This is a genomic window from Brevibacillus borstelensis (assembly GCF_037834415.1).
GTDB classification, from domain to species: domain Bacteria; phylum Bacillota; class Bacilli; order Brevibacillales; family Brevibacillaceae; genus Brevibacillus; species Brevibacillus borstelensis_A.
In genome coordinates, this window is the sequence record NZ_JAUMSJ010000003.1 from 170,233 (window position 1) to 284,263 (window position 114,031).

At 52.8% G+C, this 114,031-nt stretch carries 119 protein-coding genes, 1 riboswitch and 1 other annotated feature (2 of these 121 running past the window's edge); of the genes, 25 read left to right on the forward strand and 94 right to left on the reverse strand.

All coding sequences use genetic code 11. The features are described from left to right. From Q3F21_RS04400 to Q3F21_RS04450, 12 genes are all read right to left on the reverse strand, one after another. Positions 1-333 carry the 5' end (the start) of a hypothetical protein gene (locus Q3F21_RS04400; RefSeq protein WP_340250254.1) on the reverse strand. The gene continues 1,035 nt to the left of window position 1, outside the view, so the window shows 333 of its 1,368 coding nt (coding positions 1-333); it begins with the start codon at positions 331-333; its stop codon lies beyond the left edge, outside the window. 137 nt (positions 334-470) lie between these two features. Then, a complete protein-coding gene (locus Q3F21_RS04405; RefSeq protein ID WP_340250255.1) occupies positions 471-872 on the reverse strand; it encodes a VOC family protein in 402 nt (133 codons plus the stop codon). Positions 873-926: 54 nt separating this feature from the next. After that, entirely contained in the window at positions 927-1,856 is a 930-nt protein-coding gene (locus tag Q3F21_RS04410; protein WP_340250256.1) for an RluA family pseudouridine synthase, read from the reverse strand. Positions 1,857-1,909: 53 nt separating this feature from the next. Further along, complete coding sequence (gene lspA, locus Q3F21_RS04415; protein ID WP_340250257.1) at positions 1,910-2,359, reverse strand: signal peptidase II; 450 nt, start codon at positions 2,357-2,359, stop codon at positions 1,910-1,912. A 106-nt stretch (positions 2,360-2,465) separates the two neighbouring features. Next, positions 2,466-3,113, reverse strand: a complete 648-nt coding sequence (locus Q3F21_RS04420) for a serine/threonine protein kinase (protein WP_340250258.1) — start codon at positions 3,111-3,113, stop codon at positions 2,466-2,468. Between the two features lie 211 nt (positions 3,114-3,324). Next, positions 3,325-4,737, reverse strand: a complete 1,413-nt coding sequence (locus Q3F21_RS04425; protein ID WP_340250259.1) for a phosphoglucomutase/phosphomannomutase family protein — start codon at positions 4,735-4,737, stop codon at positions 3,325-3,327. Between the two features lie 136 nt (positions 4,738-4,873). Then, complete coding sequence (locus Q3F21_RS04430) at positions 4,874-6,907, reverse strand: sugar phosphate nucleotidyltransferase (protein ID WP_340250260.1); 2,034 nt, start codon at positions 6,905-6,907, stop codon at positions 4,874-4,876. Next, positions 6,904-7,473: a DUF4912 domain-containing protein gene (locus tag Q3F21_RS27390; protein WP_425341214.1), complete on the reverse strand. Its 570-nt coding sequence runs from the start codon at positions 7,471-7,473 to the stop codon at positions 6,904-6,906. Before Q3F21_RS27390 ends, Q3F21_RS04430 begins: the two co-directional genes overlap by 4 nt. A gap of 443 nt (positions 7,474-7,916) precedes the next feature. Next, complete coding sequence (locus tag Q3F21_RS04435; RefSeq protein WP_340250261.1) at positions 7,917-8,486, reverse strand: manganese catalase family protein; 570 nt, start codon at positions 8,484-8,486, stop codon at positions 7,917-7,919. Positions 8,487-8,507: 21 nt separating this feature from the next. Beyond that, entirely contained in the window at positions 8,508-8,777 is a 270-nt protein-coding gene (locus Q3F21_RS04440; RefSeq protein WP_340250262.1) for a spore coat protein CotJB, read from the reverse strand. Next, positions 8,774-9,004 (reverse strand): spore coat associated protein CotJA, encoded by a 231-nt coding sequence (locus Q3F21_RS04445; protein ID WP_340250263.1) that lies wholly within the window; start codon positions 9,002-9,004, stop codon positions 8,774-8,776. The genes Q3F21_RS04440 and Q3F21_RS04445 overlap by 4 nt, the downstream gene beginning before the upstream one ends. A 190-nt stretch (positions 9,005-9,194) precedes the next feature. Then, the gene (locus tag Q3F21_RS04450; protein ID WP_340250264.1) at positions 9,195-10,094 is read right to left on the reverse strand and encodes an alpha/beta fold hydrolase; all 900 of its coding nucleotides are present in this window, start codon (positions 10,092-10,094) and stop codon (positions 9,195-9,197) included. A 789-nt stretch (positions 10,095-10,883) separates the two neighbouring features. Between Q3F21_RS04450 and istA the strand changes: the two genes are divergently transcribed. Together istA and istB are read left to right on the forward strand one after the other, a co-directional pair. Further along, positions 10,884-12,371, forward strand: a complete 1,488-nt coding sequence (gene istA / locus Q3F21_RS04455) for an IS21 family transposase (RefSeq protein WP_340250265.1) — start codon at positions 10,884-10,886, stop codon at positions 12,369-12,371. A 1-nt stretch (position 12,372) separates the two neighbouring features. Next, the gene (gene istB, locus Q3F21_RS04460; protein WP_340250266.1) at positions 12,373-13,098 is read left to right on the forward strand and encodes an IS21-like element helper ATPase IstB; all 726 of its coding nucleotides are present in this window, start codon (positions 12,373-12,375) and stop codon (positions 13,096-13,098) included. Between the two features lie 56 nt (positions 13,099-13,154). On the opposite strand, the gene Q3F21_RS04465 is transcribed toward istB, so the two are convergent. The 16 genes from Q3F21_RS04465 to Q3F21_RS04540 all read right to left on the reverse strand — a co-directional run bounded on the left by Q3F21_RS04465 (position 13,155) and on the right by Q3F21_RS04540 (position 25,745). Further along, the gene (locus Q3F21_RS04465; RefSeq protein ID WP_340250267.1) at positions 13,155-13,340 is read right to left on the reverse strand and encodes a hypothetical protein; all 186 of its coding nucleotides are present in this window, start codon (positions 13,338-13,340) and stop codon (positions 13,155-13,157) included. 83 nt (positions 13,341-13,423) lie between these two features. Beyond that, on the reverse strand, positions 13,424-14,110 hold the full coding sequence (locus tag Q3F21_RS04470) for a DNA-methyltransferase (protein ID WP_340250268.1): 687 nt from the start codon (positions 14,108-14,110) through the stop codon (positions 13,424-13,426). Between the two features lie 191 nt (positions 14,111-14,301). Beyond that, the gene (locus Q3F21_RS04475; RefSeq protein WP_340250269.1) at positions 14,302-14,946 is read right to left on the reverse strand and encodes a hypothetical protein; all 645 of its coding nucleotides are present in this window, start codon (positions 14,944-14,946) and stop codon (positions 14,302-14,304) included. Positions 14,947-15,357: 411 nt separating this feature from the next. After that, positions 15,358-16,122 carry a DUF1906 domain-containing protein gene (locus Q3F21_RS04480; protein WP_425341211.1) on the reverse strand — a complete coding sequence of 255 codons (765 nt, stop codon included), beginning with the start codon at positions 16,120-16,122 and terminating at the stop codon, positions 15,358-15,360. Next, positions 16,106-16,558: a phage holin family protein gene (locus Q3F21_RS04485; RefSeq protein WP_340250438.1), complete on the reverse strand. Its 453-nt coding sequence runs from the start codon at positions 16,556-16,558 to the stop codon at positions 16,106-16,108. Before Q3F21_RS04485 ends, Q3F21_RS04480 begins: the two co-directional genes overlap by 17 nt. Before the next feature lie 101 nt (positions 16,559-16,659). Continuing rightward, on the reverse strand, positions 16,660-16,815 hold the full coding sequence (locus Q3F21_RS04490) for a CD1375 family protein (protein ID WP_340250270.1): 156 nt from the start codon (positions 16,813-16,815) through the stop codon (positions 16,660-16,662). Further along, on the reverse strand, positions 16,812-17,042 hold the full coding sequence (locus tag Q3F21_RS04495; RefSeq protein WP_340250271.1) for a hypothetical protein: 231 nt from the start codon (positions 17,040-17,042) through the stop codon (positions 16,812-16,814). Before Q3F21_RS04495 ends, Q3F21_RS04490 begins: the two co-directional genes overlap by 4 nt. Next, complete coding sequence (locus tag Q3F21_RS04500; RefSeq protein ID WP_340250272.1) at positions 17,042-17,209, reverse strand: hypothetical protein; 168 nt, start codon at positions 17,207-17,209, stop codon at positions 17,042-17,044. The genes Q3F21_RS04495 and Q3F21_RS04500 overlap by 1 nt, the downstream gene beginning before the upstream one ends. 159 nt (positions 17,210-17,368) lie before the next feature. Then, positions 17,369-17,785 (reverse strand): Ig-like domain-containing protein, encoded by a 417-nt coding sequence (locus tag Q3F21_RS04505; protein ID WP_340250273.1) that lies wholly within the window; start codon positions 17,783-17,785, stop codon positions 17,369-17,371. Between the two features lie 722 nt (positions 17,786-18,507). Beyond that, positions 18,508-18,963, reverse strand: coding sequence for a hypothetical protein (locus Q3F21_RS04510; protein WP_340250274.1), 456 nt, complete (start codon positions 18,961-18,963; stop codon positions 18,508-18,510). Positions 18,964-19,315: 352 nt separating this feature from the next. Next, positions 19,316-20,098, reverse strand: coding sequence for a DUF4247 domain-containing protein (locus tag Q3F21_RS04515; RefSeq protein WP_340250275.1), 783 nt, complete (start codon positions 20,096-20,098; stop codon positions 19,316-19,318). 12 nt (positions 20,099-20,110) lie between these two features. Further along, the gene (locus tag Q3F21_RS04520) at positions 20,111-20,617 is read right to left on the reverse strand and encodes a DUF4178 domain-containing protein (RefSeq protein ID WP_340250276.1); all 507 of its coding nucleotides are present in this window, start codon (positions 20,615-20,617) and stop codon (positions 20,111-20,113) included. Between the two features lie 25 nt (positions 20,618-20,642). Further along, a complete protein-coding gene (locus tag Q3F21_RS04525) occupies positions 20,643-21,047 on the reverse strand; it encodes a DUF350 domain-containing protein (RefSeq protein ID WP_340250277.1) in 405 nt (134 codons plus the stop codon). A 113-nt stretch (positions 21,048-21,160) separates the two neighbouring features. Then, positions 21,161-21,826: a PspA/IM30 family protein gene (locus Q3F21_RS04530; protein ID WP_340250278.1), complete on the reverse strand. Its 666-nt coding sequence runs from the start codon at positions 21,824-21,826 to the stop codon at positions 21,161-21,163. A gap of 163 nt (positions 21,827-21,989) precedes the next feature. Further along, positions 21,990-24,143: a DNA topoisomerase 3 gene (locus tag Q3F21_RS04535; protein ID WP_340250279.1), complete on the reverse strand. Its 2,154-nt coding sequence runs from the start codon at positions 24,141-24,143 to the stop codon at positions 21,990-21,992. A 210-nt stretch (positions 24,144-24,353) separates the two neighbouring features. Beyond that, positions 24,354-25,745 carry an LCP family protein gene (locus Q3F21_RS04540; RefSeq protein WP_340250280.1) on the reverse strand — a complete coding sequence of 464 codons (1,392 nt, stop codon included), beginning with the start codon at positions 25,743-25,745 and terminating at the stop codon, positions 24,354-24,356. A 191-nt stretch (positions 25,746-25,936) separates the two neighbouring features. On the opposite strand from Q3F21_RS04540, the gene Q3F21_RS04545 reads away from it, so the two are divergent. The 4 genes from Q3F21_RS04545 to Q3F21_RS04560 all read left to right on the forward strand — a co-directional run bounded on the left by Q3F21_RS04545 (position 25,937) and on the right by Q3F21_RS04560 (position 28,439). Continuing rightward, positions 25,937-26,530: a TetR/AcrR family transcriptional regulator gene (locus Q3F21_RS04545; RefSeq protein ID WP_340250281.1), complete on the forward strand. Its 594-nt coding sequence runs from the start codon at positions 25,937-25,939 to the stop codon at positions 26,528-26,530. After that, positions 26,527-26,952, forward strand: coding sequence for a hypothetical protein (locus Q3F21_RS04550; protein WP_340250282.1), 426 nt, complete (start codon positions 26,527-26,529; stop codon positions 26,950-26,952). Before Q3F21_RS04545 ends, Q3F21_RS04550 begins: the two co-directional genes overlap by 4 nt. A gap of 80 nt (positions 26,953-27,032) precedes the next feature. Further along, positions 27,033-27,953 carry an NAD(P)/FAD-dependent oxidoreductase gene (locus Q3F21_RS04555; RefSeq protein ID WP_340250283.1) on the forward strand — a complete coding sequence of 307 codons (921 nt, stop codon included), beginning with the start codon at positions 27,033-27,035 and terminating at the stop codon, positions 27,951-27,953. A 3-nt stretch (positions 27,954-27,956) separates the two neighbouring features. Next, on the forward strand, positions 27,957-28,439 hold the full coding sequence (locus tag Q3F21_RS04560) for an NUDIX domain-containing protein (protein ID WP_340250284.1): 483 nt from the start codon (positions 27,957-27,959) through the stop codon (positions 28,437-28,439). A 36-nt stretch (positions 28,440-28,475) separates the two neighbouring features. On the opposite strand, the gene Q3F21_RS04565 is transcribed toward Q3F21_RS04560, so the two are convergent. From Q3F21_RS04565 to spoIIGA, 14 genes are all read right to left on the reverse strand, one after another. Next, entirely contained in the window at positions 28,476-29,876 is a 1,401-nt protein-coding gene (locus Q3F21_RS04565) for an MFS transporter (RefSeq protein ID WP_340250285.1), read from the reverse strand. 16 nt (positions 29,877-29,892) lie between these two features. Next, positions 29,893-31,011 carry a mandelate racemase/muconate lactonizing enzyme family protein gene (locus tag Q3F21_RS04570; protein WP_340250286.1) on the reverse strand — a complete coding sequence of 373 codons (1,119 nt, stop codon included), beginning with the start codon at positions 31,009-31,011 and terminating at the stop codon, positions 29,893-29,895. A gap of 15 nt (positions 31,012-31,026) precedes the next feature. Beyond that, positions 31,027-31,788 carry a TraR/DksA C4-type zinc finger protein gene (locus Q3F21_RS04575; RefSeq protein ID WP_340250287.1) on the reverse strand — a complete coding sequence of 254 codons (762 nt, stop codon included), beginning with the start codon at positions 31,786-31,788 and terminating at the stop codon, positions 31,027-31,029. Between the two features lie 311 nt (positions 31,789-32,099). Continuing rightward, positions 32,100-34,883, reverse strand: coding sequence for an isoleucine--tRNA ligase (gene ileS, locus Q3F21_RS04580; protein WP_340250288.1), 2,784 nt, complete (start codon positions 34,881-34,883; stop codon positions 32,100-32,102). Between the two features lie 166 nt (positions 34,884-35,049). After that, positions 35,050-35,313: a binding site (T-box leader), on the reverse strand. 68 nt (positions 35,314-35,381) lie between these two features. Continuing rightward, complete coding sequence (locus tag Q3F21_RS04585) at positions 35,382-35,873, reverse strand: DivIVA domain-containing protein (protein ID WP_340250439.1); 492 nt, start codon at positions 35,871-35,873, stop codon at positions 35,382-35,384. Positions 35,874-35,973: 100 nt separating this feature from the next. Next, positions 35,974-36,747: an RNA-binding protein gene (locus tag Q3F21_RS04590; protein ID WP_340250289.1), complete on the reverse strand. Its 774-nt coding sequence runs from the start codon at positions 36,745-36,747 to the stop codon at positions 35,974-35,976. Positions 36,748-36,758: 11 nt separating this feature from the next. Then, the gene (locus Q3F21_RS04595) at positions 36,759-37,031 is read right to left on the reverse strand and encodes a YggT family protein (protein WP_340250290.1); all 273 of its coding nucleotides are present in this window, start codon (positions 37,029-37,031) and stop codon (positions 36,759-36,761) included. Positions 37,032-37,105: 74 nt separating this feature from the next. Next, complete coding sequence (locus Q3F21_RS04600; protein WP_340250291.1) at positions 37,106-37,525, reverse strand: cell division protein SepF; 420 nt, start codon at positions 37,523-37,525, stop codon at positions 37,106-37,108. Positions 37,526-37,552: 27 nt separating this feature from the next. Next, a complete protein-coding gene (locus Q3F21_RS04605) occupies positions 37,553-38,251 on the reverse strand; it encodes a YggS family pyridoxal phosphate-dependent enzyme (RefSeq protein ID WP_340250292.1) in 699 nt (232 codons plus the stop codon). Positions 38,252-38,284: 33 nt separating this feature from the next. Next, positions 38,285-39,112, reverse strand: coding sequence for a peptidoglycan editing factor PgeF (pgeF, locus tag Q3F21_RS04610; RefSeq protein ID WP_340250293.1), 828 nt, complete (start codon positions 39,110-39,112; stop codon positions 38,285-38,287). 129 nt (positions 39,113-39,241) lie between these two features. Further along, positions 39,242-39,526: a YlmC/YmxH family sporulation protein gene (locus Q3F21_RS04615; protein ID WP_340250294.1), complete on the reverse strand. Its 285-nt coding sequence runs from the start codon at positions 39,524-39,526 to the stop codon at positions 39,242-39,244. A gap of 128 nt (positions 39,527-39,654) precedes the next feature. Then, complete coding sequence (gene sigG / locus Q3F21_RS04620; RefSeq protein WP_340250295.1) at positions 39,655-40,434, reverse strand: RNA polymerase sporulation sigma factor SigG; 780 nt, start codon at positions 40,432-40,434, stop codon at positions 39,655-39,657. 147 nt (positions 40,435-40,581) lie between these two features. Then, entirely contained in the window at positions 40,582-41,304 is a 723-nt protein-coding gene (gene sigE / locus Q3F21_RS04625) for an RNA polymerase sporulation sigma factor SigE (RefSeq protein ID WP_340250296.1), read from the reverse strand. 5 nt (positions 41,305-41,309) lie between these two features. Further along, positions 41,310-42,272, reverse strand: a complete 963-nt coding sequence (gene spoIIGA / locus Q3F21_RS04630) for a sigma-E processing peptidase SpoIIGA (RefSeq protein ID WP_340250297.1) — start codon at positions 42,270-42,272, stop codon at positions 41,310-41,312. Between the two features lie 256 nt (positions 42,273-42,528). Between spoIIGA and Q3F21_RS04635 the strand changes: the two genes are divergently transcribed. Next, entirely contained in the window at positions 42,529-42,882 is a 354-nt protein-coding gene (locus tag Q3F21_RS04635; RefSeq protein WP_340250298.1) for a YmaF family protein, read from the forward strand. A gap of 86 nt (positions 42,883-42,968) precedes the next feature. On the opposite strand, the gene ftsZ is transcribed toward Q3F21_RS04635, so the two are convergent. From ftsZ to Q3F21_RS04735, 20 genes are all read right to left on the reverse strand, one after another. After that, entirely contained in the window at positions 42,969-44,114 is a 1,146-nt protein-coding gene (gene ftsZ / locus Q3F21_RS04640) for a cell division protein FtsZ (protein WP_340250299.1), read from the reverse strand. Between the two features lie 155 nt (positions 44,115-44,269). Then, positions 44,270-45,529, reverse strand: coding sequence for a cell division protein FtsA (gene ftsA, locus Q3F21_RS04645; protein ID WP_340250300.1), 1,260 nt, complete (start codon positions 45,527-45,529; stop codon positions 44,270-44,272). A 145-nt stretch (positions 45,530-45,674) separates the two neighbouring features. Next, positions 45,675-46,022 carry a small basic family protein gene (locus Q3F21_RS04650; RefSeq protein ID WP_003386249.1) on the reverse strand — a complete coding sequence of 116 codons (348 nt, stop codon included), beginning with the start codon at positions 46,020-46,022 and terminating at the stop codon, positions 45,675-45,677. A gap of 1 nt (position 46,023) precedes the next feature. Continuing rightward, a complete protein-coding gene (locus tag Q3F21_RS04655) occupies positions 46,024-46,773 on the reverse strand; it encodes a DUF881 domain-containing protein (RefSeq protein ID WP_340250301.1) in 750 nt (249 codons plus the stop codon). Positions 46,774-46,791: 18 nt separating this feature from the next. Continuing rightward, a complete protein-coding gene (locus tag Q3F21_RS04660; protein WP_340250302.1) occupies positions 46,792-47,502 on the reverse strand; it encodes a DUF881 domain-containing protein in 711 nt (236 codons plus the stop codon). Positions 47,503-47,546: 44 nt separating this feature from the next. Beyond that, positions 47,547-48,320 (reverse strand): cell division protein FtsQ/DivIB, encoded by a 774-nt coding sequence (locus Q3F21_RS04665; RefSeq protein ID WP_340250303.1) that lies wholly within the window; start codon positions 48,318-48,320, stop codon positions 47,547-47,549. Between the two features lie 184 nt (positions 48,321-48,504). Beyond that, positions 48,505-49,761 carry a UDP-N-acetylglucosamine 1-carboxyvinyltransferase gene (murA, locus tag Q3F21_RS04670; protein WP_340250304.1) on the reverse strand — a complete coding sequence of 419 codons (1,257 nt, stop codon included), beginning with the start codon at positions 49,759-49,761 and terminating at the stop codon, positions 48,505-48,507. Between the two features lie 15 nt (positions 49,762-49,776). Further along, entirely contained in the window at positions 49,777-50,682 is a 906-nt protein-coding gene (gene murB / locus Q3F21_RS04675) for a UDP-N-acetylmuramate dehydrogenase (RefSeq protein ID WP_340250305.1), read from the reverse strand. A 110-nt stretch (positions 50,683-50,792) separates the two neighbouring features. Continuing rightward, positions 50,793-51,890 (reverse strand): undecaprenyldiphospho-muramoylpentapeptide beta-N-acetylglucosaminyltransferase, encoded by a 1,098-nt coding sequence (gene murG, locus Q3F21_RS04680; protein ID WP_340250306.1) that lies wholly within the window; start codon positions 51,888-51,890, stop codon positions 50,793-50,795. A 37-nt stretch (positions 51,891-51,927) separates the two neighbouring features. Then, positions 51,928-53,022: a stage V sporulation protein E gene (spoVE, locus tag Q3F21_RS04685; protein ID WP_340250307.1), complete on the reverse strand. Its 1,095-nt coding sequence runs from the start codon at positions 53,020-53,022 to the stop codon at positions 51,928-51,930. Positions 53,023-53,097: 75 nt separating this feature from the next. Beyond that, on the reverse strand, positions 53,098-54,462 hold the full coding sequence (gene murD / locus Q3F21_RS04690; RefSeq protein WP_340250308.1) for a UDP-N-acetylmuramoyl-L-alanine--D-glutamate ligase: 1,365 nt from the start codon (positions 54,460-54,462) through the stop codon (positions 53,098-53,100). Beyond that, positions 54,459-55,430 (reverse strand): phospho-N-acetylmuramoyl-pentapeptide-transferase, encoded by a 972-nt coding sequence (gene mraY / locus Q3F21_RS04695; RefSeq protein ID WP_003386259.1) that lies wholly within the window; start codon positions 55,428-55,430, stop codon positions 54,459-54,461. Before mraY ends, murD begins: the two co-directional genes overlap by 4 nt. A 43-nt stretch (positions 55,431-55,473) precedes the next feature. Then, complete coding sequence (locus Q3F21_RS04700) at positions 55,474-56,952, reverse strand: UDP-N-acetylmuramoyl-L-alanyl-D-glutamate--2,6-diaminopimelate ligase (protein ID WP_340250309.1); 1,479 nt, start codon at positions 56,950-56,952, stop codon at positions 55,474-55,476. 119 nt (positions 56,953-57,071) lie between these two features. Further along, positions 57,072-58,997, reverse strand: a complete 1,926-nt coding sequence (locus tag Q3F21_RS04705; protein WP_340250310.1) for a stage V sporulation protein D — start codon at positions 58,995-58,997, stop codon at positions 57,072-57,074. 120 nt (positions 58,998-59,117) lie between these two features. Then, the gene (locus Q3F21_RS04710) at positions 59,118-61,895 is read right to left on the reverse strand and encodes a penicillin-binding transpeptidase domain-containing protein (protein ID WP_340250311.1); all 2,778 of its coding nucleotides are present in this window, start codon (positions 61,893-61,895) and stop codon (positions 59,118-59,120) included. A gap of 200 nt (positions 61,896-62,095) precedes the next feature. Next, positions 62,096-62,527: a cell division protein FtsL gene (locus Q3F21_RS04715; RefSeq protein ID WP_340250312.1), complete on the reverse strand. Its 432-nt coding sequence runs from the start codon at positions 62,525-62,527 to the stop codon at positions 62,096-62,098. 47 nt (positions 62,528-62,574) lie between these two features. After that, the gene (gene rsmH / locus Q3F21_RS04720; RefSeq protein ID WP_340250440.1) at positions 62,575-63,519 is read right to left on the reverse strand and encodes a 16S rRNA (cytosine(1402)-N(4))-methyltransferase RsmH; all 945 of its coding nucleotides are present in this window, start codon (positions 63,517-63,519) and stop codon (positions 62,575-62,577) included. A 61-nt stretch (positions 63,520-63,580) separates the two neighbouring features. After that, positions 63,581-64,012, reverse strand: coding sequence for a division/cell wall cluster transcriptional repressor MraZ (gene mraZ / locus Q3F21_RS04725; protein WP_340250313.1), 432 nt, complete (start codon positions 64,010-64,012; stop codon positions 63,581-63,583). A gap of 151 nt (positions 64,013-64,163) precedes the next feature. Continuing rightward, positions 64,164-65,423 carry an adenosylhomocysteinase gene (locus Q3F21_RS04730; RefSeq protein WP_340250314.1) on the reverse strand — a complete coding sequence of 420 codons (1,260 nt, stop codon included), beginning with the start codon at positions 65,421-65,423 and terminating at the stop codon, positions 64,164-64,166. 102 nt (positions 65,424-65,525) lie between these two features. Beyond that, on the reverse strand, positions 65,526-66,446 hold the full coding sequence (locus Q3F21_RS04735; RefSeq protein WP_340250315.1) for a LysR family transcriptional regulator: 921 nt from the start codon (positions 66,444-66,446) through the stop codon (positions 65,526-65,528). Positions 66,447-66,573: 127 nt separating this feature from the next. On the opposite strand from Q3F21_RS04735, the gene Q3F21_RS04740 reads away from it, so the two are divergent. Then, the gene (locus Q3F21_RS04740) at positions 66,574-67,848 is read left to right on the forward strand and encodes an APC family permease (RefSeq protein ID WP_340250316.1); all 1,275 of its coding nucleotides are present in this window, start codon (positions 66,574-66,576) and stop codon (positions 67,846-67,848) included. A 182-nt stretch (positions 67,849-68,030) separates the two neighbouring features. Here Q3F21_RS04740 and Q3F21_RS04745 read toward each other — a convergent pair whose 3' ends face one another. The 10 genes from Q3F21_RS04745 to Q3F21_RS04790 form a co-directional block, all read right to left on the reverse strand. Continuing rightward, entirely contained in the window at positions 68,031-69,086 is a 1,056-nt protein-coding gene (locus tag Q3F21_RS04745) for an S-layer homology domain-containing protein (protein WP_340250317.1), read from the reverse strand. A 182-nt stretch (positions 69,087-69,268) separates the two neighbouring features. Continuing rightward, positions 69,269-70,891, reverse strand: coding sequence for a bacillithiol biosynthesis cysteine-adding enzyme BshC (bshC, locus tag Q3F21_RS04750; RefSeq protein WP_340250318.1), 1,623 nt, complete (start codon positions 70,889-70,891; stop codon positions 69,269-69,271). 116 nt (positions 70,892-71,007) lie between these two features. Further along, positions 71,008-71,565 (reverse strand): helix-turn-helix domain-containing protein, encoded by a 558-nt coding sequence (locus Q3F21_RS04755; protein ID WP_340250319.1) that lies wholly within the window; start codon positions 71,563-71,565, stop codon positions 71,008-71,010. A 48-nt stretch (positions 71,566-71,613) separates the two neighbouring features. Continuing rightward, positions 71,614-72,033, reverse strand: coding sequence for a DUF3397 domain-containing protein (locus tag Q3F21_RS04760; RefSeq protein ID WP_340250320.1), 420 nt, complete (start codon positions 72,031-72,033; stop codon positions 71,614-71,616). Beyond that, positions 72,017-72,991, reverse strand: coding sequence for a 2-dehydropantoate 2-reductase (locus Q3F21_RS04765; RefSeq protein WP_340250321.1), 975 nt, complete (start codon positions 72,989-72,991; stop codon positions 72,017-72,019). Before Q3F21_RS04765 ends, Q3F21_RS04760 begins: the two co-directional genes overlap by 17 nt. A gap of 161 nt (positions 72,992-73,152) precedes the next feature. After that, positions 73,153-74,691: an acyl-CoA carboxylase subunit beta gene (locus Q3F21_RS04770; RefSeq protein ID WP_340250322.1), complete on the reverse strand. Its 1,539-nt coding sequence runs from the start codon at positions 74,689-74,691 to the stop codon at positions 73,153-73,155. 19 nt (positions 74,692-74,710) lie between these two features. Next, entirely contained in the window at positions 74,711-75,484 is a 774-nt protein-coding gene (locus Q3F21_RS04775; protein ID WP_340250323.1) for an enoyl-CoA hydratase-related protein, read from the reverse strand. Continuing rightward, complete coding sequence (locus tag Q3F21_RS04780) at positions 75,481-76,413, reverse strand: hydroxymethylglutaryl-CoA lyase (RefSeq protein WP_340250324.1); 933 nt, start codon at positions 76,411-76,413, stop codon at positions 75,481-75,483. The genes Q3F21_RS04775 and Q3F21_RS04780 overlap by 4 nt, the downstream gene beginning before the upstream one ends. 51 nt (positions 76,414-76,464) lie before the next feature. After that, positions 76,465-76,677, reverse strand: coding sequence for an acetyl-CoA carboxylase biotin carboxyl carrier protein subunit (locus Q3F21_RS04785; RefSeq protein WP_340250325.1), 213 nt, complete (start codon positions 76,675-76,677; stop codon positions 76,465-76,467). Positions 76,678-76,691: 14 nt separating this feature from the next. Continuing rightward, entirely contained in the window at positions 76,692-78,035 is a 1,344-nt protein-coding gene (locus Q3F21_RS04790) for an acetyl-CoA carboxylase biotin carboxylase subunit (protein WP_340250326.1), read from the reverse strand. A gap of 275 nt (positions 78,036-78,310) precedes the next feature. Here Q3F21_RS04790 and Q3F21_RS04795 point away from each other — a divergent pair, with 275 nt between their 5' ends. Further along, positions 78,311-78,778, forward strand: coding sequence for an N-acetyltransferase (locus Q3F21_RS04795; protein ID WP_340250327.1), 468 nt, complete (start codon positions 78,311-78,313; stop codon positions 78,776-78,778). An 80-nt stretch (positions 78,779-78,858) separates the two neighbouring features. Here Q3F21_RS04795 and Q3F21_RS04800 read toward each other — a convergent pair whose 3' ends face one another. From Q3F21_RS04800 to Q3F21_RS04810, 3 genes are all read right to left on the reverse strand, one after another. Beyond that, positions 78,859-79,485 (reverse strand): RsfA family transcriptional regulator, encoded by a 627-nt coding sequence (locus Q3F21_RS04800; RefSeq protein WP_340250328.1) that lies wholly within the window; start codon positions 79,483-79,485, stop codon positions 78,859-78,861. Between the two features lie 147 nt (positions 79,486-79,632). Further along, entirely contained in the window at positions 79,633-80,424 is a 792-nt protein-coding gene (locus Q3F21_RS04805) for an enoyl-CoA hydratase/isomerase family protein (RefSeq protein ID WP_340250329.1), read from the reverse strand. Positions 80,425-80,481: 57 nt separating this feature from the next. After that, a complete protein-coding gene (locus Q3F21_RS04810) occupies positions 80,482-80,859 on the reverse strand; it encodes a transcriptional regulator Spx (RefSeq protein WP_340250330.1) in 378 nt (125 codons plus the stop codon). A 246-nt stretch (positions 80,860-81,105) separates the two neighbouring features. Here Q3F21_RS04810 and Q3F21_RS04815 point away from each other — a divergent pair, with 246 nt between their 5' ends. Both Q3F21_RS04815 and Q3F21_RS04820 read left to right on the forward strand, forming a co-directional pair. Next, positions 81,106-81,837, forward strand: a complete 732-nt coding sequence (locus Q3F21_RS04815; RefSeq protein WP_340250331.1) for a helix-turn-helix transcriptional regulator — start codon at positions 81,106-81,108, stop codon at positions 81,835-81,837. Positions 81,838-81,966: 129 nt separating this feature from the next. Then, on the forward strand, positions 81,967-82,236 hold the full coding sequence (locus Q3F21_RS04820; protein ID WP_340250332.1) for a DUF2626 domain-containing protein: 270 nt from the start codon (positions 81,967-81,969) through the stop codon (positions 82,234-82,236). Between the two features lie 61 nt (positions 82,237-82,297). On the opposite strand, the gene Q3F21_RS04825 is transcribed toward Q3F21_RS04820, so the two are convergent. Next, positions 82,298-83,443, reverse strand: coding sequence for a class I SAM-dependent methyltransferase (locus Q3F21_RS04825; RefSeq protein WP_340250333.1), 1,146 nt, complete (start codon positions 83,441-83,443; stop codon positions 82,298-82,300). A gap of 124 nt (positions 83,444-83,567) precedes the next feature. On the opposite strand from Q3F21_RS04825, the gene Q3F21_RS04830 reads away from it, so the two are divergent. After that, positions 83,568-84,635, forward strand: a complete 1,068-nt coding sequence (locus Q3F21_RS04830; RefSeq protein WP_340250334.1) for a hypothetical protein — start codon at positions 83,568-83,570, stop codon at positions 84,633-84,635. Positions 84,636-84,669: 34 nt separating this feature from the next. Here Q3F21_RS04830 and Q3F21_RS04835 read toward each other — a convergent pair whose 3' ends face one another. Together Q3F21_RS04835 and Q3F21_RS04840 are read right to left on the reverse strand one after the other, a co-directional pair. Continuing rightward, positions 84,670-85,971: a CapA family protein gene (locus Q3F21_RS04835; protein WP_340250335.1), complete on the reverse strand. Its 1,302-nt coding sequence runs from the start codon at positions 85,969-85,971 to the stop codon at positions 84,670-84,672. A gap of 59 nt (positions 85,972-86,030) precedes the next feature. Beyond that, positions 86,031-86,678, reverse strand: coding sequence for an MBL fold metallo-hydrolase (locus tag Q3F21_RS04840; RefSeq protein WP_340250336.1), 648 nt, complete (start codon positions 86,676-86,678; stop codon positions 86,031-86,033). A 60-nt stretch (positions 86,679-86,738) separates the two neighbouring features. Here Q3F21_RS04840 and Q3F21_RS04845 point away from each other — a divergent pair, with 60 nt between their 5' ends. Further along, on the forward strand, positions 86,739-87,236 hold the full coding sequence (locus Q3F21_RS04845; protein WP_340250337.1) for a hypothetical protein: 498 nt from the start codon (positions 86,739-86,741) through the stop codon (positions 87,234-87,236). Positions 87,237-87,312: 76 nt separating this feature from the next. Here Q3F21_RS04845 and Q3F21_RS04850 read toward each other — a convergent pair whose 3' ends face one another. Next, a complete protein-coding gene (locus tag Q3F21_RS04850; protein WP_340250338.1) occupies positions 87,313-87,864 on the reverse strand; it encodes a hypothetical protein in 552 nt (183 codons plus the stop codon). 116 nt (positions 87,865-87,980) lie between these two features. Continuing rightward, on the reverse strand, positions 87,981-88,427 hold the full coding sequence (locus tag Q3F21_RS04855; protein ID WP_340250339.1) for a hypothetical protein: 447 nt from the start codon (positions 88,425-88,427) through the stop codon (positions 87,981-87,983). Between the two features lie 129 nt (positions 88,428-88,556). Between Q3F21_RS04855 and Q3F21_RS04860 the strand changes: the two genes are divergently transcribed. Both Q3F21_RS04860 and Q3F21_RS04865 read left to right on the forward strand, forming a co-directional pair. Continuing rightward, entirely contained in the window at positions 88,557-89,030 is a 474-nt protein-coding gene (locus Q3F21_RS04860) for a DinB family protein (protein ID WP_340250340.1), read from the forward strand. Positions 89,031-89,202: 172 nt separating this feature from the next. Beyond that, positions 89,203-89,385 (forward strand): hypothetical protein, encoded by a 183-nt coding sequence (locus tag Q3F21_RS04865; protein ID WP_340250341.1) that lies wholly within the window; start codon positions 89,203-89,205, stop codon positions 89,383-89,385. A 1,001-nt stretch (positions 89,386-90,386) separates the two neighbouring features. Here Q3F21_RS04865 and Q3F21_RS04870 read toward each other — a convergent pair. Next, on the reverse strand, positions 90,387-91,721 hold the full coding sequence (locus tag Q3F21_RS04870; RefSeq protein ID WP_340250342.1) for a PhoH family protein: 1,335 nt from the start codon (positions 91,719-91,721) through the stop codon (positions 90,387-90,389). A gap of 197 nt (positions 91,722-91,918) precedes the next feature. Here Q3F21_RS04870 and Q3F21_RS04875 point away from each other — a divergent pair, with 197 nt between their 5' ends. Next, positions 91,919-92,530, forward strand: coding sequence for a YhcN/YlaJ family sporulation lipoprotein (locus Q3F21_RS04875; RefSeq protein ID WP_340250343.1), 612 nt, complete (start codon positions 91,919-91,921; stop codon positions 92,528-92,530). A gap of 18 nt (positions 92,531-92,548) precedes the next feature. On the opposite strand, the gene Q3F21_RS04880 is transcribed toward Q3F21_RS04875, so the two are convergent. The 3 genes from Q3F21_RS04880 to Q3F21_RS04890 all read right to left on the reverse strand — a co-directional run bounded on the left by Q3F21_RS04880 (position 92,549) and on the right by Q3F21_RS04890 (position 95,655). After that, positions 92,549-93,733 (reverse strand): trans-sulfuration enzyme family protein, encoded by a 1,185-nt coding sequence (locus Q3F21_RS04880; protein ID WP_340250344.1) that lies wholly within the window; start codon positions 93,731-93,733, stop codon positions 92,549-92,551. Further along, positions 93,730-94,893: an aminotransferase class I/II-fold pyridoxal phosphate-dependent enzyme gene (locus Q3F21_RS04885; RefSeq protein WP_340250345.1), complete on the reverse strand. Its 1,164-nt coding sequence runs from the start codon at positions 94,891-94,893 to the stop codon at positions 93,730-93,732. Before Q3F21_RS04885 ends, Q3F21_RS04880 begins: the two co-directional genes overlap by 4 nt. A gap of 94 nt (positions 94,894-94,987) precedes the next feature. Beyond that, a riboswitch (SAM riboswitch) is annotated at positions 94,988-95,105 on the reverse strand. A gap of 91 nt (positions 95,106-95,196) precedes the next feature. Then, positions 95,197-95,655, reverse strand: a complete 459-nt coding sequence (locus Q3F21_RS04890; RefSeq protein WP_340250346.1) for a pyridoxamine 5'-phosphate oxidase family protein — start codon at positions 95,653-95,655, stop codon at positions 95,197-95,199. Positions 95,656-95,807: 152 nt separating this feature from the next. Here Q3F21_RS04890 and Q3F21_RS04895 point away from each other — a divergent pair, with 152 nt between their 5' ends. Beyond that, positions 95,808-96,143: a DUF5665 domain-containing protein gene (locus tag Q3F21_RS04895; RefSeq protein WP_340250347.1), complete on the forward strand. Its 336-nt coding sequence runs from the start codon at positions 95,808-95,810 to the stop codon at positions 96,141-96,143. Positions 96,144-96,212: 69 nt separating this feature from the next. Here Q3F21_RS04895 and Q3F21_RS04900 read toward each other — a convergent pair whose 3' ends face one another. From Q3F21_RS04900 to Q3F21_RS04910, 3 genes are all read right to left on the reverse strand, one after another. Further along, the gene (locus tag Q3F21_RS04900) at positions 96,213-97,568 is read right to left on the reverse strand and encodes a hypothetical protein (RefSeq protein WP_340250348.1); all 1,356 of its coding nucleotides are present in this window, start codon (positions 97,566-97,568) and stop codon (positions 96,213-96,215) included. Between the two features lie 140 nt (positions 97,569-97,708). After that, positions 97,709-97,981: a hypothetical protein gene (locus Q3F21_RS04905; RefSeq protein WP_340250349.1), complete on the reverse strand. Its 273-nt coding sequence runs from the start codon at positions 97,979-97,981 to the stop codon at positions 97,709-97,711. A 10-nt stretch (positions 97,982-97,991) separates the two neighbouring features. Continuing rightward, positions 97,992-98,318, reverse strand: coding sequence for a YlaH-like family protein (locus Q3F21_RS04910; protein ID WP_340250350.1), 327 nt, complete (start codon positions 98,316-98,318; stop codon positions 97,992-97,994). 317 nt (positions 98,319-98,635) lie between these two features. Here Q3F21_RS04910 and Q3F21_RS04915 point away from each other — a divergent pair, with 317 nt between their 5' ends. The 4 genes from Q3F21_RS04915 to Q3F21_RS04930 all read left to right on the forward strand — a co-directional run bounded on the left by Q3F21_RS04915 (position 98,636) and on the right by Q3F21_RS04930 (position 102,408). Further along, positions 98,636-98,869: a hypothetical protein gene (locus Q3F21_RS04915; protein ID WP_340250351.1), complete on the forward strand. Its 234-nt coding sequence runs from the start codon at positions 98,636-98,638 to the stop codon at positions 98,867-98,869. 75 nt (positions 98,870-98,944) lie between these two features. Next, the gene (locus Q3F21_RS04920) at positions 98,945-99,421 is read left to right on the forward strand and encodes a glutathione peroxidase (RefSeq protein WP_340250352.1); all 477 of its coding nucleotides are present in this window, start codon (positions 98,945-98,947) and stop codon (positions 99,419-99,421) included. 308 nt (positions 99,422-99,729) lie between these two features. After that, on the forward strand, positions 99,730-100,842 hold the full coding sequence (locus Q3F21_RS04925; protein WP_340250353.1) for an amidase domain-containing protein: 1,113 nt from the start codon (positions 99,730-99,732) through the stop codon (positions 100,840-100,842). A gap of 78 nt (positions 100,843-100,920) precedes the next feature. Further along, on the forward strand, positions 100,921-102,408 hold the full coding sequence (locus Q3F21_RS04930; RefSeq protein WP_340250354.1) for an oligosaccharide flippase family protein: 1,488 nt from the start codon (positions 100,921-100,923) through the stop codon (positions 102,406-102,408). A gap of 85 nt (positions 102,409-102,493) precedes the next feature. On the opposite strand, the gene typA is transcribed toward Q3F21_RS04930, so the two are convergent. Continuing rightward, positions 102,494-104,326: a translational GTPase TypA gene (typA, locus tag Q3F21_RS04935; protein WP_340250355.1), complete on the reverse strand. Its 1,833-nt coding sequence runs from the start codon at positions 104,324-104,326 to the stop codon at positions 102,494-102,496. Between the two features lie 138 nt (positions 104,327-104,464). Here typA and Q3F21_RS04940 point away from each other — a divergent pair, with 138 nt between their 5' ends. Beyond that, the gene (locus Q3F21_RS04940; protein WP_340250356.1) at positions 104,465-105,073 is read left to right on the forward strand and encodes a YhcN/YlaJ family sporulation lipoprotein; all 609 of its coding nucleotides are present in this window, start codon (positions 104,465-104,467) and stop codon (positions 105,071-105,073) included. A gap of 68 nt (positions 105,074-105,141) precedes the next feature. Here Q3F21_RS04940 and speD read toward each other — a convergent pair whose 3' ends face one another. The 4 genes from speD to Q3F21_RS04960 all read right to left on the reverse strand — a co-directional run bounded on the left by speD (position 105,142) and on the right by Q3F21_RS04960 (position 108,125). Beyond that, positions 105,142-105,546: an adenosylmethionine decarboxylase gene (gene speD / locus Q3F21_RS04945; protein ID WP_340250357.1), complete on the reverse strand. Its 405-nt coding sequence runs from the start codon at positions 105,544-105,546 to the stop codon at positions 105,142-105,144. A 247-nt stretch (positions 105,547-105,793) separates the two neighbouring features. Next, a complete protein-coding gene (locus Q3F21_RS04950; protein ID WP_340250358.1) occupies positions 105,794-106,390 on the reverse strand; it encodes a hypothetical protein in 597 nt (198 codons plus the stop codon). A 337-nt stretch (positions 106,391-106,727) separates the two neighbouring features. Continuing rightward, complete coding sequence (locus Q3F21_RS04955) at positions 106,728-107,240, reverse strand: DUF4446 family protein (protein ID WP_340250359.1); 513 nt, start codon at positions 107,238-107,240, stop codon at positions 106,728-106,730. Positions 107,241-107,525: 285 nt separating this feature from the next. Further along, on the reverse strand, positions 107,526-108,125 hold the full coding sequence (locus tag Q3F21_RS04960; protein ID WP_340250360.1) for a hypothetical protein: 600 nt from the start codon (positions 108,123-108,125) through the stop codon (positions 107,526-107,528). 221 nt (positions 108,126-108,346) lie between these two features. Here Q3F21_RS04960 and Q3F21_RS04965 point away from each other — a divergent pair, with 221 nt between their 5' ends. Further along, positions 108,347-109,000, forward strand: coding sequence for a YktB family protein (locus Q3F21_RS04965; RefSeq protein WP_340250441.1), 654 nt, complete (start codon positions 108,347-108,349; stop codon positions 108,998-109,000). A gap of 117 nt (positions 109,001-109,117) precedes the next feature. Here Q3F21_RS04965 and Q3F21_RS04970 read toward each other — a convergent pair whose 3' ends face one another. Then, the gene (locus Q3F21_RS04970; protein ID WP_340250361.1) at positions 109,118-110,086 is read right to left on the reverse strand and encodes an NAD(P)H-dependent flavin oxidoreductase; all 969 of its coding nucleotides are present in this window, start codon (positions 110,084-110,086) and stop codon (positions 109,118-109,120) included. A gap of 158 nt (positions 110,087-110,244) precedes the next feature. On the opposite strand from Q3F21_RS04970, the gene Q3F21_RS04975 reads away from it, so the two are divergent. Both Q3F21_RS04975 and Q3F21_RS04980 read left to right on the forward strand, forming a co-directional pair. Next, complete coding sequence (locus tag Q3F21_RS04975; RefSeq protein ID WP_340250362.1) at positions 110,245-111,717, forward strand: aminotransferase class I/II-fold pyridoxal phosphate-dependent enzyme; 1,473 nt, start codon at positions 110,245-110,247, stop codon at positions 111,715-111,717. A gap of 144 nt (positions 111,718-111,861) precedes the next feature. After that, the gene (locus tag Q3F21_RS04980; protein ID WP_340250363.1) at positions 111,862-113,904 is read left to right on the forward strand and encodes a dihydroorotate dehydrogenase; all 2,043 of its coding nucleotides are present in this window, start codon (positions 111,862-111,864) and stop codon (positions 113,902-113,904) included. An 86-nt stretch (positions 113,905-113,990) separates the two neighbouring features. Here the strand turns inward: Q3F21_RS04980 and Q3F21_RS04985 are convergent, their stop codons facing one another. Beyond that, positions 113,991-114,031, reverse strand: the 3' end of a protein-coding gene (locus tag Q3F21_RS04985) for a hypothetical protein (protein ID WP_340250364.1). 2,083 nt of this gene lie beyond the right edge of the window; the window shows 41 of its 2,124 coding nt (coding positions 2,084-2,124); its start codon lies beyond the right edge, outside the window — the gene reads right to left on this strand; its stop codon occupies positions 113,991-113,993.

Consider the following 114,031-nt stretch of genomic DNA (forward strand, 5'->3'; position numbering starts at 1 on the left):
GCCATCTGCTTTCACCGCCCACAGATAATTTCCGGACGAAGCATCAGCAGGTGCTTGGTTGTGCAGGTAGAACAGCCATTTCCCGTTTGGCGACCATCCTGTAATCTCCACCGCGCCGCTTGTTGTAATCTGCTTGGGCTTCGCCTTCGGGTCGCCCCCGTCCAACAGCCATAATTGCGCGTTGCTGGTAAAAGCCACGCTGGCTGGTACGCTCGCCTGAAGGATCCTTTCGGGCGTCTGAATCTGTCCGGCCGCAGTGCCGATCCCGCTGCCCGCAAACAGCATGGCTGCTGCGCAAACGATACCGGATAGGATGGAAACACATTTCCGCATCGAATTTGCCCCCTCATTGTTATTCACTCGTACGACGCATTTCAGCTGTCTTTTGTTACCGTCCTAACAAAAAAACGCCAGGGGAGACGGTTTCTCAATCCCTAGCGTTTTCCAATCGCGTTTCTTTTATGTGGCATTTACACAGAGGCTGGCTCCAGGAGCAAAAAGAGATTGCCGTACAGATCGGCAAAAATGGCTTCGCGCCCGTACATCTGATCACTAGGCTCGGTGACAAAGCGTACTCCCCGTTCGCGGAATGCCGCATACGTCTGGTCAAATTGATCCGTTTCCCACACCCACATCGGATTTTTGCCTACCAGTCCCAGCATTTTCTCCGCCGTCTCCTGATCGTGCCAATGCGTCGGGTCATGCAGCACAATCTCCACATCCTGTCCCGGAAGCCCGATCGTAAGCCACCAGGCTCCCGAGTCCATTTTGGCACTCATTCGCGTTTCAAAGCCAAGCTTTTCCGTGTAGAATTGCAGCGCTTCTTCGCAATCCCTGACGTACAGCGTGACATGGGCCAGTCTTCTCAGCATACCTTTGCCTCCGTTACTGTTTTTGAAAAAGTAAGTCCCTTCCAGCCGCCCGCTTTACGCTTGCCGCAAATAATCGATCACGTCGACCATTTCTTTCGGAAGCGGCGCTTCAAACTGCAGGCGCTCCCCTGTCCGCGGATGGTCAAATCCCAGTGTCTTGGCGTGGAGCGCTTGTCCATCCAGATCAAGCGTATTCTTCGGGCCGTACTTCGGATCGCCTGCCAACGGGTAGCCGATGTATTTCATATGTACGCGGATTTGATGGGTTCTTCCCGTCTCCAGCTTCAACTCAACCAGCGTGTACTCTTTAAAGCGTTCCAGCACGACAAAATGCGTCACAGCGGGCTTGCTGTTTTCAAAGACGACCGCCATCTGCTGCCGGTTTTTCGGGTCCCGGCCGATCGGCGCGTCGATCGTCCCCATTTCATGCGGGATTACCCCGTGGACGATCGCCACGTACTTGCGGTCTACTGTATGCTCCTTCAGCTGGTGGGCAAGCGACAGATGCGCTTTGTCGTTCTTTGCCACCATCAACAGTCCGGACGTGTCCTTGTCGATGCGGTGGACGATGCCCGGTCTGAGGACGCCGTTGATCCCCGACAAATCCTTGCAGTGCGCCAAGAGGCCGTTCACCAGCGTCCCCGAATAGTGTCCCGGCGCCGGATGAACGACGAGGCCGCGCTGTTTATTCACGACTACGAGATCGCTGTCTTCATAAACAATCTCCAGCTCCATCTTCTCCGGCTGGATTTCCATTTCTTTTGGCGGCGGCACCCGCAGCGTCACTTCATCGTCGGCAGACAGCTTGTAGTTGCTTTTGATCGGCTCTCCGTTTACAAAGACCCGGCCTTCCTTGATCCAAGCCTGCACCTGGGACCGTGACCATTCCTCGTTTTGTCCGGTAATAAATTTGTCGATGCGCTCTTTTGCGTCCGATGGCTCCGCCACCCAGTCATACCTTTCAAACAACTCCAAATCGTCCATGATACTCTCCTCTGGTGTAGTCACTCTAGCATCCGTCCCTATCCGTCTATCCATTAAACGGCCTTGCGCTTGCTGTCCAGCAGAACATCGAGCAAAAGCAGCCCCACTCCGATCGTAATCGCCATGTCGGCGACGTTGAAGATCGGAAAGTTGATCACGGTCACATCGACAAAATCGACTACTTTCCCCGTGCTGACGCGGTCAATGAAGTTGCCGATCGCTCCGCCCAAAACCATCGACAGCGCAAGCGACACTCGCGGCTGGGACTTGCCGATCCGAATAAGCGAAATCAAGATTCCGACCACGACCGCGATCGTGATCACGACAAACAGCACGCGTTGATTCGCCAGGATGCCGAAAGCGGCCCCCGTATTGCGATGAGACGTCAAATGTAGCACATCCTGAATCAAGGGAATCGACTGTCCCAGCTCCATATGTTTTACCACCAGAGACTTGGTCCACTGATCAAGCGCAATAATGGCGGCAGCGATGATAAAGTACATGAATGGAAGTCCTCCTTAGTCCGACTACAGACAGCCGCTTAAGATACACGTCAAAATAATATTTTACCATAGGTGGAATCGCTCAACAATGCTGCCCGGCTGCCCCTCAGCCTCGAAGCAGCCGCGACAGCTTTTTGTAATAGCGGTATCCGCGGCGGATTCCTTCCAACAGCCACAGCGGCATTTTCCAGCCGCGGTCCTTGACAAACGGCAGATAAAACCGGTAGTACGCTCTTCGCAGATCCCGCCACTTGCTGTCCGGCTTGTCCCTCTTGTAGTAATCGGATACGTCGATCAGATAGCCGCGGCCGCGATCCATCAAGACGTTTTTGCCGTGTACGTCATGTGGAAATAATCCTTTGGAGCGAGCCTCTTCCAATGCCGCTTCGACATCCTCGATCACCTGGGGAGGGACGGGGATCCCGTAACGAAAGCAATCGTAGAGGGAAATGCCGCGTATCCGCTTCAAAACCAGGTAGCACGGCTCCGCCTGGTAGCATACAGGAAACGAGCGCGTCTCACCCAATTTGCGGTAGACCTCGACCTCTTGTTCCCAACCCGGCCGGCCCGGCGCGTACAGCTTTACGACGACGTCGGGATAATCCGGATGCCCAAATACAGCCGCGTAATTCCCCGTACCGACCAATTCCCACGGATAAGGTGTCGACAAAACGACAACAGGATCATCTGGAGAGCGGCTTTCTATTTTTACCTTTTCCAAAAAAGAGGTTAATACATCCCGATCGATGCGCATGCGTCCACTTCTTTCATGATTAGCAAACTGGCCCTGGGCAAAGATGCTGTAATTTCTCCAGCCCGCTCCGACAGACAAAGCTTTTTGCGCTGATCGAACGAGGCTGGGTGGCTTCCTTTGATTCTAGCAAAACGCCAAAACGATCGGCAACTTGCAAAAAGGCCCTTTCACCAAAAAAAGTGAAAGGGCCGGCGATGATAAACGCTGCTGTTCAGGAAAACCAGTCCCGGATGGCTTCTGTCATTTTGTTTAATGCTCCAACGCTCGCGGCCTCGCAGTAAATCCGTAAAAGCGGCTCCGTTCCGGACGGCCTGATCAGTACCCAGTGCCCCCCTTGAAGCAAAAGCTTGATCCCGTCCATTTTGTTTACGCCCACAACATCATAGGGCCCCACTTTTGCTGGTGTAACGGTCCTGACTTGCTCCAGCAAAGGCGCTTTTTCCGGCAAACGGATGTCCATGCGCGTACTGAACAGTTCGCCAATTTCATCGTACACATCCCGCAGGGTCTGGTCGATTCCCTTCTTCTCCCACGCGCACATCTCCGCCAGCAAAAGGTTGATCAGGATGCCGTCCTTTTCCGGGATGTGGCCCAAAATACTGGCTCCGCCGCTTTCCTCGCCGCCGAGCAGGACCCCGCCGCGCATCATTTGCTCACCGATATGCTTGAATCCGACAGGCGTCTCTACCAGCTCCAGATCATAGCGCTCAGCCAGCCGATCCAATAAGTGAGTAGTGGCCACCGTCCGGACGATTCTTCCGCGCAGCCCCCTGTTTTTTACGAGATGATGGGCGATCAGGACAAGAACGGCATTGGGCGTCAAATACTGGCCAAACCGGTCAACGACGCCAAAGCGGTCCGCATCGCCGTCATTGGCCAGGCCTAACGCCGCTTTTTGCTTGATCACCTCCTGTTTGAGCAAAGAAAGGTGCTGATCCTTCGGCTCGGGCAGCTGTCCGCCGAAAAACGGATCAGCCGTTTCCCGAATCCCGCACGTTTCCACTCCCGCTTCAGCCAGCATCCGACTGACGTAGCCGATCCCGGCACCGTGCATCGGATCGACCACAACGCGCAGACGAGCCTGTTTCAACACGTCAAAATGAATCATGCGGCGGAGATGGGCTTCGTAGTGCGGCCGCAAAACGATCACATCAAGAAGCTTGCGGGATGCAGCCTCCTCAGGGGGGATCGACAGTACTTCCCCCTCATTTTGAATACGACGGATTTCCTCCTCAAGCCTCTCGGTGATCTCCGGCGTCGCCGGCCCCGCGTAATCGGGAATGTACTTGATGCCGTTGTATTCGGGCGGATTATGGCTGGCCGTAATCATGATTGCCCCGCTCACGGCAAAATGTTTGACTCCAAAAGCAACCACAGGAGTGGGGACAGATTCGTTCGCCAAATACGCCCGGATGCCGTTGGCGGCCAGAACGCCAGCAACGGCAAGCGCGAAACGCCTCCCCAGAAACCTGGTGTCATGACCGATGATAATTCCCTGTTCTTCCTGACCGATTCCCTTCGTATAGGCAGCAATGGCTTGGGCCACGACCCGTACATTTTCCATCGTAAACTCGTCAGCCACGATGGCTCGCCAGCCGTCCGTGCCAAAGCGTATTGCAGTCACATTGTCTCACCTCAGCTCTCTTGCTTCATTTTCCTCGGCTCCTTTGTCATGCATCATGGCTTGTAAGGCTGTATCTTTTCTTCCACTAGCATTTTACGCGTCGAATTTCCTTTCGATGACCATGGACAAGCCGCGATCATTTGCCTGAACGCGAGCGGAGAGCCTCTGCTGAAATCAAATCCGCCAGCGGCAGCCTCTCCCTGCAAAGGCAATCGACGATGCGGACAAGCATGTACGCTGCATCCAGCTTTGGATGGAAGCACGGCCCATCGGTTCCCTCGCTTGGAGCATGGCAAAACATCTCGAGCAAACGGACAAGCTGCTCTTCCGTCAACCGCTCGCCTGTATGACAAAACAGTTCAAGCCCTTCCCCGTTTGGCAGAAGACGTACCCCCATATCAGCCTGACAGCTCCTGACGCCATCGGCAATCGACCCGACCATCGCGGTAATTCCCAGCTCAGCCAATACCGGATACAACAGGCCAAGCAAAAAGCGGGAATCGCATTCAATCAGCAGCTTATAGCCTTTTTCCCTGATCGCTTCACGGTTCACCTGCATAAGCAGCGCCTCTATGTACGCATCCTGGACGCGATGCTCCACATGCAGCTGGCCCAGGTGACGCAGGGAGCGCCCGTACCTTTCCTGCCGATAGGCGAGCTCGATGCTTTGCTGCATCTCACGGGTGATGGGCAAACCATTTTGGTCGACAAACAGAAGCGTTACTCGCTTTTCGCCCGGCAGCTTTGCCGTCTGAATATGGATGCCGCCTGTGCAGGAGGTGCTTTGTACGCCGTAGCGCAGCAGAGGGGCACTGCCGACACCGATATCGACCGTGTCAATCCCCGCTGAACACAAGCTGGTCATGATACTGTGTTTGAGCAATTGAGCAAAGGGATGCTCGCAAGCGCAAAGCGCAACCCGGCTGCCCATCGGCAGCTCGCAGGCGTAGGCCCCAGCCAGACGGGTGACGAACTCCGGGGTTATATCGACATTCCCAACCCCCGCAATCCCTTGGTTCCCAAACAAGCTCCTCGGCTGTTTGTTGCCGTAAATAACCGAGTGGTTCACCGTCGCCGCTTCCTCAATCGCTTTGTGAGGCCAGATCGACACACCCGCCTTGACACTGGCAGCGCGGCCGATACGGCAGCCATCTCCCACAACCGCGTTCTCCCCGAGCAGGACACAATCGCCGACGCTTGCGTTCCTCCCGACAATGCTGCCCAAAACCTTCGTCCCCGTCCCGACATAGCTGTTTTCCCAGAGGATCGCCTGGGTCAGCACAGATCCCTCCGATACGACGGTCTGACTCCCGATGACGGAGTAAGCCCCGATGGATGTCCCCGTTTGCAGATGAGCCCCCTTGCCGATCAAAAGAGGACCCTCCAGCCTTACGGACGCATCGATTGCAAGGTCCCCTTCCACATAAATTCCGGGAGCGAGCTGTCTGGCATGGATGGCTTTGTTCGTCTTGCCGTCCAGCAGATCGCATTGGACCTGCTTGTATTCCGGCAAAGAGTCGATGCCTGACCAGTACTCCGTCATCACGTAACCGCCAAGAGGCATTCCTTGGCGGAAAAGAGCGACAGCCAATTGCTCCGGTCTCAAGAAATTCACCTCTGCCTGAAGTACTGAGAAAATCTCCGGCTCCAGCAAAAAAATTCCCGTTCCCACACCAAAGCTGTCTTTTCCGCCTGTTTGATCAGCTACCCCTGCTATTACCCCATCACGATTTGTCCAGACCTGAAGGCCCTCCGAGCAGGCCCTGCCGCCAGACAGCACAAACGTTGCCATGGAACGTTTTTCCCGGTGGAAGCTCAGCGCTTCCGACAGATTGCAATCGGTCAAAATGTCTCCGCGGATCACAACACATGTATCATTCAAAAATTCTGCCAGGCTCTGCTGATTGTTTTTATCCCCAGCAGTCTGCCTTTGCTCTTCGAAATAGGTCAGCGACACGCCAAACCGGGAGCCGTCGCCAAAATAGTCCCGAATGAGATCGGGACAGTATTGCAGCGAGACGCCAATATCGGCAATGCCATGCTGTTTTAACAGCTCGACGGTATACGCCATGCAAGGGCGGTTTAACAATGGCAGCATTGATTTTGGGGTATGCACGGTCAAGGGAAGAAGCTCATCGCCCTTGCCGCCCGCCAGGATTACAGCCTTCATCCACGGTACCTCCTCCTATAACAATCGTCCGGACCCCCGGGAAAGAAGCATACGTTCACTTTATTCCGTTCATCCGGCCAATAGAACAAACGAGCGTATTCCTGTTTGAAAAAGATTATGCCCTCCATACGGACCGCACCTGAATGTGCTCTTTGCCGGAACAACTGATTCCCGGCAGGCAGCGTTACGGGCTCTGAACGCAAGACGGGGCAAAACCGACGATGGTGAAACAATCCAAAATCAACAAGATACGTACCTCCCGGGCAAAGGTGCTCGACAAGAATGTCTCTGTCATCATCCTGAATGTACATTTCTCTCACTGAGTCATGCGGTTCACCATTGCTGCGGAGTTTCGCGGCATCGTAGATACGAAGCCCTGGTGTCACTTCCCGTTCGTCAGCCGACAAATAGGAAGCTATCATTCTCAGCCGGACTGTGCTAATGTCCCACCTGACATAAAGGGCGTCAGGTCTTTGTACTGAGGCCAAAACTCTGTTGTGGCCAAACGGAAACGGGCTCTCCTGAGAATCGGAATTCAACTGTGAATGAATTGGAACTGATCGCATGAGCACCGTACATCGCTCCCCTCCGTCGTATTTCCCTACGAGTTGGTTCTCACTGATACTCCGCAGGCTGTTTATGGATCAACCACCATTGCAATCATAGCGAAAGCGGCAGACAAAAACTGTCGAACCCTGCAAACGCATCGCTTGTTCTTTTGTCGAGTGAACACCTCTTTTTCGCCATCATCGTACAAAAGTCGTTGAGAACGACTCCGTTGGAGGGTATCACGATTGATTTGCAGAATTTTCAACAAAATGGAATTTTATGAATAAGGGGAGCATTGTGGTGAATGCATTGCAAGTGGATATCGAGCAATATCGCGGAAGCTCAAAAGAGATCGGAGGGAATGGAAATCTTTCTCTCGACATCGTAAGCGGCTATTATCAGTCCAATCAAACTACATAACCATGCTAAAAAAAGAGCCCACCTGTGCGGTGGTCCCGGTCTAGAAAAATTTTTTCCGATCACGTTCTTCTTTCAGTATTTCCACTGCTTCCCGGAAACGCAGCGAGTGAATGACTTCCCGTTCCCGCAGGAATTTCAGACCGTCCTGGAGGTCAACGTCATCGGTCATATCGATCAGCCACTGATAGGTCGCTCTCGCTTTCTCTTCCGCGGCAATGTCCTCGTACAGATCTGCGATTGGATCGCCCTTGGCTTGAATATAGGTTGCCGTCCAGGGAACACCGGATGCATTTTGATAAAATAATGCCTTGTCGTGGTTGGCGTAATGATCGCCCAGCCCATTCTCTATCATCTGCTCGGGCGTGGCGTCCTTCGTCAGTTTGTATACCATCGTCGCGATCATTTCTAGATGAGCGAACTCTTCCGTACCGATATCTGTGAGCAAACCGATTACCTTGTCAGGAATCGAATACCGCTGGTTCAGATAGCGGAGAGCTGCTGCCAGTTCGCCATCTGCGCCACCGTACTGCTCAAGCAGGAATTTTGCCATGCGCGGGTCGCATTTGCTCACGCGGACCGGATATTGCAATTTCTTTTCATATACCCACACGATGTGTTCTCCTCCTCGTCTTTATACCTGCCAGGGCCACGGAGTGTCGATCCACTGCCACGGGTATCCTGAGAAACTGAGGCCAAACTGCAGCAGCGGACCGTAGCTTGCTTCAAACTCGCAGGCTACCTTCCAGCGCTCTTCGGATATTTGGTTGAATTGCTGCAGCGCGTCGGCGTCATTGCTGTGGGTATCCAGATAGAGCGTTAATTCGACCAAGACGAAATCAAGCGCCTGCAGTTCATGCAGCAGTTGGTAGTAACGCTCGTCAACAGGCCTGGGTTCATTCATTTTTTTCTCCTCCCTTCGCTCCTGTCGCCGCGTCCCTCATATGGGCTGTACAGCTCTGGCCACAGTGTGCCATGAAAAAGCGCCTCACGGGGTGAAAACTGCGGCAAATTGGGAGGTTGAAAGTGGATGAACAGCTCCGGCGGAACCACATATGTCTTCACTCGCTGCGGGGGGCAGGGATCAAACGGGCTGACATACGGATAGTAGACACGGTACTGGGAGTACAATGCTGGAACCTCCTTGGGAATAGGTCTTTGACTAACCACTACCACTCTATGACAATCACCCATGCCCGGTGTTGGGCAAACGCCCGTTTCGCAGTTAGACCGCCCGTGAAAAGGAAAGCGGCTGTTCCTTCTGCAGCATTGCCGCCTTTGGAACAGCCTTTTCAGAATTCTCGCGAGATTTTCTTGCCTGCTACCTAAAGAAAGCCTCTACAGTCTCATTGACGAAGTTTGCCTTCTCCATCGAAAGCACGTGTCCCGCGCCTCGGACCAAGTGCGTTTCTATTCCGGGCACAAGCTTCTTCGCCCGTTCCAACGCCTCTCTCGGATTGTAAATGACTTCTTCATCGCCCATCATGACGAGCAGGGGAACGCAAATCGATGCCAGCTCCTCGTCCGTAAAGACGTAAGGAAACCCGTTTTCTTTCGGAATTCCGCTTCTGGCTTCATCCTTCCACGCCACCGCTTCGTGAAACTGCTCGGAAAACGTCTCTGGCAGCAGATAGCGGCCCGCAAACATCCAGTCCAGAAATGCTTTCACGCCATTCGGCTGAAGCAACCCGAAAGCGTATGTATAAAAATCCTGATGAAAATGGACGAACGACTCGGCAGGGCTGATGACGACCGCTCGCTCGATTCGCTCGGGTGCGCGTACGAGCAGATTGACTGCATGCATGCCGCCAAGCGACAAACCAACCAACCGCGCTCTTCCGATCCCCAGCTGGTCAAATACCTCCAGCAGCCACGCAGCGTATTCGGCCCTGCTGGAGCACCCTGGGCCGGGAATGCTCCTGTTCTTGTCTCCCAAAATATCTACCGCAATGATCCGATAGCGGCGGCTCCACGCTTCCGCATTCGGAAACCACATCGTCGAGCTGAACAGGGCACCGTGCAGCAGCACCAAAGGAGGCGCATCAGCCGGGCCGCTGGCGATAATATGGGTCATGCCGAATGTTGTCGGTACGTAAAACGCCTCGTACGGAACAGGCCACAGCGCGAGACTGGCTGCGTACGCTTCTTGAAAGCGCTTCCCTCCCTCGCCAAGATCAGGGTATGCTTGATCGTTAAGATGTTCAAGCTGCTTTTTTTCCATCTCTCATTTCCACCCTTTCGACAGTCGATAAGTACGTTCCAATTTATGGATGGGTCGGGCAAATAAAATAATACAGATTTCAATTTAAATATATTACAGTTTTTAAAAATTATCAATATCATGATTTTATGATATAAAACAGATATATTATTTTTATTGTAACAGATATTTATTCAACAATGTCACTCTGCTTTCCAGCTCTAAAACAGGAGCGAGTCTTTGCCTCCTGTCGATATTGGTCTTTCATCGGAAAATGCGTACGAACACGCTAGTGATTCATCCATCTTAATAGAAGAAACTCGTTTAAATTTATTTCTCAGTATGAACCGCATTTATCTGCGGTTCTTTTTTACTTTAATGATTTAAGCTTTACCTCATCTACTTATGTGCGTTGTCAGTTTGGTTGTCAAAGGCGTTGTCGATCATAACGTCCTGAAATTCGGAACGACTGGTTTCCACTTAATACAACGGCGGGTTCCATGTCAGCTGCTTCATTACTTCGTTGACCTTCTTTGAACACCCTGCAAAACCAGGTTATCGTGTAGCCGGAACATCTGAACCTGCCCACGGTGCGACCATATCACAAAGTATTCCCTCTGATCGTGGAATTCCCTCACGATACGACCCCATTCTGTAGCAGCTCTTTGGCCGCCTGTTTATTGCACAATAGAAATGCCTAATATTGCAGCGTAAAAATGCTCAAGACAGATACAAAAAAGGCACTTGTCAGCATCAATACTTCCTCCTACCGTTAGGTTTGGGACAACTTAGCGAAGGAGAATGGAAAGGATGCTGAAAATGCCTCAACAACACTATATCAGGTTTTTACGCGAAGTAGAAGGATGCTCGGTAAACGAGATTGCAGAACGTGTGGGTGTTCACTGGCGGACTGCCAAAAAATATGCCGATCAAACGGATTGGAATGCCTCGCTGAGAAAACGAAAGGGCAGAAGTCGTGTCATGGGTCCGTTTATGGAGATCGTCGATACCTGGTTGGAGGAGGACCGTTTGGTCCCCCGTAAGCAGCGACACACAGGTGTGCGTATTTTCCAACGTTTGCGCGACGAGCATCAATTTACAGGTGGACAACGTACAGTATTGGCCTATGTGCAGAGACGAAAAAATGAAATGGAACTGAACCGTGCCAAAACGTACGAACGGTTAGAACATCCACCAGGTGAAGCACAAGTGGACTTTACAACCATTGAAGTATGCCGAGATCATCAGTTGCTCACATACAAACTGCTTGTAATGTCTTTTCCGTACAGCAATGCCGCCTTCGTTTATCCGACACCGGCGGAGAATCAGGAATGCTTTTTGGAGGCGATGAAGCTGTGCTTTGAACAAATGGGAGGTGTTCCGCAGCGAATCTGGTTTGACAATCTCTCCGCTGCCGTCGTTCATATCGAGAAGCAGGGCGAACGGCAATTAACGGAAGGCTTCCAGCGATTCTCCGCTCACTACCGGTTTGAAGCTGTCTTTTGCAACCCATACAGTGGCCATGAGAAAGGGCACGTGGAGAACAAATGCGGGTACTCCAAGCGCAATTGGGCCGTGCCGATTCCCATCTATGAAAGCCATGAACAGTTAGCCGCCTACTTCGCCGAGCAAGCAAGACGAGATCGTGATCGTCAGCATTATGCCCTAAATCGTTGCATCGCAGATCTGTGGGAGGACGATCGCTGTAAATTGCTTACCTTGCCGGAGCATGGATTTGAGGCTTTTCGCTTGGGTGCTGCAGTGGTGAATAAGTATGGAGAGATTCGGATGGATGAAATGACGGTTCCGTTGCTGGGGATGGCAATACCAGGCAGCGAGGTACTGATCCAAATGTTTTGGGATCGCCTCGTCATTCTAAATGGCCAACACCAGCTAATTCGGGAAGTACCTAGACCTTATACGGGACGAACTGTGGACGTTCCGTGGTCACAAGTATGCGCTGGATGGCTGAAAAAACCACGTAGTGTGACGCACTCACAGTTTCTCCGTATGCTACCGGAGATCTTGCAAGGGTATGTAACCGTGAAGGATCTGACAGAGCGAAAAGATCGTCTTCAGGCAATGTCGCACTGGTGTGACATTTACACCATCGAACAGATTCAGGAGGTAATTGCTCTACTAGGCCAAGACACACCGGTTACACGTATCACGGCCGTACTAGGCGTAAAATACGGCAGTCGTGACCTCCCTGTCACGTGGGAGGAGACGCTGTCCCCTCCGGGAACTCGCGTAGAAGGATCCCTCCAACGCTATAATCAACTTGTGGGGGTGAGCTGAGATGCCGACGGCATTGGGAGATCTGTGCCGGCAACTCCGATTGGCGCATGTCGTGGACTACGTATCCGTTCAGCAGAATGAACAGATTCGCGGCATTGTGGAGCAAATCCTTGTTGCGGAACTCGACGGTCGTCGCCGTGCCAAGTTAGGTAAGCTTGTTCAGCAGGCAGGGTTCCCACATAGTAAGACTTTCGAGGGGTATGTGTATGACCATATCTCTTTCCCGAGTGGCAGTAGCCCAGAGCTGCTCCAGGAATTGGATTGGCTCGAACGCAAAGAAAATTTACTCTTAATGGGTGCCGTAGGCACAGGAAAAACCCATATGGCAACGGCACTGGGCGTGGAGGCTTGCCGCCGGGGCAAGGCGGTACAGTTCTACCGGGCTTCCGACTTGGTTTCTGTGCTTCAGGAAAAATTTGCGGCGGGAACACTCAGCCGATTTCGCGAGAAATTGAAAAAGATAGATTTACTCATTCTTGATGAAGTTGGCTACGTGCCGTTCAGCCAAACCGGGTCTGAGTTATTGTTTAACGTGATTGCGGATTGCTATGAGCAACAGAGTGTGATTGTTACGTCCAACCTGGAGTTTGGCCAATGGACGTCGGTATTTGGAGACACGAAGCTCACATCGGCGCTTGTTGATCGCCTGGTGCACCACGCTCATATTCTTTCATTTACGGGCGAGAGTTTCCGCTTCAAGCAGGCAATGGATAGGATTCCTCTGTAGTTTTTCAAACAGCTGGCAAGTGCTTAGGCAATTTTAGCTGCAAAACTGAGCATTTTCTACTTGCAAAACACAGCCGCCTCCTTCTCTTGGGCATAAACGATACTGCCCATGGCCCGGATTCCGTTTGCCAGAATACCTGGGATCTTTAACGGGGCTGATTGGGTTAAAGCCAGATCGTCCTTCAAATAGGAAATGGTCTTGTTCAGAATAAACCAGTTGTGCAGCAGTTCCTTTGGCTCCATTCGTATATCACCCACACGAACGTTTGTTTGCGCTTATTATATGCGCATGTTGGACGCTTGAGCAAACAGGAAAAACTCCACAGCTACTTATGTTTCATCGATTCAATCCGTTCCTTCGTAATCTGATAGTAGCCAGGATCAATTTCAAATCCTATAAACTGTCTATCATTGATAATGGCCGCCTGTGCTACCGGACCGGAGCCGAGAAAAAAATCTACAACGAGTTCCCCGCGCTGGCTACTATTTAAAATCATCGGGGCAATTAATTCGGGTAGCTTTTCAGTCGGATGAACCGTTTTGTTTCCTGATATCTTCGGTATACTCCATATGTCCCTCGCCTTTCTCGTACCGATCCGTCTGGCTTTCTGTTTTCCTTTTACCGCAAAAATTATGAACTCATGCTGGAAACGATATTGCCACCCCATCCCCATATGCACCTTGTCCCACACAATGCAATTCTTGATTACAAAGCCTACCCGCTGCATCCATAGGGAAATGAGAGGGTACATGCGCCAATCAATACATACATAGATATGACGCCCTGGTTTCAAAACCCGGTAAGTTTGCCGTAACCATTGAAAGGTAAAACGCTGGTAGTCCCTGTGCGGGAGATTGTCATTAGCGATAATGTTGAACCGGGGCCTTTTCGTTTTGGTTTGAGTCGTTCCGCCAAATCCGAGATTGTACGGCGGGTCGGTCACAATTAGGTCTACAGAGTTGTCTTCAATTATCTGCTTAGCTCCTTCGATACAATCCATGTTGTAAATCAATGTTGATCCTCCGATAGAACATTTGTTCGTTTTTTGGTTATAAAAAATTCCCTCCCCCGGATGACTCCGAAGGAGGGATTTTTTATTTTGATGATTCTCTTTTCTTTACACTTCTTATTTGATAGAGAAAAAATCAGTTACTACAAGCAAGTTAAAAACACGTCTACCCTCTTACTGAGCAACTACAAATCCTAATGCATTATGATGTTCCATGGGTCTGCGGGATCAACCTCTCCCCTAATAGTGTAGCTCTCCTCTCGAGTTCCACCAATTCCAGGAATATCATATTTGATCGTGCCCTTTCCTTCGGCGGTAAGGAAAGTGGAACCTCCTACTCTCTTAGTGTCTGCTTTCTGGGAAGAGTAGGTAACTGATGCAAATACGGAACTATGCTCCTGCCAGACATCGTCTTTATCTCCGCTAATTTTAAAATGTCGATTATCTTTAGTTACATTATCAACAACCACTGTAATCGCTGCGTGTGCATGTATTCCCCAACTATAATTTTTCTTAAAGTTATACTTATATCCTGAAGCAGCCAATGATTCAGTTTTTACTTTAGACGTAGGAGTAACTTCCACACTATAAGTTATTGAGCTACCATCTGAAAACTTTAAGACTACTGGTTTATTTGGAGAAACCTTGACACCATCCGAATTAGTCTTTTTGTATTCTTGAAGTTTCTGTTTTTCTAAGTTAGCATTAAATGCATCAGGAATTTTTTCCGTTTGCTTACTTTTGTTGGAATCGAGAGTTTGTGCTTCAACTATTGTGTTGGCAAATAAGCCAAAGCACAAAGAAGCAGTTAAAGCTAGCGATAACAATGCTTTTTTCATGACAATTACTCCCCAATCTGTAATTTATTTTTAAGGAGGTTATTGATTATGGCTGATTTTCTTCGAATCTTGTTTGTAGTTGCATTAAACGCAGCATTTTGGATCTTGGTTGTATATTGTGCTATATGGTTGTACAAGAAAACAAAAAGGAAATAAACCAATAATTTCCTCCTCCCATTCTTACTATACAATTTGGTATGAATGGAAGTCAATGTAAATTAGATAGTTCTTCTGCAAAACATTAAATTACTCTTCTTCTACTTGATTTTATTGGTAGAGAAAGTAGAATTTCTTTTTAAACCTCGCAATTGTGACTTTAATGACCAAAAGAAAACCAAATCAACACTTGAATATTTAAGCAAATGTATTTTATCCTACCCTCCCTCGGATTCCACCGAAGGAGGGCTTTACTCATTGTCGCGGTATCCCCGCAGCATCCCGCAGAGCGTTGGCAGCGTAGTGCGCAGCCGCTTGTACTTGCTTGTCCCCGCTGGCGATCCAGAGCGCTCCAAGTACGCCGATCACCTTCTCGGCAGCCGCTTTGTCGATTGTGTTATTAACAGGCTTTTCCACATTTTGCACAGCTGTATCCCACCACCCCTCATTGCCTAGACCATCGTTGAGGTCTACCTGGTGACCAGCAAGCTCCTGCCCGTTCTTGTACTGGTAGAGGTTCGTTGCGTACGAAAGCCGCCCCTTGCTCCAAGCATATGTCTGCCAGAAGTGAGAGCAAGCCCCGCGACGAGCCATTTCCTCAATGACAGCATAGGAGCCGTACACCCCGACAAAATAGCCGGGGAGCTCCTTCGCAGCTGCGCGAAGGTAGGATTCTATGGCTGCGTAATCCTTCGGCTGCGCGTCGTAGTCTACAGCGAAGTAGATGGCCGTCCCCTCCGGCTGGCCGATCTGCTTGGCCTCCTGAAAGGCTGCCTTGCCGTCTCTTGTCCCATTGGCCGCACCGCCCGCAGCGTCATTGGTGCCCCGCTGGAAAACGGAAACAATCTTCATGTCTGCCGCCGTGATCAGCTCTGCCTCGCTGCGCGTCAACCGCTTCCACGACATGCTGCTCGGAACGAGATATCGGCAGACGAATTTCATGCCTGCCGCTGCCATCGCCTTTGCTCTTTCAGCCGTCAATGGGACGGCGCAATCAATGCCCTTAGTTGTTGCTGTCACGCTGATTCCCCCTTTCGTTTAGTTGCTCCATCATCTGCTTAAAGAAGGCCGGAAACGGAACACCGGGATGACCGAGGTTTTCAAGAATGGAGAATCCTTCACGCCCTATATAGAAGTACAATGCCAACGTTCGGAATACTGGCGTATCATTCCCCATGAGTTGATCCAACATGACCGCCATTCCGACGACTACAAGAATGACGCTCTTCCTGATCCCGCCCCAAAACATGACTTCCGAGTCAACACTTTTGGACCGAACGGCCCCGAGTAAACCGGTAAAATAATCTGCGATCATTGCGTAAACCAGAAGCTTGAGTGTAATATCCCACCCGCCCAGGAACGCGCTGAGTGTCGATCCAACTACGGCCACCACGCCGCCAACTGTCGTTTCCTTTCCGTTTGCTCCAATCGCTGCTGTGATAAAAGTATCTTTCATACTCAATGGTTTTCCCTCCTTGTCCCCATTAGGGAAAAATAAGGGAGCCACTCCTGCAGCTCCCCATGAAAAAACGCCTCTCTCGATTTGAGAAAAGGCGTTTACGCTACTTCTTGAGCAGCGAGATATTCAGCTACCGGCACGCGGTAAGCTTCCGGGACCACTTTCTCCCCATCAGCTCCTGTCGGCTCGATCAGCCAACCACCGGACTTGACCAGAATAGCATAGGGCGCGATCATATAAGGTCTCACCATCATTGCTCACCTCCCTTCAAGGCTTGTACCTCTGCCTCCAGCGCCGCGATCTTGCCGACCAGTTCTGTATGATTCTTCGTGAATTCTTCCCGCATGGCCGTCATTTCCGCATCCATATAGGCGATTGTTTCATACAGCACTTGAATTTCTGCCGGCAGACCCTCCGTGTGTCCCGGCGTCTCTACCAGCTCGTCAAAAGTTCCGTCAGGATTTCTTTTTCTGTATCGCACTACTTAAACACCCCCACCAGCATTGTGGCTGCTTGAGTTGAACTCGTGTTCGTCCTGGACAGTGTTTTCTTAAACACTACATCTGCTTTTGGTGCAGCTGCCGTGCCGATGAACTGGTCCTCAGTAATTTCGGTATTCAGATCAACGCTGTCTTTGGTCATGGCCACGTATTGCTCCGGCTGCCCCGGTCTCAACAAAAGATGCCTCTGCATCGATAACCAGGTCTCCCTTTTCTCGTTTCTGCCAAGCAAGGATTTCCTTGGCTGAGCCGAGAGGCGGGAGAATTCGATACCGAGCAACGGCTTTCTTCATGGGTACTTCTGTTATTACGTTATTGATGTCAAATTTTTTGCTGTGACAGCTCCAAATTGGTCTCTTGCGGCAATAACAAGTTTGTTGTTTCCATCCTTTAGGTCGCTTACTCTTATGGTAATTGACCAGTTTCCATTTGATGTGCCAATTAGCTTCGTCCCGTTAGAGTTTAGCGAGTATTCCACAGAAACCTTGTCCCCGTCTGGATCAGACGCAGTCCCGGAAAGCGTGATCGTGTCAGGCGGTATCAGGCCGGATTGTACAGGCGTGAAGGTGTCGACTGTGATAACTGGAGGTTTGTTAATTTTGATAGTGAATGATCGCGTTACTACGGCTGATTTACCACCTTGAGAATCCTCTGCCCATACGGAAAGCGTGTGCGTAATCCCCTCGTAAAGTGCATCTGACACCATAGTTGTGCCATCATACAAACGATAGCCCTTCTTTGTGAGTGTTTTTCAAAAGAGAAAGGGACTATTCCCATTAGATACTCCAGAAGCAAGGTTATGTTCAGTGCCGTTGTTAATCTTGTACTTGATCGTTACTACATCGCCGCTGTCTTCATCTGTCGCACTTCCCGCGACTGTGAATGTGCTCTCTTCGGTTAACACTTGGTTATTGGATGTTGACAGGGATACCGTTGGAACAGAATTAAGCACCTCAAGAACAGGCCGCCAGCCCACAGAACTCATACTGTTATTGTTTCCGATTATCCCAATATATCCAGCTGGAAGGTATCCTCTTGTTCTTCTGGTTTTAGAAACTTCGTTCTCAATTTCCTGTACCATTGTAAGTACATACATCCAATTTCAGAATCGATTGAGTTCGCCCTTGAATTGGATATTCCAAGCATCCAAGTCTCCGTAATCGCTTCTGAAATCACTACTACTTGGTATAGGAAGGCCAGGAATGTTAGCTTTGTTTAATACATATCTGTTCCACTCGTTGTCTCCTGACTGTGCGTCTGAATTAGTCATGCCGCCTGTCAAAACTCTCAGGGTATACCTTTTTCCATCAATTGTAACGCGAGTTCCTGTGATTCTTCCCAAATTGTCCATTTCGACAGGCCGGAAATAGCACAAAATCGCCCGATCGCAAATCAGAAGTGTTATATTTCCATCACGTATTTTGTGCCAATACAACTGATTTTCTTCTACTGGATCAGTGTTTCCGATGTACCACTTACTTGCAGGTTCACCGAAAGCCGAAGGTAGGTTTCCTTTTCCGATGTTATAATTTGGAACTTGGTCTGGAACATGGCTTTGTTGGTCTTGGAAGAGCCGTGGAGTCGCGGTATAACGTCCCGAGTTTTTGGCCGGTCTACTTTGACCAATATTGCGGAAAAAGTGGTTACTTCTCCAGAATTGTCCCGGAGAGACACCTCAAACTGGTTCCTGTCATTGATGTAGTCTGACGCTCGGAACGTGTAATCCACCGGCGAGTTTCTGGCAATCGAAGTCCAGTCTTTTTTGATGGTCCCGTTCAGTTTAATTTGGTACTGAAGAGTGTCTTCCGGATTTGGATCATCTGCTTTCAGGCGGATCGTGAAGTCGTTTGTCCCTGTGTAGACGGCCTGCCCTTCTACTAACGGTTGATTATTGGCTGCCAATGAAACGCTCAGCGTCGGGCTTAGGTTCCTGTCTGTTTCCTGGATCGCGAAGCTTATGCCGTCGTTCCCGTAGTTTGCGGCAAAATCGACTCTTTCTGCTGTAGACCCGTCAAAAACTTCTGTGTAGCCACTTGTCGGGTTAAGGGTTACTCCGTTTCTTGCGGCAGTGTTTGAAGAAATTGAGTCGGTACGTTTTCACGGAGAAATCCATGTAAACAGTGAACACTTTTACTGTTGAAAAGGTAATTTTTCCGGGAGTCTTGTTTACCTCCAATGTGCTTCCGTTCAGTGTGTAATTTTGAACAAAAAAAGACCCGCTTTTGCAATTGCAAACGAGTCTTTCCTGTCCGTATTATCTTCTCTTGGTTATCCGTCCGGAGCCCCCTACTTTGGTACGCGGCGGCGATTTGCTTCGGGGTGTCGAAAAGATCGACGACTTTTTGCTGGAGCTGCTGTCGGAAATGCTGCCGCTTTTGCTTGAAGAGCGGGTAATTTTCCCCTTCTTGCCTGACGGTGTATCCACTGCCTTCTTGGTGATGCTGCCATCGGCGCCAACCGTCGTATCTTTCCCTTTCGTTCCCCGTTTGATAATGCTGCCCGTTCCCTGTGTTGTGATCGGCGGAGTCTTTTTTATCTCCTCAGCGGTAGGCGTACGGTACGTCCCTGACGGTTTGTACACATCTTTGGTGGTATAGCCGCGGTACGTACCCGGATAGCTTTTGTGACCATCGAACAAATCATTTAGGATACTGGCGAGGATATACCCTTCCAGGAATGGAGGATTATAATTTTGTCGAACAAATTCCTTGCTGTCCACTTCGATCAGCGTGTCTGACGGCTTGGCCTCATCCTGCTGCAAATGATACCATTCATCTGCGTAGACGAGAAACATATGTTTCTCGTCCTCTTTGGAGATTTCGTCCGGCTCTCTTTGCGCGGACAACTCCTGGGCAACTTCCGGCACTGTTTTGTTCTCAGCGCGGTAAATGCGGGAGGTTTGGCCTCCGTCCTTGGATATTACAGATTCCAGCGGATAGGTTTCCCCTACTGATTGGGTACTGCATCCTGCAAGTGCAAGCAGCAACAGGGCCGGGACCAGGATGAGCTTGATCGCTTTATACAATTCCTGTCGCATGTCTCTCCCCCCTTACGTCCCGCGTATAATCTGCACGTCAGCCGGCAGGATGCTCTCCCCTTCATACAGCATAATGCGCCCGTCTTGCCATTCGATTCTGAGCAGACGACGATCATCTGATTGGAACTGCCAAATATGCTGCTCCCCCGAGGATGGAAACGCAGTGCTTCCCGTCGCGGTCACCTTTCCGGAAAATTGCTCTTCCAGATGGTACGTGGCGTCGTCCAATTCAATCGTGCTCGGGATCTCATCCACTGAATCCAGCCGCCCGTCAATGATGTTATACAGCTGATAAACAGTCCGCTCCCGCTCTTCAATCAAAAGATACCGCACCCGATTGCCATCCTGCAAAGTGAGCATCACGGCGTTTCGATTGAGATTTCGCGTCTTCCCCGTCACTTGATACGTCTCCAGCGAAACCTCGATCACATCTCCAGGTCCGACCGTGAGCAAACTCAATTCCTCTTGAGGAGGCTCATGCTTGGCAAAGATGTTTTGGATTCGCTTCCATACACTCATTCGTGAACCCCTCTCATTCTTTCCGTTACAGGCAGGCTCCCAAAATCAGCGCTCCGACAACATGAAAGGAACCGGCCAGGAGCGCGTACGCTACCTTTCCTTGCTGGGTGCCGTCATCCAGATCAAAGCCCGTAAACGTTTTTAACAGCCTTTCCACGACAAATTCCAAAATGAACAAGATAACGAAAGATACCACGGAAGCAAGCAGCGCTTCCCACAGGTCATTTGACTTCGCAATCGACTGCGCCAGAATGTACCCCTGCGCAAACAGCTTCATGACAAATCTCGTGGTCACCGCTACATTGCCTTTTTTCATTTCCGTCAAATCTTTGTATCTGGTAAACAGGGAGTCTATCCACATGAGCACAAACAACAGGATAGCACCTGCTCCCGTCCAAACGAGCATGGCGAGAATTTCCCTCCAGGCCACTGACAATCCCCCCACGCATCAAAGTTCAGTCGATCTACGTTCTAATCCGCTTTCGCACTTTCGCCGGCACGCCGCATTCCCGGTGACGAAAAAAGGGGAACCGCGCAGGCGGCTCACCCCTCGTACTTTTTCATCAGCGCAGCGAGCTCGTCTTCCACCTGTTGATCTTTGCTCAGTTTGGCGATTTCTTCGTCCAGAGAGGTGCCTTTCTTGTACAGTTCTCCGCTCGCTTCAGCCTCCGCTTCGAGCTGCATCGCCTTTTCTTCCATGCGCTTCAGCCCAGCCATAGCGGTGCTGGAGTCGAATCCGGACATCGATTGGTTGATTTGCTTTTGCGCTTTGGCGGCATTCACGCGTGCGGCCAGTGTCTCGCGTTTGTTTTTCAGCTCGGTAATCTGTTTGCGCATTTCTTCCAGCTTTTCACGCAGCGTATCGGCAGCCGCCTTGTTTTGCTCATAGCTGGTTTTGTATTCAGCCATTTTTTGCTCGGCTGCTTTCTTTTCCTCCAGAGCGCGGCGGGCAAGGTCGATGTTTTTCGCCTGTGCAGCGACATGGGCCTGCTCATCCCGCTTTTTCACCAGAGCTTCCTGCTCTTCATACAGCTGTTTGAATTTCTTTTCGAGCACGATCTGCGCGGCCACCGCTTTTTCCGCTTCGGCCAGGTCTTCCTGCATGTCACGCAGGTATTGGTCGGTCATCTTGATCGGGTCTTCCGCTTTTTCTATAAGCGCATACAAATTCGACATAGTCAGGTCGCGAAGTCTTTTAAAAATGGACATAGGTCTTTTCCTCCTCGATTAAGGAACTTGGAAATACAACTTTTGACGCTGTACCTCTCTATTATATAGGTACGGGTGAAGCCAAAAGAAGTTTCAAAACAATCGAGGCTGCGAAGAATTCTTCACTGCGCTCGAACCTTCCGACAAGGTCGGGACGCTGGTCCTACGAATCCTGTTCGACTTTCACTTTTTTCTCCTGATCGTCCCAGACCAGGTAGGCGTCAAAGCTTGCCTGCCCTCTTTTGAAGCCTTTGATCTTGTTGCTTTTGCCCTGTTCCATCAGCTTTTTGGCATTGGTTTCGGTAATCTTCTTGCCCATGATCAGCTTGGAGATGGTCACGCCGCATTTCGTCTTCTGGTAGTTGCTGCAGCCGTAAAAATCTCCTTTGTCTACCAGATCGCCGCCGCACACCCGGCAGGCTGCCACCTTTTTGCCGAGCCTGAACCGCGAAGTCTGTTTGGGCATCGCCTGGACGTCGTAGTTTTCCAGGCTCCACTCTTTTGATTGCTCCACGGCGTCCTGAACGATCTTGTGGGACAATTTTTTTACCTGCTCCATAAATGCCTGTGCGGACGCCTGCCCCTGGCCAATCTCAGCCAGCCGCTGTTCCCACCGCGCCGTCATTTCAGCGGAGGCGAGAATTTTGTCTCCGATAAGCTCGATCAAAAGAATCCCTTTTTGCGTGGCAAACACCTGATTCCGTTTCACCTCGATGTATTTGCGCTGCTTCAGCATGGTGATGATCCCTGCTCGGGTCGCTTCTGTCCCCAGGCCTTCCGTCTTCATCAGGACCTTCTCCAGCTCCTGATTGTCCAAATGCTTGCCGGCGGTTTTCATCAAGGTGATCAGCTGTCCTTCGGTGTATCGCTTAGGCGGCTGTGTCTTGCTCTCCTTTACCTTGACCTTTTGCACGCTGCCCTCCTCGCCTTCTGCGAGCGGCGGCAGGACCTCATCGTCCCCGTCCTGCTCCTGGTCAAACAGCACGGTTCGCCACCCGGCGCGCACCTGCACCTTTCCTTTGCTGACAAACTCGGCCCGCCCCTCTACCAATGTCAGTACGGTCGTATAGTCAAACAGCGCGCTCTCGCAGTGGGCGGCGATCAGCCTCCGTGCGACCAGGTCGTAAATTTTGCGCTCTTCATCAGACAATTTGGCGACAGTCGGCACCTGCTCCGTCGGGATGATCGCGTAGTGGTCCGTCACTTTCTTTTGGTTGACATAGCGGGCGTTCCCCGCGATCGAGGTCTTCGAAGTCGGAAAATAACCGCTGAACGCGGGCTGCTTTGCCAGCTTTGCGAGAATATCGGGAAAGGTGCGGGCTTCCTCCGAGGTGACAAAGCTGGAATCGGAACGCGGATAAGAAAGATACCCTTTCACATACAGCTTTTGAGCCACTTCCAAAGTCTTTTGCGGCGAGAACTTGTACAGCTTGTTGGCTGTCGCCTGCAATGCCGAAAGATTGAACAGGTAGGGGGGCAAATACTCCTTCCGTTCCTGCTTCACCTCCTGCACGCGGGCCGACTTCCCGCGGCAAAAAGCGGCGATTCGCTCTGCCATCTCCGCTTCGTTGATACGGGACTGCCCGTCCTTTTGCCAGACGCCCTCGTACTTCTTGCCGTCCATCTGAAAGGTGGCCAGCACTTCCCAAAACGGTTCGGGCTTGAAGGCGGCGATTTCCTTTTCGCGCTTGACGACCAGCGCAAGCGTCGGGGTCTGAACCCGACCCGCCGAAAACACATCGTTGATTCCTTTATTCTTCAAAAGAATGGTGTAGACACGGGAGGCGTTCATGCCGATCAGCCAGTCCGCACAGGAGCGGCTGTATGCTTCCCGGTACAGGTTTTGCGTCTGGGTCTCGTCCAGAAGCGACTCGAAGCCCGCGACGACGGCCTTCTCGGTCAAAGAGGAAATCCACAGGCGCTTCATCGGCTTTTTCACGCCGCATTGCTCGATGATCGTCCTGACGATCAGCTCGCCCTCTCTCCCCGCGTCGCCCGCGTGGATGATTTCGCGGACATCGGGTCGTCTCAGGAGCTGCTTGATGACGGCAAATTGCTTGGCCTTGGACCGCGTCACCTGATGGCGAAAAGAGTCCGGAATCAGCGGCAGGCTTTGCAGCGTCCATCTTTTCCAGGCCGGATTGTACGACTCCGGGGGAACGAGCTCGCAGATGTGGCCGATGGCCCATGTGACGAGCGCTCCCTGGGGAAACAGGCGGTTGGGGGCGATCTCCAAATATCCCTGCTTTTTTCTATGCGTAAAGGGACCGGCCAGCTTCATCGCCTGGTCCGGCTTTTCTGCTATGACAACCTTCATCTCTACGTTCTCCCTATGCGATTCCCACATGATTTTATTGAAAAAGCTTGTTTCCGTTCATTGTACACTATCCGCTTCCTTCCTTGCGAGCACAGGAATACGCAAAAGGGAGGCAGTCTCCTGCCCCCCGTTTCTCGCATCTGGTTCGTTTTTGTACCGCTTTGGTGCAGCCTGCTCTTGCCCTCTCCGCGTTCTGTCTGCTGCCCGCTGCTATCCGTCCGTTGAAGGGGTATTCGGTACCCACTGCTGCGGATTGACGATGTCGGGCGGAGGCATGCCTGCCGGCTGTCCCCCTCCCGTATCCGGGACAGGAGCAATGCCGCCCTGCCCGTCTTCCGGGCCGGTATGGGCATCCGGCTGCGTGTTTCCAGATGGTTTCGCAGGCTTCGAGGCGGCTCCTTGCTTTTCTGTACCCGCGGCCGGTTTTGCTGGAGTCGAAGCAGGTGTCTTTGCATGACTTCCGCTGCTGGCAGCGGGCTTTGCTGCTCCCGACGGTTTGCGAGGCTCCGCACGTGCCACCTCCGCGATGGCAGCATCGCTGAGTGCCATTTCGGACTTTTCGCCCCGTTCCGTTTGCAATATGCGGCGGACCTCGTTCATGTTTTCCCGTGGCCACAGCGTATACAGCAAGCGGGAATCCCACAGCGCCCCGTTATCAAGGGAAGCGATGTTCTGCGAGGAGAAATTGCTGAAATCCATGGCCAGGCCCTTGATTTGCTCTTTGGACAAATCGGTTTTCACATGCTTGCCGGCCGTTTCCAAAACAGCCAAGCCCTTCGCCAGTCCGTCAGCGGACGTCATTTTGTCGGTTACCGCCTTGATCACCTCTTGCTGACGTCTGTTCCGGTCGAAATCGCTGGAATCGTACTTGCTTCCCCTTCTGTCCACTCGATGGCGGACGTAGCCGAGGGCCTGCTCCCCGTTTAGCACCTGTTTTCCCGGCCTCAGCGTCCGGTAGACACCTCCGCGGGGAAGTTCGTACACCAATTCGCGGTCGACGGTTACCTCAACGCCTCCCAGCTTGTCGACAACAGCCTTGAAGCCGTCAAAGTCAAGCAGAATATAATGGTCGACCGGAATGCCAAACATGCTCTCCACCGTTTTTTTCAGGATGGTAACGCCGTTCTCGGTCACGGGTTCGCCCTTTTTCTCGGCCCGCTGTCTCAGCCCTTCCCCAATGGCGAATACCCCGTTGATTTTGTGGTATTCCGGGTAGCCGGGCACCTTTACCCGCGTATCGCGCGGAATCGAGACCATGCTCACCTTCTTGTCATCCGGGTCGGCGACTGCCAGCATGAGTACATCCGTGTTCAGCATGCCGATATTTTGCCGCGTATCCGTCCCGATGATCAGGACGGAAAGGGACTTGTTCTCTTCGTAATGCTGCTCGACTGCAGGCTGATCCGGCAGTTTGTACGGGTTCTCGGTTACCTCTGTCAGTGTCTCGTCCAGCTTGGAGAGGACATACCCCCCACCGATAATACAGGCCAGCAGAAGCATGCTGCCGGTCAACAGGAGCCACAGCTTGAGACCCTTTTTGCTTCGTTTGGCCCGTCTCTGCTTTGACGTCGGCACTTCGTTCTTCTGGGTATTCCCCATCATCTAAGTCACTCCTTGAAAAGACAGAGAAGTATTTGTTCTTGTAAAATTATGTCTCATTCTACCATACCCGGAAGAGATTTTGTAAAACTTTGGAGAAGGATGCTTGACGATGGCTTTTTTTTCTCCTATCATGGGTGGTGCATTTGAGTTAGTCATCTAACTAACTAATAAAGCCTTGGAGGCGGTGACGTATGGCCAAACCGAATGTCATTTCCCGGCAGGAATTGCTCCAATCTGCCCGTGATGTGATCGCAAGCCACGGGATCCAGGCGCTTACTCTGAAAGCTGTCGCGACAGGAGCAGGTGTCACTCAAGGGACCGTGTACTACCATTTTCGCAACAAAGAACAGCTGCTCCTCGAGCTGATTAAAGAAATGTGCCAGGATTCCTGGAAGAACCTCCTGGATGATGCCGGTCAAGGGGAAGAAATTCTGGAAAAAGCGCTCGCTTCCGCACGGAGCCGCTGTACACACGACTCCCCTTATCATCGCGTCTACTTCTCGCTGATCGCCGCCGGCATTTATCAGGAGACATTGGGAAAAGAGCTGGCCTCTCTGCAAGAGCTGGAAAACAAAGCACTGGGCATGGCCGTGAAAAGATTTGCGAAGAACGAAGAACTGGTTGACATTCCCGCCGAACGCTGGGCTACGCTGTTCAATGCGTGGATCGACGGGCTCGCCTTGCAGGCGCTGCTGTCCCCCTCCTTTGATGCCGACCAGGCATACGCCGACCTCGCCCAGGTCATTCGATACCTCGTTGGACGGAAAGGAGAAGAGCAAACATGAATCTGTCTACACGCGAATGGGGGACCCCGACCGTTTCCGGCGTGATTGTCTGGATGCTGGTGACGCTGTTCTTCCGTTACTTTGGCCATCACGTGCTGGTCAGCGTAACGCACGACCTGTTTTTCCCCATCTTTCTCGGACTGGAAACGGTCACGGCCGCTGCTTTGTATCTGGTGGGCCTCGGCTACCGCCTGATTGATCCGTCAAAGTACGGCCTCGTCCGCTTCGGGATGATCGGAACAGCTGTAGGCTTATTGCTGGACAGCGTCTCCCTTTCGAATCATTCCCTCTTTTTCCCGCATATGAGCGATGAGCAGGTGCTGTCCTTCTCCGTTTGGGTGGTCTTTGCCTACGGTTTGTACATCTTGATCCCGGCCTGGCAGAACACTCACACTCTTGCGCTCGCCCGCCGAAAGGGGTAGTCTAAAACTGTCTGGGACGTCATAGAAAGCTTATTATAGAGGGTGTTCGACAGTCTCTTTTTAGGAAGGGGGGACTTCGTGTGGAACAAGTACAGGTGCTCATCGTCGGTGGCGGCATTGCGGGAATGGCGGCCGCCATCTGGTGTAAACGTCTCGGTTTGTCCTGTATCTTGATCGAGAAAACGAACCGATTAGGCGGTCAGCTGGAGCAAATCCACAATGAAATCTGGGATTTTCCTCCGTATGTCTACGAAAATGGGACGACGTTGCTCAAAGAGCTGGAGGGACATCGAGCCCTTCTTAGCCTGCGCTGCAGGTTTGATGAAACGCTGACCTCCGTCGATGTTTCCCAGCGAAGAGCAACGACCAATCGAACGGCCTATCAAACAGACTATTTGATCGTTGCGACTGGGGTAAGCCCCAACCAAATTCCTGCCCTGGCCGGATGTTCAAACGTGCTGGCTCCCCGGTTTTCCACTACCGCAGAAGCGGAAGCCGTCGCCGGAATGGACATCGCTGTCATCGGGGGCGGCGATCGGGCGGCAGAAAGCGCCTATAATCTGGCCCGCTATGCCCGTACCGTCCACCTCCTGGTCAGAGGGGCGCATATGCGGGCACGTCCGCAGTGGAGAGAGCGGCTCTCCGCGATTCCTTCGCTGTCCATTCTCTGGGAAACGGAAGTCTCCGCATGCCTGGAGCGGGATGGCAAAGCCGTTTTGTCCCTTCGCTCTGCTCGTCCGGACACTCCTTCCGTATTGCAGGTCGATCGCATCCTGCCCAGAATTGGCGTTCACGCAAACGTGCGCGGGTTGGACAGCCTTGTCGGCAAGGATGGCGACCGCTGTTTCCGGACCAATCCGTATCAACAGATCGAGGAAACCGACTGGATTTACGCGATCGGCGATGTCACCAACGGCCCGAAGTATGCCAGTCTGTCTTTGGCAGCAGGCCAGGCGATGAAGGCAGTCAAACACATTTCACTCCAATTGAAGGAGCAGTAAAGCATGCATGAATTCGTCGATGACTTCGGCGCTGCAGTTACCCTCACTTTTGACCCGGCTGTTTTTCGGCAGCGTACAGCCAAACACGTCCTCATCTTCCCTTTTTGGAACGGAAAGCTGGTGTTTACCCGACATCGGACACGCGGCGTTGAGCTGCCGGGAGGGAAAGTGGAGCCTGGCGAAACGAGCCTGGCAGCCGCCGTTCGGGAGACCTTTGAAGAGACAGGTGCGGTCCTGGAGGCCATCGAACGGATCGGCCAGTACACGGTTGGCGGTAAAATGGTAAAGGATATCTACATCGCCCGGGTGCTCCTTCTGGAAAAGCATCCGACAGGAACCGATGTGGAAGGGGTAATCTGGTTTGATGAAATCCCTGAAGCGGTCAAAGGACAAAAGCCCTTTAGCCGGTATATGTACGATGACGTCTACCCGCTGACGCTTCAGTACGTAAGAGGCCACCCTTTCCTGATTTCCGGGAAAACATAAAGAGACAGGCATCTCCAAAGCGAAGGTGGATGCCTGTCAGCTTTTTTCCTTGTTTTTTCTGTCTTTGTTTTTAAACAAGGCGTCCATTAAATCATTGGGATCAAAACCGTACCTTTGTATCGCTTCTACCCGCTGTTTGTCCTCTTCGCTCTCCCGCTGAATTCCGAGAATCTCCGCCACCTGCTGCATCGCCTTCGTTTGCTTGACGCCCTCCTCCTCTTCCGACGCCTGATCCGAGGCTCCCTCGGCGGCCGCTTGCTTCGGCTTTAAAAAGAAAATCGCCACTACTCCAAACAACGCAGCCAGCCCCGCAATCGAGAGGAACATCACGCTTCTGGAAATACCCAGCAGCCAGGTAAAGACTGGAGGCCCGACAGCAACCCCAATAAACCGGACCCCGTTGTACAGAGAGGTAATCATGCCTCGCTCCGACTTCTCGACAGCTCCAATGATCATGCTGTTTAGGCAGGGCAGGATCATGCCCGTCCCGACGCTTCCGATGATCAGCACACCGGTCAGCACATAAGCGCCCTTCACAAAATTGGCGATCACGTAGGATGTGGCGAGCAGGAACATCCCGATGATGACAAACAGGCGCATGAGCCCCAGCTTTTTCTTGATAATCAGTCCGGTAATGTAAGCGGTAATGCTCATCACCAAGAGCGGAATCGCCAAAAATGCGCCTTTCAGCAGCCCGTCGATTTTATACTTTTCTTCCAGGAGATCAGACAGATAAAACAAAACCCCGAAAAGCGTAAACAGACAGATGCTCCCGATAAAGAAGGCCGGAATCAGCCAGCGGCCATGCTGTCGAAAGACTTGACCGATGGAGTGAAGATATTGGCCGACCGGCAACTGCTGTTTTTCCTGTTTTTTCTCCTTGGTAAAAAACAGAAATAGCAGCAAGACCATTCCGCAAATGATGGGGAATGCCAGAAACACCATATACCAGGCAATCATCGCCAGCAGTGAGCCAAAAATCGGGCTGAGCACCTTTCCAAGCCCATTGGATGTCTCCATCAGCCCGAGGGCACGGCTCTCGGAAGCTCCCTTGAATAAATCTCCGGCCATCGCCATCGCGATGGGAGCTGTCCCTGCCGCTCCAATCCCCTGCAAAACGCGACCGAGCATGATCATCATGTACGGCTTGTCCCACCAGAGCGACGCCAGACCGGCCAGCAAGCCGCCTGCCCCATACAGGATAAGCGAGAGGATAATGACGATCTTGCGTCCGAACCGGTCCGACAAATAGCCGGCAAGCGGGATGACCATACCCGCAGAGATGGAAAAAGCGGTGATCAGCAAGCTCGTCTGTAGGGCAGTCAGATCCATTTTCGATTTCATCGTGGGCAAAACAGGAATGAGCATTGAATTGCCCAGCACCATGACCAGCGGGATGCCAGTCAGACCAACCAGATTTTTTGTGTTTTGCGCCATGTCTATCTCCCCGTATTTACACGTATGCGCTGCCGTCCCAGCGCAACGCGTTTATGATTCTCCAATCCGGCTCGACACCAATACCGACGCCATCAGGTACGACAGCAAGTCCGTTTTTCTGTCCTATCGGGAATAATTCCGTGAACGGATTCTCCATAACGTCCCACTCGACAGGCTCGATTTTGTCGCCGTCCATTTTGCTCCAGGCCGGTAAACAAGCCTGGGAACAGATGGCATAAAGGCGTGCCAGGGAGCCGTCGTAAACATGCGGGGAAACCCGATGGCCAAAATTCCGGGCCATCTGGAGGTTGTCCCGATAGCTGTCTATTCCTTCCGAATGCACAGGGTCAGGTTGAATCATGTCAACGGCCCCTTTTTTCAAAAGAGGTAAAAATTGATGGCAGGCAATCAAATTTTCACCGCCAGCCAAAGGAACCGAAAGAAGCGCCCGAAGCTTTACGTATTCTTCCGTCCTTTCCATAGGCATCGGCTCTTCCATCCACAGCCAATTGCCGTAGCGGGAAAAGACCTGCTCCCACTTTCGCGCTGTCGCCAGATCATAGCTTTGATTGGCATCAAGCGCCACTTGAACACTGTCGGGAATCGAGGCTTTCAGCCGTTCGATGTGCCTGCGGTCCTCATGCCAGCACCTGCCTCCAACTTTCACCTTGACCATGCGAAAACCGGCGTTAATTTGAGCTTCCACGAGGCGAACGGAGTGAAGCGGCCAGTCCTCTCTTTCGCTGTACGACTGAAAGGAGGCGTAGACCGGAATAGAGGCATGAAGCGCCCCGCCCCACAGCTCGCACAATGACAGTCCTGCCTGTTTGGCGACAATTTCGGTCAGGGCCATGCTCACGGCGACCGCAGCCCGTTTATGCCATTTTGCGATGGTGGAGACGATGGACAACCGGTCTGTCGCCCGCTTTCCGAGTAAAAAAGGAATGATTCGCTCGGAAAAGCCTTTCTCCAAAGTGGGCAGCCAGTCGACCGCTTCTCCCCAGCCTTCTGCTCCGGAATTGGTGATGACCCTGATGAGGTAACAGGTCCGGTATTTTTTGTACCCGTTTGCGTCCCCATACGGTTGCCCAAGCCTGTAGAGCAAGGGGTATGTCTCTACACGTGCGATCTGCATGGAAATCCTCCCGAGTTACAACAAATCATTGCGTCCTTCTCGCTCCGCTCTTTCTTCCAGGGCATCCTCGTAATTCAGAAACTGCCCTTTTCCTTCGCCTTTCCGCATGTACTCTTCATACGTGCCGCTGCGCATGAATTTGACGCTCTCCGGTCCGTGATAGCCGTGAATATCGGTGTAGCCAATCTGTTCCACAGCCTCGACAAACCCGTCCGGCTCGTCGCTTTCGATATACATTTCCTTGTAATCGGTCTTGTCGTTGTCCACGAAGGAAAATGGAGTGCTGGAGGTTCCCCACGCCTCCACGATTTGCCAGGCATCCTCGCCGTCAAAGCCATTTTGCCCCTCCTTTTCATCCAAAGAAGTGCGTCCGAATGGCGGTTGGAGAAATTCCTCCTCGATCGGGCGCGACTCATTGAGGTTCGGGGCGGGTGCGTGTTCCTTGCACGTCTGGGCTTGGGGCAGCGCCTCCAGACGCTCCTGTGGTATCTCCTGTCCACATACGGTACAGACGCCGTAGCTGCCCTCATCCATCCTGCTTAGCGCCTGATCAATTTCCTTCAGCGTTTCCCTGTCCAAGCTGTCCAAAGCCAGGTCCTTTTCCCGCTCAAACATTTCACTGCCGATGTCGGCCGGGTGGTTATCGTACATGGAAAATTCCTGTAGGGAAGTGGACATCGGTTCGCGCATTCCATAGTGGTCCTGCACCCGATCCTCCAGTTCCTTCTTCTGCTCCAGCAGCCTTACCCTGAAGTGCGCCAGCTTCTGCTCGTCCACGTATGACACCGTCCTTCCTTTGTTATCTCTGAAGGGTAGTATGTCTATTCGCCGTACAAATTAACCCCGGCTGTCTTCGGCCGACCTACTATAAGGCAAGTGCCTGTTTTCTCATAAAAGGTTCCTTTTAAATGAAGCCCTGTAAGCAGCTGGTTCTTCGTGAGAGCAAATCCTTCAAGCCTGGCGCTTGAAAGTCGCTGAACGATTCCACAGGATTCGATTCACAATCAAAAAAGTCGCCCGAAGTCTGTGCGACTTGGGCGACTCAGATGAAAAAAGGTTAGTGATCAACGGACTGATCGTAGGACCATTTACTCCGTTACATGGTCATAATGCTCATTGACTACGGACGCACAGCGTTGGCAGATGGTCGGATGTGCGCTGTCCGCACCAACATCCTGCTTCACGACGCGGCAGCGTTCGCATTTTTCGCCGTCTGCGGCAGCTACCAGGACAGAGATTCCTTCCAACGCAGCCGCCTCCGCAGGAGCAGCCGTTCCGAACGGGTGCAGGTCGACGTGGGCAACGATGAACAAGTCGGCCAGATCCTCCATCGCAGCCAGGATGCTTGCCACTTCTTCCGTTTGCGGATAGAGCGCCAGCTTGGCGTCTACCGAGTTTCCGAATACTTTGTTCCGGCGGGCTTCTTCCATCGCCTTCAGCACCTCGTCGCGGACAGCGAGGAATGCGTCCCATTTGCTCAGCGCTTCCGCCGCGAAGCTCAGATGCTGTTCGTTTGCTTCCGGCATGTCCGTCAGCTGAACGCTTGCTTCCGTTACACCCGGGATGAAGCTCCAAACCTCATCTGCCGTATGCGGCAGGATCGGCGCGACCAGCTTCACCAGATTCATCAGACAATCGTACATCACGGTCTGCGCTGCACGGCGCTTGAGATTATCCGGTGCTTCCACATAGAGACGATCTTTGCAAATGTCCAGATAGAACGCAGACAAATCAATGACACAGAAATTGTGGACGGCGTGGAAAACGGTGTGGAACTGGTACTCGTCGTAAGCCTTGCGGGCGCGCTTGACTACTTGCGCAGCCTTGGCCAGGACGTAGCGATCCAGCTCGCTCAATTGCTCGTAGTCTACGCGGTCCTTCGCCGGATCAAAGCCGTCCAGATTTCCCAAAAGGAAGCGGAACGTATTGCGCATTTTGCGGTACACTTCGGCGATCTGATTGAGGATCGCGTCAGAGATGCGCGAGTCGGCCTGGTAATCGACCGAAGCCACCCACAGACGTAGAATGTCCGCACCGAGCTTGTTGATGACTTCCCGCGGCACGATGGTGTTGCCGAGCGACTTGGACATTTTGCGTCCTTCCCCGTCCAATGTGAAGCCGTGGCTCAATACCGCCTTGTATGGTGCTGTACCGTATACGGCAACGGCCGTGGACAGCGAGGAGTTGAACCAGCCCCGGTATTGGTCGGAACCTTCCAGGTACATGTCCGCCGGCCAACTGAGTCCGCGCTCCCTCAATACCGCTTCATGGCTGGAGCCGGAGTCAAACCATACGTCCATAATATCTGTTTCTTTGCGGAATTCCGTGCAGCCGCATTTGCCGCAAGACAGACCTTCCGGCACCAGCTCGTTTGCCTCGCTCGCAAACCAGACGGACGAGCCTTCTTTGCGGAACAGCTCGGAAATGTGCTCAATCGTTTGGTCATTGATAATCGGCTCGTTGCAATCCTTGCAATAGAAGATCGGGATCGGAACGCCCCAGACGCGCTGGCGGGAGATGCACCAGTCTCCGCGGTCGGCGATCATGTTCGCCAGACGGGTTTCGCCCCAGTGCGGAATCCACTGTACGTTTTTGATGGCATCGAGCATTTTGTCACGGAATGCATCGATCGAAGCAAACCATTGTTCTGTCGCACGGTAAATGACCGGTTTTTTCGTCCGCCAGTCATGCGGGTACGAGTGAGTGATGAAGCCAAGCTTCAAGAGCGCGCCTGTTTCATTCAGCTTTTCCGTGACCAGCTTGTTGATATCTTCGTAGAACATCCCTTCGAAGCCTGGAGCTTCTTTGGTCATTTTTCCTTCGTGGTCCACCGGGCAGAGCACGCCGAGACCGTATTTTTGGCCGACAGCGAAGTCGTCTTCCCCGTGTCCTGGAGCGGTATGAACGCAACCCGTACCGGCGTCGAGCGTTACGTGCTCGCCGAGGATAATCGGCGACTCGCGATCGTAGAACGGATGCTTGGTTACGACGCCTTCCAGCTCCTGGCCTTTATAGGTGGCCAGCACCTCTACGCTTTCCCAGCCGATTTCTTTGCTGGCCGCTTCCAAGAGTCCGCCCGCAAGCACGAATTTGCGTCCGTCGGCTTTGACCACACTGTACTCCAATTCCGGATGCAAGGAGATCGCCAGGTTGGCTGGAATCGTCCAAGGCGTGGTCGTCCAGATCACGACGCCCGTTTCCGTATCCAGCTTGCCTTTTCCGTCCTGCACCTGAAAGCTGACGTAGATGGATGGCGAGCGCTTGTCCTTGTATTCGATTTCGGCATCAGCAAGCGCCGTCTCCGAGGATGGAGACCAGTACACACAGCGCAGTCCTTTGTAGATGTAGCCTTTTTTCGCCATCTCGCCGAAGATCCTGATCTGGCGAGCTTCGTATTCCGGCAGCAAGGTCACGTACGGATTTTCCCAGTCACCGCGAATACCGAGGCGCTTGAACTGGTCCCGCTGTTTGTCGATATAGCTCCAGGCGTACTCTTCGCAGCGTTTGCGGAAGTCGTTGACTTCGATGCTGCGGCGATCCAGCCCTTGGGCGTTGATGATCGCCTGTTCGATCGGTAGACCGTGGGTATCCCAGCCTGGGATGTACGGGGCGCAAAAGCCCGCCATTGATTTGTAGCGAACGATAAAGTCCTTCAATACCTTGTTCAGCGCATGGCCGATGTGGATATCGCCGTTTGCGTAAGGCGGACCGTCATGCAAAATGAAGCTCGGGCGTCCTTTTGTCCGCTCCTGCACTTTTTCATAAATATTCAGCTCGTCCCATTTGGCTTGCATATCTGGCTCACGGGCTGGAAGATTTCCACGCATGGGAAAATCAGTTTTTGGCAGTGCCAGCGTTTTGCTGTAATCCATAGTCTGATTCACTCCTACAAAAAAATATAAAGGTTCATGCAAACGAAAGACCTCTTGAAGAAACTCGTTCTTCTTTATGCGTTTCGAAAAGTTTGCGAAATGATGACTTTTGCCTGTAAAGCCAAACAAACCTTTCTACACGAGAAAAAAGCTTTCCCTCATCCCCAGTAGGGACGAGAAAAAGCTCCCGTGGTACCACCCTGATTGAACAGCTGCTAGCCGAATAAATCGGACAAGCGCTGTTCCGCTTGATTCATTCGTAACGGGAATGACGCGCTCACTTACTTGACCGCTGCACACCGTCGCAGGCAGTCTTTCGGTTATTGAACTCCCGGGTGATTTTCAGCGGCAAGCAGCAGTCCGGTTTTCACCGTCCACCGGCTCTCTAAGCTGTGCTCGAACGCTTACTCGTCCCGATCATCGTTTGTCAGCGAATGTATAGTTGTAAAGAAAAGTTTCAATAAATTATAGTCCCATCATAGCCTTTGCGTCAATGAATTATTCGGCAAGGACCGCGGAAGTCGAATCTGCTTGTTCGATATCGTCCCAGGCGCCATTCTCCAGCATCTCCAGTTGGGCTTCGAGCAGGGTACGGAAACGCATCCGATAGACAGACGCCCGCTTCTTCAACTCTTCGATCTCGATTGCGATTTTGCGGGACTTTGCCAACGCTTCGTTGACGATCCGGTCGGCATTTTTCTCCGCTTCTTTCAGGATCAGCTGGGCTTCTTTCCGTGCGTTCGATTTTACGTCTTCGGCCGTTTCCTGCGCGACCAGGATGGACTTGCTCAAGTTTTCTTCCAGGCTTTTATAGTGATCCACACGCTCATTCAGTATGGCGATGCGCTCTTCCATCTCTTTCTTTTCCTTGATCAGGAGCTCAAAGTCCTTGATGATCTGATCCAGAAATTCGTTCACTTCGTCGACATTATAACCGCGGAATCCTGTGCTGAATTCTTTATTGTGTATATCTAATGGCGTTAAAGGCACATGTACCCCCCACTTCTTCCGAGTAATCGTACTGACATTTTCGACAGCTTGCGCATCATTTCCTGCCGGATTTTGCAAATTTTTAACCCTGCTATAGATTCTATGTAACCAAGCCGATATTCATACGTATCCTACCACTGCGCGTTGCTCCAGCCACTTCGAGCAGCTTGAAGCGCCCCGAACCGGCGAGAGAAACCATGTCTCCGGCCTGCAGAAGATGCGACGGATCGTCTATCACTTTCCAATTCACTTTCAGACGGCCCGCGCGGATCGGGATTACAGCCTTGGCCCGTGACAGATGGTACACCTCGCCAATCACCGCATCGACACGCGGGGAGGGGACGGTGATGGTCTTTTCCTGAAAGCGCACTGGCGGCGCTTGAAAGGCGGACCATTCCACTTTTTCAAAGGCGACGGGCGTACGGTGAATATGGGTTACCTGAGTACGGATAAAGTCAGCCACCTCCTCTGCAACTACGGCAAAGCAACCGTTCTCGTCCACGATCATATCCCCGAATTTTTCCCGCTTCAAACCTGCATGAAGCAGCGCTCCCATCACATCCCTGTGCTCCAGCCGGTGAAACCTCTGATCGGCTGCGACGTGCAGCAAGGTCAGGCGAAATTCCTCCGCCTCCGGTGTCAGGTAGTCGGGGTGGATCAGTACACGTACCCGCTCCGCGCCTTCATAGCCGCCGCTTGCGGTCACCGAAACGTCCTGCACCTGCGACGTCAGGCTCTTTACGATTGCGGCCTGCCGCGGGTCCAGAAAATCAGTAAGGCGCATGGCCTGCTTACGCTCTGCCAGCGTCAGCATTTCCAGCGCCCGTTCCACAAAGGGAAGTTCTTCTTTTCGAAAATGGTCGTATACACTCATTTGACCGGCTCCTACATATACATCAGTTTGATGAGGATCGCCCGCAACCCGCTATGGGCAAAATTCAGCGCAATCAAAGCCACGATCGGAGAAATGTCGATGAAGCCGAGCGTTGGAATGAATCGGCGGAACGGAGCCAGGTACGGTTCCACCAGCCTCTCCAGCAGCTGGCCGATTCCCGTTTCTCTCATCTGCGGCACCCAGGACATGAGGACATAAGCGATCACCATAAACTGGTATACCGTAAAGGCAAAATCAATAATCGTAAACAAAATGGTTGTCATTCACTCACCCTTTTTATCCTGTTCAAAATAGCAAGCTTCACGTTACCGATTGGGAAGGATTGCCGAACAGTCTTTTATTCTTCCACCACGCTGGAAATGGTACCCTGAATGTCAACGTGATCGGGCGTGCAAACAAAAATGTAGTCTCCTACCTTTTGAATATCGCCGTTCAGCGCATATACGGTGCCGCTGAGAAAGTCGATAATCCGTTTTGCTTGCTCCTTTTCCACCCGTTGCAGATTTACCACGACTGGTCGGCGGTGGCGCAGATTGTCGGCGATATCCTGAGCATCGCTGTATTGGCGGGGTTCGCAGAGGATCAAACGGATTCCCTCCTTCTCCCGTGTCTGAAAAGGAACGACATTGTTCATGCGCGATGCTTGCTGTCGTCTGGCAATAGGCTCCTGCTCTTCGCGTTCCTCTACTACCGTCTCTTCGAAGTATTCCTCGTCTTCCAATCCCAAAAATCCCTTGATTTTATTCATAACGCTCATAGCAATCCTCCCCTCGCGAATGGTCGATTAGTCCGGCTTGACCAGTACAGAACCCAGCCGAATATATGTAGCTCCCTCTTCAATCGCTACTTCAAAGTCGTTGGACATGCCCATCGACAGCTCTGTAATTTCCGCGTGCGGAAACTTCCATTCATTGATCCGCTCTTGCCATTCTCGCAGACCTTTAAATACAGGCCGGGCCTCTTCCGGATTTTCGACATGAGGCGCCATGGTCATCAATCCCGCGATCCTTATATGTTTCATATTACTGGTTTCGCGCAAAAAAGCCAATACGTCATTGGGACTAAGGCCAAATTTTGTTTCTTCTCCGGAAATATTTACCTGCAGAAAGCAGGGAACGACATGATTCAACGCTTCTCCCCGCTTGTCGATTTCCCGGGCAAGCGACAGGCGATCCAGAGAATGAATATACGCAAATCGTCCGACGACCTCTTTGACCTTGTTCGTTTGCAGGTGACCGATAAAATGCCAAACTGCGCGATCTCCCCACTGTTCATATTTGGGCATGGCATCCTGAACCCTGTTTTCTCCGATGTGCTCTACGCCGACCTGGAGCAAATCGCCGATCGTGTCGCTGTCCACATATTTCGTAACCGCGACGATTTTCACGTCGCCGCGGTCGCGTCCGGAGCGGCTGCAGGCAGCCGCTATTCTCTCTTCGATCCGACCCAATCTTTCTTTCAGCAATTCCTGTTCGCTCGTCATTTTTTCTACTTCCTTTCCAAACAAAACTCTATTTCACACGATCCGCCATCCGATAAAGGAGGCCATCCTTCCCGTTTTCCCTGTACGTCCCGCTTCCCTCCGGTGCGAGAAGAACAGGTCGGTACGGCAGCTCGTACACCACTGCGTTCGAATTATGTTTTCGGGCACTATTCCGCATTCCGTCAAAATCTCCTGATTGAGCGTAGGCAAATCCAGCATATAGTGTCCATTTTCTCGACTCTCTACGGCGTTCTCCCAATTTTGGGCAGACGCCCGCACTTGCTCGATGATCCGTTCATCAACCTCGTAGCAGCGCCCGCATATGGCCGGACCGATCGCGACCTTCACGGTTTCCGCCTTTGTTCCATAGTGTCGCCCAAAAGAACGCACCATTTCCTCGGCAATGCGCGAAACGGTCCCTTTCCAGCCGGCATGGGCAAGCCCGATCGCTCCGGTCTTTTGATCAAGAAAGTAAAGAGGCACGCAATCCGCGTAGAAAGATGTGAGCAAGATTCCTCGTTTATTTGTAAACAAGCCGTCCGTTTCGTCAATGACGTCTTCGAGACTCTCTCTGCCTGCGCCTCCAGCAGCCACCTCGCACACCTTGCTGCCATGAACCTGGTCTGCACAGGTCCATGCTTCGAAGGTCATGCCCAGCTCCTCGGCAAGCCGCTTTCTGTTGGCTATCACGTGGGACGAGCTGTCGCCGACATGCAGCCCCATGTTAAACGATCCGTAAGGCTGCTCGCTCACTCCGCCGGAACGAGTGGTAAAGCCCGCTACAAGCCCGGGAAACGCGTCTTCCCACTCCTTCAGCCGAAGTCCTGCTTTCCCTGTATGTCCAACAAATGGTTCGCTCATGCCGCCACCTCTTCCTTCGTGATAAAACCGTCGAAAAACCCTGGTTTGTCCATTCGCGCGCTGGACTCTCTTTTCTATGGCTAATCATACCATAGCCCAAAAGAAAAGAAAGGCTCTCTTTACGCCTTTCTACGAGCGGTATTCATCCTCGGGGCTGCTCTTGACGTCTACGCGAAGCGTCTCCTCTACTCTCACAAGCACAACGTCTTTCCCGATTTTCACAATGTTGCGCCAAGGGATGACATAATCATTGCCCGATGAAAAAAAACCGAGAAATTTACCCGGTCCGGGGACGACGATGGCCTCTACCCTCCCGTGGCGAAGGTCTATTTCCAGGTCGGATATTTGTCCAAGCCGCTTGCCGTCCAAGATGTTGACAACTTCTTTGGTCTGGAAATCGGAAATCTTGACCATCTGCTCCTCACCTACTTTTCTCCCCTTCCCTTTCATTATATGAGCAGGCGGGCGATTATGTCCGAAATCCGGCGCAAAAGAAAAAGCCCCGCAGTGCCGCTCCGCAGGGCTTGGACAAACTGATCAGGTTACGATTGCACGTGTTTTTGCATGTGGGCGATCGCCGCTTTTTCCAGACGGGAGACTTGTGCCTGGGAGATGCCGATTTCCTCGGCTACCTCCATCTGTGTCTTCCCTTCATAAAACCTCATCGAGAGAATCATTTTTTCCCTCTCGCCTAATCGCTGCATCCCCTCGCGAAGCGCAATTTCCTCTACCCAGATGACGTCCTTGTTCTTCTCGTCGCTGATCTGATCCATCACATAGATCGGATCGCCGCCGTCCTGATAAATCGGTTCAAACAGGGAAACCGGGTCCTGGATGGCATCCAGCGCGAATACGACGTCTTCCTTTGGAACATTGAGTTCCTCGGAAATTTCCATAATGGTGGGCTCTCGCGAATGCTTGTTGGTCAGGTTGTCCCGCACTTGCAGCGCTTTGTAGGCGATATCCCGCAAAGACCGTGAAACGCGAATCGGGTTGTTGTCCCTCAGGTAGCGGCGGATTTCCCCAATGATCATGGGCACGGCATAGGTGGAAAACTTCACGTTCTGCCCGAGATCAAAGTTGTCGATGGCCTTCATCAGCCCAATGCACCCTACCTGAAACAGGTCGTCAACATACTCTCCGCGGTTGTTGAATCGCTGAATGACGCTCAGCACCAATCGCAGATTGCCGTTGACCAGCTTTTCCCGCGCTGGCAGTTCCCCGCCCTGCAAGCGTTCGAACAGCTCCCGCATTTCCTTGTTGGTCAGCACGGGAAGCTTAGAGGTATCTACCCCGCATATCTCTACTTTATTGCGCGTCACGTCTTTCCCTCCTCGAAGCAAGAAAAAAGTTCCTAACCCGGTTGTCTTGAAAGGCCGCGTTCTGACGCGTACCCGGACGAGAGAGTGGCGGGACCACTTTCTGGCACGGTTTAGGAACAGTATCTCCCTCGATTGGGAAAATATGCGTTACACCATTTTGTTGAATTCTTTTCGCAACCGTTTTATAATTCGCTTTTCCAGACGGGAAATATAGGACTGCGAAATGCCGAGCAGATCGGCAACATCCTTCTGAGTCTTTTCCTCACCGCCTGTGAGACCGAAACGCAGCTCCATGATGACGCGCTCACGCTCGGTCAGCTTGTCGAGCGCTTTTTTCAACAGCTTGCGGTCCACCTGGTCCTCGATATTCTTGTAAATGGTGTCGTTTTCGGTGCCGAGGACATCCGACAGCAGCAGCTCGTTGCCGTCCCAATCGATATTCAGCGGTTCGTCGAAGGAAACCTCTGACCTGATCTTATTGTTCCGGCGCAGGTACATTAAAATTTCGTTTTCGATACAGCGCGAGGCGTAGGTGGCCAGTTTGATATTTTTTTCGGGATCAAAGGTGTTCACTGCCTTGATCAGCCCGATGGTGCCGATGCTGACCAGATCCTCGATGTTGATCCCGGTATTTTCAAATTTGCGTGCAATGTAGACAACCAGCCTCAGGTTTCTCTCAATCAGCATGCCCCTCACCGCAGGATCGCCGGAAGGCAATCTGCCGAGCAGTATCTCTTCCTCTTCTCTGGTCAGCGGCGGAGGAAGGGCCTCGCTTCCACCGATGTAGTAAATCTCCTCGGCTCGTGCACCAGTCCACAGCAGGAAACGGTACCAGAGTAATTGTAGTTGTAGGCGAAGTTTTACATACATTTTCGTTAGCCCTCCTGTTCGCGTACTGCGTATTCTTCTTGGAAAGGGGTCTCTATCAACGCGGGATGTACGATGGCCTGGTATTGTCCGTCTGCAGCCAAAGGAATCGGGTTGAGACCTACCAGCACTTTCTCGGTAACGCAGCGGTTGCCGTCTTGTACGATCAGCACTTCGTCTGGTTTAAGCGCGATCAGAAAGCTCATCCCGCTGGAAACGCTGCGATACGGCACGAGCCTTACACGCGACTGCCACAAAAGAGGCAGCTCTGCCCACACCCCGTCCATCTGCTCGACAGCTCCTTCGCTCTTTTCAATCAGTTTCACCAGCGCTTCGGGCAGGATGTGGGCAAACAGACTGCTCTCCAAAATCATTACTGGCGTTCGGGTAATCGGCTCATGCAGTTGGTTTCCTGTATCGACCAGTCCTTTGCACAGGACGGTTTCTCCGGCGAGCGTCACCCTGACTTCTGCGAGAAAAGCTTCAATTCGTCGCGGCTGCGAAATGGCCCCGTAGCTTTGTCTGCTCAGGAAGAAAACGAGGGCAAAACCAGCCAAAAGAATTCCCAGTGTGGGGGTAAAGCCGACGCCGAAGCCGTCATTGTGGACAGTGACCAGGCCATTTACGACCTCGCTTTGTGTCGAGAGAAAATACTGGAGTCCAAGCACTCCTCCGCCGAAGACAAAAGCCACGAAATAGAAGATGATGACATTATGCAAAAATCCGAGCAGCCTTCTTCGGCCAAAGGCAATCCACAGCATGATGACGGAAAACAGCAATTTTACGGCCCATTGATACATAGGCGCAAAAGCTGGAAAGAAAAAGAAGGCCAGATAGGTTGACCCAAACAAAGATGCCAGAAAAATCCTCCGCCACCGCACCCGCTCTTTGCGAAAATATGCCGTAAACCAAAGCAGCAAGGTATCAATGGCAAAGTTGAGGAGTAGAATGATATCGAGATAGACGATCACTCCGTTATCACCCCCGATCCCGAAAAGACCAGGCCGCTCCCGGCCTCCCCGGAGGGTCGACCCTATCTCTGCCGGTTAACCCTACCGACCAAGGCCAGTATATATCAATGTGTATGTAAAGTCTGTCAATTCTTGACCGTGTTTTTTCGGATTTTTTGTAGAAGAATTTGGGTCCTCTGGGCGAACTCCCGGTTTCCGAAACGGCTCTGTCTGCATCTGATGTAAAAAACCCATCAGAAAGGCAGGGTGCTTTCTATTGAGCAGAAAAAACAAGCAGCCCCACAGCCATGACATCGAGTTTGTCCGTTTTGCCGATATCCCAGGCCATATCCACTTTTATTCTACACGGACGAGTGTAAACGACCGTCATCGTCATCAAGTCCGAGGCCGAACCTCACCGCCCTATCAAGGCGCCGGGAGAGGACATCTACACTACTACGAGGGGGTCACTTCCTACGATGACGGACATGTGCACCGATTCGGCGGATGGACCGGTCCTCCAATCCCGCTTCCCGGCGGGGGGCATTACCACGATTTTTCCGGAGTGACGACTTTTGACGACGGACATTCCCATTCGTATCGAGGGAGAACCGGAGAAGGCTATCTCTAACCCGCGCCCGCGCAAGCACAAAAAAACCTTGCTCCGTAATGGAACAAGGTTTTCGAGCATATCCCTATTTTTTGACAACACACGAACTACTTTTTGTTGCGACGGCGGTTGCGGAGGAAGGCAGGGATGTCCAGGTTGTCCAAATTGCTCATCGAGAAGAAGGACTTTTCTTCTTCCTCCTCCTTCGCCCGGCTCGATCCCGTGTTGGAGATAGGCGTCGGACGATTGCCGGTCTGAACAGGCTGCTGCACCCGGCGTTGCCCCCCGCTTTGGCGCTGGAAGTCCTCAAAGCCTGTAGCGATAACTGTAACGACGATTTCGTTTTTCAAATCCTCATTGATGACTGCACCGAAAATCATGTTTACATCCGGGTCAGCTGCGGACGAAACGATGTCAGCTGCTTCGTTTACCTCATACAAGCTAAGGTTGGTGCCTCCGGTGATGTTCATCAGAACCCCGCGGGCACCGTCAATGGACGATTCCAACAGCGGGCTGGAAATCGCGCGGCGCGCTGCCTCTGCCGCCCTGTTTTCGCCACTGCCCTCGCCGATCCCCATCAATGCGGAGCCGCGTTCGGTCATAATCGTTTTAACGTCAGCAAAATCCAGGTTGATCAAACCTGGAGTGGCAATCAAGTCAGATATCCCTTGCACACCTTGACGCAGGATGTTGTCCGCTTCGCGGAACGCCTCCAGCATCGGGGTGTTTTTATCCACGATTTCCAGCAAGCGGTCATTTGGAATGACGATCAGCGTATCGACTTTTTCTTTTAGCGCGGCGATCCCTTGCTCGCCTTGCATGGAGCGCTTCCGGCCCTCAAAGGAAAACGGGCGAGTCACGACTCCGACCGTCAGAGCGCCGAGTTCTTTTGCAATTTCCGCCACAACCGGCGCAGCACCTGTACCCGTGCCGCCGCCCATTCCTGCCGTCACGAACACCATGTCCGCCCCGCGCAGGGCTTGTTCGATCAAATCGCTGCTTTCTTCCGCAGCTTTTTTGCCGATTTCCGGATTGGCTCCTGCACCCAATCCGCGAGTCAATTTTTCTCCGATCTGCAGCTTGATATCAGCACTGGAGAGTTGCAAAGCTTGCGCGTCAGTGTTCAGAGTGATGAACTCTACTCCTCTTAAACCTCCGGCAATCATACGGTTTACCGCGTTGCTACCGCCACCGCCGCAACCAATCACTTTAATTCGCGCATAGGATTCCATGTCCATATCAAATTCCAGCATCTTGCTAGTCCTCCCCAATTCAACATGAGAAAAGCTTCTGTGTGGTGAAGCCGGTTGGTTGTGCGGTTCACTGCCCGCAAATACATATTCCACGCGGGCAATGTTCGTAAACATCAGCCGATTCACCGTATTCGGAGTCTTGAGGTTTCAGGCGGTTATATAAACTCGCTGAACCAGTTTTTCACTTTTTCCATCAAGCCGCCGCCTTCCTTCGGCTTGGAGGCCGACGATGCAGGCTTCGGCCCGCCTTTAAACGACGGAGGGGCCGTGCGTACGCTGCGACGCTCTATCTGGTGCAAGGCGTACTGGATCAAACCCACGCCCGTCGTATAGGCAGGGTCTCGTACCCCGATATAATCAGGAATCGCGACGCGCACCGGCGCATCCAACTCTTCTTTTGCCAACTCCAGCATGCCTGGCATCGCTACCGTGCCGCCAGTCAATACGTATCCGCCGGCAACTTCATCATGGAAACCCAGCTTGTAGACCGCATCTTCCACGAGGTTGAAAATCTCCGCTGCGCGCGGCTCAATAATATTGGCCAAATCCACCTGAGTAAACTGTTTCTCCACATCACTGCCAATACGGGTTACCTTGAATTTTACATCCTCAGACGCTTCGTCAATCAGGGCACAACCATTTTTCGTTTTGACTCGCTCAGCTACATCCGAATGGGTCCGAAGTCCTAAAGCGATGTCGTTTGTAATATGGTCGCCCCCGATGCCAATTACCGTCGTTGCTGCAAGTTTTCCCTGCTCAAACACGCCGATTGTGGTAGAGCCTGCACCGATGTCAACCAGAACGACGCCCATGTTTTTGTCATCCTTGGAGAGAGCCACCGTGCTGGAGGCTAGCGGCTGGAGAAAAATGCCAGCTACACGAAGATTTGTCCGCTCCGTGCAACGAACGATATTATGTACGACAGTTTTGGACCCTGTGACAATCGTTCCTTCCATTTCCAGACGGACACCGATCATGCCTCTCGGGTCCTTTATGCTGCCTTGCCCGTCTACAATGTACTCTTTCGGCACGACCTCAATGATCTCCCGGTCAGGCGGTATGGCAACAACCTTTGCTGCCTGAATGACTCGCTGGATGTCTTCATCTCGTATTTCACGGTCTTCGCTTGATACAGCGACAACCCCTTGGGTTTCATGCAGCTCAATGTGGTTTCCTGTGATACCGACGTACACTTCGTCAATCGATACCCCGACCATGCGTTCGGCATGGTCAACAGCTTCCCGGATGGCATGCACGGTTTGGTCGATGTCGACGATCACACCCTTTTTAATGCCTTCCGAGTGTGCCTGTCCGACTCCGATGATGTTGATGGAACCGTTATTTACCTCGCCGATCATGACGCGTACTTTTGAAGTTCCAATATCTAGGCTGACGATGAGTTCATTGCTTACCAAACCTGTGACACCTCCCTTGCTACGTCTTTAGTCATCGTAAAGTGAATACATCTGCGTAATTTATTCAACACAGGACTACCATTCCCTTTTTTTGATCACGAATTTTTGTGAAAATATGACCTTCTTCCCAATTTAGGGCGATTCCCTACTCCTGCTGGTTAATCCAACGGGAGAGGACTATCCGCCGAATCACCGCCAAATTGTTAAACAAACGCACGCCGAAAGCAACAATCGCGGCAAGGTAGAGGTCGATGCCGAGAAAGCCCCCGATAAATGCCAGTCCGGCCGCAAACAGCGTGTTGAAGAAAAAGCCGGACATAAACACTCTTACATTGAACGTGCGTTCCAGATAGGAACGGATCCCCCCGAAAATCGTGTCCAGACCGGCCAGAAGGGCGATGGACAGATAGCTGCTGTATTCTTGAGGCACTCGCCAATCCAGCATAAATCCGACCGCGATGCCAACGATGAGTCCGATAAGCGGGAGCCACATGTCAGGATTCTCCTTTTTCTTTCACAGGTTTCATGTATTGAATGGGGCGCTGTTCGCGATTAGCCGGAATGATCAGCTTGTCCCGCTTTTCTGCAAGTATCTCCTTGTTGGCCAGTCGAAAGTTTTCTTCTACTCCTTCCAGCTTCAGCGCCGAGAGCAGCACGTCCGGTTCCCCCAACGCTTTCAGCTCGTAAGGCGGCTGAATCGTTCTGGTATCGATTTGAATGGCGTTGCCGACATAGCGGATCGGAGTCGTTGCGACCATCCGGTGGCCGTTGATGGAAATGGCCTGAGAACCATTGGCAAAGAGAATGTTGACGAGCCATCTAAGGTCCTCATCGTCAAGCGTGTAACCTCCGATCACCGGCTCGGTCATCCCTCCGTCAAGGCCCGCTTCGGCAGTAGTCACCGGGGCATCGACCACCCGCAGGATGATCCCCTTACCTTCGACACTGACCAATCCCGCCATTTTTCGATTCCTCGCCAATTCTTCCTTCATGACAGAAAGACTCTCATCCTCGTTGAGTGCAGTCTCGTACTGATAGTACAGCTGATTGTATTTGGAGATGTCGGCCAGAAGACTTTTGTGCTTCTCCAGTTCTTTTTGAAGCGACGTTCGCAGTTCGGCAATGCTCCGCGATTCCTTGTGTGCCGGATGAAGGCTGCTTCTGAGCTGAACGGTCAACATAACCCCTATAATAGCACTAATAATGGCAAGAATAAATGTGATTTTACGGCTTTTTTGCAACATGAGAAACGCTTCCTTCACCTAGGAATGTTTGGTCTTTGCGTCACCTACATAAGCTGGCAGTTTGAGCTTTTCTTTTTTGGCCACTTCGATCTGCACAAAGTCTTGCAGCGTCTGGATAACGCCGCCAGGAAGATTAAGGGCGCTCTCCAGCGTGTTAGGCTCTCCGATCGCCGAGATGACGAAAGGAGCCGCCGATTTGATGCCGTTTACAATGATCGTCGGCCCTACGCAGCGGATGGACGAATTGCTCACCAGCCGCTGCCCGTTGATGCTGATCGCTTCCGCCCCGGCGGCACGAAGCTCGTTGACAACCAGCCGGACGTCCTGTTCATGGACGATGTAGTTGGCCACGTCCGTGCTGTTTCCGGCGTTTTGGCTGTCCTGCATGGTGACGACGAGCCCCGGGCCTTCCACCGGCACAACCCCGGCCATCATCCTCGCCGCTTCCAGCTGACTGAGTATGCTGGCGCCCTCCGATTTTCGCTGCGCCATCGCCTCCTCCACCTTTCCGACCTGCCTCTGCAGATCGAGCAGCTGGTTCTCCAGGTGGCGGTTCTGCTCCTTTTCCGCCAAAATGCGCTCGGTTAATTGCGTCTCCTGCTGAAACTGCTGGTCATTCAAGCGTTCCCGCTGCAACAGCTTGGTCGTCTCGACCGATGTTGCCACCAGAAATCCCGTGCAAAAAGTGACAAGAGTGAGGTACAAGTTAAATTTATGACGACGACCCATTTTGCAGCTACCCCTTTTACCCATACTTAAAACGATTGGGGCTATTACCCACCGGCAGGAAGCTGAATGGGCGAGCCAGGATTCGAATACGGTACGAACCATGGCTGCTCAAACAGCGAGAGGACCCCTTTTACCCCTTTTGGCAATTCCTGCACGATTGTCGGATACCAATTCAGCATCGTATCCAGCTTGTATACGACGCTTCTGACCTCGTTCCCATCCCGCATGAACAACGTGACCCTCTGATTGTCATAGAGTGTCGGCGTCAGGGCAATGTCGGAGATTTCGCCCAAAACGGCCGGGGACACCTTGGCGAGCGCTTTCGCCAGGTCGGGAAGCATCTCGGGGTTCGGCCATGAACTGATCAACGGCCTGTCCACCATCCGCTTGGAAAAATCCACCTGCCTCAGCACCTTCCCGTTCTCCAGAAGCGGAGCCCTGCTGCCGTCCTGGCCATTCCAAAACGCTACCCGCCTGTATTCGGTCACATGCAGGCGGATCACGCCGGGAAAGGAGCGTTCCACGGTGATGCCTTTTACCCCTTCCAAAGGCTTGCTTGCTTTTTGCACCTGGCTTTCCCACACATTCAGAAACTGCATGCCGAGCGTCAGGCCGGAATGAGCGATGATCTCTTCGCTTGTATACATGTCGTTTCCATACACCTGAATTTCCTGAACCTTGCTGTACGGCGAGCGTATGAACAAAACGATCAATACAATCAAAAAAAACAGAACGAGCAATACAACCAGCTTACGATTTCCTTTTCGCCGTGGACGCTGCTCTTTAACGTGCGGAATGCGTTCTTCGATTACCGCCATGACTCAACCCTTCCTCACTACGCTAGCGTGTCACGCGCCGAGCACTTGTACGCGGAAATTCCTTCTGAAAGCTTCCCTGCTTCCATCCGGATGAAACCTGTAAAATATTGGAGATGCTATAAATAACTGCCACTTTACAAAACAGGGAAAGCGGCATAGCATATGCCGCTCACTTTCTTCTTGTCTATATCGACACGCGGGAAATGCGGGCACCCAACTGCTGCAGCTGCAGCTCCAGCCGCTCATAGCCACGGTCGATATGATGAACCTGCGATACCGTGGTGGTGCCTTCCGCCGCCAATCCCGCCAGAACAAGTGCGGCACCTGCTCGCAGGTCGCTTGCCTCGACACTCGTACCTGACAGTTTCTTTACGCCGCGGATGATCGCGGAACCCAGGTCGACGTAAATGGAGGCGCCCATTCGCGCCAATTCGTTCACATGTTTGAATCTTCCCTCAAAAATCGTCTCCTTGATTACACTTGTTCCTGTTGCCTGAGCTAAGAACACCATCAGCTGCGCCTGCAAATCGGTCGGGAAACCGGGAAACGGAGAGGTGATAATCCGTTCGTAGGCAAGCGGGCTGCCTGTGCTCTTGATTTCCATTATATCATGGTAGGTCTTGATTTCAACACCACAGCTACGGGCGACCTCAATTACAGCGGTGAGATGCTCGGGGATGGTATTGGTCAGTTCAATGTGTCCCTTCGACACTCCGACCGCCAGGAGATGAGTTCCCGCTACGATCCGATCGGGGATGATGCGATAGCTGACAGAACGCAGTCTGGCGACGCCATTGATCTCGATGGTGTCCGTTCCGGCCCCGCAGATGCGTGCGCCCATGGCGTTCAGGAAGTTTTGCAAATCGACAATTTCCGGTTCCCTGGCGGCATTGCAGATGCGTGTCGTTCCCTTTGCCAACACAGCAGCCATCATGATGTTTTCAGTTGCCCCCACGCTCGGGAATGAGAGAAAGATGTTGGTACCATACAATTGATCTGCTCGAAATGTGATATAGCCCTCTGCTTCTTCGATTTTTGCACCGAGCGCCGTCAAGCCGGCCAGGTGCAGGTCAATCCGCCTCTCCCCGATCAAACAGCCGCCTGGCCGAGAGATCGTCACCTCTCCCAAGCGGGCAAGAAGCGGTCCAGCCAAAAAGATCGAAGAACGCATTTGCCCCATCAGATCATCGGGAACATGCGGCACGGATACGGAAGTCGTATCCAGATGGACGCTTCCCTTCGCATGCTTTGTGCTGGCTCCCAGTGCAGCTAAAATTTCCAGCATCACCTCAATGTCCTTGAGGTGGGGAACATCATAGATATAAAACTGCCCTTCCGCGAGGATTGTCGCAGCGAGGATGGGAAGGGCAGCATTCTTGGCTCCTTGGACCCGAAGCGAACCAGACAGAGGTCTTCCGCCTTCGATCGCAAAAGTATCCAAACTTTCACCTCCGTGTTACCCCTCGCCCACCACCAACACCTCCGGATGCAAATCAACGCCAAACTTTTCTTTGATCGTGCAGCGGATGTGCGTAATCAAGGTGAGGACGTCGGCAGCCGTAGCGCCTCCCCGATTGACGATAAAATTGGCGTGAATCTCGGACACCTGAGCTCCCCCATAGCGAAAGCCTTTCAAGCCGGCAGCCTCGATCAAACGGCCAGCGTGATCTCCCGGAGGATTGCGGAAGACACTTCCGGCACAGGGCATTTGCAACGGCTGCGAATTGCGCCGCCGTTCCTTGTTGGCTGCCAGCGTAGCCGCTATTTCTTTGCGGTCGCCTTGCCGCAGCCCAAAGCGGGCCTCCAGCACAATTCCCTTGCGCCTTTGCAAGAGGGACGTCCGATAGCTGAAGCTCAGTTCTTCGTTGTTCAACACTTTGACTTCACCATCATCAAAGAGGATTTCGGCTTCTTTGATAATACGTGACAAATCCGATCCGTGCGCCCCCGCATTCATGTAGACGGCTCCGCCTACTGTACCAGGAATACCTCCCGCAAACTCCATACCTGTTAATCCCATTTTGCCTGTTTCCACCGCCAGGCGGATCATGGAATATCCGGCACCCACACACACCTCTTCGCCCCTGAATTCGCAGTGACTCAAGCCCTCAGCCACCTTGAGCACGGCTCCGCGCATCCCTCCGTCCCTCACCAGAAGGTTGGAGCCGCGCCCGATAACACTCCAAGGAATATCATGACGATGGATGATTTTCAAGGCTGTCAGCAGCGCTGACTTATCCTTGGGCTGGATTAACAAATCAGCAGGACCCCCAATCCGCCAAGTGGTATGATTGGCGAGAGGTTCATCGGTCCACACTTTTCCAATATCCGCCTGCTTCAATTCATCTGTGATCTGCTTCATTCGTGAACCTCCTGATACACATGCTAGGTCGGACCTAGGCCTTATCACGTGTTTGCTCTATACTATGCGATCGCCCATATTGGCGTGACAGTCGCCCAAAAAAGACGTTTTTACCGTTTCAGCTCCGTGAGCACCTGATAAATTTTCGTCGCTGCGTCAGGCATACCCAGCTTTCGGGAGCACTCCTTCATCTCAGCCCATCTCGCTTCATTTCCCAAAATGGAAGCAAGCGATTCCGACAGCCTCTCACCGTTCAGCTCGCTCTCCAGAATGACGATGGAAGCCCCCTCTTTCTCCAGCCCGCGGGCGTTTTTCTCCTGATGGTTGTTGGTAACGTACGGACTCGGAATCAGGATGGAGGGTACGCCTAATGCTGTCAGCTCAGCGAGGCTGGACGCCCCGGCACGGCCTACCATCAGATGGGCAGCCGCCAGCAGGTCCGGCATATTGTGGACGAAAGGATAGACGGAAAGGTTGCGCGGCTGCCCCCCTTTTTCCCGCAAGGCCGCCGTGATGGAATCGTAATGAATGTCACCGGTTACGTAAACAAAATGGGTACGGGGAAACTCTTCCATGCGCGGCGCAATGGCCAAAGCAGCTTCATTGATCGCTCGCGCCCCGCGGCTTCCGCCAAAGATCAACACGACACGCTTGTCCTCGTCTACCCCGAGAAAAGCTCTGCCCGCCATCGGATCTCCGTGCATCACTTCGGTCGCCCGCGGATTTCCGGTGAGCACAGTCTTGCCAGCGGGAAAAAACGAAAGCGACTCCTCAAACGAGACAGCTACGCGATCGACATAACGGGCCAAAAATTTGTTGGTCAAACCCGGTACGACATTTTGTTCATGAATCACGGTAGGTATCCCGAGACGAGCCGCAGCGTAAACAACCGGGCCGCAGACGTACCCGCCGGTGCCAATCACAACATCGGGCCGGTACTCGCGGAGCATCCGCTTGGATAAGGAGACAGCCTGGATGAATTTCCACAATGTTTTCACGTTGTCGAAAGTCAGCTTCCGTTTGAGACCGGCGATTTCCACCGACTGGAAGGGAATGTCCGTACGCGGAACCAGCTGCGCCTCCAAACCTTTTTTGCTGCCTATGTACAAAAAGGCAGCTTGCGGCTTCTGGCGAGAGATTTCTTTCGCCACCGCAAGCGCCGGATAAATATGTCCACCTGTGCCTCCACCTGTGAGGACTACACGCATAGCAATCACCTTCACCCAAGTTTGCCGTTTTCCCGCTTTATCTGGAAAACCGCGAAATGTTTAACAATACCCCTACCCCTGTCAGCATCAGCGTCAGTGATGAGCCGCCGTAGCTGAGGAAAGGCAGGGTGATTCCGGTAACGGGAAACATGCCGGTGACAACCCCTACGTTGATCACGACCTGAATGGCGATCATGCCGATAATCCCCAGCGCCAGCAGGCTGCCGAACAGATCGGGCGCGGTAATCGCCGTACGCATGCCCCGCCACAGAAGCAGAAGGAACACGAGAAGCACCAGTGTTCCCCCGATAAACCCGAGTTCCTCGGCAATGACCGAGAAAATAAAATCGTTGTAAGGCTCCGGCAGGTAATAGTGCTTTTGCCTGCTCTGTCCAAGCCCCAGGCCGAACAAGCCGCCGGGACCGATCGCGTACAGCGATTGAATGATTTGATAGCCTGTGCCGAGCGGGTCTTGCCAGGGGTCGAGGAACGAAGTGATCCGCTTGATCCGGTAGGGAGCCGACAGAACCAGTCCCACGAAGCCGACGAGACCGATCATGCCCAGACCGACAAAATGGCTGATCCGCGCTCCCGCCGCAAAAATCATCATCACCGCTGTCCCCATCAAAACGGTCCCCGTGCCAAGATCTGGCTGCAGCATGATCAAGCCAAAACAGACGACCGGAATGCCCAGTGCCGGTGCCAGCCCGGCGCGAAACAGCACGATTTGTTTCTGGTTGTCGGACAGCCAGCGCGCCAGGAACGCGACGACGCCCAGCTTGGCAAACTCGCCCGGCTGTATCCCGAATGCCCCAAAGCCAAGCCAGCTTTTTGAACCGTTGACCTCGATCCCGATGAGCAGAACGACGATCAAAAGACCGATGCTGATCATGAAGCCAAGCTTGGCCCACTGCTTCCATACCCAGTAGTCGATATTCATCATCAGATACATCGAGGTGATCCCGAGCAGGGCAAAGATCAGCTGGCGCTTGGCGAAGAAATACGGGTCGTTGAACGGGGCCCTTTGTGCAACGATGGCACTGGCGCTGTACACCATCACGATGCCAATTCCTAATAAAAAAAGTGTTGCAAAAATAATCATGAAATCGGGGGCAGAGCGTACCTTGCTCATCGTGCAAAGTCATTCCTTTCTCACGCCGTCCCGAGATGAATGTCATTTGGCTGTAGGCGGTGCAGGGACAAGGCGTTATGCTAGGCTTGTTTTAAGTCTATGCACAACGTCCTTAAACATGCTCCCCCGCACCTCAAACGACGGAAACATATCCCAACTCGCGCACGCCGGGCTCAGCAGGACAACATCGCCCGGCACGGCTGCCTCGGAAGCGGCAATAACGGCTTTTTCCACAGTATCGACATGGATGAGCCTGTTGATTCCTGCTTCTTTGGCCCTTTCGAGCAAAATAGGCGCTGTCTGGCCGAAGGCAATCACGGCTTTGACGTTCTTTTGGATCACTGGCACGAGCTCGTGAAACGTCACGCCTCTGTCCAGCCCTCCGCAAATCCAGACCGTCGGCTCGGAGAGGGCCTGGAGCGCTCGCGAGGCTGCCTCCGGATTGGTCGCCTTGGAATCATTGTAGTACTTGACTCCCGCTACTGTTCCGACATACTCCATCCGATGCTCCACTCCAGCGAAGCTTGACAGCACCTTGGCTATCGCATCGCTGTCAGCTCCTGCCAGCTTGCCGACCAACGCGGCCGCGAGCGCGTTGTCCAGATGTGCCACAGACAGTTTGTCCAGCGGCAAAATTTCCTCCCGCTCCCCCGCTGCGTCTACGTAGACGATGACCCCGTTGTCTACGCAGACGCCACGGGGAACAGGCCGCTTTTTGCTGAAGTAATAAACAGATGCCCGCAAATCCTCGGCCGCCGGCCAGGCTTCAGGCTGATCGTAAGGCAAAATGGCGATGTCGTCTGACGTCTGGTTGGCAAACAGCCTCCATTTGGCCGCCTTGTACTCGTCCATCGTGCGATGGTAGTCGAGGTGGGCCGGGTAAATATTCATCAGCACCCCGATTTTCGGTTTGAACGCAAGCGTCCCCATCAGCTGGAAGCTGCTCAACTCCGCCACGAGCCACTGATCGGGACGGGCTTGCTCCGCGAGGCCGCACAGAACCGTTCCGATATTGCCCCCCGTAAGAGCGTCGATTCCCGCTTCTTTTAAAATCAATCCGATCAAAGTAGTCGTCGTTGTTTTTCCGTTGGAGCCTGTAATGCCGATGTTCGGCGCCTGCGAAAGCTCATACGCCAGCTCTACTTCCGTGACGACCGGAATACCCAGCTGCAGCGCTTTGGCTACCGGCGCCGCCTCATAGCGGATGCCCGGATTTTTGACGACAAGCGCAACTCCCGGATGGATTAGATCATCCGGATGGCAGCCGCAGATGACCTCGATGCCGAGCGACTCCAGCTCGTCCGCGCCGACCGCTTCCTCGCGCGGCTTTTGATCGTTCACGACGACATGCGCGCCAAAGCGGTGCAGCAGTTTGGCTACCGCTACACCGCTCTTTGCCATGCCCAGTACGACGACGTGCTCTTTTTGGTACTTGTTCATCGCAGGGTCACCACCTCGAGGTAGACGCCCAATCCGGCGAAGAAAATCCCCACCAGCCAGAAGGTGACGACGACCCGCCACTCTGACCAGCCCGTCAATTCAAAGTGATGGTGCAGCGGGCTCATGCGGAAGATGCGCTTTCCTCTCGTTTTGAAAGAAACCACCTGAAGGATCACAGACAAGGTTTCGACGACGAAGACGCCGCCGATGATGGCCAATAACAGTTCCGTTTTGGTCATGATCGCAATGCCTGCCAACGCTCCGCCGAGCGCCAGCGAGCCGGTATCGCCCATGAACACGCGGGCGGGATGAGCGTTGAATACGAGAAATCCGAGAACCGCGCCGACTACAGAGGCGCTGAAAATCGCCGTATCGTAATTCTGGCTGAACCAGGCAATGATCGCATAAGCTCCAAATGCAATCGCTCCTGTTCCTGCCAAGAGTCCGTCCAGTCCGTCTGTAATATTGACGGCATTGGTGGTACCGACCAGCAGGAACAACAGGAACGGGAAGTACAAAACGCCCAGCTCGATATTCCAAGGGGTGCCTGGCAGATGGAGCGAGGTGTCGTGGCCCATCAGGTGCAAAAGATAGTAGGCACCGATAGCTAAAAGGATTTGGCCGGCAAATTTTTGTTTTGCAGTCAGTCCCAAATTTCGCTTTTTGATGATCTTGATGTAGTCATCCAAAAAACCGATCAATCCGTATCCGATCGTTACCAGCATCAGAAAGAGAACTTCGATGGTGGCATTGGCAAATTTGAGCACAGTGAATATGAGTGCCAACAAGATGATGGTCCCCCCCATAGTGGGAGTCCCTGCTTTTTTCTGATGGGATTGTGGTCCTTCCTCCCGTATCGCCTGCCCAAACTTCAAGCGGCGCAGGACGGGGATGAACAGGGGACCGATGAGTACTGCGATGAGAAACGCGGCTACGATCGTGACTAGGAGTACGTTGTCAGCGAACATGCCCGACCCTCCTTTCTCTGATGCTATTCAAAAATATGTGCCTCTATGCTTTCTTCTGCCCTCTGATGGCTTCTTTTGCCACTTCGCGGTCGTCGAAGGGAAGGACTTCACCCTTGATGATCTGGTATGTCTCATGGCCCTTTCCGGCGATCAGAATCACATCGCAGTCTGCGGCAAGGGAAACGGCATGCTCAATCGCTTCCCGTCTGTCCACGATCGCCTTGTAGCGGTCTGCGGCCGTCTCCGTCAGGCCGGCGAGCATGTCGTCGAGGATCGCCTGCGGGTCCTCGGACCGCGGGTTATCTGAAGTTAAGACGGTCAAATCCGCGTACTTCGAAGCAATTTGCGCCATAATCGGGCGCTTTGTTTTATCCCGGTCACCGCCGCAGCCGACGACGCAGAACACTTTTCCTTTGGCAAACTCCCTGATCGTCACGAGTGCGTTTTCCAGACTGTCCGGCGTATGCGAATAGTCGACGAGCACAGCAAAGGGCTGCCCTGCGTCAACGGACTCAAACCGCCCGTTCACGCCTTTCACCGCTTCGAGACTGGCCTTGATGTCTTCCAGCGAAATCCCTTCCGCAAGTCCGACAGCCATTGCCGCGAGCGCATTGTAGACGTTGAATTTGCCCATCAGCTTGAGCGACAGTTTGACAGAGCCCCGAAACGTATGGGCCACAAACGACGTGCCTTTTGTGCTGATCTCAATGTCCGCCGCTCTGACGTCGGCAGGGCTGTCGATTCCGTACGTGATCACTCTGGCCGGAGTGACGGCGGAAAAAAAGCCGGAAGCCTCGTCGTCCGCATTCAGCACGGCTGTTTTCATCCGCTGCGGATCGTATTCGTTGCCCAATTGGGCGAACAAAAGCGACTTGGCATGGCGGTAATTTTCCATCGTCTTGTGGTAATCCAAATGATCCTGCGTCAGGTTGGTAAAGACGGCTGTATGTACATGGCAACCGCGGACGCGTCCCAGCTCCAGCGCGTGGGAAGACGCTTCAATAATGGCGTACTCCGTATCGATATCGCGCATGCGGCGAAAGCTCTCCTGCAGCTCCAGCGCATCCGGCGTGGTGTTTTTCACTTCCTCGGCGACATCGCCGATTCGCATGTGAATGGTGCCGATCAAGCCGGTACGCTTCTTTTGATCAGACAAAATCTTGTCGATCAGATGGGTCGTGGTCGTCTTTCCATTGGTACCCGTCACCGCGATCACCTTCAATTCACGCGTCGGCGACCCGTAAAAGCGGTCAGCCAGCATGGCCATTGCCCGGCGGGTATCAGGAACCCGAACAATGGTTGCTGGCACGTCCACATCTTTTTGGGCCAACACAGCCACGGCTCCCCTTTCCACAGCCTGCGCCGCAAACGTATGTCCATCCACGGTAAAGCCTGACAAGCAGACAAATAAAAAGCCGGGCTTTACTTTGCGTGAATCTGCCGTTATCCCTGTGATTTCGATGCTGTCATCCCCTGTTGCGCTCACAGGCAACAAGGGAGCAAGCAGATCCCGAAGCAGCATAAAACTGGCACCCCATTCTTTCCCTATTATAGACAAAAGCCAGGCAAATTCTACAAAAGCGGAGGGTGAGCACCTGTGTACAAGCCTCTTCCGCTCCGCTCCGAATACTCATTTTATAGCTAATCGCTTGATTTGTCACCAAGGTAGATGCGAATTTTTGAGCCTTCCTCGATTTTCACCCCGGCCGCTGGCGCCTGCTGGATGACGTGCGTGCCTTTGCCTTCGACAACGAGCGGCAGTTGATCATAGGTCGTCACGACCTCCCGCATCGAAAGTCCCACCATCTGGGGAACCTCCAGATAACTCTTGTCCCCGAGCGCCCGGTTTACCTCCCTTTCAATTCCGTCTTTGCGTTTGGGAACACCCAGATGCTGCAGGGAGGACTCGATTATGTTTTTCACGCTCGGCGCGGCGATCAGTCCGCCGAACGCGAGCGCCTTGGGGTTGTCGACCGCGAAATAGACGACGATCTGCGGGTCGTCTGCCGGAGCGAAACCGATAAACGACACGATGTACTCGCCGTTCACGTACCTTCCGTTCCTCACCTTTTGCGCCGTTCCAGTTTTTCCGCCGACGCGGTACCCTTCGATGTACGCGTTCTTCCCCGTTCCTCTGGCGACGACGCTTTCCAGGGCGTAGCGGACTTTTTCCGAGGTCTCGGGAGTGATGACCTGGCGAACCTCCGTCGGCAGCGTCCGCCCGACGATATCGTGGGTGACGCTGTCCCTCCACTCTTTGGCCACGAACGGTTTCATCAGCTTGCCGCCGTTTATCGCCGCCGACACAGCAGCCATCTGCTGGATCGGGGTAACCGAGACGCCCTGCCCGAACGAGGTCGTGCCCAGCTCGACAGGTCCCACCCGCTTTAAGCTAAAAAGCAGGCCGTTCTCTTCTCCAATCAGGTCAATCCCCGTCTTTTGTCCAAATCCAAACTTCTTGATGTACTCAAACAGCCTTTCCTTCTGCAGCCGTTGGCCCATCGTGACAAAACCGGGGTTGCAGGAATTCTCCACGACTTCCAGCATCGTTTCCTGCCCGTGGCCCTGCCGCTTCCAGCAGCGCAGCCGCTTGCCCGCGACCATGATGTAGCCGGGGTCGAAAAAGCTTTCATCGAGCTTGACCTCTCCTTCGTTGAGGGCAGCGGCCAGTGTCACGATCTTAAACGTGGAGCCAGGCTCGTACGTTTTCCAGATCGGCAGGTTGCGGTTGTAAATCTCGCTCGGATAATCCCTGTACTTCTCGGGATTGTAAGTAGGGCGGCTGCCCATGCCGAGAATCTCCCCCGTCTTGGGGTTCATTGCAATCGCGAGCACATCGTCCGGCTGATAGGCGACCACCGCCTGGTCCAGCTCCCGCTCGATGAACGATTGGATACCGCTGTCGATCGTCAGGTACATGTCCATGCCGTCGACAGGGGGCACGTATTCTTCTGTCCCTCCCGGCATCGTCTGGCCAGTCGCGTCGGCCAGATAAGACACATGTCCCTGTTTTCCTTTGAGGAATTCGTCGTAAATCCGCTCCAGCCCGGTCAGGCCCTGGTTGTCGATGCCGGTAAAGCCAAACAGATGCGCCGCCATGGTGCCGTTGGGATAAAAGCGTTTGGAGTCCTCTACCACGACAATTCCCGGCAGGTTCAGCTCCTGGATTTGCCGCGCCTTTTCTTCGGAAATTTTTCTTCCCCCCGGGACGCGGTTAATCTTTTCTCTTTTCATGATGCCCTTGTATACGACGTCTTCCGGCTGCCCCAACAAAACCGCCAGCTGCTTTGCCGTCCCGTGGGGGTCCTTGATCTGGACCGGGATCGCGACGACGGAAGGAACGCTGACGTTGGTCACCAGCTCCTTGCCGTTGCGGTCAAGAATGCGCCCTCGCTTCGGTTCGTATTCGATGTTGCGGTTCCACAGCTTCAGCGCCTTCTCCTGCAGCTCCGGTCCCTTGACCAGCTGTACGTAGCCAAGCCGCGCAATCAAAGCCGTATACAGCACCATTCCGATCACGAGCGCTACGAAAATGCGGCGTCTCACGGTTACATTGGATACCCGCACAGCGAGTCCCCCCTTATGAAACAGGTTGTCTCATTCCTACCTTATTCCAGGGGGGGACGGGTTAGAACAAAGGGCTATGCGGTTGTCGGCTCGCGGAAACAGCGGGCGCTGCCGTAGTGTTTACTGCGTCCCCGGCACTGCCGCGTTTTGGCCGGGATACTGGTATTGTACGTTCCCCTGTCCCGCAGGCACGTTCTGCATTTGTCCTGCGGGAACGGCTGGAATCTGGCCCGTACCGGCAGGCTGCCCCGGGTAGACAGGATAGACCGGATAGCCTGTGTAGCCTCCGGGCGGAATCGCTGTCGTTCCCTGCGGGATGGCTGTCCCTGCCGTTCCTGTGCCCGGCGGATAAGGAGAGTAGGTTCCCTGCGGATAAGCCGGAGGATAGGTGCCCGGCGGTATCATTCCTGCTTGCCCTGATGTCGAAGCCGGGATGTCTCCTCCCGATTGGCCCGTCTGAGGGGCTCCAGGTACAGTCGCCGTCCCGCCGTTACCTTGCGGCGGAGCGGTTCCAGGCACCGCCGTTTGCGTCGCCCCTGACGGCGGTGCCGTCCCTGCTCCCGGAGAATTGCCTCCGCTGGCCTGGGGATCAGGCGGATTTCCGTTCGGCTGAGCGCCACCCGCATCCGTCGCCGCTCCCGGCACCGCGACTTGTCCCGGCTGCTGCAGGGGAACAAGCGGCCCTGACGTGGGCTGCAGAGTGATCTGCAGCTGCTCTCCTCCCTTCAGCACTGTGCCTGGGGGAATATTTTGCTGCGTGACGAAGCCGGCGCCGTAGGAGGTGATCTTGAGCTGCATCAGCGATGCGTACTCCATCACTTCGCGCAGCGATTTTCCTTTGAAGTCGGGCATTTTTGAACCTTCGATCCGATCTGTTACAAGCGTGACAGTCGATTCGGGCACCACCTTTTCATAAGGAGCCGGGTATTGATTGACGATTTTCGTCCCCGTTCCCATGATGTTGACGACGATATTGTCCTGCTCCGCCCTCAGCTTGGCGGCTGTTGTAGACATCCCCAGGAGCTTGGGCATGCTGACCTCGCGAATTTGCTCTGCCTTTGCGATCGCCTGCTCTGTCACCGTCTTGGCATTCTTCTCGGCTCCAGCCGCATCCGGTTTTTGCTGCAGGTACTGGAGGCTGCGCTCCATGACGGATTTGAAGATCGGCGCTACGTATAGCCTTCCCCACGAACTGGAATCCTTGTCCGTCGTCGGGTCATCCACGACGACGTAGACGAGCAAGCGCGGATTGTCTTTGGGAGCAAAACCGATAAAGGAGACGATGTAGTGCTGCCCCTCCATGATCCTTCCTTTGTCGTCGTATTTTTGGGCCGTCCCTGTTTTACCAGCCACACTGTAGCCGTCGATCTTGTACGACTTTCCTGTACCGTATTCCCCAGTAATCACCGTCTCCAGAACGTCACGCGTCTTCTTCGCCGTCGCCTCGCTTACGACCCGGTGAACCACTTCACGCTGACTTCGTTTGACGACTGCTCCCGTGACCGGATCGCGCATTTCTTTCAAGATGTGCGGCTTGAGCAGCTCGCCGCCGTTGGCGATCGCTCCTACCGCTGCCACCTGCTGGATCGCGGTGACGGCCACCCCTTGGCCAAACGTGGTAACGGCAATATCGCGCGGAGATTTCGGGTTCGTCAAGTTGGTCAAAATCCCTTTCTTCTCGTACGGCAGCTCGATGCCCGTCGTCTTTCCGATCCCGAACTTATCAAAGTATTTTTTCAAAAGCTCGGGTCCGAGATAGTCGTATCCCATGATGACGAACACGACGTTACTCGACCTTTGCACCCCTTGCAGGAAGGGGATGTTGCCCCAGCCCGCCCCGCCGTTGTGGTCGCGGATCGGCGGCTTGAACTTCTTGTACGTCCCGGACTGGTACGGTGTATCGGGGTTGAATTTGCCCTCTTCAATCGCTGCCGCCAGCGTTATAATCTTGAAGGTCGAGCCTGGCTCAAACATGGTGGTGACGGCGTGGTTTGTAAAGTTGGTAATCCCGTTGTAGTACGTATTCGGGTTGAACTGCGGCCGGTTGCCCATCGCTAGAATCTCCCCGGTCTGCGGGTCCGCCACCACGACGGTCGCCCCTTTTGGCTTGTACTCCTGCTCGGCCTTGTCCAGCGCCTGCTCCACGTAGTCCTGGATGGTCCGGTCGATCGTCAGGTAGACGTTCCATCCGTCTTTGGCTGGCTTGTACTCGCGCTCGCCATCCGGCAATTGATAGCCGACCCTGTCCGTGACTACATGCATATCTCCCTTTTCGCCCCGAAGCTCTGGGTCGAACTGGAGCTCGATCCCCATTTGCGGTTTCTCTTCATAAACGTCCAAATAGCCGAGGACATGTGACGCAAAGCTATTGTTCGGGTAGTAGCGGCGTGTCGTTTCGGTGATGATGATCCCCGGGAGTTGGTTGTCCTTCACTTTTTCTCCGCTTGGAAGCTGGGGATACTGCAAATTTTCAATGCTCAGCTTTTGATTTTCGGTAATCCTTTTTCCGTACATCCCCAACTCGACAACTTTGGATTGTTTGGTCAGGAGTCGCAGGAGCTCATTCACCGGCGCATTCAGGACAGGCGCAAGCGCCTGTGCGGTGTAATAAGGATCCTTTACGACATCCTTGTCTTTGTCATTGCGGGGCTTTAGCCTTGCGCTCACTTCGTACGCCCTTCCCTCGAACGCCAGAATTTCCCCGTTTCTGTCCAAAATGGCTCCCCGCTTGGGATTCAGCGTTTTCTTCAAGTCCCATTGTACCTGCGCTATTTTTATAATGTCGGCCGCGTCTACTGTCTGAATCCACCAGAGACGAATCGTCAACGAGGAAAACATAACGATAACACAGAGCGCAAGGAGGATAATGCGCAAATTGACACGCCGTTTCATGTCCATCTATTCCTTCACTCCAAACCATGGGTATTTCGCTACGTACGAAAAAGTGACAGTCAAAAGAAAAGCTTCCATCGAATCTCGTTCGACGAAGCCGGGGTTCTGCATCCGAACAGTCTCTTACATTCCGAAGACGTTATGAAAAAATGTTACTTACTTGCGCAAGTAACATTTGGCCGGGCTCGCTGTCGTCCCGTGTTTCGTCATGGCTGTTTCTTTTGTTTGGAAGCCTGTTTTCCTTTCTCGTCCTTTTTCGCAGCCTTTTTGGATTGACCTACCATATGAGCCGCTTCCGGATTGTACACCATGCCCATTCTCTCCGCTTCCATGATGATCCGATCGCGGTTGCTGAGCTGCTCGATCAGCAGCTCAAGACTGGTGTTCTTATCCTTGTTTATTCTGATCTCTTTCTTCATGCGCTGTATTTCATAGTTGTACTGCGAGATTTGCGAATAACGAACACCAACCAGCACGACCCCTACGACAACCAGGGTGATGAAAAACAGGTACATCAGCTTCTCCTTGGTTGGTATAGACGGTTTGATTCGTACTGTCCGCTTCGTTTTCTTCTTGGTGCCGGAACCTGGTGAATTCTCCAGTTCTACCGCGAGATTTCCCCGGTAGTAGTAGCTCATCTCGGTCTCACTCCTTTTGCTCTGGCTGCGAGCGTCTAGATTTTGATTTACAATTTTTCCGCGACCCGCAGCTTCGCTGAACGGGCGCGAGGGTTTTTTTCCAGCTCTTCTTCTGACGGAAGGATCGGCTTTCTGGTCACAATCCTGACAGTCGCCTTGTTTCCGCAAGCACATACCGGAAAGGAAGGCGGACAGATGCAGCCTTTGGAATAATCCTGATAAACCTGCTTGCAGATCCGGTCTTCGAGCGAGTGGAAGGTAATCACACTCACTCTACCTTCGGGACGCAAAATGCCGATCGCATCTACAATGGCATCACGGAAGGCATCCAGCTCGTCGTTGACTGCGATCCGGATCGCCTGGAACGTCCGCTTGGCCGGATGGGGACCGGTACGGCGGGCTGCGGCGGGAATCGCTTCTTTAATGACCTCGACCAATTCTCCCGTCGTCTCCACAGGGGCCTGCTGTCGCCTTTGAACGATTTGCCGGGCAATTCGCCGGGAAAATTTTTCTTCGCCGTACTCCCACATGATTCGGGCCAGCTCCCGCTCGTCCCACTCGTTGACAATGTCGTAGGCGGTAAGCTCGCCCTGCTGATCCATCCGCATGTCTAGCGGAGCATCGGCATTGTAGCTGAACCCGCGCTCTCCCTCGTCCAGCTGCGGAGAGGAAACGCCGAGATCAAACAGCACGCCATCCACTCCGTCCAGCCCAAGCTCGGCTATGATCGCCTTCAGATGGCGAAAGTTGCTTTTTACCAGCGTTACCTGATCTATGTAGGGAGCAAGACGTTCTTTCGCATTGTCCAGCGCCCAGTCATCCTGGTCGACGGCGATCAGACGACCGCCGGGCCCGAGCCGCGAAGCGATCAAGCTGCTGTGCCCCGCACCGCCGAGCGTACAATCCACATAGATGCCGTCCGGCCGGATGTTCAGTCCGTCAACGGCTTCTTCTCGCAATACAGTTACATGATGAAAGGACAAAGCCGTCACTCCCAATTCAACGGGTGCATCCGAATCGTTCCGGCACACCGTATTTTCTTTCTTTTGTCTCCTATAAATCAAAATCCACCAGCTTTTCCGCAATCTCGGCGAAAGAGCCTTCCGACTCCGCAAAGTAATTCTCCCAGCGGTCTTTGCTCCAGATCTCTACCCGATTGGATACGCCGATGACGACGCACTCTTTTTGAAGCGCCGCGTAGTCGCGCAAAGTAGGCGGTATATTTACCCTTCCCTGCTTGTCCCACTCGCATTCCGCCGCTCCCGAAAAGAAAAAGCGCGTAAAAGAGCGAGCATCCGCCTTGGTGAACGGCAGCGTCTTCAGCCGCTCCGCAAGCAGTTTCCACTCTTCCGGCGGATAGACGAACAGACATTGGTCGAGCCCGCGGGTAATGACAAAGGAAGCTCCGAGGCCTTCACGGAACTTGGCGGGGATCGTCAACCGGCCTTTTTCATCGATGCTATGCTGGTATTCACCCATGAACACGGCCTGTCCCCCACTTTCCTGTCGCTGGCCTCCACTTTCCCCCACTTTTCCCCACTTGGCCTCCTACCTGCTATTATAAATAAAAAACCCTGCTTTGGTAAGCAGGATTTTTCGTTGATTTTTTTACCGGGAAAGGACGGGTTTCGCGAAATTATTCGACCCAGCTGTCCAGGTATGCTTTTTGTTCGTCTGTCAGTTTGTCGATGGAGATGCCAAGCGCTTCCAGCTTGTAGCGGGCGACCATCTCGTCCAGCTCGTACGGAACGTTCAGCACGTGCTTGCCGATCGACTCGTAGTTTTTGTTTACGTGTTCAAGGGAAACGGCTTGCAGGGCGAAGGTCATGTCCATGATTTCCGCCGGGTGACCGTCGCCGGCCGCCAGGTTGACCAGACGTCCTTCGGCCAGGAGATACACTTTTCGACCATCTGCCAAGACAAATTCCTCGATATCTTTGCGAACGGTGCGTTTGGATTTCGACAACGCCTCCAGCTCGACCTTGTTCACTTCGACATCGAAGTGGCCGGCGTTGGAGAGGATAGCGCCATCTTTCATAACTTCAAAGTGCTCCTTGCGGATGACGTCGCGGTTTCCGGTTACTGTTACGAAGTAATCGCCGTGCTTGGCCGCTTCGCTCATCGGCATGACTTCGAATCCGTCCATGTATGCCTCGACCGCCTTGATGGAGTCGATTTCGGTCACGATGACTTTCGCGCCCAGACCTTTGGCGCGCATCGCGACGCCCTTGCCGCACCAGCCGTAGCCGACGACGACCACTGTTTTGCCTGCAACGACGAGGTTGGTCGTGCGGTTGATGCCGTCCCATACGGATTGGCCCGTACCGTAGCGGTTGTCAAACAAGTATTTGCAGAACGCGTCGTTGACGGCAACCATCGGGAATTCGAGCTTGCCTTCCTTGTCGAGGGCTTTGAGGCGAAGGATTCCCGTCGTGGTTTCCTCGGCGCCGCCGCGCACCTGGGACAAAAGGTCGCGACGCTCGCTGTGCAGGATGGTCACCAGATCGCCGCCGTCGTCGATGATCAGGTCAGGACGCGTTTCGAGCGTTTTGATCAGATGGCTTTTGTACTCTTCTGGAGATGGATTGTACTTCGCGAATACGCGGATGCCGTCTTCGACAAGCGCCGCGCACACATCATCCTGTGTTGAGAGCGGGTTGGAGCCGGTAATGGTTACCTCGGCACCGCCAGCCTGCACCACTTTCGCCAGGTAGGCAGTTTTTGCTTCCAAGTGCAAGGAAATTGCAACTTTCAGTCCGGCAAACGGCTTTTCCTTTTCAAAGCGCTCGCGGATACGGTTGAGGACGGGCATATGTTCTTTTACCCAGTCGATTTTCAAATGGCCATTCGGCGCAAGCGCCATATCTTTTACGATGCTTTCAGAAACCATGTTCATGAGCGGATTGAACCTCCTTCTTCTACAAACAAACTATGATTTATCTTACCACATGATTTTTCTTTTTCCTATCGGTTCCATACCCCCGGATAAAAAAAGCAACTATTCCGCTTTGTTTTTGCCATTTATGCTGTCTGCGGCGGTCATCCCCTCTGTCAGCAGATCGAAAAAATGGCGCATCGCCCGCGGCGTCCACTTCTTTTTATGATAGACAAGCTGGCGGAAGACGCGAATGTCGGGATGCATGAAATTCAAGACCGAAATCGTCCCCTTTTGCACTTCGTCCGCCACGGCAATCATCGGGACAAGCGCTATCCCCAGACCGTATGTGACGCATTGCTTGATCGCTTCCAGGCTGCCAAATTCAAGCGAAGGCTCCTTGCTCGTCCCGCTGTCGCGGAGAACAGCCTCGATCATCGTCCGATAGCTGCAGCCCGCCTCGGGAAAAATCCACTGCTCTCCGTTAAAATCAGCCGCTTCGAGCTGCTTTCGGGAAGCGAGCGGATGATCGGGCGCCGCAATGACGACGAGCTTTTCCTCTCCGAGATTGACGCTTTCCAGATCGGGGTGGGATTGCAGCCAATCCAGCACAACCGCAAAGTCATAGCTGCCCTCCTTGACGCCTTGGCGGAGCTCATGGCAGATCCCCGGATTCAGCAGCACCCGAATCTGCGGATGCTCGCGGCGAAACTTTTGCAGATAGGGCGGCAAATAAAAAGCCGCGAGCGATTCCACTGTCCCAATGGTCAGCGTCCCGGCCAGTTGCGCCTCTTCACTCAGCTGGGCCTTCGCTTCGTCAAGCAGCGCGAGCAGTTGTCCGCTGTATTCCAACAGGACTTCTCCGGCGGAAGTCAGCCTGATCTTGCGCCCCCAGCGCTCAAACAGGGTGGCGCCAAATTCCTGCTCCAGATTCTGTATCTGTGTAGTGACGCTGGATTGGGCATAGCCCAGCACTTCCGCCGCCCGGGTAAAGCTGTGCCACTTCGCCACTTCGCGAAAGGTCTGCAAATAACGGGTATCCATGGCTCCTCCCCTTTTCAAATCGTTTTTTTCGATTCTTCTTATCGAATATTATAGATAACTCCGATGATACCGTCTATGCTACACTTCAGATACCAACAGATAAAAACAATTCGGGAGAGGGATTCAGATGAAAAACGCGACAATACAAACATCGGAACTGGCGAAAGCCTTGTCGCTCCCCCATATCGTCACCCTGTATATCGGTGCCGTTATCGGTTCGGGGGTGCTGCTTATCCCGGGAATGGCGGCAGAAATGGCTGGGCCGGCCTCCATCCTCGCCTGGCTGTTCATGACCATCCTCGTATTGCCGATGGCCATCACCATGGGGCTTTTGTCCGCCCGGCACCCTAGCTCCGGGGGCGTCTCCACATTCGTCAGGCTGGCTTTCGGCGACCGGTACGGAAACATGGTCGGCTGGTTTTTCCTCCTGTCGGTTCCGGTCGGCGCGCCGATTGTTGCCGTTACCGCCTCCCACTATGTGGCTGTTCTCCTGCAGTGGAGCCAGCTTCAGGTGTATCTCGCTGCCGGACTGATCCTTTTTGTCGTCGTGGCCATGAATATATTTGGCCTGAAGGTCGCAAGCCGCGTCCAGACCATTGTCGTTTCCTTGATCGTGGCGATTTTGGTGCTTGCGGTACTGGCTGCCTTGCCTCATGCGAAAGCGAGCCACTTTACCCCGTTTGCCCCGCATGGCTGGCTGAGCATCGTCCAGGTGGCCGGCTTGCTGTTCTGGTGCTTTATCGGCTGGGAAGCGGTGACGCATCTCTCCGAGGAATTCGTCGATCCGGAGAAAAACGCGGTGCGCGGCGTCCTGTGGAGCGCGGCCATCGTCGCTTTGCTTTACTTCGCTGTCGCCCTCGTGACCGTTGCGACTCACAGCTACGGAGAGGGCCGGTCGGAAGCTTCGCTGAGTGTCATGGTTCAGCTCTCCTTGGGCCCGATTGGCGGATGGCTCGTCGGTGCGACCGCTCTGTTTATTTGCGTCGCTACGGTCAATGCCTATATCGGCGCCGCCTCCCGGATCGCCTACGCTCTGGCTCGGGAAGGCACGGCTCCGCGGTGGTTTGGGCGCGTCCATGCGAAATACGGGACGCCGGTCGGCGGACTGCTCTTTTTATCGATTTGTTTTTGCTTTGTGCTGCTGGTTTTGGCCATGGGCTGGATCGATCTCACCCGGCTGATCCAGTTTCCCAATGCCACCTTTTTTGCTACTTACATCGGTGGCTGCCTGGCCGGCGTCCGCCTCCTGAAAAACAGCCGCTACAGCCGGCTTTCGGCTTGGACGTCGCTGATCGTCACAGGCGGGCTTTATCCGTTTCTCGGGTGGTCTGCGCTTTATCCTCTTGTGATTGTCGGTGTTCTCTTGATTTGGGAGTTCAAGCGGAGTAAAGCTTCTTTGTGAAGCTTTTTCATGAAGCTTCTTCATGAACCCTCTTCGCAGAAGACCCGGCCTCCCTTTTCGGAATTGAGATGCGGGAGGACATTGCGTCACAAAACAGACGCTGCATTCCGAACAAAAGACAGCCATGCCTGCTCTCAAACATGAGCGTAGGCATGGCTGTTTTTCTGGCGAGGCTGCGTATGCTACTCGTCTTTCCCGATCAGCCGGAAGTTCTTCCCGTCCCCGGATGCGAGGTAGAACGTCCTGTCGACGCTTCCTCCCAGCTCTCCCGAGTAGTATTGAACCGTCATCCGGTATTTTCCATCGCTGATTTTCGCGTAGTAGATCAGCTCGTTAAAGCGCGGAAAGCGGATGAAATCATAGACCTCGTATTTCATGAACGAGAAGTGCTCTTGCAGGAACTTCTCGCTGACGGGCAGCTTGTTCTTTTGCACGTGGCTGACCAGATCGTCGTATCGGCGGATTTTTTCCTTATCCATAACGGCAGTGACAAAGCTGTCGACCGCTTTTGTCATCGCCTGGCGCTCTGCCTCTGTCACCTGTCCCGGGTACAGCTCTTCCTGCGCTTCCTTGATCCTGTTCAAAAGGACGACTGCCTGCGCCCGGCTGACTTTGTCATCAGGTCGAAACGTCCCGTCCGGATAGCCCGTCATCAGGCCCAATTTATAAATCGGATACACCATCAGTACCTCATGCTCATTATCCAATGAAACATCGCTGAAAAACCGCGACGTCGTTCCCCGGTATTTCTCCCCCTCGGACTGCTTTCCCAGCGCAGCCAGGGTCAGCCTTGCCGCTTCGACGCGCGTCAGGGGATCTTGCGGATTTCCGCTGGGCAGGATGCCCGCCGCCAGCAAATGTTTGTAGGTTTTCTCGGACCATCGTCCCTTTACGGGCGTCAGGTACAGATCCCGCGCAAAATCATCCGGCTCATGTCCGCTGTACGCCGGCAGCATGCGTTCCACCAACGCCATGAACTGTTCTTGGGAAACCGGCACTTCGGGGCGAAAAGTCCCGTCGGGAAATCCTTGCACCCACCCGGCACGAACGGCTTCCGCTATCTCTTTTTTGGCCCAGTGCCGTTCCGTATCCGCGAAGGAACCGCTAGTGCTGGCTACAAGATCGGTGATGCGCGCCTCGGCCGTTTGAACCCCTGCTCCCAGTCCGGTAAGCAGACAGGTAACAGAAAGGGCAGCGATCAACACCCATTTGCCTGTCGTCATTTTCTTGCCTCGCATGAAAAGAATGACCACCTTTCGCAGGAAATCTCCTGTTCAAAAGGTAAGACGCTTGTATGCGTGAAATGTTTCGACAAATCCCACCAAAGTCTCAGGAAAATTTCCCCATGCGATTCCGTCAGAGCGCAGAAATGAAGCCGCAGCCTAAACCCGGCTGCGGCTTCACATACGTCACCCGTATTTTACAGATAGACAACCTGATGGCTGCCGTCATGAACGAACGGCGCTTCCACCAGGCGGTCGACGAGCGACAGTCCGTATTTGTTCACAATCGGGACAATCGACAGCTTCCGCTCCTGCAATCCTCCCGCGGGATTCAGCGCCGCTTCCAGCCTCCACAGACGCCGCTTCCCGATATCTTCCCTTTGTTCCAGAGCCTGAAGCAGTCGCCGCTCCAAAAAGTCGACCTGCTCCAGCAGACGGGCCGCATTTTTTTCGGCGAGCTGCCCCATTCCCGGCTCCAGGCTGACGACCTCGTTTACGAGGGGCTGGTACAGCTCCTGCATGGCGTCGCGGACATGCTGAAAGCGGTCGGCCAACGGGTGAGCTTCCCGGCTCGCTTCCCATTCCTTTCTCCACTCGGAAAACGAAGTCAGCGCCTTGTCGATAGGCAGATCAAAATCTTTCAGCAAACGGGCAATCGCCCCTTCTACCAGAGTGACGGAGACCCGTGGCAACACGATGGGCAGCTGCTTGCCAAACGCGGCAAAGATCTCTTTGAAATACGCCCAGTAGGCAATTTCCCCCGCCCCAGCCACAAAAGCCAGGGTGGGAAAGAGATGCTCCTGCATCAGCGAGCGGGTTACCACATTGGAGCTGAAGCGACAGGGGTCAGTCTCGGCAAGCCGAAGCAGTTCCTCGCGGGTATACGTTCCTCGGCGGGTGACAAAGCGGTCGCCATGGCGAAGCAGCTGCAGGCGATCCGTTCCTTCATACAAGAAAAGGTTGGCCTCCTGGCCTCCAGTCTCCAGCTGCAGCGGATACCCGGCGCTCTCCAAACGGCCAGCCGCATCGGCTACAAGCGAGCTCAACTCCTCATTCCGCTGCAAAATCCGTGTAAATACAGGCTCTTCCAGCTCTCTGACAAAGGGCAGAGCAGATTCGACCAGAATGAGCCCGTGCTTGCCGAACAGGCTGGTCATCAAGCGCGCAAACCAATCGGCAACGGTCTTCGACGGCGCGGCCGCGTCTTCCATCCATCTGCGGACCGCCGCTGTCTCCCGGGTCTCTGTCAGGTCGGCGAACAGCTTCTCCATAAATGCCTGGTATTCCGCACGCCCCAGCGGCACACTGCTGGCAGAAGGACGTCCCGTACGCGGAAGGGAGATTTTCTCCTTATGCAGCTTGGTCTCCTGATCGGTGAGCCAGAATGTGTGGTCAATCTCATCAATGTCGTGATCCTCGCCGGCAATCCAGAACACGGGTACGACTTCCGCACCCAGCTGTGCAGAAAGCTGTTTTGCGGCCTGGATAAGGTGGACAGCCTTGTAAATCGTGTACAGCGGACCGGTGAGTACGCCCGCCTGCTGGCCGCCGATAACAACCAGGGTGCCTGGCTGCCGCAGCTTTTCGATGCCATCCAGCGCCTTCTGATGATTGCCGATCGCTTGATTGTAGACAAACAGCCCATCGGCCAGCTTGTCTCTGTGGGGGATATCGTTGTGATGAAGCCATTCGAGCCGTTTCCGGTACGATTCCATCTGGTACGGGTGGTAGTTAAAAAAACGCAGCGCGTCGGCGTTTCCTTGCTGGTAATCATGAGCCAGCCGGTTGGCCGACGGCAGCGATACACATTCTACATTCATAGAAGCTCACCTTTCTTACTCCATGTCACTGCAAATTATACCATGCCCCCCTCCCCCAAAAAAACAAGACAACCCGCCGGAATGGGTTGTCAAAGTGTAATTGTTGCTGTATGCGATTAAAATTGCGGTGGCGTGACAGACCAGATCAGGACCGCTTCTTCGTCGCCCGTATTTTCGATGCTGTGCGATTTGGTGCTGTCGAAGGTGATGCTGTCGCCCATCTCCAGCACGTGTTCCTCATCGTTGAAGCGCGCGGTAACGCTACCCTTTATAACTACGAAGCACTCTTCTCCTTCGCTCTGCACGAATTTGTCCACTGCCATTTCGCCCTTTTGCAGCTTTACTTCCAGCATTCCCAGTTTTGAGCTTCCCCCCGCAGACAATAACGCGTATGTCCCGGTTGACTCGGGAAACACCATCTGTCTGCGCTTCGGCTTTCGCGTAACGTGTACCTGCTTCTGGTCGATATCCTCGAAGAAATGGATGATCGAAGCCTCCAGGGCCTTCGTAATCTTCCACAAGGAATCAAGAGAAGGCTGAGAAATACCGCGTTCGACCTGACTGAGCAAGCCCTTGCTCAATCCTGTTTTGTTCGCCATAATCTCCAGGGTAAAGCCACGCTCTTTCCGAATCATTCGAATCTTATGCCCAATCGATTCGATGGGAAGCCTCATAAATCCAACCTTCTTTCTTTATTGGTATATGTATCGGTGCCGCGAGTGTTATACGTCGCCCATCATCTTGAAGATTCCCGTTGTATACAACACCACGTAGACCAGTCCAAACAAAAGGAAAGACAATCTCCATACGGAAAAGCTCGCCTTCAGCAGAGACAGCTTTCCTTTCAGCCTGACTTGCACCCAGCCGATGAGTCCGATGGCCGCCAGAAAAAATCCCGTAATCCACCACCACGCAGACAACGCATCCGGCCAGATCACGCTATATGCAACGACAACGGCACGAATCAGCAAAAAATTCGTTATATTCACAGCCCAGCGTCCGGCCAGTCGCTTGTCCTTTTTCCACAGATACACCAAAAAGTAAGCCAATGGGAATCCGAGAAAAGGAAAAGCGGTCAACGTGGCCCAAAAATAGGTCCAAATCGTTGCAATAAACGACCAAAGCTTACCTCCAAAGGTCAATGTCGGCCTCTCCCTTCCCCTTCGCCATGTCTGTTTTCAGAAGCACGGCGCGCAGCAATGTTTCGTGCATAGGGACGGGTGTTCCGGTTTCCCTCCCCTTTTGAACGAGATAACCGTTGATAGCGTTTACTTCAGTCTGGTTCCGCCGCCGGATATCTTGCAGCATTGAGGAAATGTTACGGGAAGTATTTCGGCAAATTTTTACAAATTCCTGCCAATCCTGCTCTTCAATTTTTTCACCGCAACGCTCCGCTACGGCTGCCGCTTCCCAAAACAGCTCTTTCATCAGTCGAACGGTGTGCGGAGATTCAAGCAGCATCCCGTTTGGCGTCTCGAACAGGGCCGTCAAAGGGTTGATCAAGGCATTTGCCAGCAGCTTTCTCCAAGCGAATGGTTTTATCGTATCCTCATAAACGGCCTGAAAGCCGCAACGATTGGCAAGCTCCACGAACCGGGCGCAGATCGGATCGCGCTCATCCCGAGGTGTCCAGGGGCCGATGCGCAACAGTCCCGTTCCGGTATGCTCGACCTCTACAGGAGACAGGCGGCGCGCTCCCTCCGTATTGCTTGCAAAAAAACACTGACGGATGTCGAGCACCTGTGTCAATTTCTCATCATGTCCCATGCCGTTCTGGAGGGCCAATACCCGCGAGGCATCAGGAAGGTGGCGAAGATCAGGCAGAATCGCATCGAGATCCGACTGTTTGACCGCCAGCAGATACAGATCGCCCTGCGGCAAGCCGGCTTCCATCGGGTTGCTTTGGATCGCGGTCTTTTGTACGGTTCCATCGAGCCGGCGAAGAGTCACGCCCTCTCGCGTCAAGAGCTGCGCCTGCTCGCTCGTTCGGGTGACGAGTGTGACTGATTGCCCGCTCAGCAGCAGCCTGGCCGCATACAGAAGCCCTACGGAACCGCCGCCTATGACAACCAAATGGAGTGGTATCGACTGAAGCTGCATTTGTTCACCTACATTAATCAATACTTATTTCAAGAATACCAAAGTTGCCGGAAATGATCAATTATTCCTAAGCAAAAAGATCGAAATTGTCAAAAAAATATTTGCCCCGTCTCCGCTGATATGAAAAAGGCCATCCCCTTTGGGACAGCCTGCGTACGTTTTCACACCGGATATACGGGGTGCTTTCGTTCGGAGAAACGCTGGTTCTTGTTTGCGTAGACGTCAAACCTTGCGATCAGCTCGCGCCTCAGCTCCTCGGGAGGAATGATCGCATCCACGATCAGGTTGGAAGCGAGCAAGTAAATATCGATATCTTCCTGATACTCCTTCCGTTTCTCCATAATAAAGGCTTGCCGTTCCTGCGGATCTTCAATCGCTTGAATCTTGTTGCTGTAGACAGCGTTCACGGCTGCTTCCGGGCCCATGACGGCTATTTGCGCTCCCGGCAGAGCGAGGCAGGCATCCGGTTCAAAAGCGGAGCTGGCCATGGCATAAAGCCCTGCTCCGTAGGCTTTTCGTACGATAACCGAGATTTTCGGAACCGTGGCTTCCGCCATCGCCGAAATCATCTTCGCTCCATGGCGTATGATACCGGCCCGCTCGACGGCCGTGCCAATCATGAAGCCCGGTACGTCCGCCAAAAACAGCAGCGGAATTTGAAAGGCGTCGCACAGCGTGATAAATCTCGCCGCCTTGTCTGCCGAATCGACAAACAAGACGCCTCCCTTCACCCTCGGCTGATTGGCGACGATGCCGAGCGGCTTGCCATCGAGACGGGCAAGCCCCGTGACCAGTTCCTGGGCAAACAGCTTCTTCACCTCAAAGAACGAGCCTTCATCGACGAGCGCGTCGATCAGTTCATGCATGTTGAACGGAGCATTTTGATTCTCCGGGACAATGTCGTTGATTTTTTTAGCGTCTGGGCGGGGCAGCTTGGCGGGCTCCACCGGAGGCTTGGCCGTATAGTCAGCAGGAAAGTAGCTGAGATAACGGCGGGCAGCAGATATCGCCTCTTCCTCATTGGCTGCCAGTACGTCTCCGCAGCCGCTGACGGAGCAGTGCATGCGAGCGCCGCCCAGCTCTTCCAGCGTAACCTTTTCACCGATCACCATCTCCGCCATCCGCGGAGACCCCAAATACATGCTGGCGTTTTTGTCGACCATGATGACGATGTCGCAAAACGCCGGGATGTACGCGCCACCGGCAGCAGAAGGTCCAAACAGGATGCAGATTTGCGGGATTTTGCCGGAGAGCTTTACCTGATTGTAAAAAATCCGCCCCGCCCCCCGCCGCCCCGGGAACATCTCCAGCTGGTCCGTAATCCGGGCGCCCGCAGAGTCTACCAGGTACAGAAGCGGAACCCGCATTTTCTCGGCCGTTTCCTGAATGCGGATAATTTTTTCTACCGTCCGGGCACCCCAGGAGCCTGCTTTTACCGTAGAATCGTTCGCCATGACGCAAACCGTCTGTCCGTTTACTTTCCCGATCGCCGTAACGACTCCGTCCGCCGGCAGGTCACCGGCCATGAAGTTGGCAAACAGACCGTCCTCCACGAGAAATTCGTCGTCAAACAGAAGCTTCAAGCGATCACGGACAAACAGCTTGTTTTGTTCCTTCAGTTTGGCATGGTATTTTTCGTCTCCGCCCTTTTCCACCTGGGCGATGCGTTCTCTCAGCATATCTTCTGCTTGTTTGCTCATGGGTGCCTACTCCCTCCTCTTATTCGCCGCGATACACCGGCTTTCGCTTTTCTTTAAAGGCGTCCAGTCCCTCCTGCCGATCTCGTGTAGGGATCAGCACCTGGTAGGCGTTGCTTTCGATGGCGAGCCCCGTAGCCAGATCCGTCTCCATACCGTAGTCGATCGCGTACTTGGCCTGCGCCAGGGCGATCGGGGCATTTTCGGCAATCTCGCGGGCAAGCGTCTGGGCTGCGGACATGACTTGATCGGGGGCAGCCACCCGGTTCACAAGCCCGATGTCAAGCGCTTCCCCCGCTCCCACGCGGCGGGCTGAAAAAATAAGCTCCTTGGCCAGTCCTTTGCCGATCAGCCTGGGGAGCCGCTGTGTTCCTCCCGCACCGGGAATGATCCCGAGGGACGTTTCCGTCAGACCCATCTGGGCTGTCTCGCTCATGACGCGCAAGTCGCAGGCGAGAGCCAGCTCCGTTCCGCCGCCGAGGGCAATGCCATTGATGGCAGCAATCACCGGCTTTGGAAGCTTTTCAAGCTCACTGAACGTATCGCGGATCGTTCTGATGTAGTGCTGTACTTGCTGATCCGTCATAGACCGCCTCTCCTTCAGATCAGCGCCGGAACAAAAAGCCCTGTCTCCCGCTCCGGTGACGATCAGCACGCGAACGTCGCGATCCGGTACTGCCTCGGCAACGGTTTGCCGCATAGCCAGCAGCGTATCCAGATTGAGGCAGTTAAACACGTCGGGACGATTGATCGTCAGTATCCCGATCAGTCCTTCTTTTTGATACGAGACAGTCATGCTGTGCCTCCTTCTGCCTGGGATTGGCATTGTTTTTCGTGTGACTGGGCAAGAGCGGCCTGCAGCACTTTGGATGGCAGAGAGCGTCCCAACAGCTGCTGGACATACGCTCCCGCCGCCACCAGCTTCTCCAGGCTGACCCCCGTCTCGCAGCCCATCCCGTGCAGCATGTACACCAGGTCTTCACTCGCGATGTTGCCTGAAGCCCCCGGGGCGTACGGACAGCCGCCAAGCCCTCCAATGGAGCTGTCAAAGGTCCGTATTCCCTCGTCCAGAGCTGCGGCGACATTGGCCAGACCGGTACCGCGGGTATCGTGGAAGTGACCGGCCAAGCGCTCGGTCGTAACATCTTTCACAAGCATCGAAAACACTTGGTGAACCTGCAGCGGCGTAGCCACGCCGATCGTATCTCCGATCGAGACCTCATAGGCCCCCATCGAAACGAGCTCATTCGTTACTTTGCGGCTGTTGTCCAGGGAAACCTCTCCCTCGTAGGGGCAGCCGAATACAGTCGAAACATAGCCGCGGACGCGCATGCCCAGTGCCAACGCTTCCCGGGCTGTCTCGCGGAGGACGGGAAATGTCTCCTCGATCGACTTGTTGATATTTTTCTGATTGTGCGTCTGTGATGCGGACATGAACAGGGCTACCTCGGTCAATCCGCATTCTCTCGCCCGCTCCAGCCCTTTCAGGTTGGGCACCAGAGCACTGTACCTCACGCGTGACCGATGCGGAAGCGATCGGCACACCTCGCCTGCATCAGCCAGCTGGGGAATCCACTTCGGGTTTACAAAGGAGCTCGCTTCCACTCTTTGAAGTCCGGCTTCCGCCAGCATCTCGATCAGCCGGATTTTTTCCGCAGCGGCGAGAACTTTTTGTTCATTCTGCAATCCATCGCGCGGTCCTACCTCGACAATCTGCACCTTCACGGTCCCTCTCCCCCTTTCCTAGCGGGCGCTCAGTTTAGAAGCAGCCCGATTCTATTCCAGAACGACGATGACGTCCCCATCGTTGACAAAGTCCCCGCTGTTCACCTTGACGTCGGCCACCACGCCGTCCGCTTCAGCCTGAACCGGCACTTCCATCTTCATCGATTCCAGCACGACCACATCTTGCCCCGCCTGGACCTGATCACCCTTTTGCACCAGAATGTTGATTACGGTTCCTGCCATCGTTGCTGTTACGTTTTTCATTTCGCTCGCACTCCTTACACTGATTTTTGTTTTCGTTCCTGGATGAAACGAGTGGTATAGGCTCCCCGGACGAATTGCTCGTCTTCGAGCACTTCCAGCAAGAAAGGAATATTAGTTTTGATCCCGGTGAGGACGAACTGCCGCATCGCCGCTTTCGCCCGCTCGATCGCTTCGCTCCGATTCGCCCCTGCAGCGATGACCTTGGCGATCATCGGATCGTAGAACGGGGTCACTTGTGTCCCGGTCTCCACACCGTCATCGATGCGCACTCCTTCCAGCTGCGGCGGCTGATACAGCGTGATCGTTCCCGGCGAGGGCATAAACGTGACCGGGTCTTCCGCGTAGACGCGAAGTTCGATCGCGTGTCTGATGGCCTTGATATCGGCCTGAGAAAAAGAAAGCTTTTCCCCTCTTGCGATGGCCAGCTGCATGGCGACCAAATCAAGTCCGGTCATTTCCTCTGTGACGGGATGCTCTACCTGCAGGCGCGTATTCATTTCCAAAAAATAGAATTGTTTGTTTCCATCGACGATAAACTCTACTGTTCCCACGCCGGTGTAGCCAACAGCCCGGGCCGCCTGCACCGCTGCGCCGCAGAGCTTCTCTCTCGTATCGTCGTCCAGAAAGGGAGATGGGCTTTCTTCGAGTACCTTCTGGTGCCTTCTCTGGATCGAGCACTCTCTCTCCAGGATATGCAGCACGTTGCCGTGGATGTCTCCGGCGATCTGCACTTCGATGTGTCGGGGCTCGTCGATGTACCGTTCGATGTACATTGCATCGTTGCCGAAGTACGCCTTGGCCCTGCCCTTCGCCGATTGATACGCTTGCCTCAGCTCGGCTTCGTCCCGGCAAATCTGCATGCCGATTCCCCCGCCGCCGGCGCTTGCTTTCAGCATGACAGGATAGCCGATCTCTGCGGCAAGCTGCGCCGCTTCGTCCGGAGACTGTGCAGGCTCCTTGCAGCCGGGAACGATCGGTACGCCTGCTGCGAGCATCACGTTTCGGGCTGTCAATTTATCCCCCATCTGGGCAATCACCTCTGGAGACGGACCGATGAAAAGCAGCCCTTCCTCCTGGCAGCGTCTGGCAAATGCCGCATTCTCGGACAGCAATCCGTAACCCGGGTGAACGGCATCTGCCCCTGTCTGCTTGGCCGCAGCGATGATGGCATCTACATTCAGGTAACTGTGCGGTACCGGCGGCGGGCCGATATGTACGGCCTCATCTGCTTCGCGGACGAAGGGAAGCTCCTTGTCAGCATCTGAAAACACCGCTACCGTTCCCACCCCCTGCTCCTGGCAGGTGCGAATAATCCGCCTGGCGATTTCTCCGCGATTGGCGATCAATACTTTTCGCATGGCAACGCTCCTCTCCAAGACCAATCGACCGACCGTGAAAACGCTTGCAACTCGTCCGGGCGATTGTCGAAATTGTTTTGCTTCTCTCTATTTTGCCACGAGATATGACATAGTTCTAGGCTGAAATTTAAATTTTTTCCATGGAGGCGAAAACATTTTTGGCAAACAGTTGGGACAAACGGAGAAAATACGCTCAGATGTAACCAATTTTGTGTATAATGATAGGTAGTGTTGTGGCAAGGCAAGGCAAAGCGCGTGAGAGGAGTGGCTTACTCATGTTTGAGGTAAAACGTCTAAACATCAACTACAAGACTTTGGAGGAGTTTCAAAGATTCCGCGAATTTGGCCTGGAGGAGCTTTCGATGAAGGAAGACCTGGAGGCGAACATCGTGGAAAACGATTCCGAATCTCCTTTCTACGGCATCTACGACAACGATTTCTTGGTGGCGCGGATGAGCCTTTACAAAATCGATGGAAAGTACGACCGTTACTTTGCCCCGGCTCAGGATTACTACGAGCTGTGGAAACTGGAGGTCCTCCCGGATTATCGCGGAAAAGATTACGGAACCGCCCTGGTGAATCACGCCAAGAGCTTCGGCGCTCCCATCAAGACCAATTCCCGCTGTCGCGCTGACGAATTCTGGCTGAAGATGGGCTTCACTCCGGTCAAGTACAACCCGGTCCGGGACCGCGGCGAAAATCCTTATGTATGGCTGCCGGAAGGCGTCGGACTCCAAGACTGACGACTTTTGGAAAAACAAAAGAAGCGGTTATGCGGCCGCTTCTTTTTCATTATTCATCGTCCATCGTTCATTGTCTGGTCCTACTTTTCCACTCTCTCCAAATTGCCATTTTCATCCATTTTGAAAATAGCTTTTACCGGCTCCTCTTCATTCAGGAAGGCCATTTTCCGCGCACGCTCCATGATTTGCACCAACGCCTTGTAGTCCTCGTTGACGCCTTGGACCTGCTCCATCTCTTTCTTCATCTTGTCGTGCGCTTCCTGCAATTCTTTTATCTCCAAAACCTTTCCTTCCAACTCTTGTTCAAGCTGCCGCACTCTGCGGACCAAATCCTTGTGATTCATCAGCAGCCGAATCACCGATTCGATCTGCTCTTCGGCTGCGGCGCTTAAAGAGAGCTGCTGGATCGGCTGCTGCTTTCTCAGAAGCTGTGCCTCTCCGCTCTCTTCCGATTGGGAGGAAGCAAGCCGTCCCATTTTTTTCAGCTGTTGCCGCTGGTTTTTGGCAATCACAATCGCAGCGTCATATCTTTTGCGCACGCAACTGTTCCAGCGAAAACCGCAAGCGGCCGCCGTACGCCCCAGGCGTTGACCTACCTCTTCAAAAGCAGCCAGCTGCGTCCCGCCCTCGCGAATATGGCGTAGGGTGACTTCCGCCAACACCAGATCGTCATCTTCAGTCCATGCGTCCTGTCTGGAAGCTACCATGTATGAAGTCCCTCCCGTTACCTTTAAAAGGATGATGTACTCCATCCTATGCTTTTTCCTACTCTGGTAGAATCGTTTTCTACTAGAAAAAGTATGTCCAAGCACACGATGGTTTAAACGGGAGGGGCACTGGCCAATTCCGGCTCTCTATTTCGCTAAAAATTTTTCTACAAGACGAACGTGCTCGTCATTGCCCCACAAATCGGCGCATTGGCTGACTTCCCGCTCTACCCGTTCGGCCAGCGGCAATCCTTCGCGCTTCCAGGCGAGCATGTTCATGTAGGCCTCGATACTGGAAAGAGGATTGGCGGCGATGACTGCGGCGAACTGTTCCGTCTCTTCGCGCAGGCGGTCGGGATGACATACGCGATCGACCAGTCCGAATCGCAGCGCTTCCGCGGCGCTGACTTTTTCTCCGGTCAAAAGGAGAGAAAGCGCCTTTGACTCCGGGAGCTTGTCCAGCAGCCGGGCCCCGCCTCCCCAGCCTGTCGTGATATGAAGCCCGATTTGCACGAATCCGAGCACCGCAGTCTCGCTGGCGAACCGAAAGTGGCAGGAGATCGCAAATTCGCTGCCTCCGCCGAGCGCGTGCCCATTGATCATGGCGATCGTGGGCTTTCTGGCTGTCTCCACCGCCTTTAGCACGCCGGCGACCTTGCCGAGGACAGGGAGTGCCTGCTCCCTGCCGCGAGCGGCGATAAATTGCTTGACATCGCCGCCAGAGACAAAGCTCGCTCCTTGTCCGGTAAAAATGATCACCTTGATCTCAGCGTCTGACAAAGCCTCATCGATTGCCTGCTGGAGCTCTTCCGCCATTTCCAGGCTGATCGCATTGTGGACCTTGGGACGCTGAAAAACAATCGTCGCGATGCCGTCCCGCTTTTCTACCCGAATCGTCTCCACCCGTATTCCATCCTTTCTCCAGCTCGTTTTTCCCATTGTAAACTCCCCGGGAAAAAGAGAAAAGAGAAGGGGGACGCCCTTCTCTTCTCCGAATCAGGAAAGCAGGTTTTTCATCGCGGATTGGTTGAAGCCGACGATCAGGTTTTCGCCGTCGGTCAAGATCGGCCGCTTCAACAGCTGCGGCTCTTCACTCAACATTTCCAAAAGCTCGCTTACAGACATATCGTTGATGTCCACATCCAGATTTTTGAAACGCTGGCTGCGTGTCGACAAGATCTCATCCAACCCGTTCGTTGTCATCTTGATGATTTCCAGCAGTTCTTCTGTTGTGGGCGGATTTTTAAACAAATGCCGTTCCTCATAATTTACTCCGTTTTCCGCCAGCCAGGCTTTTGCCTTGCGACAGGAAGTACAGCTCGGATACGTGAAGAAAGTCAATTTTTGGGTACGTGTGCGCTCTGCAACAGCCATCTTATAACCCTCCATCTCATCTATCTATAATTAGCTATCCAAAAGTAAGCTAATAAAAAAACCTTTTCTACTTAGGATTATAAATGCGGCATTTACACTATGTCAATAGTATTAAATCTAAAAAATACGATTAGATCTAACGGCAATCGACAGCGCAAAACCGATCGGTTGCACACTCTTACCTTAACAATCGAGGAAAAATCGGATACACTTAATGTAATTTGTCAACGGAAAGGGGAGAACGGTATGGAATGCGATGCTCAGAAACTTACAAGCGCTTTGGCTGATTCTACCCGTTTTTCAATATACCAGTACGTTTCCAACAGCAAGGAGCCCGTTACCGTTCAAGACGTGGCCGAACACTTCTCGATCCATCCCAACGTAGCCCGTCTTCATCTGACCAAGCTGGAGGATGTGCATCTGCTCAGCTCGGCCTCGGACAAAAGCGGAAAAGGCGGGCGGCCAAGCCGTCTGTATTCGCTATCCGATCAGGTGGTCAGCCTTCAATTTCCTCCGCGAGATTACCGTCTGTTGGCGGATATTGCGATAGAAAGCATCCTTTCTCTCGGCGAGGCAGGGGAAGCCGCCCTAATCAAGATGGGCTATCGAATGGGCAGAGAAATGGCGAAGCGCGCCTTGAAAGAGTTCCCGCTTGATGAAAGCAACGCTTCATTTGAAGAAAAGCTGGAGCATATCAACCGGCTGGTGGTGGCTCAGGGCTTGAAGCCGGACATTGAGGCGCTCGAGGACGGGCGCTTGCGCTTCCGCGTATTCAACTGCACATTTTCCGAAACGGCCAAGCGTTACCCCGCCTCCGTCTGCCGGATGCACAACGCCTTGTTGACGGGAATATTCGAAACGTATTTTGGGCAGATTGAGTTACGAGAAGACGAATCCATGCTGAGCGGCTGCCGCTCATGCAATTACACGGTTGTCCGCGTACCCGAGCTGAACTGCCAAATGTCGGTTGACAGCTAAACCAGCAGTATTTGCCAAGACAGTCAAAAAACCGTCATACCTTCCCGTTTACACGTCTCCTCCTGTCCTATATAATGGGGAAGGAATCTTGTAAATATTGCCGACTTGCTGCAAAAGGAGGGATTACAGATGGATCGTATGTATCGCGTACTCGGCTTTTGGACGATCGCAATCGCGCTGATGTCGTTCTGGGGCGGCTTGTACCCGATGGCCCTGTTGTTCTTCGGCCTGACCGCATTCTTTGTGGCGCTCAGCTACATGAATCTGACTGAGCGGGCATACTTGAACATCTTCTTCGGTTTTATGTTTGTTTCCTTCGTTGGGTTCACCTATTACACGTTCTTCGTGATGCCGGTAGGACCGCAAGAGCATTCCATGATGATTCAATCGTTTCTGTAAGAAAAAAGATGCTCACATCAGCTGAGCATCTTTTTTTCTTGGCAGCTTTACGTTGCTGCCGTCACCTTTTCCCCCAGTTTCTTTCTCCGTTTTGGAAACGAAGCCTGCGACTCGCTTCCTCTCCTTTTGCTTGAACCAGCACACGGAACATCCCGCCCAAGCCGCCCGGGTAAATCAGCTGTTGGATCGCTCGATTCCGCTTCATCGCCTGACTGGTAAACGGATCTCTGTCCGTGTGATTTACCGCTTTCTCCAGGATCCCGCTCCTGATCAAAAACTGATCCTGCCGCATATACGCGGCCTTCTGAAAGCCTTCCTGCTCCCCCGCGCGGATCAGCGCGGAGAAATTGACATGCGCCGTGATATCTTTCTCGCATACTCGCTCGTAGGGATTGTCGTCTGCCTGATGGCGGTGGTAGCACATCAGTGTCCCCCGCTTTCTGCTCGGGTGGTACAATTCTTCCTGCAAGTCGCCGTAATCAATTGTCAGGACGTATCCGGAACGAATCAATCGAGACAGGCAAGCGAATGTCTCCCCGATTTTCATATTGGCTTCCACCCGCATCCCCATGGGCAATCCGTTGTCAATCCCGGCCAAGTAATCGGCCAATGCAGGAGCCGTTTCCCGTAAGCACTCCTCCAATGAATCGCCGTTTTTCGCAACCCATACCTCCTGCCAGCCCTTCTCCGTTTTTTCCGCGATATGCACCGGAAAAGCGTCGAACCATTCGTTGGAGAGCACGACGCCCTCCAGGCTTTCCGATTTGGCCGCTTCCTCGAGGCTCGCATAGGCGCGGACGGGCAGTGCCCACTTGGCCAGCGCCTGTTTCTGCAGCTCTCTGTGATAGGGGCTCGCTTCAATCAGCACGACCTGGATGGAGTCGAAGAGCTTCGGTGAGTTCTCCTGCAAACGAGCAAGCATGCCTTTGCACAACGACCCTGTCCCGCCGCCGATCTCCACCAGCGCAGGCGCACGCCATTTGCCCGCTTCCCACATCTCGGCCACTACATCGGCCAATGTCTCGGCAAACACCGGGTGCACGGACGCACTCGTAAAGAAATCGCCTTCCTTGCCGATTTTTTGGCTGCTCTTTGTGTAATAGCCCCCTTCTTCATCGTACAATGCCAGCTCCATGAACCGGACAAACGGGATTGCCCCCTCCGGATGGTCCTCTATTTCCTTGTAAATTCTCGATATTGTCGTCATCTTCACTTCTCCTGCTATCCAAATTCCGCCAAGTAAGGCTATAATACGAAAAGAGATCATACAATGTGGTGAGAGCGTATTTGGCTTTTTGCTCCAATCACGCTGCGAAACAAAAGGTGAAGAGATGCGTAAAATTTTGCTCGTGTTGCTGCTGGCAGCTATCCCGCTTACCGCTTTTGCCCAGGAGACTCCTCCCTTGGAGCAATTGATCCTCCAGCAGCACTTTACACAAAAAGAACTGGAGAGAACCTTGGGGCTGATTAAACAGGAGGAAGGAAAGCTGAGCGGAGAAATCGCCCGGCTCGATCTGGACATGCAACGGCAAAAGGCGGTCATCGAAGCGATGAGGAGACACGCCGGCGAAGTCGCCAGAGCCTACTACATGGGAGAACGAGTGTCGTTTCTGACACTCCTGTTCGATGCCGAAAATTTCAATGATTTCCTCTTGATGTTCGAGTTCCTGCAGCTTCTGTACGAACGGGATATCTCACGGTTGGAAACATTCCAGGCGGAGCGCGCCAAGATGACAGCTCTGCAAGCAGACAAGCTGGAACGACTGACGACCCTGCAGGATCTGCGGAAGCAATACGAGCGGCAGCTGGCCGAAATGCTGGCCGTCCAGACGGAAAAAGAAAGGAATTTGCAGTTGGTCGGTGATGTCACCAACGTACAATCGCTGATGGACCATCTGATTGTCGATTGGCAAAAACGCGGCCTGCCCGCCTTCCAGACCTTTTTTACCCAGCTGTCGACGGTCATGTTTCAGATTCCCGAGCTGGCGACACCGGAGAGAATCGAGTCGGATGGGCTGCTCGTTCATACGCTGACGATCAATCAGGATGATTTCAACCAGTTTCTGATGAGTAAAAACGACCTGTTTAAACAGTCGCGTTTTCAATTTGACAACAATCAACTCATCGTCGAAGGTGAATACGATCACATGCAGCTTCGGCTCGTCGGATCCTACGAGCTGGTTTCGCCGAAACAGTTGAAATTTAAGATCAATGAATTGTATTTCGACGGGTTTGCCCTGCCTTCCTCCACTGTAGAGGAGATGGAAAAGCAATACGACCTCGGGTTCTATCCCGAGCTGATCTCTCCGAACATCCAGGTGCAAGGGATCAGCATGATGGACGAAGAGCTCCGCCTGCAGTTGAAAGTCAACTTCCCCTTCGGATTCGGAAAAAAATAACTCCCCCAATCGGGCAAGCAAAAAGGCCAGCTCCCTAGCTGGCCTTCGCCTGTTTATTCATCGAATTCAGATGGGTATCCATTTCTTTTTGCAGCCTGTTCAAATAATTGACCAGCTCTTTGCCGAGTACAGGCGGCTGTTCTCCCTGCCGCCCCGCCGCGGTCACGGCCAGCGGAACGGGGTAGATCACATAATGACGTTTCCCATTCTTCCGATAATAATGAACATACGTTGTCGTCCATTCCGCTTTTTCCACTTTTGCTTCCCCTGTTTCTCCTTTGTACAGGGTGAGCTTCAGGATAACCCCCACATCTTTATACTCCCGGCGCTGGGCGGAAATGAAGTTGCCCAATGAATAAGCGATAAATCCCGTGTGTGTACTTCCATCTTCCAGTGTCACCGTTTTCCATTCATACGGCTGCACTACATGCGGATGGGCCCCTAGTATTAAATCCGCTCCGTATTTGACGCACAGCTCAGCAGTCTCCCGCTGCCTGGCGTCCGGCATGCGCTGATACTCGTTTCCAAAATGAAGCGCCACCGCGACCAGATCAGCCCCTGCCGCCCTGGCTTTCGCTATGTCAGCCTTGATCAGATCGGGATTGATCAAATTGACCAGGTAAGGCTTTTCCTTCGGAATCGGAATGCCGTTGGTCCCGTACGTATACGAAAGCAGCGCCATCATAAACCCGTCTTTTTTCAGGAACAACGGCTCGCCGCGGCTCGCCTCATCCCCAAATGTTCCGGTATGGAGCAAGCCGACCCGATCCAATTGCTCGATCGTCCTGAGCACGCCCTTCTCTTTTCGATCCATGGAATGGTTGTTGGCTGTCGTCAATGCGGTAAATCCCAACTCTTTTAGCGTATCGGCCAAAGAATCCGGGGAATTGAACATCGGATACCCTGAGTAGCGCAGCTCCTGTCCGGCCAATGTCGTTTCCAGATTGCCGATCAGCCAGTCAGCTTCTTGAAAAATGGGTTTCACGTACGCAAATGACGGTCCGAAATCATACGTTTTTTTATCAGGCGATAGAGCGGCTTCCAGCTGTTCGTCATGCACCATGATATCGCCTATTGCCATAAGCGTAATCCGCTGCTCCGGAAAGCGGGAAAGCGGTCGGGGTTGTTCCGCTTCGTCGTCTGCGCCCGTCTCTCCCGATGAGACATCTGTTTCCCCTGCAGCCGGCACAGCCGATATGTCAGCTGGCTCTTTGGCAGCGGCGGAAGAGACAGGGGCTGCTGTGTTTTGATCGGTTTTTCCTGTCTGCGGTACACACCCAACCGTTCCCCATCCAATCGCAACAGCGATCACCAGTGAACACCATTTTTTTCTCATGTGTCAGTAAACTCCTTTTGATTTCCGGCCCTTTCTCTCCTCGTCTGGCGGGCGTTTCTTTACCTGAGCATCCCGGTTACGTAAGGATTGAAGGTTTTCTCTGCGTCGATGGTCGTCTTGGGGCCGTGTCCCGGGTAGACGATCGTTTCATCATCCAGCTCGAACAATTTGTCCTGAATACTGATCATCAACGTCTCGAAGTCACCGCCCGGCAAGTCTGTTCTGCCAATGCTCTGGGCGAACAGCACATCGCCGCCGAAACAATGCTTCCCCAGGACGAAAGAGCAGCTTCCAGGCGAGTGGCCTGGCGTGTGCAAAACGCGAAGCGAAAAACCGGCGAGCTCAAGCGTCTGTCCATCAGCAAGCTCATATTCGGCCGGCTCGCAGATGATCGGTTCAGGCAAATTCCAGCGGCTGGAGCCATTCAGATCGGGATTGGTCAACCATTCCCTTTCAAAAGGGTGGATGTAAACAGGGGCTTTCGTCAGGGCTCTCACAGCGTTCAGACCGCCGATATGGTCCAGGTGGGCATGCGTCAGCAGCACAGCCGCCACCTTTTTGCCCTTTAGCGCACGAAGGAGCGGCTCCGGTTCCATCCCCGGATCGATGACGATGCATTCTTCCGTTTCCGGATGGGTAAGCACATACGCATTCGTCTGAAAGGGTCCAAGCGCATAGCTCTCGATTTTCAAATGGGTCTCTTTCATGTGAAACCTCCTTGTGTACTGTGATACGATAGAAGAAACGATGCAAGTGGAGTGATGACGATGAAACGAATGTTTGGCGTTGAAATACAGGCCCCGACCGGCAAGCTCCCGGGTTTCTATGCTCAAGTCATACATAAAATCGGAGACAATGTCAACGTGTTTGACCGCGATGGCCAGCTGCTCATCGTTGATTCCGAAAGCGATCACAAGAAGCTGCTCGAGCTGTTGACGAAAGCCTCGATGCTGGGAGAGGAATTTTCCCTTTGGCATCTTCCTGCCGACACAGAAATTGCCCGCCTTGAAGATATCGGATTTGAAAGCCAGTCGGGCCATATTTATGTGTATGCGGAGCGGGTGTCATTTTTTTCACTCGATTCGTCCGCAGGCGATGGGCGGGATCAATGGGCGGCTCTGGAGCAGATGAAGGAGACGATTCTCGGACGCATTCCCTCCGGGCCGACGGATCTGTATCTGGCCGATCCCGCCCATGATCAGCTGATCGACGGAATTGCCCGCGCTTACAACGTCTCCGTCATCTGGCAGGACGAAGCCGTTTAAAAAACCATACGCTCCCCGAAGGATGGACGCATGGTTGTTTACGAACGCGAACGTTCTCGACGCTTTAGCCGATCACTCAATCGCCAATCGCATCAAACCTGAAACCAATTACCTTGTCGTCGTGAATGCTGAACAGTGCTTTATACCGGCTTCCCTGCACCGAAACTTCCTGCCCGGATGTAACCTGGCCATACAGCTCCTGCAAGCGTTGCACGCTATCGTAGACAGCCAAGCCGCGATTCGTGGCAAATTGTGCCGCCTTTTCCTCGGAGATTCCTCCGACTACGATCGCTTTTAGCACGCCCTGCTTGACCATAACCATCAGCTGGGCATCATCGACCAACAGCAGGCCCATGACGACCGTACCTGCTCCGGCAGCCATCTGGTCCAAGGTATAGCTCTCTCTCGTAACTGCATCCATAAAATCGGCTTTTGCCGGCTTCAAGACATCCATTGAGTCTTTTACATTTTGTCCCAAGTAAATGCCGCGAATGCCGTATTCTTGGGGATTTTCCGGGTCGAATGCTGCGGACAATCCTCCCTCTCCCGATTCAGCCGATCCGCACGCCTGAAGCAGGAAGACTGCAAGCAGCAAGCAAATCGCCAAAAGTCCATGCCTTGTTTTCATGCTTGCTTCTCCCTTTTTTTCTCAAGAATGTACAAGGCTATCTTAACGCAGAGGCGGTCACGGGGCAATAGAACGCGCTGGAAAAGGAAAGGAAGGCAGGCCTCTTCGTATAACCCCTAACGCTTTGGGCCGCTTACTTTCTGCCTTGGCTTGTTGGGAAAGTGATTGCCGTTCATGCTTTGCTTCCAGCACTCGAGAATTTTTAAAAGCGATGCAAAAAACGGCGAGCCGAAAACAGCGACGATTCCCCACATCCACGTGCCGACCTGCCAGGAATTTTCTACAAAAGCAGAGGGCGCACCGGCCAGTATCAAAGCGGGATCCAGCCGTAAAAAACCGAAGATAAGCCCGGCGGACACGACCGAAATCAGCAGATTCACAAACTTTTTGTAGTGTGTCAGCCTGGCGGCATGATTGTGATCCTCCAGCCTGTCTTCTTTCGCTTCATAGTCTGTAGCCAGAAACGGTATGACCGATTTGAAGGCCTCTGTCACCCCGGAGGCAGCGCTGGAAACCGCCGTTATGTAAATTAGGAAAGAAATCGATGAATCCAATGTAACCATGCTTCACTCCCCCTTGTTTTCAATTTTATGGGGGAAAAGACACGCCTAGCACATCAGGATATTTTCACCAACGGTTATTTCAAGTAATATTTTCATATATAAATACAAAGCAGAAAGGCGGTCATTTTCATGAACATCTCACTTGCTTGGGATCATTACGACGCAGTCCGCGGACTCACGCTTGCCACTTTGCAAGCCACAACCGAGGAGCAGGCCGATATTATCCCCGAGGGATTTTCGAACAATATCCGCTGGAATTTGGGCCACATTCTGTTTACCCAGGATGCCCTGCTGTACGGCGGAAAAGCTCCGCACCTCCCCGAGTCTTACGCGGCTCTGTTTGCCCAGGGAACAAAGCCGGCTGACTGGCCGGGGGAGCTCCCCACGCTGGAAACATTGGGCCAACAGTTGACCGAGCAAGCTGAACGAATTAAGAAAGAGTTTGCCCGCCGCTTTGAAGAAAGCCTCCCCACCCCGTTCAACCTGCGTGGGTTAGCCCAAATCGAGACCATCGGCGGAATGTTTTTGTTTAGCATGTTCCATGAGGGCATGCACGCAAACGCTGTTTCCATGCTGAGAAAAGCTTTAAAGAACAAAGCATAGTTCAGTCTGGCCCGGGCAAACCGGGCTTTTTTTATCGTGCTTTGCCCGTGCTTCAAGCAGCTAACTCATGTACAACGAAAAATCTCCCGAAAGGTTATTGCCCGTTTTCTCAAAATACTAAGAAAAGAAAACGTCCCTCGTGTCGATAATATGACTAAGGGAGGAGATAACAATGATGCAAGAAAAAAAAGTCGTGTTTCATTTTAGCGGAGGAGAAACTGTTTCCGTGCGAACGTCGGAGCCGGAAGAAATTATTCAGATGGTGGCTAACCAAACAGACGGATGGCTTCAATACGATGACATCGTCATCAATGTGAGGAATGTTTCCTACATCCGGATTGCAAGCGATTTGTAAGGAATCCTAAAGAAGCACCGCTCAGGTGCTTTTTCGGAGAAAATATCAGATAAGTCAAAAAAATGCCACCGAAGAGGTGGCGAGAGATGATGAAAGGTTCCCATTTTGCTGGATATTATTCCTTGTTGGCATGTTTTGAAAGTCTGGCAACATCACCAGGGGCAGGCCCAATTGGGACCTCCTCCCAGGCAAACGCAATCCGGATGAGGCTTTGGCCCTTTGCATCCTGCGCACGTTTCCGGATTTGCCGAGGCTGAGGATACCGTAAAAACCAACGCTGCTCCAATCAAAATGCCGGCTAGTTTTTTCATTATTTTCACCTCCTTTGTGCTTACACTCTCGATTTTACATATTTCCCCTTTGTTGAAAATGCACTATATAAAAATTGGTCGCGGGTTCCCATCTTGCTGAAAGTCATTCCTTGTCGCCATGTTGTGGAAGTCTGGCAACATCACCATGGGCAGGCCCAAGGACCTCCCGGCCCCAGGCAGACGCACTCCGGGTATGGTTGTGGCCCTTTGCATCCTGCGCACGTTTCCGGATTTGCCGAGGCTGAGGATACCGTAAAAACCAACGCTGCTCCGATCAAAATACCGGCAAGTTTTTTCATAGCTTTCACCCCCTTAATTGTCTATATATTCTCTATATTACATATTTTCCCTTTGTCGAATATGCACTATATTTGTCAAAAAACGTGTATTTGTAAATGATGCCGATACAGCTTGTCTAAAAAAAATTAAAACCGCTCCCAAAAAGGGAGCGGCCGTGTCGAACCCGTTGCAATGGGGTATTACCGATCATTCTCTTTAGCTCCTCAACCTCCGCAACAGAGTTTGTCTTACCTAAAGAGTACGGTTTCCGCCAGTTCGATTGATATCGAATGCGTGATCATGACCATCCACGGTTCTTCGCCTCCTGCAAGGCTTCGCGCCGATTTTGATTCATGGATCATCGGGTTCGACAAAAACTAGTATGTCCGAATCGGCTCACATTATGCACGCTTAGAGCAAGTCCGCCGCAAGCTGCGCCAAAACGCTGCGCTCCCCTTTTTCCAAGCGGATGTGTCCGGCCAATTTTTGGTCTTTAAACATTTCTACCACGTACGTAAGCCCATTGTTGCTTTCGTCCAGGTACGGATGGTCAATTTGCTCAGGATCGCCCATCAATACGATCTTCGACCCTTCCCCCACTCTTGTCAAAATGGTTTTCACCTCATGCTTGGTCAGGTTCTGTGCTTCGTCAATGATAATGTACTGCTCGGGAATGGAGCGTCCCCTGATATAGGTAAGCGCCTCTACCTGAATGCTGCCCATCCCCGCCAAAATTTTGTCCAGGTCTCCGGAACGCTTTGTATTAAACAAATATTCCAAGTTATCATAGATCGGCTGCATCCAGGGTCGAAGCTTTTCTTCTTTTTCACCGGGCAAATAGCCGATATCTTTACCCAGCGGGACGATCGGTCTTGCCACGAGCAGCTTCTTGTACGTTTGCAGGTCTTCAATTTGCAAAAGGCCAGCTGCCAAAGCCAGCAGTGTCTTTCCGGTGCCCGCTTTGCCTGTCATCGTCACCAGCGGAATATCTTGCCGCAAAAGCAGCTCAAATGCCATCCGCTGCTGGACATTGCGTGCCCGGATTCCCCAAATGGGATCATCGTCCGCGACCAGCATCTCCAGATTTTTGCCTTCGGTGTCAACCTTGCCGATCGCAGAGATTGACGGGTTTACTTCATCTTTCAGCACAAGGAACTGGTGGGGATAAAAGCGCAACTGCGGAAAACAGGAAATCAGGGACAGCTTGCGACTGCCGTAATAATTTTTGATCATTTCCGGGGCAACCAGCATTTTGGAATAGCCGGTGTAAATGTTCGAATACTCGCGAACGACGCGATCCGAGAGAAAATCCTCGGCTGTCAGGCCCAGCGCATCGGCTTTCACTCGCATCAGGGCATCTTTCGAGACGAGGATGACAGGGCGTGGTTGAGGCAAGAGGTTCTCTTCTTCCTGCAAGTTAAGCGCTACGGCCAGGATGCGGTTGTCATTGGTCATTTCCGTAAATTGCTTCTGAAGCTTCAAGAGTGAGGAATGGTTCAATTCTACGCGCAGCAGCGCTCCCGTTTCCAAAACGATGCCCTGGTGCAGATGCCCCAATTCACGAAAGCTGTCAAATAGCCGCGACACATAGCGAGCATTGCGGCCAATCTCGTCCATATAGCGCTTTTTGGAATCAATTTCTTCCAACACCACGGCGGGTATCACGATTTCGTTATCCGCAAAGGAAAACATCGCTCGTGGATCTTGCAGGAGTACGTTGGTGTCCAGTACGTAGATTTTCTTCAAAATCTCGCCTCCTATTACCCATCTGATATACCCTATGCAATTGGGGGTGGGATGCTCAGTAGACGCGACGTGATGTACTACAGTCTATGTCGGCAACTATGGAGATAGACGAGACTCGCATGAAAAGGCGGACGGGAGAACAAAATACAACTAATCATGCATGACCTGTGTGGGAGCAACTCAAGAAGCAAAGGAGAATGACCGTGAAGCGGACAACTGTACTTGTACTCAGCGTCAGCCTGCTGCTCTCCGCCTGCATGTCTGGCAACAAGCCTCCCGGGAATCAAGCAGCACCGCAACCCGGGAAACCGGCAGATGAAACGCAGCGCGTACAGCAAACAGCGCCGTCCCCCGTCTATAACCAATCGTCACAAGCTACTGCGGACCGGCTGGTTCAAATGGCCTCCCGGGTACCCAACGTAAACGATGCGACCGCTGTTGTATTGGGAAAATGGGCCGTCGTCGGCATTGACGTAAACGCTCACCTTGACCGCCCGGAGGTAGGGGTTATCAAGTATACAGTGGCAGAGGCCTTGAAGGAAGATCCTCAAGGTGCTGCCGCCCTCGTGACAGCCGATCCCGACATCGTACAGCGCTTGCGGGAAATGTCCACCGATATGCGTATGGGCAGGCCAGTGGCGGGTATTGCCGAAGAGCTGGCCGATATCGTCGGGCGCATCATTCCGCAGGCCCCCCGCGATGTTCGGATGAAAGAGGAAACGCCTACCAGACAAAACGAGCAGCAGCTGAACAAAAGCGGTAACGCAAGGCCGGAAGGTAATCACAAAATACCGGTCAACCGTCAGTAATAAAAGGCATTCTCCAGGTTATACCCCGGAGAATGCCTTGTTTTTGCTCTCGGACAGAACGTTTTCCACGCCTTCAAGTGCCTGATTAAGATCCCGAATCAAATCGTCAGCGTCTTCCAGCCCGGCTGACAAGCGAATCAAGCCTTCCGTTATCCCGCGCCGATTTCTTTCCTCCGCAGGCATCGCCGCATGCGACATCATCGCCGGATAAGACAAAATCGTTTCGACTGCTCCGAGACTCACGGCAACGATCGGAAGCGTAACTCGATCAAACAATGCCTTCGCCCGCTCTTTGCTGCCCACATCAAACGAAAGCACTGCGCCGTAACCGCTCGCCTGCCTGGACTGAAGCAGGTGGCCGGGATGATCCTCCAGACCCGTGTAATACACCTGGGTGACAGCCGGATGGCTGTGAAGCCAGCAGGCGATCTTTTCCGCTGTCCGGGTGCTCACATCAAGCCTGGCTTTGAGTGATTTCAATCCGCGCATCACCAGCCAGGAGTCCTGTGCTCCTAGTACCGCCCCCATGCCGTTTTGGATGAAGTAAAGCTGTTCGCCCAGCTCTGCGTCTTTGGTCACAGCCAGCCCGGCAACGACATCGCTATGTCCTCCGATGAACTTTGTCGCGGAATGGATGACAATGTCCGCTCCCAGCTCTAGCGGCCGTTGATAGTACGGGGTCAGGAACGTATTGTCGACGATGACTACCACATGTTTGGCGCGTGCCACTTCACAAATAGCCGCAATATCAGTCACTTTCAGAGTCGGATTGGATGGCGTTTCCAGATAAATTCCGCGAGTCCGGGATGTAATCGCGCTCTCCACGTTCTTTACGGAAGTCGTATCCACAAACGTAACATCGATATTCATGCGGGATAAGACCTTGGTCAAAAAACGATACGTCCCGCCGTAGACATCTTCTGCCACGACCACGTGATCGCCTGCGGAAAAAAGCATAAACACGCTGGAAATCGCGGCCATCCCGGAAGCAAAGGCAAATCCCCGCGTACCGCCCTCCAGGACGGCGATCGCTTCTTCCAGTGCGTGACGGGTCGGATTGCCAGACCGGGCATAGTCATATGCGCCCGGACGGTCTAAATCCGCCTGGTGAAACGTGGAAGCCTGATAAATCGGCGTGGAGGCAGCGCCTGTCACCGGATCAAAACACGACGTCCCATGAAGAAGCTTGGTGGCAAATTTCATCGTCTACACCCTTCCGCTATCAGACTTGCATCGAGAGCCTGCGACAAATCGCGGATCAGATCGTCCGGATGCTCAACTCCTACCGACAGGCGCAGCAGACGGTCACAGACTCCGACGTACTCTCGAACCTCTTGGGGGATGTCGGCATGCGTCTGGGTGGCAGGGTACGTGCACAAGGACTCGACACCTCCCAGACTTTCTGCAAAAGAGACGATGCGCAGGTTCTCTAAAAACGGTCCCACTTGGGACGATGAGCGGACGCGGAATGAAACCATCCCGCTGTACCCTGTCGCCTGTCTGCTTTGTATCTCGTAGCCGGGGTGATCGCTCAGTCCAGGGTAAAATACTTCGGTAACCGCCGGATGTTCCCGCAGGCTGCTCGCTACCTGCAGAGCATTGCTCTGATGGCGCTCCATCCGCAAAGCGAGCGTCTTCATGCCACGGAGCAGCAGCCAGCTGTCCTGGGGACCGAGCGTGGCTCCGATGGAATTGTGCAAAAACCGGACCTTTTCAGATAACTCGGCGCCTTTTGTTACGATCAGGCCGGCGAGAACGTCGTTATGGCCTCCGAGATATTTCGTCCCGCTGTGGAGCACGAGATCTGCGCCCAGCTCCAGCGGCCGTTGATAGTACGGGGTCATAAAGGTATTGTCCACGATGGTCAACAGTCCGCTTTGCTTGGCAATCTCGGCGACGCCAGCAATATCTGTTATTTGCATGAGCGGATTGGTCGGGGTCTCCACGAGAACAGCTTTTGTCTCCGGGCGAATCGCGTCCGCAAACTCGTGGAGATTGCGCAAATCAACGTAGCTGAACTGCAGCCCGTAGCGAACCAGGACCTGTTCAAACAGGCGGTACGTACCTCCGTAGAGGTCAAGCGAAACGATCAAGTGGTCGCCTTGGGAAAAGAGCCCCATCACTGTATGAATCGCCGCCATCCCTGAAGCACAGGCGAAACCGGCATCGCCGCTCTCGGCCTCTGCGACCGCCTCCTCCAGTACAGTCCGCGTCGGGTTGGCCGTGCGGGTGTAATCGTATCCGGTGCTCTGACCAAGAGACGGATGGCGGTAGGCTGTTGCATAGTAAACCGGGCAGCTTACCGCCCCCGTACGTTGGTCTCTCCCAACTCCCGCCTGTACGAGTTTCGTTTCCAGATGCATCGCAATCTCTCCCCCTACTGTTGATGGAGGGCATAGAAAAAGCCCCCTTTTCTTTTGAAAAGAAGGCTTTGTTTACGTCGCCGCAAGCAAACCCTTCTCATCTTTCAGAGCAAAAAGCGCTCTGCAGGAATTAGCACCAGTATTGTCCTGCTAACAGGATAATTGGTTGCCGGGCATCATCGGGCCAGTCCCTCCGCCTCTCTGGATAAGAAGTTTGCTATTCAATTTGATGAACCTTATACTACCGGAAATATCGAGCGATTGTCAACAGATATTTCCTCTTTGTTGCACCCGTTTTCTCTATTACTTCTCTTTGCGCAGTGCTGTCATCACCTGATTGTCCAGCTTCGCCGCCGCATTTTTGTCGTACGTTTTTTCATATTGCGGTTCCACGGAAATTCGGGAGCCGTAAAACATGACATCCCGCACCGCCTCGATGGTGACCTCCACCATCGCAAGCTTCAGCGGTACCTCCTCCATCCGTTCGCACTTCACTTGCGCCTTTCCGTTAATCGCAAATGAAGAGCCGGCGCCGATCAAGTGCAAAACGACCTGAGGTTGTTTGGCGATATTGGCCAAGATGCGGGAACGGTTATCTACCGCAAACCGGATGACTTGCGGCGATGCCGCAAGCGTCCAGGAAAGCGAGCTGAGCGAGGGCGCCCCCGACTCGTGATCGATGGTGCCCAGCGTTATGAAACGCTCCTGCTGCAGCAACCCGAACAATTCCTCGGACAGCGTTTGGGAAACGGTCTCAGCCATTCCGAAGCCTCCTTGTGAAGAGTTTTGTACGTCTATTGTACCCGTCAAGGATCGGATAGGCAAACCTTTCCGCGCCCGCTTGCTTCTTCCCCTTTTTTTGCCTAAACTGTTACTTAACTGGTAAGCCTACAAAAGACAGGAGGAGAAACCAGATGTCGCAAACACCTACAGACCGCCTGTTGTCAAAGATTGACCAGCTCCTCGACGAAATTCAGGAGGCGCGAAAGCTCAATGAGCGAATGGACAAAATTGCTATGTTCCTGGAGGATATCCGCCTGGCAGATGTCATTCAAAATTATACAGCCCCGCGCAAGCTGCTTTGGATCAATTTCCTTGCAGGTCTGGCACGGGGCCTGGGACTGACCATCGGAACAGCCATCGTTCTGGCTATACTCGGTTCCATCCTGAGCAAATTCCTCTCGATTCCGATCATTGGCGACTATATCAGCCAACTGATGGATTACGTAACCACCTACCGTCAGCCGTAGTCAAATTCAACGAAGTCCGGTTGGCTCAAGACAGTCCTCACCGCCGCGACTACGCATCAAAATAGCGCTTTAGTCGTCGTCGCGATCGTCATCATCGTCGTCATTGTCTTGGCCATGCTTTTTCCAATAGCCATAAGCATTTCCGTTTGGATGTTTTTTGTCTTTGTCTTTTTCTTTCTTGTTCTGCTCTTTTTCATTCTTGTCCCCGTTCACCGGAGTTCCATGAGGAATGTCCGCCTGTGCCGCGACTTTGCCGTCCACGACTACCTCCAAATGAACAGATTTGGCACTGTAAGAGCGGTTTTTGTAGGAGAGCTCGACTTCAAATTCCCCGTCGTCGTCCACTTTTACCTCGTGCTTTTTACCGTCCGGAGCGATTACATAGAGCTTTGCCTTTTTGTTCTTGGCCACGCCCGTCACTTTGCCTTCTACTTCAATTTCCTTATCCTTGGCGTCGAGTTTGGCCTTTCCTGTAATCGTGTACGCAGCAGGTTTCGGCGTTTCAGGCTTGGTCGGTTTATCCGGTTTGTTGACAACGAGCAGATCCACGGATTCCGAATCGACCTTTTTGCCATCCTTGAATACCTCGACGAGCACTTTCCCTTTGTCAGCTTCCACATCCTTCAGCGTGACAGAGTAGGACCCGGTACCATCCCACAGCTTTTTCACGCCGCCGCCTTTATTCTCGCCATCGTAGGTCACGACTACTTTTCCTTCTTCAAGGTTTACAATCCCGTTTACTTTCAGCTCGCCCTTCTTGCTGTCCAAAACAGCCGTAGTATGAATGAGAACATCGGAATCTACGACGGTTCCCGCGTTGATTCGCACCTCGCGAGTCTCGACCAGCTTGTCGTTGACGTAAGCTTTGACTGTAGCGTATTGCGGAGTCGCACTCACTGCTGCTGCAAAGCTGACCGTGAAGGTGTCATTGGCGGAAGGCACGACTTCGATGCTGTCGCCATTTGGCTTAACCACGACAACTTTGGTTACTTCGTCCGTCACTTCCCCCTTCAGGTAAGTCGTACTTTCCTTTGTCTCCGGGGTTAGGCTGACAAAGCCTTGGTCTGTTTCGTTAAAGCGCACTTCGAGGTAAATGTCAGAATAGTACTCATTGTAAATCCGGTTCCATTCTGCTTCATTTTGCTCAATGTACGTTTGCATTTTTACATCGAGATTCAGTTTGTCCACAACAATGTACAAATGATCCGCTTGCGTTTTCAACAAGAGATTCAGTGTAGCCGGGTCGTTTGCAGCCAGCTCTTTCAAATTGTAGCGAGTCACTTGCTTGCCTTCCTCATTCATGACAACCTTGATCGCACTGCTGCTTCCGGAAGTACTGGCATTGGCCAGCAGTGGCGTTACGCCTCCAATGATCGTAGCGGCAGCCACAACTGCCAGCACGGGCCTGGTCATGTATTTCTTCATCGATGCAATTCCCCTTTCCATGTTTTCCCTCAATGCCCTGGGCAAATTTACTGACGGGAGCAATCACGGAAAGGTTGCAGAAATAAAAAATAGGGCCCCTTGTCCTGATTGGGACGGAGCCTTTTTCCCTATGTAAAACGTCATTCGTTATAGCGCGGTTCCATCTCGATCGCGCGCAGGAGCGACTCGGCTTCCTCGCGATCAAATCGCCGCTCAAACCTCTCTTGGTTAAACAGGACCGACACCACGTAGCTGTCTTCTACTACCTGATAGGCCAGGCCGCTTCCCTGGTAGTCCTCCCTGATCATTTCCTCAAAAAATGCCGCTGTATCGGCAGCCGAGCGATCATCTGGGCGAGCATCCGCAACGAGCCTGATCTGCAACCAATTGGCCAATGCATCCTCACGCTTCACGCGTTTTCCCTCACTTTCTGCTGCTTCCTTCCGGCTTGATTCGCACCTTTACGATCACCAGGATGGCAATCGCTACGAGCAACGCGCTTTTCACGGGAAGCTGCACATCCAGGATGCCGAAAATCAGCGCCCCGACAAAAAGCGATACGTAAAGCAGAACTGTCTTCAATATAGGCATTCGCACACGTGTGGCAAATCCTAAATAGTAGACAAGTATCAATTGTACAAAAATGATCCAGACCCGGTTATGGTCAGCCCACATCCGAAAGCTTTCATAAGCCGACAGCTCCCCTGTGGATGAAGGAGCATAGGTAGAAGCAAACTCAAACCATTCCATCATTAACCCTCCTGCCCGGCGGCTGTGCCGCTTTGGTGAAGCTCTCGCCAGTACGCGATCTCTTCCCCGTTTTCTCTCTCGTTTAGCATCCGGCGTTCCACACGGCCGGTTATATGGAATTGCCTTTATGTTGATCTGGATTCAGCATACAACGCGGATTTTTCGCTCGCGCTTCCAGATACATTCCCATCCTTATCACTTTATCAGTTGCGCTGGAACCTGTCAAAATACGGCGGATACGAACAAAGAGCTGACATGCATTCTCGTCCTGGTTTTTTCATACCTTCAGTAGAAAGAAGCGGTCGGGAGGGATCAGCTTGAAGCACGCACAGGTACAGGCAAGCCTGCACTTTTTGCAGGAGCGCTTCGACTATTCGGTCATGCACGACTCTCGCAGAAAAAGCGGCAACGGAGAGATCCGCACAATCATTGCCCAAAACCCGGAGGGAGTGGTACGCATTCTGCAAAGCACAGCGCGGAAAGGGACGGAATCGGTTCAGCAGATCATCTTGTCGGAAGTGGAGATGACGATTGTCAAACAGTTGCTTTAGCCGACAAGCTGGAAATCATCACCTGGGACATGGTATAGTGGACGGGATCACAACTCTTTGAAAGAGGTGGAATCCTTGCGTATTTACGATATTCCGGTCACTACCATTGCGAATGAGGAAACGACGCTGGCCAAGTATAAAGGCAACCTTTTCTTGATCGTCAACACTGCCAGTGCTTGCGGTCTGACTCCACAGTATAAAGGACTCCAGGAACTATATGAACGCTATCGCGACAGCGGTTTGGTCGTGCTCGGTTTTCCCTGCAATCAATTCGGCGCTCAAGAGCCTGGGACCGAGGAAGAAATTTCAGCCTTTTGTGACCGAAATTACGGCGTAACCTTCCCCCTGTTTGCCAAGATCGAAGTAAACGGCCCGAACGCTCATCCTCTGTACAAGTATTTGAAGGATCATGCCCCGAACGAGGAGAATCAGGAAATCGAATGGAATTTTGCCAAATTTCTGGTCGACCGCGAAGGCAATGTCGTCAAACGCTTCCATCCTCAGGTGAAGCCGGAAGAATTGGCCGGGGTGATCGAACAGTATCTCAAATAAAGAAGCAGTTACAGCAACCACGGGAACATGATTCCCGTGGTTTTTTGTGCCAACGGTTGGCAGTCGGCGCGATTCGTGCAGTCGTTTGACAGAACCTTCCACAAATAACCGACTCCACTGGTTCGGAAACAGGCTTGCAACGACCATTTCAACAATCCCTCGTATCCTGATGCCATGACCAGGCGGGAAGCTGTTCCGAATATGAGACAAAACATACAATTTATCCACGATGAATTTCAGGGAAATGGGAACAATATATCGGAATGCCAGCAAAAACATTGTATTGAGAGCCGTGGGAGGAAACGTCCTTGAAAAGGTTTTGGCAGCTACTATTTCTCTTTTCCTCGTTCTTGCTTATCCATAACCGAGCTTTCGCCCAGGATGACCAGACAGAAGAAGTGAAGCGGTTTCTCCATCAGTTGTACAACGCCCGCATTCAACTGCTCGTGGATCAACAGCATGAACATGTGCAACCCTTTTACCTGCCTGCCAACAAATTGAGCAGGCTATCCTTTGAGCATGAAAAGAATAGAGCGGTTTACATTAATGATTGGGCGAAAGCAAGGAACGTAAAGTTCGTGCATTCGTCCGGCGAGATTCGGATTATCCGGGTAAGACAAAATGGCAATACCGCCCGCGTATCCCTTGTTCACTCTCTTCAGCTTACCTATCGGTATCCAACGCAAGAGCTGCATTCCATGGGTATTGGCACGAGGCACGTCTTAACCTTGAAAAAACAAGACGGCAAATGGCATGTTCTGAAGGAATGGTACCTTGACCCTCTTAACGAGAACTCCAGTCTTATTCCTGCTTCCAAGCCCCTGCAGCTCGTTCAGCAGGATGACACGGAGTATCTTGCCTTGTCCAGCCAAAGTCGACGGCAAAAATACAACCGGGCCAAAGCCGTGCAATACGCAGAAAAATACGCGGGTCTCGCCAACAAGCCGGGACGCAGCCAGCGATACAACCAAAAATATATCGACTACACGTACCAAGGCGGAGACTGCACCAATTTTACATCCCAGGTCCTCGGCGACAAGGAGGAGGGCGGCGGCCTTCCGATGAAGCATGGATGGAGATACAAATACAATCAAGGCGGTACCGTTGCCTGGGTACGCACCGATTCTTTCAAGAATTTTTTAATTCACAGCGGTTACGGAACGTTGATTGCCCGCGGGGCCTACGATGAGGTGGCAAAGCCGACGAAGAAATTTCCTCAATCCGCATTAGCCTTATTGCAGCCGGGGGATGTCATCGGTTATGAAATGAACGGTGATGTTGACCACTTTTCAGTGGTAACGGCTCGGGATATCAAAAGATATGTATTGGTGAATTCTCATACAGCCGACCGATACCATGTTCCATGGGATTTGGGGTGGGATAAAAATACCAAGTTCCTTTTATTTCGAATCCGGGATTAGTGTGTCGGCAGCCAGCACATAGTTGTCCGCCCTCTTTCATAAAATGGTGAAAAAAGCCGGGAAAAAGAGGGCGTTTCCATGTATTCACCTCCCATTTTAAAAGATTTCCTGCTAAGGTCCGGTTCGCTGAGCGCGGTAAAACTGATCGGGGCATTGGGCCGCATGCTCTTGCTTCGGATTCTGGGTTCAGAGGGCATCGGATTATACCAGATGGCCTATACGTTCTACGGTTTATTGATAACAGTGGTAACGGGCGGATTTGCTTCGGCCTTGTCGCTTGCGACCGCCAAAAATACGGAGGCCGGAAAGCAGTTATTCCATTTCTCCCTCGTTATTTTGGTCGTTCTCGGAAGCGCCTTGGGATTGCTGACCTATCTTTTTGCTCCGCAAATCGCCGACCTGTTTGGCGACTCCGAACTGGTCAGGCCCATTCAACTGTGTACACCAGCGATTCTGATCGTTCCGGTGCTGAGTCTGATGAGGGGGTTTCTACAGGGACTTCAGCACTATGGATACATTGCTTTATCTGAATTGATCGAACAGACCGTCCGTGTATTTGCCATGGTATTGCTGGCAGGCTTTCTCATCCAGAAGGAGCTTTCGGAAGCTGTAGGGGGAGTGATTTTCGGAGCCGTTATCGGGGCCTTCTGCGCTTTTTTATTTTTACTAGTTCCATTACTCTCCTCTTCTTCAAAAAAACAGTTCCAACAGACGGTCCCTCCCTCTCTGTCCGTCTTTTTCATGTCGTCCTTGGCCATCATGGGTACTCGAATCATTTTGCCCGCTGCAGAATTTATCGAATCCTTGCTCGTTCCAAATCGACTTGTCCACGCAGGCTTTTCCGTGCAAGAAGCGACCAAAATATACGGAGAATTTTTTGGAATGGCAGTGTCAATTGTGTTTGTCCCTACATTCATCATTGGTTCGCTCTGCCATATTATACTGCCCAGACTCACGATCGCCTGGGATACACTTGACACTGCCGGTTTTATGAACAAGGTGAAGATTGCCTTTCTTGCTGCTCTGCTGTGGGGAGGGGCGGCCTCCTTTTTTTTGGCAACTTACTCCGAGACGATCTCTGTTCTCATCGTCGGAGATGGCTCGCTGGCCGTCAGCATTCAGTACCTGTCACTGGCCTCGCTTTTGGCCAGTATGAGGGACCTTTCGACAACGATTCTCTGGACGATGGATGAAAAGAAAAAGCCGCTGATCGGACTTATATTGGCGACAATCGTATCGAGCATTCTTAATTTTTATTTGATTGGAATAAGCGGGTTCAGCATTGCCGGAGTCGCCATCGGCATCCTGAGCTTTGAGCTCACATCGCTCACGTTCAATATCCTCAGTTTGAAACCGATGGTCAGACTGGGCAAATTCGTGCGGTTCATTTTCAAAGAAACGTTCATCTACGCAATATTCCTTGCCTGTATGCATCTTGTGGCCACATTTGTGCACACGCAGCTCATTTCATGGAATTCTCCGTTTGTCCAACAGCTCGTCATGGGCGGCACCTTTCTCGTCTTATTGCCGTTGTACCTGTACGGCCATTTTATTTCAAGACGGTAACATATATGGTAAAAGAAAGAAGCGGGTTAGGATCAAGTCCCAGCCCGCTTCTTTGTGTGGCCTTGATCAGAACGATCCGCCCGATTTAAGCCTGGATATATCGTTTTTGTTTTTCATATCGCTCGCGCTCCGACTTGGTCAGGTACTTTTTGCGCAAGCGAACAGATTGAGGAGTAACCTCGCACAACTCGTCGTCGTTCAAGTACTCTAGCGCCTCCTCCAAAGTCAGCAAACGAGGCGTTTTCATTTTGACCGTGTCGTCCTTCGTAGCAGAACGAACGTTGGTTGCATGTTTTTCCTTGCAGACGTTCACGGTCAAATCGTTGTCGCGGTTGTGCTCTCCAACGATCATGCCCTCGTACACTTCGGTCCCCGGCTGGATAAACATGATCCCGCGGTCTTCTACTGACATGAGGCCGTAGGTGGTAGCTGTTCCTGTTTCGTTGGAAATGAGCACGCCGGCATGCCGTCCGCCGACGCTGCCCGCTACGAGCGGACGGTAGCTGTCGAAGGAGTGGTTCATGATTCCGTAACCGCGCGTGATGGTCAAAAACTCTGTCCGGTAACCGATCAGCCCCCGGGACGGAATAATAAACTCCAGACGGACCTGGCCGAAGCCGTTATTAATCATGTTCACCATTTCAGCTTTGCGTTGGCCAAGTGTCTCCATGACGGCACCCGTGTATTCTTCCGGCACGTCAATGATCAGCCGCTCGGCAGGCTCCATCTTTTGCCCGTCGATTTCTCGCACAATAACTTCTGGCTTGGATACACCCAGCTCAAAGCCCTCACGGCGCATGTTCTCGACAAGAATGGAGAGATGAAGCTCCCCGCGGCCAGATACGATAAACGCGTCTGGAGAATCCGTTTCGTCTACGCGAAGCGATACGTCCGTCTCCAGCTCGGCCATCAGGCGGTCACGCAATTTGCGGGATGTGACGTGCTTGCCTTCGCGTCCTGCAAATGGGCTGTTGTTGACGAGGAATGTCATTTGCAGGGTCGGTTCATCGATTTTGAGAAGCGGCAGCGGGTCCGGATGATCGGTATGGCAAACAGTCTCCCCTACGTTAATGTCCTCCAGACCTGCGAGGGCGACGATATCGCCAGCTTTGGCGGTTTTTTGCTCAACACGCTGCAAGCCGGAGAAACCAAACAGCTTTTGCACCCTCATCCGCTTGATCGAACCGTCCCGTTTCACCAGTGCGACGGTGTCGTTTACGTTGAGCACGCCGCGGTAAATACGGCCGATCCCGATCCGTCCCAGGAAGTCATTGTAGTCCAGCATCGTCACTTGCATTTGCAATGGTTCCCCGGAGTTGGCTTCCGGAGCTGGAATGTGCTCTACGATCGTGTCAAACAGCGGGCGCAGGTTTCCTTCCAGTTTGTCCGGCTCCATGCCCGCGATCCCTTGCAGGCCGGATGCATATACAATCGGGAACTCCAGCTGATCCTCGGTTGCGTCGAGATCAATAAAGAGGTCGTAAACTTCGTTGATGACTTCCTGCGGTCTCGCATTATCACGGTCCACTTTATTGACCACGACGATCGGCGTTACTTTTGCTTCCAGCGCTTTTTTCAGAACAAAGCGAGTCTGCGGCATGCACCCTTCAAAAGCATCGACGATGAGCAAAACGCCGTCCACCATACTCATGATCCGCTCTACCTCTCCGCCAAAGTCGGCGTGCCCAGGGGTATCGAGAATGTTGATGGTGTACTCGTTGTACTTTACAGAAGTGGTCTTTGCCAAAATCGTAATTCCGCGCTCCCGCTCCAGATCGTTGGAGTCCATCATCCGCTCTTCAACCTGCTGGTTGCTGCGGAATGTACCGGATTGAATCAACAGTTTGTCCACCAATGTCGTTTTGCCATGGTCGACGTGGGCAATAATTGCGATGTTGCGTATGTCAAGACGCTTCATGTAAACCTCCTCTAGTATGCGTACTTTCCATATTAACAGGTTGGGAAAATCGGCACAATGGGGTGTTTTAACATCCAACCCCTTCCTGAGTATCGAGTGTGGAGCGTGCTCATACTAACCGAAGGAGGTGGCACCCCAATGAATAAATGGGCGTATTCTCTTGTTGGCGTAATGGTTCTGGCAGCCGTGTCAGGCTGCGCTAATGCAGGTACGGATCAAAATAAAGGTACCCAAACAAACAATCTGGCATATCAGCGTCCCGCTGCCCTGCAAAACAATGCGCAGCCAAACAACGGCACCGCGAACAACTACGGTGCCAACAATTATCAAAACGGCTTTCAAGCCCAAGGATTTAACCGAGATGTCGCAGAGCGTTTGGCGAGATCTGCAGACAATGTTCCCGGCGTAGAAGGAGCAACAGCAGCCGTGTACGGGAACGATTGCATTATCGGCGTTAGAACCCGTTTTGGCGCTCAAGATATGCAGCAAAGGCAAGTCATCGAACGTCAGGTTCACTCTGCTGCGCGGGCTGCCGCACCCAATCTTAACATCCGCGTCACCTCAGATGACAACATGTTCAGCAGGGTTCAAAACATCCGCAACACCGTCACGAACGGCCTGACGAACACCACGAACACCCTAACCTCCGGTCCCAATACGGTAGCCGGAAATCTGGCAAACGCCGCTAACGATTTTACCGTTTTGCTGCGTGACGTCGGTCGTACGGTTACCGCGCCGTTCCGTTAAATCCGGGCGGATTTTCGACACAAAAGAGGTGCGGACATATTTCCGCACCTCTTGGCTTTTTCCAAACGTTACTTGCTTGCCACCTGTGCCGGATTCATTTCCGGTTCAACCACTTGCAGTTCGCCTGTACCGCGAACCAGTTTCTTCGCGAATACTTTTTCCGGTTGCAATACAGAAACCAGGTAATCAATGGCAACTTGCGGGTCTACGGTTTCACCGCAGGTGTAGCAATCCAGAGCCGCAAATCCGCGCTCCGGGTAGGTATGAATAGACAGATGGCTTTCCGAGAGAAGAACCAGAACGGTAGCCCCTTGAGGAGAAAACTGCTTGGCCTGCACACTCAAAACAGTGGCGCCACAGCTTTCAGCTGCTTCAATCATTTCCTTCTTCAAAAATTCTGCGTCGTTCAACAAGTCAAACTGAACTCCCCATGTGTCAACGGCAACGTGTCTTCCGAAAGTCGAGTATTCCATCTTTCGGTTCCCCCTTCCTAGCAAGTGTAATGTTAAACATCGCTAGGACCTGCGTCATTCACTAACGGGGGCGGTTTCCCTCTTGTTATCCACCCTTTAAAGTGAATCCTGGTTCCTAATCCTGTTTCCAACGAAAACAAACATACCATGCTTCGGCCTAGTTGACAATACCTTTTACAAAAGAAAAACGTGGAAAACAAAAAACGGGCGCGGATGCACCCATTTCATGTGGAAAAATGTGATTTTGTCAGGCTTCCAGTTCAAACAAACGACTCGACAGCTCGCACAAACGAATGTCGATCATGCCAAGCTTTTCCGGGGCGGCATGCTTTGCCCAGTTGCGCAAGTCCAGCCATCTATCCGTCTCTTGCCGGATCGAGTCTATCTCGCACTCGCTTCCCATTTGCCGGAACAACTCTTCCAGTTCCTTTGCCGCATGAGGAGCGGTATTTTCAAAAATGGACACTTTTTCGTCGCCGGATACCTCCTGGATGCTTACAACAGAGCCGTCGTCATAGTGATAGACGACTGTAAATCCGTCGTAAATCCGATGGACAATCCCGTGGCCTCGAAACGTTTTCATTGCTTTCCGCATAGCGTTTGCCAGATGCATGTCTCTAATGAGGTAGGAGCTTTCACAGGAATACCGGTTGCCCAAGCGGTGGAATGTCAATTGAATCGCACCGCTCTTGTCCGTCAACAAAACGTCGCGATCGCCGTTTTTGCAAATTTTCACTTCGACAGAAATGTGTTCATTGGTGAAGAGAGAGACGAATCGGTTCAACTCTTCTTCGTTCATCGTAAAATAGGCCTTGGCGTAATTAGTTGCTAAACGCTGTGCCATAAATATCTCCTCAATTCTGTTGGTTTACCTGGATCGTTGGGACGATAACGGTTGCCAAATGAGGAGATACGCTAGGTGTCAACGAAGGAACGTTGTAGAACCTGGCCTTGCCCCGCGAATCGAAAATCGATTTGGGTATTGAAGGCGGATCACCTACTTTTCGTATTTAAAGCCAACCTTGACTCCTTTATTATACTACAGCGGCGAAAAAAAGTCTTGAGTGAAAAGCGGATGAATTTTCGCAAAAAAGCCGAATATCGGTTGAATTTTATCCTGACACAAAAAGAACTCACCGATTCTGCCGGATACTTGCTAATTTCTCCGTTTTATCTACGAATCAGGAAGGGGTTCCAGCCATTTGATTCATTGCTTTTCTGATCGCTGTCTGTTCTTCCTCCGACAAGTGATAAGGCGAGTTGCCTTGTTCAATTGGCTTTGCGTAGACACGGGACTCCATTCGGCTGAAGATGCTGGTAACGACTACGCCATTTTGGGAATCGTCTATGATGGCCAGGGAAAAGCTGAGGTCATTGCCGATGTCTTCGAAAGCGTTGTAGCGGACAATCCCGACATTTCCGCACTGTCCGGCAATGCGCTGGGACAAGCGATTCAGCAAAAACTGCTGGTCCGCTTGCCGTTTCTTTACATCATCCAGCTCGTCGAAGAGGCGATGCATCCCCTCCTCCAGATTGGCTCCGTTCGTGCCGCTCAACAATCGATTCAACGATTTGCGAAGACGGTTGATCCGAATCGACTGCATGATCAGGAGCAAAAACAGCAAGAGGATGACTGCGAGAACAGTCAAAAGCAAGAATGGCGTGTTTTCAGCGAGCGATAGGAGATCTTCCATGTAACATTTTCTTCCTTTCTGGTGGCGCAAGGGGGCCAAAAATCCTACTCTATTGTACATCCGTTGCCTGTGCCAATTCAAATGAAAAGAGGGACATTCGGATAAATGATTTGGCGCAAGCGAAAACCAAAAAAAGCGACACTCTCGATTTGAGATGCCGCTATTTCATTCCCTATTCACGTGTGCAACTTTCATCGCCTTTGCTCTTTCCTCCACTCATGCATGCACGCATGCTTTCGAGTAATCGCCCCGCAGCCCTTACATACACTTCTTTACCGTCATGCCTTACGCTTCCAACAGCAGCATTTCCCTGCGGAGCTGCTTCAGTCGTTCGGTCGATCTGCGAATTTGGGCCTTATCCTTGGCATGCAAAGCATCGTACAGAGTAGCCAGCTCATAATCCAATTCCAATCGCAAAACCGGTATGCGTTCCTCTGCGTCGCGTCGTTTTAGAGCGGCAATCACCTGATCCATGGTTACACTGCAAGCTTTTTCGTAGATCACTTTTTTCTCAGCTCCTTTTATCTCCACGATTCTGACGGCTTCTCCATACCGAATGTGCTTCACGAGCAGCCCGCTGCCATGGAACATTTTCACGATCACATGTCCTTTCGCCCTCTGGATAAAACGGTAAAGAACAAGGGCGATCCGGGTGTCGCTGACGGAACAATCGGGCTGTTGCCATTTGTAAACACCGTTGACTCGTTGAAGCCTCCATTCAGATGTACCGTCCTGGGTACAGACTAGCAAGAGAAATTGTTCCTTGTCTTCCTTCCATGTGACGGTTGCTCCTGCATTCACCAGAAGCTGCAGCATCGCATGCAAGGTTTCCCGGTCAAACCAGACAGACAGATTGCAGTACTCCAGTTCATTCCCGTCTTGCATCGGATCCCTCCCATTCACAGAATACTCAGTAAATAATGCTGCTTACGGGAGTGAGTGGTATATCATATTATTCTGCTTTTGCTTTTGCTATTCGTTTCGCTACATGTTTTTTCCTGGTATCTTATGTTATTATATGGGGGATTCTGAGCTCCTTTGACAAAGAGATCCGCCCGTTTCCACGCGGGCTCAAAATACGCATCGTCTGACGAGAGGTGGCAATGATGACAATATCTTTTACCGGTTTTGATCAAAACGATTTTGATGTGTTTGCCATTGATGGCCTGGATGCCAGAATGGAGGGAATCAAAAGCCTGATCCGCCCCAAACTAGAGCTGCTTGGACAGCATTTCTCCCCGTCTCTGTCTATGGCTACCGGCGAAGAAATGTTTTACCACGTGGCCAAGCATGCACGCAGAACAGTGAATCCTCCGAACGATACATGGGTAGCCTGGGCTGGCGACAAACGGGGATACAAGAAGCACCCTCATTTTCAAGCTGGCTTGTGGGGGACTCATCTGTTTGTCTGGTATGCCGTGATTTACGAATCTCCCTTCAAGGAGGAGATCGGCCTTGCCATGAAGGAACACCTGGAGGAAATTCTCGATACGGTGCCTGACGACTTTCGCTGGTCGCCCGATCACATGCAGCCGCAAAGCACGCCTCAAGCGGTCCTGGGACGAGATGGTGTCCTGCAGCTGATCGACAGGCTGCAGCGCGTGAAAAAAGCAGAGATTCTGTGCGGCATCAATATAGACCGCCATGATCCTGTACTTGCGGATGGAGATAAACTGCTCAAACGACTGGAGGCTGCGTTTGCCATCCTGACCAAGCTGTATAATTTGAGCAAGCTGCGTGCGACTGGGCTCGCTCGCTGAGGAGTTAGTTTAGGTATATGCAGAAGAACAGGTCCGCTTTCTTTCGAAAAGCGGTTTCCTGTTCTTTTGCTTTTCCGACACATAATCCGGCGCAGCCGGGAACACTAGAAGAAACCACTAGGAACGACCTGCACTTTTGTTCAGAAGAGTCAGCTTTTCTTCCGCTTCTTGAAACATTCGGTCAAACAATTCTTGAACGCTCGGGACATCTTCGATCAATCCGATTACTTGTCCAGCCCATCCGAAGCCTTCCTGCTCGTTTCCTTTGTGGATAAACAAGCGGTTTCGCTCGCCGCTGATATACGGCTTCAATTGCTCATAGCCGAAGCCTTTTGCTTCCATTTCCAATATGTGCTCGGAACCCGGCGTTCTGACTACCCTCGCAGGGGCCCCCAATGTCCGTTTGATCACCCTGGTGTCATGCTCCGTCCCTTTTATCAAGGCATTCTTGTAGGCGGGATGCGCGTGGATGCACTCTTTTGTCGCGATAAAGCGCGTCCCCATTTCCACGCCATCGGCCCCCAAAGCGAGAGCTGCCAGGATGCCTCGGCCGTCTCCGATTCCGCCGCTGGCAAGCACCGGGATACGGACGGAATCGACAACGCGGGGGATGAGGACAAACGTGCCGATGTCATCTCTTCCCAAGTGTCCGCCCCCCTCCTGCCCTACTGCCATGACGGCATCCGCCCCAATCGATTCGGCCTTTTGCGCTTGGCGGACGGAGCCGACCAGCACAAGCTTTTTCACATGGAGGCCTTCTGTTCTGCGGATCAGCGGCTCGGGGTTTCCTCCAGTGACGGAAATAACCGGGACCCCCTCTTCCAATGCCGTATCCAGCATGTGTTCATATGGCCGCCCATGCTGTCCTATGGCAAAATTCACGCCAAACGGCTTATCGGTAAGGGATTTGGTTTTCTGAATTTCTTCCCGCAACGCTTCCGGTGAGGGAAGAGACATGGCTGTTACCTGCCCCAGACCGCCGGCATTGGAGACGGCAGCTGCCAGCTCGGCATAAGCCAGGTAAGCCAGCCCGCCTTGCACGACCGGATATTCGATTTGCAGCAGCTCTGTCACTCTTGTTTTCATAGGCTTCACCTCTCTCACTCACTTCTCGGCAGGAGAAGTGAACTCCTGCCGCCAATGACAATTATCCAAAAAATGAACTTGCTTTCCCCACCCTTTTTGCTATACTCAATTTGTTTGTTTTTTACCCTTTTACTCTTTTTGCAAAGTGAGGCGATCGTATGAGACAAATGAGTACTCCTCTATTCAGCGGGTTGTTGGAGCACGCCCGAAGGAATCCTATTCAATTTCACATCCCTGGTCATAAAAAGGGCATGGGCATGCACCCGACATTCCGAGAATTTATCGGAGACAACGCTCTCTCGATTGACCTCATCAACATTGCGCCTCTGGATGATTTGCACCACCCCAAGGCAATGATCAAAGAAGCGCAGGATCTGGCTGCCGAAGCCTTCGGAGCGGACCATACCTTTTTTTCCGTTCAGGGAACGAGCGGCGCCATCATGGCGATGATCATGGCTACTTGCAACCCGGGTGACAAAATTATCGTCCCGCGAAACGTTCATAAATCAGTCATGGCAGCCATTATCTTTGCCGGGGCAACGCCTATTTTTATCCATCCTGTTATGGACGAACGTTTGGGTATATCCCACGGGATTACTGTAAAAGCGGTTCAAAAAGCGTTGGAGCAGCATCCCGATGCGGCAGCTCTCCTCGTCATCAACCCGACTTATTTTGGCTTTGCGGGAGACCTTAGGGAAATCGTGCGTACGGCACACAACTACGAGATTCCCGTCCTGGTGGATGAAGCGCACGGTGTCCATATTCACTTTCACGAAGATCTGCCGATTTCCGCGATGCAGGCAGGCGCCGATATGGCAGCGACCAGCGTGCACAAGCTGGGGGGATCGTTGACCCAGACTTCTATCCTGAATGTCCGGGAAGGACTGGTCGATGTCGATCGGGTAAAGACCGTCATGAGCATGCTCACAACGACGTCGACCTCATACATCTTGCTCGCCTCGCTGGACATGGCCCGCCAGCACTTGGCCGTCAACGGCAGGATGATGGTAGAGCAAGCGATGCAGATGGCAAATAGAGCGAGGGAACTGATTAACGAAATCCCGCGGATTCACTGCATCGGTCGGGAGATTCTCGGCACGCCCGCAACCTTTGCCATGGACCCGACCAAGCTGTTGATTCACGTTCGGGATTTGGGCATAACCGGCTGGGAAGTGGAGAACTGGCTCCGCTCGAAGTACAACATCGAAGTCGAAATGAGCGATTTATACAATGTCCTCTGCTTTGTGACAGCTGGCGACACGGAGGAATCGATTCTCACCCTGGTAAGTGCGCTGCGTGAGCTTTCGGTGGAGTTCGCTCACGTGCAGGCGGACGAAAAGCCGACCATTTCGCTGCCGAAAATACCTGTCCTGTCCATGACTCCCCGCGATGCCTTCTACGCCGAGACAGAGACGGTCTCCCTGGTAGAAGCGGCCGGACGAGTGATCACGGAGTTTATCATGGTTTACCCGCCCGGCATTCCGATCTTTTTGCCCGGCGAAGTCATTACGGAGGATAACATCTCCTACATCAAGGAGAACATTCGCGTCGGCCTCCCTGTTCAAGGACCAGAGGACGAGACATTGAAAACAGTCAAGGTCGTAAAACGTCAGACGGCCATTTCTGGATGACGACAAAATGATAAACAGCCGGCTCTTCACGAGTCGGTTTTTTTCTTGACGAAAAGGCCGGGCATGCTCGGCCAAATTAAGTTTTGCGCAGATTTCTTATCTGCTATGATAAAGAAAAGTGGAAATCGTTGGAGGAAACCGTTTATGCCGGATTGGTCGTATCATACGATGTTTCGTCCACTGTTGTTCAGACTGCCTGCCGAACAGGCTCGCCGCTTGACATTGAATGCAATCGGTACGCTGGCAAAATGTCCGGGCGGCCCCTTTCTGATCCAAATGATGGGACATATGGAGCCACCCGCCGAGCTTTCAAGCCAGCATTGGGGCATCTCCTTTCCTGCTCCGCTCGGTCTGGGCGCCGGACTTGACCCGGACACTCGGGCATTGTGCGCCCTTTCACAATTTGGCTTTGGCTATGTAGAGCTGGGCCCTGTTACCCGCGACCCAGTGGATGACTTTGGAAACATCGAGCGGCTGCTGCCAGATGAGACCATATCGTACCTCTCTCCGCTGGCAAACAGGGGCATCAAGCAGCTGGTCAAGCAGCTTGAGCGCTGCGGGCGTCTCTCGCTTCCATTGGCTTGCCGGCTGTCATTCGCGCCCGGGTCCTCTCCTCGTGAAGCTGCCCGGGAGCGCTTGGAAATGATTGAACGGCTGTCGCCTTACTGCCGCTTTTTTACGCTCGATACGCGTCAGCAAACATGGGAAAACGAGTGGGATGAGGATGAATGGGAGATACATCTTGCCATGCTCGCAGAGGCAACAGACGTGCCTCTCCTTCTCGTTCTCACACCGGATCTGTCCCAGGACATGTCTGAGCATTTGCTTTTGCCAGCGCTACGTGCGGGAATAGCCGGGGTAATGGTTGCCGGTGGAATCGCTGCGTCCGCTGCTTGTGACAGGGCTTCCGGATCGATGCCGATGGACACAGAAAAGGAACGGGAGAACGAGCTGGCTACAGGACGATTGACAGGTGGAATGACGAAGCATGCGAGCCTTCAGATGGTTCAGTGGATTCGGAAAAAGCACCCTGAACTGGTCATTATCGGATCAGGCGGCGTCATCGAGCCAGGAGATGCTCTTGACTTCTATCAAGCAGGTGCCGACTTCGTACAGCTGCACAGCGGACTTGTTTATTCCGGTCCGGGTCTGCCAAAGCGGATTAATGAAGCTGTTTGGCAAAAAAACCATTCTCTTCACACAGGAAAAGCGCCCATTGACAGGCACTCTTTCCAATCGAACACATCTACCGGCCCGAGCACTCAATCGCCCAGAAGATTCTTCGGATGGTTCCCTGGCCTGCTCCTGGGGAGTGGCATGGTGGCTGGGGGACTGCTCGCACTTCTGGTAGCCTTGACCAGTGTTGTCCTCCCCTATGATGAAGCCTTCCTGGGCATGAAGGCATCCGAGCTACAAGCTTTAAATCCGCAAATCCTTCCGTTCATGTCCCATGACCGGGTCAGTCTGGCCGGAACGATGATCTCTATTGGCGTCATTTACTGCCAATTATGCCGGTTTGGCCTTCGGCAAAAGCTTCATTGGGCAAAGCAGGTCTTGCTCGTTTCGGGCGTTATTGGCTTTCTCAGTTTCTTTCTGTACATTGGCTACGGCTATTTTGACATCCTGCACGCCGTCTTATCTCTGTTGCTGTTCCCGTTTTTCCTACTCGCTGTAAAACAGCCAGCGAACAATCAGCTCGCCCCGTTGCCTGCGCAAGTAAAAAATGACCGGGACTGGCGCCGATCCCTCTGGGGACAATTTTTCTTCGTCATCATCGGTTGCGGGTTGGCCGGAGCGGGACTGATTATCTCGATCATCGGCATTACCAACGTATTTGTCCCGCAGGATCTGGTATTTTTATGTGCGAGCCCTGAGGTTTTGCAGACGTATAATGAGAAGCTGATCCCCGTGATCGCCCATGATCGGGCCGGATTTGGCGGTGCGCTGTTTTCTGTTGGCATTGCGGTGCTGCTGATCAGCTTATGGGGATTTCGGCAGGGAGAGTCCTGGGTCTGGTGGACGCTGTTTCTGGGAGGTTTGCCTGGATTCGCGGCTGGGATCGGCATTCATCTCGCAGTAGGGTACACGGACTCTCTACATTTACTCCCTGCGTACGCGGCCGTCCTTCTCTTTTTAACGGCATTGATGATGACGTACCCTTACTTTTGTCTGAGGAAAACTGACTAGAAAACGAGCGAGCTTCTCTATGGGTGGAGGCCCCTCCAAAAAAACAGGCGTTGAGGCACTTATCCTCAACGCCTGTTTTTTATACATTAGTTAAACACGCGAATGACTACTGTGTCATAGTCTGAAT

Excerpts from the sequence above, each read along its gene's own strand:
- Q3F21_RS04405 (WP_340250255.1), bottom strand. The coding sequence starts at position 872 with ATGCTGAGAAGACTGGCCCATGTCACGCTGTACGTCAGGGATTGCGAA.
- Q3F21_RS04410 (WP_340250256.1), bottom strand. The coding sequence starts at position 1,856 with ATGGACGATTTGGAGTTGTTTGAAAGGTATGACTGGGTGGCGGAGCCA.
- lspA (WP_340250257.1), bottom strand. The coding sequence starts at position 2,359 with ATGTACTTTATCATCGCTGCCGCCATTATTGCGCTTGATCAGTGGACC.
- Q3F21_RS04420 (WP_340250258.1), bottom strand. The coding sequence starts at position 3,113 with ATGCGCATCGATCGGGATGTATTAACCTCTTTTTTGGAAAAGGTAAAA.
- Q3F21_RS04430 (WP_340250260.1), bottom strand. The coding sequence starts at position 6,907 with ATGAAGGCTGTAATCCTGGCGGGCGGCAAGGGCGATGAGCTTCTTCCC.
- Q3F21_RS27390 (WP_425341214.1), bottom strand. The coding sequence starts at position 7,473 with ATGCGATCAGTTCCAATTCATTCACAGTTGAATTCCGATTCTCAGGAG.
- Q3F21_RS04440 (WP_340250262.1), bottom strand. The coding sequence starts at position 8,777 with ATGAATGAACCCAGGCCTGTTGACGAGCGTTACTACCAACTGCTGCAT.
- Q3F21_RS04450 (WP_340250264.1), bottom strand. The coding sequence starts at position 10,094 with ATGGAAAAAAAGCAGCTTGAACATCTTAACGATCAAGCATACCCTGAT.
- istA (WP_340250265.1), top strand. The coding sequence starts at position 10,884 with ATGCTGAAAATGCCTCAACAACACTATATCAGGTTTTTACGCGAAGTA.
- istB (WP_340250266.1), top strand. The coding sequence starts at position 12,373 with ATGCCGACGGCATTGGGAGATCTGTGCCGGCAACTCCGATTGGCGCAT.
- Q3F21_RS04465 (WP_340250267.1), bottom strand. The coding sequence starts at position 13,340 with ATGGAGCCAAAGGAACTGCTGCACAACTGGTTTATTCTGAACAAGACC.
- Q3F21_RS04475 (WP_340250269.1), bottom strand. The coding sequence starts at position 14,946 with ATGAAAAAAGCATTGTTATCGCTAGCTTTAACTGCTTCTTTGTGCTTT.
- Q3F21_RS04485 (WP_340250438.1), bottom strand. The coding sequence starts at position 16,558 with ATGAAAGATACTTTTATCACAGCAGCGATTGGAGCAAACGGAAAGGAA.
- Q3F21_RS04490 (WP_340250270.1), bottom strand. The coding sequence starts at position 16,815 with ATGATGGTGAGACCTTATATGATCGCGCCCTATGCTATTCTGGTCAAG.
- Q3F21_RS04515 (WP_340250275.1), bottom strand. The coding sequence starts at position 20,098 with ATGCGACAGGAATTGTATAAAGCGATCAAGCTCATCCTGGTCCCGGCC.
- Q3F21_RS04520 (WP_340250276.1), bottom strand. The coding sequence starts at position 20,617 with ATGAGTGTATGGAAGCGAATCCAAAACATCTTTGCCAAGCATGAGCCT.
- Q3F21_RS04530 (WP_340250278.1), bottom strand. The coding sequence starts at position 21,826 with ATGTCCATTTTTAAAAGACTTCGCGACCTGACTATGTCGAATTTGTAT.
- Q3F21_RS04535 (WP_340250279.1), bottom strand. The coding sequence starts at position 24,143 with ATGAAGGTTGTCATAGCAGAAAAGCCGGACCAGGCGATGAAGCTGGCC.
- Q3F21_RS04540 (WP_340250280.1), bottom strand. The coding sequence starts at position 25,745 with ATGATGGGGAATACCCAGAAGAACGAAGTGCCGACGTCAAAGCAGAGA.
- Q3F21_RS04545 (WP_340250281.1), top strand. The coding sequence starts at position 25,937 with ATGGCCAAACCGAATGTCATTTCCCGGCAGGAATTGCTCCAATCTGCC.
- Q3F21_RS04550 (WP_340250282.1), top strand. The coding sequence starts at position 26,527 with ATGAATCTGTCTACACGCGAATGGGGGACCCCGACCGTTTCCGGCGTG.
- Q3F21_RS04560 (WP_340250284.1), top strand. The coding sequence starts at position 27,957 with ATGCATGAATTCGTCGATGACTTCGGCGCTGCAGTTACCCTCACTTTT.
- Q3F21_RS04565 (WP_340250285.1), bottom strand. The coding sequence starts at position 29,876 with ATGGCGCAAAACACAAAAAATCTGGTTGGTCTGACTGGCATCCCGCTG.
- Q3F21_RS04570 (WP_340250286.1), bottom strand. The coding sequence starts at position 31,011 with ATGCAGATCGCACGTGTAGAGACATACCCCTTGCTCTACAGGCTTGGG.
- ileS (WP_340250288.1), bottom strand. The coding sequence starts at position 34,883 with ATGGATTACAGCAAAACGCTGGCACTGCCAAAAACTGATTTTCCCATG.
- Q3F21_RS04590 (WP_340250289.1), bottom strand. The coding sequence starts at position 36,747 with ATGAGTGTATACGACCATTTTCGAAAAGAAGAACTTCCCTTTGTGGAA.
- Q3F21_RS04595 (WP_340250290.1), bottom strand. The coding sequence starts at position 37,031 with ATGACAACCATTTTGTTTACGATTATTGATTTTGCCTTTACGGTATAC.
- Q3F21_RS04600 (WP_340250291.1), bottom strand. The coding sequence starts at position 37,525 with ATGAGCGTTATGAATAAAATCAAGGGATTTTTGGGATTGGAAGACGAG.
- Q3F21_RS04605 (WP_340250292.1), bottom strand. The coding sequence starts at position 38,251 with ATGACGAGCGAACAGGAATTGCTGAAAGAAAGATTGGGTCGGATCGAA.
- pgeF (WP_340250293.1), bottom strand. The coding sequence starts at position 39,112 with ATGAGCGAACCATTTGTTGGACATACAGGGAAAGCAGGACTTCGGCTG.
- Q3F21_RS04615 (WP_340250294.1), bottom strand. The coding sequence starts at position 39,526 with ATGGTCAAGATTTCCGATTTCCAGACCAAAGAAGTTGTCAACATCTTG.
- sigE (WP_340250296.1), bottom strand. The coding sequence starts at position 41,304 with ATGTATGTAAAACTTCGCCTACAACTACAATTACTCTGGTACCGTTTC.
- ftsZ (WP_340250299.1), bottom strand. The coding sequence starts at position 44,114 with ATGCTGGAATTTGATATGGACATGGAATCCTATGCGCGAATTAAAGTG.
- Q3F21_RS04650 (WP_003386249.1), bottom strand. The coding sequence starts at position 46,022 with ATGTGGCTCCCGCTTATCGGACTCATCGTTGGCATCGCGGTCGGATTT.
- Q3F21_RS04655 (WP_340250301.1), bottom strand. The coding sequence starts at position 46,773 with ATGTTGCAAAAAAGCCGTAAAATCACATTTATTCTTGCCATTATTAGT.
- Q3F21_RS04660 (WP_340250302.1), bottom strand. The coding sequence starts at position 47,502 with ATGGGTCGTCGTCATAAATTTAACTTGTACCTCACTCTTGTCACTTTT.
- Q3F21_RS04665 (WP_340250303.1), bottom strand. The coding sequence starts at position 48,320 with ATGGCGGTAATCGAAGAACGCATTCCGCACGTTAAAGAGCAGCGTCCA.
- murB (WP_340250305.1), bottom strand. The coding sequence starts at position 50,682 with ATGAAGCAGATCACAGATGAATTGAAGCAGGCGGATATTGGAAAAGTG.
- murG (WP_340250306.1), bottom strand. The coding sequence starts at position 51,890 with ATGCGTGTAGTCCTCACAGGTGGAGGCACAGGTGGACATATTTATCCG.
- spoVE (WP_340250307.1), bottom strand. The coding sequence starts at position 53,022 with ATGAGCAAGGTACGCTCTGCCCCCGATTTCATGATTATTTTTGCAACA.
- murD (WP_340250308.1), bottom strand. The coding sequence starts at position 54,462 with ATGAACAAGTACCAAAAAGAGCACGTCGTCGTACTGGGCATGGCAAAG.
- mraY (WP_003386259.1), bottom strand. The coding sequence starts at position 55,430 with ATGTTCGCTGACAACGTACTCCTAGTCACGATCGTAGCCGCGTTTCTC.
- Q3F21_RS04700 (WP_340250309.1), bottom strand. The coding sequence starts at position 56,952 with ATGCTGCTTCGGGATCTGCTTGCTCCCTTGTTGCCTGTGAGCGCAACA.
- Q3F21_RS04710 (WP_340250311.1), bottom strand. The coding sequence starts at position 61,895 with ATGGACATGAAACGGCGTGTCAATTTGCGCATTATCCTCCTTGCGCTC.
- Q3F21_RS04715 (WP_340250312.1), bottom strand. The coding sequence starts at position 62,527 with ATGAGCTACTACTACCGGGGAAATCTCGCGGTAGAACTGGAGAATTCA.
- Q3F21_RS04730 (WP_340250314.1), bottom strand. The coding sequence starts at position 65,423 with ATGAACATGGTTTCTGAAAGCATCGTAAAAGATATGGCGCTTGCGCCG.
- Q3F21_RS04735 (WP_340250315.1), bottom strand. The coding sequence starts at position 66,446 with ATGGATACCCGTTATTTGCAGACCTTTCGCGAAGTGGCGAAGTGGCAC.
- Q3F21_RS04740 (WP_340250316.1), top strand. The coding sequence starts at position 66,574 with ATGAAAAACGCGACAATACAAACATCGGAACTGGCGAAAGCCTTGTCG.
- Q3F21_RS04745 (WP_340250317.1), bottom strand. The coding sequence starts at position 69,086 with ATGCGAGGCAAGAAAATGACGACAGGCAAATGGGTGTTGATCGCTGCC.
- bshC (WP_340250318.1), bottom strand. The coding sequence starts at position 70,891 with ATGAATGTAGAATGTGTATCGCTGCCGTCGGCCAACCGGCTGGCTCAT.
- Q3F21_RS04755 (WP_340250319.1), bottom strand. The coding sequence starts at position 71,565 with ATGAGGCTTCCCATCGAATCGATTGGGCATAAGATTCGAATGATTCGG.
- Q3F21_RS04765 (WP_340250321.1), bottom strand. The coding sequence starts at position 72,991 with ATGCAGCTTCAGTCGATACCACTCCATTTGGTTGTCATAGGCGGCGGT.
- Q3F21_RS04770 (WP_340250322.1), bottom strand. The coding sequence starts at position 74,691 with ATGAGCAAACAAGCAGAAGATATGCTGAGAGAACGCATCGCCCAGGTG.
- Q3F21_RS04775 (WP_340250323.1), bottom strand. The coding sequence starts at position 75,484 with ATGACTGTCTCGTATCAAAAAGAAGGACTGATCGGGATACTGACGATC.
- Q3F21_RS04785 (WP_340250325.1), bottom strand. The coding sequence starts at position 76,677 with ATGAAAAACGTAACAGCAACGATGGCAGGAACCGTAATCAACATTCTG.
- Q3F21_RS04790 (WP_340250326.1), bottom strand. The coding sequence starts at position 78,035 with ATGCGAAAAGTATTGATCGCCAATCGCGGAGAAATCGCCAGGCGGATT.
- Q3F21_RS04795 (WP_340250327.1), top strand. The coding sequence starts at position 78,311 with ATGTTTGAGGTAAAACGTCTAAACATCAACTACAAGACTTTGGAGGAG.
- Q3F21_RS04800 (WP_340250328.1), bottom strand. The coding sequence starts at position 79,485 with ATGGTAGCTTCCAGACAGGACGCATGGACTGAAGATGACGATCTGGTG.
- Q3F21_RS04805 (WP_340250329.1), bottom strand. The coding sequence starts at position 80,424 with ATGGGAAAAACGAGCTGGAGAAAGGATGGAATACGGGTGGAGACGATT.
- Q3F21_RS04810 (WP_340250330.1), bottom strand. The coding sequence starts at position 80,859 with ATGGCTGTTGCAGAGCGCACACGTACCCAAAAATTGACTTTCTTCACG.
- Q3F21_RS04815 (WP_340250331.1), top strand. The coding sequence starts at position 81,106 with ATGGAATGCGATGCTCAGAAACTTACAAGCGCTTTGGCTGATTCTACC.
- Q3F21_RS04820 (WP_340250332.1), top strand. The coding sequence starts at position 81,967 with ATGGATCGTATGTATCGCGTACTCGGCTTTTGGACGATCGCAATCGCG.
- Q3F21_RS04825 (WP_340250333.1), bottom strand. The coding sequence starts at position 83,443 with ATGACGACAATATCGAGAATTTACAAGGAAATAGAGGACCATCCGGAG.
- Q3F21_RS04830 (WP_340250334.1), top strand. The coding sequence starts at position 83,568 with ATGCGTAAAATTTTGCTCGTGTTGCTGCTGGCAGCTATCCCGCTTACC.
- Q3F21_RS04835 (WP_340250335.1), bottom strand. The coding sequence starts at position 85,971 with ATGAGAAAAAAATGGTGTTCACTGGTGATCGCTGTTGCGATTGGATGG.
- Q3F21_RS04840 (WP_340250336.1), bottom strand. The coding sequence starts at position 86,678 with ATGAAAGAGACCCATTTGAAAATCGAGAGCTATGCGCTTGGACCCTTT.
- Q3F21_RS04845 (WP_340250337.1), top strand. The coding sequence starts at position 86,739 with ATGAAACGAATGTTTGGCGTTGAAATACAGGCCCCGACCGGCAAGCTC.
- Q3F21_RS04850 (WP_340250338.1), bottom strand. The coding sequence starts at position 87,864 with ATGAAAACAAGGCATGGACTTTTGGCGATTTGCTTGCTGCTTGCAGTC.
- Q3F21_RS04855 (WP_340250339.1), bottom strand. The coding sequence starts at position 88,427 with ATGGTTACATTGGATTCATCGATTTCTTTCCTAATTTACATAACGGCG.
- Q3F21_RS04860 (WP_340250340.1), top strand. The coding sequence starts at position 88,557 with ATGAACATCTCACTTGCTTGGGATCATTACGACGCAGTCCGCGGACTC.
- Q3F21_RS04865 (WP_340250341.1), top strand. The coding sequence starts at position 89,203 with ATGATGCAAGAAAAAAAAGTCGTGTTTCATTTTAGCGGAGGAGAAACT.
- Q3F21_RS04875 (WP_340250343.1), top strand. The coding sequence starts at position 91,919 with ATGACCGTGAAGCGGACAACTGTACTTGTACTCAGCGTCAGCCTGCTG.
- Q3F21_RS04880 (WP_340250344.1), bottom strand. The coding sequence starts at position 93,733 with ATGAAATTTGCCACCAAGCTTCTTCATGGGACGTCGTGTTTTGATCCG.
- Q3F21_RS04885 (WP_340250345.1), bottom strand. The coding sequence starts at position 94,893 with ATGCATCTGGAAACGAAACTCGTACAGGCGGGAGTTGGGAGAGACCAA.
- Q3F21_RS04890 (WP_340250346.1), bottom strand. The coding sequence starts at position 95,655 with ATGGCTGAGACCGTTTCCCAAACGCTGTCCGAGGAATTGTTCGGGTTG.
- Q3F21_RS04895 (WP_340250347.1), top strand. The coding sequence starts at position 95,808 with ATGTCGCAAACACCTACAGACCGCCTGTTGTCAAAGATTGACCAGCTC.
- Q3F21_RS04900 (WP_340250348.1), bottom strand. The coding sequence starts at position 97,568 with ATGAAGAAATACATGACCAGGCCCGTGCTGGCAGTTGTGGCTGCCGCT.
- Q3F21_RS04910 (WP_340250350.1), bottom strand. The coding sequence starts at position 98,318 with ATGGAATGGTTTGAGTTTGCTTCTACCTATGCTCCTTCATCCACAGGG.
- Q3F21_RS04930 (WP_340250354.1), top strand. The coding sequence starts at position 100,921 with ATGTATTCACCTCCCATTTTAAAAGATTTCCTGCTAAGGTCCGGTTCG.
- typA (WP_340250355.1), bottom strand. The coding sequence starts at position 104,326 with ATGAAGCGTCTTGACATACGCAACATCGCAATTATTGCCCACGTCGAC.
- Q3F21_RS04940 (WP_340250356.1), top strand. The coding sequence starts at position 104,465 with ATGAATAAATGGGCGTATTCTCTTGTTGGCGTAATGGTTCTGGCAGCC.
- speD (WP_340250357.1), bottom strand. The coding sequence starts at position 105,546 with ATGGAATACTCGACTTTCGGAAGACACGTTGCCGTTGACACATGGGGA.
- Q3F21_RS04950 (WP_340250358.1), bottom strand. The coding sequence starts at position 106,390 with ATGGCACAGCGTTTAGCAACTAATTACGCCAAGGCCTATTTTACGATG.
- Q3F21_RS04955 (WP_340250359.1), bottom strand. The coding sequence starts at position 107,240 with ATGGAAGATCTCCTATCGCTCGCTGAAAACACGCCATTCTTGCTTTTG.
- Q3F21_RS04960 (WP_340250360.1), bottom strand. The coding sequence starts at position 108,125 with ATGCAAGACGGGAATGAACTGGAGTACTGCAATCTGTCTGTCTGGTTT.
- Q3F21_RS04965 (WP_340250441.1), top strand. The coding sequence starts at position 108,347 with ATGACAATATCTTTTACCGGTTTTGATCAAAACGATTTTGATGTGTTT.
- Q3F21_RS04970 (WP_340250361.1), bottom strand. The coding sequence starts at position 110,086 with ATGAAAACAAGAGTGACAGAGCTGCTGCAAATCGAATATCCGGTCGTG.
- Q3F21_RS04975 (WP_340250362.1), top strand. The coding sequence starts at position 110,245 with ATGAGACAAATGAGTACTCCTCTATTCAGCGGGTTGTTGGAGCACGCC.
- Q3F21_RS04980 (WP_340250363.1), top strand. The coding sequence starts at position 111,862 with ATGCCGGATTGGTCGTATCATACGATGTTTCGTCCACTGTTGTTCAGA.